This is a genomic window from Roseateles sp. P2_H4 (assembly GCF_056403315.1).
Genome location: NZ_JBFUFR010000024.1, coordinates 1 through 105,528 on the forward strand (window position 1 = coordinate 1; position 105,528 = coordinate 105,528).

The 105,528-nt window shown below is 68.1% G+C and carries 101 protein-coding genes and 1 tRNA gene; 42 read left to right on the top strand and 60 right to left on the bottom strand.

Translation table 11 applies throughout. The annotated features are described in order from the left end of the window. Positions 1-102 precede the first annotated feature (102 nt). The 5 genes from AC1DW3_RS18270 to secA all read right to left on the bottom strand — a co-directional run bounded on the left by AC1DW3_RS18270 (position 103) and on the right by secA (position 7,928). On the bottom strand, positions 103-2,232 hold the full coding sequence (locus AC1DW3_RS18270; protein ID WP_477933479.1) for a prolyl oligopeptidase family serine peptidase: 2,130 nt from the start codon (positions 2,230-2,232) through the stop codon (positions 103-105). 177 nt (positions 2,233-2,409) lie between these two features. Next, the gene (argJ, locus tag AC1DW3_RS18275) at positions 2,410-3,639 is read right to left on the bottom strand and encodes a bifunctional glutamate N-acetyltransferase/amino-acid acetyltransferase ArgJ (RefSeq protein ID WP_477933481.1); all 1,230 of its coding nucleotides are present in this window, start codon (positions 3,637-3,639) and stop codon (positions 2,410-2,412) included. A gap of 97 nt (positions 3,640-3,736) precedes the next feature. Next, the gene (locus AC1DW3_RS18280; RefSeq protein ID WP_477933483.1) at positions 3,737-4,405 is read right to left on the bottom strand and encodes a PEP-CTERM sorting domain-containing protein; all 669 of its coding nucleotides are present in this window, start codon (positions 4,403-4,405) and stop codon (positions 3,737-3,739) included. Between the two features lie 32 nt (positions 4,406-4,437). Continuing rightward, positions 4,438-4,956, bottom strand: coding sequence for a PEP-CTERM sorting domain-containing protein (locus AC1DW3_RS18285; protein ID WP_477933485.1), 519 nt, complete (start codon positions 4,954-4,956; stop codon positions 4,438-4,440). 227 nt (positions 4,957-5,183) lie between these two features. Next, positions 5,184-7,928: a preprotein translocase subunit SecA gene (secA, locus tag AC1DW3_RS18290; protein WP_477933487.1), complete on the bottom strand. Its 2,745-nt coding sequence runs from the start codon at positions 7,926-7,928 to the stop codon at positions 5,184-5,186. A 169-nt stretch (positions 7,929-8,097) separates the two neighbouring features. Between secA and AC1DW3_RS18295 the strand changes: the two genes are divergently transcribed. Next, the gene (locus tag AC1DW3_RS18295) at positions 8,098-8,436 is read left to right on the top strand and encodes a hypothetical protein (RefSeq protein ID WP_477933489.1); all 339 of its coding nucleotides are present in this window, start codon (positions 8,098-8,100) and stop codon (positions 8,434-8,436) included. Positions 8,437-8,471: 35 nt separating this feature from the next. Here AC1DW3_RS18295 and AC1DW3_RS18300 read toward each other — a convergent pair. The 6 genes from AC1DW3_RS18300 to petA form a co-directional block, all read right to left on the bottom strand. Then, a tRNA-Thr gene (locus tag AC1DW3_RS18300) sits at positions 8,472-8,547 on the bottom strand. A 22-nt stretch (positions 8,548-8,569) separates the two neighbouring features. After that, positions 8,570-9,079: a ClpXP protease specificity-enhancing factor gene (locus tag AC1DW3_RS18305; protein WP_477933491.1), complete on the bottom strand. Its 510-nt coding sequence runs from the start codon at positions 9,077-9,079 to the stop codon at positions 8,570-8,572. 126 nt (positions 9,080-9,205) lie between these two features. After that, on the bottom strand, positions 9,206-9,823 hold the full coding sequence (locus AC1DW3_RS18310) for a glutathione S-transferase N-terminal domain-containing protein (protein WP_056192820.1): 618 nt from the start codon (positions 9,821-9,823) through the stop codon (positions 9,206-9,208). Positions 9,824-9,961: 138 nt separating this feature from the next. Next, positions 9,962-10,732 carry a cytochrome c1 gene (locus AC1DW3_RS18315; RefSeq protein WP_477933493.1) on the bottom strand — a complete coding sequence of 257 codons (771 nt, stop codon included), beginning with the start codon at positions 10,730-10,732 and terminating at the stop codon, positions 9,962-9,964. A 20-nt stretch (positions 10,733-10,752) separates the two neighbouring features. Then, positions 10,753-12,159 carry a cytochrome b gene (locus AC1DW3_RS18320; protein WP_477933495.1) on the bottom strand — a complete coding sequence of 469 codons (1,407 nt, stop codon included), beginning with the start codon at positions 12,157-12,159 and terminating at the stop codon, positions 10,753-10,755. A 20-nt stretch (positions 12,160-12,179) separates the two neighbouring features. Continuing rightward, complete coding sequence (gene petA, locus AC1DW3_RS18325; RefSeq protein WP_477933497.1) at positions 12,180-12,782, bottom strand: ubiquinol-cytochrome c reductase iron-sulfur subunit; 603 nt, start codon at positions 12,780-12,782, stop codon at positions 12,180-12,182. A gap of 173 nt (positions 12,783-12,955) precedes the next feature. Here petA and mscL point away from each other — a divergent pair, with 173 nt between their 5' ends. Both mscL and AC1DW3_RS18335 read left to right on the top strand, forming a co-directional pair. Then, on the top strand, positions 12,956-13,378 hold the full coding sequence (gene mscL / locus AC1DW3_RS18330) for a large conductance mechanosensitive channel protein MscL (RefSeq protein ID WP_477933499.1): 423 nt from the start codon (positions 12,956-12,958) through the stop codon (positions 13,376-13,378). A gap of 132 nt (positions 13,379-13,510) precedes the next feature. Further along, a complete protein-coding gene (locus AC1DW3_RS18335) occupies positions 13,511-15,928 on the top strand; it encodes a DUF1631 family protein (RefSeq protein ID WP_477933501.1) in 2,418 nt (805 codons plus the stop codon). Here AC1DW3_RS18335 and pdxA read toward each other — a convergent pair. Next, a complete protein-coding gene (pdxA, locus tag AC1DW3_RS18340) occupies positions 15,912-16,919 on the bottom strand; it encodes a 4-hydroxythreonine-4-phosphate dehydrogenase PdxA (RefSeq protein WP_477933503.1) in 1,008 nt (335 codons plus the stop codon). The two genes, AC1DW3_RS18335 and pdxA, sit on opposite strands and share 17 nt — an antisense overlap. Positions 16,920-16,991: 72 nt before the next feature. Between pdxA and AC1DW3_RS18345 the strand changes: the two genes are divergently transcribed. Together AC1DW3_RS18345 and AC1DW3_RS18350 are read left to right on the top strand one after the other, a co-directional pair. Continuing rightward, positions 16,992-18,800, top strand: coding sequence for a DUF885 domain-containing protein (locus tag AC1DW3_RS18345; RefSeq protein ID WP_477933505.1), 1,809 nt, complete (start codon positions 16,992-16,994; stop codon positions 18,798-18,800). Next, positions 18,797-19,708, top strand: a complete 912-nt coding sequence (locus AC1DW3_RS18350; RefSeq protein ID WP_477933507.1) for a M14 family metallopeptidase — start codon at positions 18,797-18,799, stop codon at positions 19,706-19,708. Before AC1DW3_RS18345 ends, AC1DW3_RS18350 begins: the two co-directional genes overlap by 4 nt. Before the next feature lie 13 nt (positions 19,709-19,721). Here the strand turns inward: AC1DW3_RS18350 and AC1DW3_RS18355 are convergent, their stop codons facing one another. Both AC1DW3_RS18355 and AC1DW3_RS18360 read right to left on the bottom strand, forming a co-directional pair. Continuing rightward, positions 19,722-20,327 carry a hypothetical protein gene (locus AC1DW3_RS18355; protein ID WP_477933509.1) on the bottom strand — a complete coding sequence of 202 codons (606 nt, stop codon included), beginning with the start codon at positions 20,325-20,327 and terminating at the stop codon, positions 19,722-19,724. Between the two features lie 144 nt (positions 20,328-20,471). Beyond that, a complete protein-coding gene (locus tag AC1DW3_RS18360) occupies positions 20,472-21,218 on the bottom strand; it encodes a Nif3-like dinuclear metal center hexameric protein (protein ID WP_477933511.1) in 747 nt (248 codons plus the stop codon). Positions 21,219-21,235: 17 nt separating this feature from the next. Between AC1DW3_RS18360 and AC1DW3_RS18365 the strand changes: the two genes are divergently transcribed. After that, positions 21,236-22,402, top strand: coding sequence for a S1C family serine protease (locus AC1DW3_RS18365; protein ID WP_477933513.1), 1,167 nt, complete (start codon positions 21,236-21,238; stop codon positions 22,400-22,402). Here AC1DW3_RS18365 and tatC read toward each other — a convergent pair. The 14 genes from tatC to AC1DW3_RS18435 form a co-directional block, all read right to left on the bottom strand. Then, the gene (tatC, locus tag AC1DW3_RS18370; protein WP_477933515.1) at positions 22,390-23,193 is read right to left on the bottom strand and encodes a twin-arginine translocase subunit TatC; all 804 of its coding nucleotides are present in this window, start codon (positions 23,191-23,193) and stop codon (positions 22,390-22,392) included. The genes AC1DW3_RS18365 and tatC overlap by 13 nt on opposite strands. Beyond that, positions 23,193-23,669, bottom strand: coding sequence for a Sec-independent protein translocase protein TatB (gene tatB / locus AC1DW3_RS18375; RefSeq protein ID WP_477933517.1), 477 nt, complete (start codon positions 23,667-23,669; stop codon positions 23,193-23,195). The genes tatC and tatB overlap by 1 nt, the downstream gene beginning before the upstream one ends. Beyond that, on the bottom strand, positions 23,670-23,906 hold the full coding sequence (gene tatA, locus AC1DW3_RS18380; RefSeq protein ID WP_477933519.1) for a Sec-independent protein translocase subunit TatA: 237 nt from the start codon (positions 23,904-23,906) through the stop codon (positions 23,670-23,672). 122 nt (positions 23,907-24,028) lie between these two features. Beyond that, positions 24,029-24,376 (bottom strand): histidine triad nucleotide-binding protein, encoded by a 348-nt coding sequence (locus AC1DW3_RS18385; RefSeq protein ID WP_477933521.1) that lies wholly within the window; start codon positions 24,374-24,376, stop codon positions 24,029-24,031. 12 nt (positions 24,377-24,388) lie between these two features. Next, on the bottom strand, positions 24,389-24,757 hold the full coding sequence (locus tag AC1DW3_RS18390) for a DUF4870 family protein (protein ID WP_477933523.1): 369 nt from the start codon (positions 24,755-24,757) through the stop codon (positions 24,389-24,391). Beyond that, entirely contained in the window at positions 24,754-25,092 is a 339-nt protein-coding gene (locus AC1DW3_RS18395; protein ID WP_477933525.1) for a phosphoribosyl-ATP diphosphatase, read from the bottom strand. Before AC1DW3_RS18395 ends, AC1DW3_RS18390 begins: the two co-directional genes overlap by 4 nt. Then, on the bottom strand, positions 25,085-25,474 hold the full coding sequence (gene hisI, locus AC1DW3_RS18400; RefSeq protein ID WP_477933527.1) for a phosphoribosyl-AMP cyclohydrolase: 390 nt from the start codon (positions 25,472-25,474) through the stop codon (positions 25,085-25,087). Before hisI ends, AC1DW3_RS18395 begins: the two co-directional genes overlap by 8 nt. Positions 25,475-25,478: 4 nt before the next feature. Beyond that, a complete protein-coding gene (locus tag AC1DW3_RS18405) occupies positions 25,479-25,904 on the bottom strand; it encodes an NUDIX domain-containing protein (RefSeq protein ID WP_477933529.1) in 426 nt (141 codons plus the stop codon). Beyond that, positions 25,901-26,767 carry an ATP-binding protein gene (locus AC1DW3_RS18410; protein WP_477933531.1) on the bottom strand — a complete coding sequence of 289 codons (867 nt, stop codon included), beginning with the start codon at positions 26,765-26,767 and terminating at the stop codon, positions 25,901-25,903. The genes AC1DW3_RS18405 and AC1DW3_RS18410 overlap by 4 nt, the downstream gene beginning before the upstream one ends. Positions 26,768-26,790: 23 nt before the next feature. Next, entirely contained in the window at positions 26,791-27,420 is a 630-nt protein-coding gene (gene slmA, locus AC1DW3_RS18415) for a nucleoid occlusion factor SlmA (protein WP_477933532.1), read from the bottom strand. Between the two features lie 10 nt (positions 27,421-27,430). Beyond that, positions 27,431-28,117, bottom strand: a complete 687-nt coding sequence (locus tag AC1DW3_RS18420; protein ID WP_477933534.1) for a response regulator — start codon at positions 28,115-28,117, stop codon at positions 27,431-27,433. Between the two features lie 80 nt (positions 28,118-28,197). Then, positions 28,198-28,881 (bottom strand): pyrimidine 5'-nucleotidase, encoded by a 684-nt coding sequence (locus tag AC1DW3_RS18425; RefSeq protein ID WP_477933536.1) that lies wholly within the window; start codon positions 28,879-28,881, stop codon positions 28,198-28,200. A 59-nt stretch (positions 28,882-28,940) separates the two neighbouring features. Continuing rightward, a complete protein-coding gene (gene argB / locus AC1DW3_RS18430; protein ID WP_477933538.1) occupies positions 28,941-29,846 on the bottom strand; it encodes an acetylglutamate kinase in 906 nt (301 codons plus the stop codon). A gap of 47 nt (positions 29,847-29,893) precedes the next feature. Then, on the bottom strand, positions 29,894-30,103 hold the full coding sequence (locus AC1DW3_RS18435; RefSeq protein ID WP_477933540.1) for a hypothetical protein: 210 nt from the start codon (positions 30,101-30,103) through the stop codon (positions 29,894-29,896). A 92-nt stretch (positions 30,104-30,195) separates the two neighbouring features. Between AC1DW3_RS18435 and AC1DW3_RS18440 the strand changes: the two genes are divergently transcribed. The 6 genes from AC1DW3_RS18440 to AC1DW3_RS18465 all read left to right on the top strand — a co-directional run bounded on the left by AC1DW3_RS18440 (position 30,196) and on the right by AC1DW3_RS18465 (position 34,882). Continuing rightward, the gene (locus AC1DW3_RS18440; protein WP_477933542.1) at positions 30,196-31,089 is read left to right on the top strand and encodes a cation diffusion facilitator family transporter; all 894 of its coding nucleotides are present in this window, start codon (positions 30,196-30,198) and stop codon (positions 31,087-31,089) included. A 172-nt stretch (positions 31,090-31,261) separates the two neighbouring features. Further along, positions 31,262-31,942 carry a choice-of-anchor J domain-containing protein gene (locus tag AC1DW3_RS18445; RefSeq protein ID WP_477933544.1) on the top strand — a complete coding sequence of 227 codons (681 nt, stop codon included), beginning with the start codon at positions 31,262-31,264 and terminating at the stop codon, positions 31,940-31,942. Between the two features lie 83 nt (positions 31,943-32,025). Further along, a complete protein-coding gene (locus AC1DW3_RS18450; protein ID WP_477933546.1) occupies positions 32,026-32,577 on the top strand; it encodes a post-PEP-CTERM-1 domain-containing protein in 552 nt (183 codons plus the stop codon). Beyond that, a complete protein-coding gene (locus tag AC1DW3_RS18455) occupies positions 32,574-34,019 on the top strand; it encodes a PA domain-containing protein (RefSeq protein ID WP_477933548.1) in 1,446 nt (481 codons plus the stop codon). The genes AC1DW3_RS18450 and AC1DW3_RS18455 overlap by 4 nt, the downstream gene beginning before the upstream one ends. A 69-nt stretch (positions 34,020-34,088) precedes the next feature. Further along, entirely contained in the window at positions 34,089-34,529 is a 441-nt protein-coding gene (dtd, locus tag AC1DW3_RS18460) for a D-aminoacyl-tRNA deacylase (protein WP_477933550.1), read from the top strand. Next, the gene (locus tag AC1DW3_RS18465; protein WP_477933552.1) at positions 34,529-34,882 is read left to right on the top strand and encodes a cupin domain-containing protein; all 354 of its coding nucleotides are present in this window, start codon (positions 34,529-34,531) and stop codon (positions 34,880-34,882) included. The genes dtd and AC1DW3_RS18465 overlap by 1 nt, the downstream gene beginning before the upstream one ends. Here the strand turns inward: AC1DW3_RS18465 and AC1DW3_RS18470 are convergent. From AC1DW3_RS18470 to AC1DW3_RS18515, 10 genes are all read right to left on the bottom strand, one after another. Then, positions 34,879-38,163 carry a hypothetical protein gene (locus AC1DW3_RS18470; protein WP_477933553.1) on the bottom strand — a complete coding sequence of 1,095 codons (3,285 nt, stop codon included), beginning with the start codon at positions 38,161-38,163 and terminating at the stop codon, positions 34,879-34,881. The two genes, AC1DW3_RS18465 and AC1DW3_RS18470, sit on opposite strands and share 4 nt — an antisense overlap. Further along, positions 38,160-38,882 carry a carboxylesterase family protein gene (locus tag AC1DW3_RS18475; RefSeq protein WP_477933555.1) on the bottom strand — a complete coding sequence of 241 codons (723 nt, stop codon included), beginning with the start codon at positions 38,880-38,882 and terminating at the stop codon, positions 38,160-38,162. The genes AC1DW3_RS18470 and AC1DW3_RS18475 overlap by 4 nt, the downstream gene beginning before the upstream one ends. Beyond that, positions 38,879-41,836 (bottom strand): glucosidase family protein, encoded by a 2,958-nt coding sequence (locus AC1DW3_RS18480; protein ID WP_477933557.1) that lies wholly within the window; start codon positions 41,834-41,836, stop codon positions 38,879-38,881. Before AC1DW3_RS18480 ends, AC1DW3_RS18475 begins: the two co-directional genes overlap by 4 nt. Beyond that, positions 41,833-42,645 carry a carbohydrate ABC transporter permease gene (locus AC1DW3_RS18485; protein WP_477933559.1) on the bottom strand — a complete coding sequence of 271 codons (813 nt, stop codon included), beginning with the start codon at positions 42,643-42,645 and terminating at the stop codon, positions 41,833-41,835. The genes AC1DW3_RS18480 and AC1DW3_RS18485 overlap by 4 nt, the downstream gene beginning before the upstream one ends. Beyond that, on the bottom strand, positions 42,642-43,538 hold the full coding sequence (locus AC1DW3_RS18490; protein WP_477933561.1) for a carbohydrate ABC transporter permease: 897 nt from the start codon (positions 43,536-43,538) through the stop codon (positions 42,642-42,644). The genes AC1DW3_RS18485 and AC1DW3_RS18490 overlap by 4 nt, the downstream gene beginning before the upstream one ends. Then, a complete protein-coding gene (locus AC1DW3_RS18495; protein ID WP_477933563.1) occupies positions 43,535-44,806 on the bottom strand; it encodes a sugar ABC transporter substrate-binding protein in 1,272 nt (423 codons plus the stop codon). Before AC1DW3_RS18495 ends, AC1DW3_RS18490 begins: the two co-directional genes overlap by 4 nt. Before the next feature lie 2 nt (positions 44,807-44,808). Further along, positions 44,809-46,230, bottom strand: coding sequence for a glucoamylase family protein (locus AC1DW3_RS18500; protein WP_477933565.1), 1,422 nt, complete (start codon positions 46,228-46,230; stop codon positions 44,809-44,811). 61 nt (positions 46,231-46,291) lie between these two features. Further along, positions 46,292-49,225 carry a TonB-dependent receptor gene (locus tag AC1DW3_RS18505; protein WP_477933567.1) on the bottom strand — a complete coding sequence of 978 codons (2,934 nt, stop codon included), beginning with the start codon at positions 49,223-49,225 and terminating at the stop codon, positions 46,292-46,294. Positions 49,226-49,268: 43 nt separating this feature from the next. Further along, positions 49,269-50,285 carry a LacI family DNA-binding transcriptional regulator gene (locus tag AC1DW3_RS18510; RefSeq protein ID WP_477933569.1) on the bottom strand — a complete coding sequence of 339 codons (1,017 nt, stop codon included), beginning with the start codon at positions 50,283-50,285 and terminating at the stop codon, positions 49,269-49,271. A 7-nt stretch (positions 50,286-50,292) separates the two neighbouring features. Then, a complete protein-coding gene (locus tag AC1DW3_RS18515) occupies positions 50,293-51,648 on the bottom strand; it encodes a GH1 family beta-glucosidase (protein ID WP_477933571.1) in 1,356 nt (451 codons plus the stop codon). 208 nt (positions 51,649-51,856) lie between these two features. Between AC1DW3_RS18515 and AC1DW3_RS18520 the strand changes: the two genes are divergently transcribed. Continuing rightward, positions 51,857-52,270, top strand: coding sequence for a hypothetical protein (locus AC1DW3_RS18520; protein WP_477933573.1), 414 nt, complete (start codon positions 51,857-51,859; stop codon positions 52,268-52,270). Between the two features lie 2 nt (positions 52,271-52,272). Next, complete coding sequence (locus tag AC1DW3_RS18525; RefSeq protein ID WP_477933575.1) at positions 52,273-52,476, top strand: DUF1737 domain-containing protein; 204 nt, start codon at positions 52,273-52,275, stop codon at positions 52,474-52,476. A 90-nt stretch (positions 52,477-52,566) separates the two neighbouring features. Here AC1DW3_RS18525 and AC1DW3_RS18530 read toward each other — a convergent pair whose 3' ends face one another. From AC1DW3_RS18530 to AC1DW3_RS18575, 10 genes are all read right to left on the bottom strand, one after another. Beyond that, complete coding sequence (locus AC1DW3_RS18530; protein WP_477933577.1) at positions 52,567-53,535, bottom strand: tripartite tricarboxylate transporter substrate-binding protein; 969 nt, start codon at positions 53,533-53,535, stop codon at positions 52,567-52,569. Between the two features lie 85 nt (positions 53,536-53,620). After that, positions 53,621-56,041 carry a CehA/McbA family metallohydrolase gene (locus AC1DW3_RS18535; protein ID WP_477933579.1) on the bottom strand — a complete coding sequence of 807 codons (2,421 nt, stop codon included), beginning with the start codon at positions 56,039-56,041 and terminating at the stop codon, positions 53,621-53,623. A gap of 132 nt (positions 56,042-56,173) precedes the next feature. After that, positions 56,174-57,346, bottom strand: coding sequence for a phenylacetate--CoA ligase family protein (locus AC1DW3_RS18540; protein WP_477933675.1), 1,173 nt, complete (start codon positions 57,344-57,346; stop codon positions 56,174-56,176). A 62-nt stretch (positions 57,347-57,408) separates the two neighbouring features. Beyond that, positions 57,409-57,708 carry a hypothetical protein gene (locus tag AC1DW3_RS18545; protein ID WP_477933581.1) on the bottom strand — a complete coding sequence of 100 codons (300 nt, stop codon included), beginning with the start codon at positions 57,706-57,708 and terminating at the stop codon, positions 57,409-57,411. A gap of 76 nt (positions 57,709-57,784) precedes the next feature. Continuing rightward, positions 57,785-58,591: an ABC transporter ATP-binding protein gene (locus tag AC1DW3_RS18550; RefSeq protein ID WP_477933583.1), complete on the bottom strand. Its 807-nt coding sequence runs from the start codon at positions 58,589-58,591 to the stop codon at positions 57,785-57,787. Positions 58,592-58,593: 2 nt separating this feature from the next. Then, a complete protein-coding gene (locus AC1DW3_RS18555; RefSeq protein WP_057300576.1) occupies positions 58,594-59,907 on the bottom strand; it encodes an ABC transporter substrate-binding protein in 1,314 nt (437 codons plus the stop codon). Between the two features lie 34 nt (positions 59,908-59,941). Next, positions 59,942-61,006, bottom strand: a complete 1,065-nt coding sequence (locus AC1DW3_RS18560; RefSeq protein WP_477933585.1) for a branched-chain amino acid ABC transporter permease — start codon at positions 61,004-61,006, stop codon at positions 59,942-59,944. Between the two features lie 2 nt (positions 61,007-61,008). After that, entirely contained in the window at positions 61,009-61,938 is a 930-nt protein-coding gene (locus AC1DW3_RS18565; RefSeq protein WP_057300578.1) for a branched-chain amino acid ABC transporter permease, read from the bottom strand. Next, positions 61,938-62,717, bottom strand: a complete 780-nt coding sequence (locus AC1DW3_RS18570; RefSeq protein WP_477933588.1) for an ABC transporter ATP-binding protein — start codon at positions 62,715-62,717, stop codon at positions 61,938-61,940. Before AC1DW3_RS18570 ends, AC1DW3_RS18565 begins: the two co-directional genes overlap by 1 nt. Next, on the bottom strand, positions 62,714-64,660 hold the full coding sequence (locus tag AC1DW3_RS18575; RefSeq protein WP_477933590.1) for an AMP-dependent synthetase/ligase: 1,947 nt from the start codon (positions 64,658-64,660) through the stop codon (positions 62,714-62,716). Before AC1DW3_RS18575 ends, AC1DW3_RS18570 begins: the two co-directional genes overlap by 4 nt. A 124-nt stretch (positions 64,661-64,784) precedes the next feature. Here AC1DW3_RS18575 and AC1DW3_RS18580 point away from each other — a divergent pair, with 124 nt between their 5' ends. Then, entirely contained in the window at positions 64,785-65,504 is a 720-nt protein-coding gene (locus AC1DW3_RS18580; protein ID WP_477933592.1) for a Crp/Fnr family transcriptional regulator, read from the top strand. On the opposite strand, the gene AC1DW3_RS18585 is transcribed toward AC1DW3_RS18580, so the two are convergent. Continuing rightward, positions 65,501-66,643, bottom strand: coding sequence for an NAD(P)/FAD-dependent oxidoreductase (locus tag AC1DW3_RS18585; RefSeq protein ID WP_477933594.1), 1,143 nt, complete (start codon positions 66,641-66,643; stop codon positions 65,501-65,503). The two genes, AC1DW3_RS18580 and AC1DW3_RS18585, sit on opposite strands and share 4 nt — an antisense overlap. Before the next feature lie 114 nt (positions 66,644-66,757). On the opposite strand from AC1DW3_RS18585, the gene AC1DW3_RS18590 reads away from it, so the two are divergent. Continuing rightward, entirely contained in the window at positions 66,758-68,056 is a 1,299-nt protein-coding gene (locus AC1DW3_RS18590) for a peptide MFS transporter (protein WP_477933596.1), read from the top strand. Here the strand turns inward: AC1DW3_RS18590 and AC1DW3_RS18595 are convergent. Then, a complete protein-coding gene (locus AC1DW3_RS18595) occupies positions 68,043-68,759 on the bottom strand; it encodes a helix-turn-helix domain-containing protein (RefSeq protein ID WP_477933598.1) in 717 nt (238 codons plus the stop codon). The two genes, AC1DW3_RS18590 and AC1DW3_RS18595, sit on opposite strands and share 14 nt — an antisense overlap. Positions 68,760-68,933: 174 nt before the next feature. Here AC1DW3_RS18595 and AC1DW3_RS18600 point away from each other — a divergent pair, with 174 nt between their 5' ends. The 4 genes from AC1DW3_RS18600 to AC1DW3_RS18615 all read left to right on the top strand — a co-directional run bounded on the left by AC1DW3_RS18600 (position 68,934) and on the right by AC1DW3_RS18615 (position 75,940). Then, positions 68,934-71,156 carry a TonB-dependent receptor gene (locus tag AC1DW3_RS18600; protein WP_477933600.1) on the top strand — a complete coding sequence of 741 codons (2,223 nt, stop codon included), beginning with the start codon at positions 68,934-68,936 and terminating at the stop codon, positions 71,154-71,156. A 13-nt stretch (positions 71,157-71,169) separates the two neighbouring features. Then, positions 71,170-73,068: a serine hydrolase domain-containing protein gene (locus tag AC1DW3_RS18605; protein WP_477933602.1), complete on the top strand. Its 1,899-nt coding sequence runs from the start codon at positions 71,170-71,172 to the stop codon at positions 73,066-73,068. Between the two features lie 168 nt (positions 73,069-73,236). After that, positions 73,237-74,730 carry a M81 family metallopeptidase gene (locus AC1DW3_RS18610; RefSeq protein ID WP_477933604.1) on the top strand — a complete coding sequence of 498 codons (1,494 nt, stop codon included), beginning with the start codon at positions 73,237-73,239 and terminating at the stop codon, positions 74,728-74,730. A gap of 133 nt (positions 74,731-74,863) precedes the next feature. Further along, complete coding sequence (locus AC1DW3_RS18615) at positions 74,864-75,940, top strand: YncE family protein (RefSeq protein ID WP_477933606.1); 1,077 nt, start codon at positions 74,864-74,866, stop codon at positions 75,938-75,940. A gap of 10 nt (positions 75,941-75,950) precedes the next feature. Here AC1DW3_RS18615 and AC1DW3_RS18620 read toward each other — a convergent pair whose 3' ends face one another. Beyond that, a complete protein-coding gene (locus AC1DW3_RS18620; protein WP_477933608.1) occupies positions 75,951-76,511 on the bottom strand; it encodes a GNAT family N-acetyltransferase in 561 nt (186 codons plus the stop codon). A gap of 277 nt (positions 76,512-76,788) precedes the next feature. Here AC1DW3_RS18620 and AC1DW3_RS18625 point away from each other — a divergent pair, with 277 nt between their 5' ends. Both AC1DW3_RS18625 and AC1DW3_RS18630 read left to right on the top strand, forming a co-directional pair. After that, positions 76,789-77,007 carry a hypothetical protein gene (locus tag AC1DW3_RS18625; protein WP_477933610.1) on the top strand — a complete coding sequence of 73 codons (219 nt, stop codon included), beginning with the start codon at positions 76,789-76,791 and terminating at the stop codon, positions 77,005-77,007. Positions 77,008-77,018: 11 nt separating this feature from the next. Further along, complete coding sequence (locus tag AC1DW3_RS18630) at positions 77,019-77,279, top strand: hypothetical protein (RefSeq protein ID WP_477933612.1); 261 nt, start codon at positions 77,019-77,021, stop codon at positions 77,277-77,279. A gap of 21 nt (positions 77,280-77,300) precedes the next feature. Here AC1DW3_RS18630 and htpG read toward each other — a convergent pair whose 3' ends face one another. Beyond that, the gene (gene htpG / locus AC1DW3_RS18635; protein WP_477933614.1) at positions 77,301-79,181 is read right to left on the bottom strand and encodes a molecular chaperone HtpG; all 1,881 of its coding nucleotides are present in this window, start codon (positions 79,179-79,181) and stop codon (positions 77,301-77,303) included. A 116-nt stretch (positions 79,182-79,297) separates the two neighbouring features. Here htpG and AC1DW3_RS18640 point away from each other — a divergent pair, with 116 nt between their 5' ends. Next, positions 79,298-79,915: a 2OG-Fe(II) oxygenase gene (locus tag AC1DW3_RS18640; protein WP_477933616.1), complete on the top strand. Its 618-nt coding sequence runs from the start codon at positions 79,298-79,300 to the stop codon at positions 79,913-79,915. Here the strand turns inward: AC1DW3_RS18640 and AC1DW3_RS18645 are convergent. Together AC1DW3_RS18645 and AC1DW3_RS18650 are read right to left on the bottom strand one after the other, a co-directional pair. Next, positions 79,909-80,220 (bottom strand): hypothetical protein, encoded by a 312-nt coding sequence (locus AC1DW3_RS18645; protein ID WP_477933618.1) that lies wholly within the window; start codon positions 80,218-80,220, stop codon positions 79,909-79,911. The two genes, AC1DW3_RS18640 and AC1DW3_RS18645, sit on opposite strands and share 7 nt — an antisense overlap. Positions 80,221-80,233: 13 nt before the next feature. Next, positions 80,234-81,358, bottom strand: a complete 1,125-nt coding sequence (locus tag AC1DW3_RS18650; protein WP_477933620.1) for a 3-deoxy-7-phosphoheptulonate synthase — start codon at positions 81,356-81,358, stop codon at positions 80,234-80,236. Between the two features lie 330 nt (positions 81,359-81,688). Here AC1DW3_RS18650 and AC1DW3_RS18655 point away from each other — a divergent pair, with 330 nt between their 5' ends. Then, positions 81,689-82,471, top strand: coding sequence for a fumarylacetoacetate hydrolase family protein (locus AC1DW3_RS18655; protein WP_477933622.1), 783 nt, complete (start codon positions 81,689-81,691; stop codon positions 82,469-82,471). Here the strand turns inward: AC1DW3_RS18655 and tldD are convergent, their stop codons facing one another. Further along, the gene (gene tldD / locus AC1DW3_RS18660; protein WP_477933624.1) at positions 82,472-83,935 is read right to left on the bottom strand and encodes a metalloprotease TldD; all 1,464 of its coding nucleotides are present in this window, start codon (positions 83,933-83,935) and stop codon (positions 82,472-82,474) included. 135 nt (positions 83,936-84,070) lie between these two features. Between tldD and AC1DW3_RS18665 the strand changes: the two genes are divergently transcribed. Together AC1DW3_RS18665 and AC1DW3_RS18670 are read left to right on the top strand one after the other, a co-directional pair. Continuing rightward, entirely contained in the window at positions 84,071-84,409 is a 339-nt protein-coding gene (locus AC1DW3_RS18665) for a hypothetical protein (RefSeq protein WP_477933626.1), read from the top strand. 324 nt (positions 84,410-84,733) lie between these two features. Next, positions 84,734-85,924 carry a PQQ-dependent sugar dehydrogenase gene (locus AC1DW3_RS18670; protein ID WP_477933628.1) on the top strand — a complete coding sequence of 397 codons (1,191 nt, stop codon included), beginning with the start codon at positions 84,734-84,736 and terminating at the stop codon, positions 85,922-85,924. Here AC1DW3_RS18670 and rsmI read toward each other — a convergent pair. After that, positions 85,902-86,822: a 16S rRNA (cytidine(1402)-2'-O)-methyltransferase gene (gene rsmI / locus AC1DW3_RS18675; RefSeq protein ID WP_477933630.1), complete on the bottom strand. Its 921-nt coding sequence runs from the start codon at positions 86,820-86,822 to the stop codon at positions 85,902-85,904. The genes AC1DW3_RS18670 and rsmI overlap by 23 nt on opposite strands. Here rsmI and AC1DW3_RS18680 point away from each other — a divergent pair. From AC1DW3_RS18680 to AC1DW3_RS18690, 3 genes are all read left to right on the top strand, one after another. Continuing rightward, positions 86,815-87,207 carry a YraN family protein gene (locus AC1DW3_RS18680; protein ID WP_477933635.1) on the top strand — a complete coding sequence of 131 codons (393 nt, stop codon included), beginning with the start codon at positions 86,815-86,817 and terminating at the stop codon, positions 87,205-87,207. The genes rsmI and AC1DW3_RS18680 overlap by 8 nt on opposite strands. Before the next feature lie 171 nt (positions 87,208-87,378). Then, the gene (locus tag AC1DW3_RS18685; protein WP_477933637.1) at positions 87,379-87,957 is read left to right on the top strand and encodes an SIS domain-containing protein; all 579 of its coding nucleotides are present in this window, start codon (positions 87,379-87,381) and stop codon (positions 87,955-87,957) included. 19 nt (positions 87,958-87,976) lie between these two features. Continuing rightward, positions 87,977-88,588 (top strand): BON domain-containing protein, encoded by a 612-nt coding sequence (locus AC1DW3_RS18690; RefSeq protein ID WP_477933639.1) that lies wholly within the window; start codon positions 87,977-87,979, stop codon positions 88,586-88,588. Between the two features lie 10 nt (positions 88,589-88,598). On the opposite strand, the gene AC1DW3_RS18695 is transcribed toward AC1DW3_RS18690, so the two are convergent. From AC1DW3_RS18695 to AC1DW3_RS18705, 3 genes are read right to left on the bottom strand one after another with little or no spacing between them, the layout of a single operon-like run. Beyond that, positions 88,599-89,489 carry an NAD(P)-dependent oxidoreductase gene (locus AC1DW3_RS18695; RefSeq protein WP_477933641.1) on the bottom strand — a complete coding sequence of 297 codons (891 nt, stop codon included), beginning with the start codon at positions 89,487-89,489 and terminating at the stop codon, positions 88,599-88,601. Between the two features lie 5 nt (positions 89,490-89,494). Next, the gene (locus AC1DW3_RS18700) at positions 89,495-90,631 is read right to left on the bottom strand and encodes a PilT/PilU family type 4a pilus ATPase (RefSeq protein ID WP_477933643.1); all 1,137 of its coding nucleotides are present in this window, start codon (positions 90,629-90,631) and stop codon (positions 89,495-89,497) included. A 19-nt stretch (positions 90,632-90,650) separates the two neighbouring features. After that, positions 90,651-91,694 carry a type IV pilus twitching motility protein PilT gene (locus AC1DW3_RS18705; protein ID WP_477933645.1) on the bottom strand — a complete coding sequence of 348 codons (1,044 nt, stop codon included), beginning with the start codon at positions 91,692-91,694 and terminating at the stop codon, positions 90,651-90,653. A 291-nt stretch (positions 91,695-91,985) separates the two neighbouring features. Here AC1DW3_RS18705 and AC1DW3_RS18710 point away from each other — a divergent pair, with 291 nt between their 5' ends. The 6 genes from AC1DW3_RS18710 (at position 91,986) to AC1DW3_RS18735 (ending at position 98,195) form a co-directional block, all read left to right on the top strand. Next, positions 91,986-92,660, top strand: a complete 675-nt coding sequence (locus tag AC1DW3_RS18710; protein WP_477933647.1) for a YggS family pyridoxal phosphate-dependent enzyme — start codon at positions 91,986-91,988, stop codon at positions 92,658-92,660. Next, positions 92,657-94,069, top strand: a complete 1,413-nt coding sequence (locus AC1DW3_RS18715; RefSeq protein ID WP_477933649.1) for an aminotransferase-like domain-containing protein — start codon at positions 92,657-92,659, stop codon at positions 94,067-94,069. The genes AC1DW3_RS18710 and AC1DW3_RS18715 overlap by 4 nt, the downstream gene beginning before the upstream one ends. A 45-nt stretch (positions 94,070-94,114) precedes the next feature. Further along, the gene (locus AC1DW3_RS18720; RefSeq protein WP_477933651.1) at positions 94,115-94,810 is read left to right on the top strand and encodes a c-type cytochrome; all 696 of its coding nucleotides are present in this window, start codon (positions 94,115-94,117) and stop codon (positions 94,808-94,810) included. Beyond that, positions 94,807-96,087, top strand: coding sequence for a c-type cytochrome (locus tag AC1DW3_RS18725; RefSeq protein WP_477933653.1), 1,281 nt, complete (start codon positions 94,807-94,809; stop codon positions 96,085-96,087). Before AC1DW3_RS18720 ends, AC1DW3_RS18725 begins: the two co-directional genes overlap by 4 nt. Positions 96,088-96,300: 213 nt before the next feature. Beyond that, the gene (locus AC1DW3_RS18730; protein ID WP_477933655.1) at positions 96,301-97,848 is read left to right on the top strand and encodes a methyl-accepting chemotaxis protein; all 1,548 of its coding nucleotides are present in this window, start codon (positions 96,301-96,303) and stop codon (positions 97,846-97,848) included. A 29-nt stretch (positions 97,849-97,877) separates the two neighbouring features. Beyond that, positions 97,878-98,195, top strand: a complete 318-nt coding sequence (locus tag AC1DW3_RS18735) for an energy transducer TonB (RefSeq protein WP_477933657.1) — start codon at positions 97,878-97,880, stop codon at positions 98,193-98,195. 45 nt (positions 98,196-98,240) lie between these two features. Here AC1DW3_RS18735 and AC1DW3_RS18740 read toward each other — a convergent pair whose 3' ends face one another. Next, a complete protein-coding gene (locus tag AC1DW3_RS18740) occupies positions 98,241-98,639 on the bottom strand; it encodes a cold-shock protein (protein ID WP_477933659.1) in 399 nt (132 codons plus the stop codon). Between the two features lie 109 nt (positions 98,640-98,748). On the opposite strand from AC1DW3_RS18740, the gene ylqF reads away from it, so the two are divergent. The 7 genes from ylqF to AC1DW3_RS18775 all read left to right on the top strand — a co-directional run. Beyond that, complete coding sequence (gene ylqF / locus AC1DW3_RS18745; RefSeq protein ID WP_477933661.1) at positions 98,749-99,714, top strand: ribosome biogenesis GTPase YlqF; 966 nt, start codon at positions 98,749-98,751, stop codon at positions 99,712-99,714. Positions 99,715-99,780: 66 nt separating this feature from the next. Next, positions 99,781-101,190 carry a wax ester/triacylglycerol synthase domain-containing protein gene (locus AC1DW3_RS18750; protein WP_477933663.1) on the top strand — a complete coding sequence of 470 codons (1,410 nt, stop codon included), beginning with the start codon at positions 99,781-99,783 and terminating at the stop codon, positions 101,188-101,190. 9 nt (positions 101,191-101,199) lie between these two features. Beyond that, positions 101,200-101,751: a HutD/Ves family protein gene (locus AC1DW3_RS18755; protein WP_477933665.1), complete on the top strand. Its 552-nt coding sequence runs from the start codon at positions 101,200-101,202 to the stop codon at positions 101,749-101,751. Positions 101,752-101,763: 12 nt separating this feature from the next. Next, complete coding sequence (locus AC1DW3_RS18760) at positions 101,764-102,918, top strand: acyl-CoA dehydrogenase family protein (RefSeq protein WP_477933667.1); 1,155 nt, start codon at positions 101,764-101,766, stop codon at positions 102,916-102,918. A gap of 95 nt (positions 102,919-103,013) precedes the next feature. Next, entirely contained in the window at positions 103,014-103,370 is a 357-nt protein-coding gene (locus AC1DW3_RS18765; protein ID WP_477933669.1) for a YciI family protein, read from the top strand. Beyond that, positions 103,367-104,590: an RNA polymerase sigma factor gene (locus AC1DW3_RS18770; protein WP_477933671.1), complete on the top strand. Its 1,224-nt coding sequence runs from the start codon at positions 103,367-103,369 to the stop codon at positions 104,588-104,590. The genes AC1DW3_RS18765 and AC1DW3_RS18770 overlap by 4 nt, the downstream gene beginning before the upstream one ends. A gap of 29 nt (positions 104,591-104,619) precedes the next feature. Then, the coding region (locus tag AC1DW3_RS18775; RefSeq protein ID WP_477933673.1) for an acetyl-CoA C-acyltransferase at positions 104,620-105,528 on the top strand (909 nt) is incomplete at its 3' end.

Consider the following 105,528-nt stretch of genomic DNA (forward strand, 5'->3'; position numbering starts at 1 on the left):
GGCGATGTGCTTGCGGCTCGATGCCGCAAGCATCGCCGTCCCCTCGGGGGACCGACCAGGCTCGCCTGCGTACAGCCAGGCGAGACTGGGCGAGGGGCACCATCACTTCACCTCGAGCTTCATCGTGTTGGCGATGAAGGCCAGGATGTCGCTGCGCTCCTCGATGATCTTCGAGGTGGGCTTGCCCGCGCCATGACCGGCATTGGTCTCGATGCGGATCAGCTTGGGCGCCGCGCCGGTGTCGGCGGCCTGCAGCGTCGCGGCGTACTTGAAGCTGTGGGCCGGCACGACGCGGTCGTCATGGTCACCGGTCGTGATCAGCACGGCCGGGTACTTGGTGCCGCTCTTGATGGTGTGCACCGGCGAATAGGCACGCAGCGCGTTGAACATCTCCGGGCTGTCGGCGCTGGTGCCGTAGTCGGTGGCCCAGGCCCAGCCGATGGTGAAGTTCTGATAGCGCAGCATGTCCATCACGCCGACCTGCGGCACGGCGACGGCGAACAGATCCGGGCGCTGGTTGGTGACGGCGCCGACGAGCAGGCCGCCGTTGCTGCCGCCGTTGATGGCCAGCGTCGCCGGGCTGGCGACCTTGTTCTTGACCAACCAATCGCCGGCGGCGATGAAGTCGTCGAAGACGTTCTGCTTCTTCAGCTTGGTGCCGGCCTCGTGCCAGGCCGAGCCGTACTCGCCGCCGCCGCGGATGGAGGCGATGACGTAGACGCCGCCCATCTTCATCCACGTGGCCGCCGTGACGCCATAGCCCGGCGTTATGGAGATGTCGAAACCGCCGTAGCCATAGAGCAGCGTCGGGTTGCTGCCGTCCAGCTTCAGGCCCTTCCTGGCGGCGATGAAGATCGGGAAGCGGGTGCCGTCCTTGCTGGTGACGAACTCGCGGCGGGTTTCGAACTCGTCGGCGTTGAAGGCCGTCTTGGGCTTCTTGAACAAGCTGACCTTGCCGGTCTTGACGTCGTAGCGATGGATCTCGGCCGGCGTGGTCAGGCTGGTGTAGCTGAAGAAGGTTTCCTTGTCGCTCCAGCGGCCGCCGAAGCCGCCGGCGGTGCCGACGCCGGGCAGCTTGACCTCGCTGAGCTGCTTGCCGTCGGCGCCATGCACGCGCACCAGCGTGGCGGCGTCATGCAGATAGCTCAGCAGGAAGCGGCCGCCGACGGCGGAGGCCATGGTCATCGCGTCGGGGCCTTCGGCCACCAGCGTCTTCCAGTTGGCCTGCGCCGGGTTCTTCAGGTCGACGGCGACCAGCTTGCCGCGCGGTGCGCCCTTGTCGGTCTTGACGATGAGCTTGCCACCGACGGCGGCGATGGGGGTGTACTGGGCGTCGAAGTCCAGCGTGATGGGCTGGGGCTTGCCGCCGGCGAAGCCGCCCTTGGGCAGGGGTAGCACCATCAGGCCGTTCTTGCTGCCGGCGCTCTTCCAGACGCTGATGAGCAGCAGCTGGCCGTCGTCCGAGACCTCGGTGCCGAAGCCCCATTCCTTGTCGTCGCGGTTCTCGGCGACGAGAACGTCCTCGCCCTGGGCCGTGCCGAGGCGGTGGTAGTAGAGCTTCTGGAAGTAGTTGGCGCCGGTCAGCTTCTCGCCTTCCTTGGGCGCGTCGTAGCGGGCGTAGAAAAAGCCCTTGCCGTCGGCCGTCCAGGCGGCGCTGCTGAACTTGACCCAGTCGATCTTGTCGGCTAGGTCCTGGCCGGTGGCGAGGTCGCGCACCTTCCAGGTCTGCCAGTCGGAGCCGGCACCGGCGATGCCATAGGCCAGCAGCTTGCCGTCGCGCGAGGGCACGACGCCGCTCAGCGCCACGGTGCCGTCCTTGGACAGCAGGTTGGGGTCCAGCGCGACGACGGGCGCGTCGCTCAGCGACTTGGCCGTGTACAGCACGTTCTGCTGCTGCAGGCCGTCGTTGCGGGTCCAGAAATAGCGGCCGCCCTCGCTGAAGGGGATGCCGAAGCGCTCGAAGTTGTAGAGCTCGGTGTAGATGCGGCGCGCCGGCAGGCGCTGCGGCATGGCGGCGAGGAATTTGTCGGTGACCTCGTTCTGCTGCACGACCCAGGCCTTGGTCTCGGCGCTGTTGTCGTCCTCCAGCCAGCGGTAGGGGTCGGCAACGGCGGTGTCGTGATACGCGTCGATCTGGTCGGCCTTGCGCGTGACGGGATAGGTCAGCGACTGGGCCTGCGCGCTGGTAGCGAGCACGGCGGCGATGGCGATGGCAGACAGGGTGAGCTTCATCAGGCGGAGTCCTGGATTCGAGGAAGCGCCGATTCTCAGCGCGACCGCCCAGCCCCGCCGATCGTCATGCGATGAAGCCCTGACAGCAAAAACCCGGAGATCATGCCCACCGGCTCGCAGGCCGGTGGTCCTTCGTCAGGCGTCGGACAGGCCGCAGGGCCTGTCCTCGGTCCGGACTCAGCTCCGGTAGTCGGCGTTGATGGACACGTAGTCGTGGCTGAGGTCGCAGGTCCAGACCGTCGCGCTGGCCTGGCCACGGTTCAGGCCGACGCGGATGGTGATTTCCGACTGCTTCATGACGCGCTGGCCGTCTTCCTCGCGGTAGGTGGGCAGGCGCCCGCCCTGGCGCACGATCGCGACGTCGTCCAGGTCCAGATCGATGAGCCCCTGGTCGAGGTCGCCGATGCCGGCATAGCCGACCGCGGCAAGGATGCGGCCGAGGTTGGGGTCGCTGGCAAAAAAGGCCGTCTTGACCAGGGGCGAGTGGGCGATGGCGTAGGCCGCGAGCTTGCACTCGGCCTCGTCGCGGCCTCCCTCGATGGTGATGGCGATGAACTTGGTCGCACCCTCGCCGTCGCGCACGATGGCCTGGGCCAGCTCCTGGGCCAGCGCGATCAGCGCCTCGCGCAGCACCTTGGCGTCGGCGCTGTCCAGCGACGTGATCTCGGCATGCGCGGCCTTGCGGCTGGCGATCAGCATGAAGCAGTCGTTGGTGGACGTGTCGCCGTCGATGGTGATGCGGTTGAAGGAGGCGTCCGCGGCTTCCTTGACGAGGGGTTGCAGCAGGGCCGGAGCGATGTTGGCGTCCGTGGCGACGAAGCCCAGCATGGTGGCCATATTGGGGCGGATCATGCCGGCGCCCTTGGAGATGCCCGACAGCGTGACCGGCACGCCGCCGATCTCGATGCGGCGCGAGGCGGCCTTGGGCAGGGTGTCCGTCGTCATGATGCCGGCGGCGGCCTCGGCCCAGTTGTCGGCCTTCAGCGCAGCCAGGGCCGCGGGCAGGCCGGCGGTGATGCGCTCGACGGGCAGCGTTTCCATGATGACGCCGGTCGAGAAGGGCAGGATCTGCTCCGGTTGGCAGCCGATCAGGCCGGCCAGGGCCTGGCAGGTTTCACGGGCGCGGGCGAGGCCGTCGGCACCGGTGCCGGCGTTGGCATTGCCGGTGTTGATCAGCAGCGCGCGGATGGCCGAGCCGCCGGCCAGGTGCTCGCGGCAAAGCTGCACGGGCGCGGCGCAGAAGCGGTTGGTGGTGAAAACGCCGGCGACGGCGGCGCCCTCTTCCAGCGCGATGACGCTGAGGTCGCGCCGGTTGGCCTTGCGCACGCCGGCCATGGTCACGCCGAGGCGCACGCCCGGCACGGGCAACAGGGAGGCGGGATCGGGGGCGGTGAGATTGACGGGCATGGCGCGCTCGGTGGGAGTCAGGGAAAGCGCGCGGATTGTAGGAAGCAGAAAAGCAAAAAGGCTCCCGAGGGAGCCTTTTCAGCGGCGCGCGCTGCGCTCAGCGCGGCAGGCGGCGGCGGGCGATCATGCCGATGGCGCCCAGACCGGCCAGCAGCAGGGCATAGGACTCGGGCTCGGGAACGGCGACCGTCGGCGTGGCGACAACCAGATCCTGGTAGTTGGCGTTGCTGAGCTTGGTCAGGCTGTACAGCGATGCGCCGTGGTAGGCCTGAGCGGCGGCCAGGTAGCTGCTGGCAAAGGTCTGCGCGCCGGTGGCCGTGGTGAGCTGCGCGCCCGACAGGCCGGCGGTCTTCAGGAAGAAGTTGCCGTTGTTCTCGGCCAGGCTCAGCGTGCCGCTGGCCTCGCGCATGATTTCCCACACGGCGAGCTGGAAGCCTGCTTGCTGCGCGCCGTCATGCACGGAGCCGAAGCTGCTGGAGTACAGCGCCTGCAGCAGGGTGCCCTGCGTGCCGCTGAAGCTGCCGACCGTGTAGGTCTTGAAGCCCCTGCTCGTGATCGCGAACGACTGGTCGGGTTCGATGCAATAGGCCTGGAAGCTGCCGGTGGCCGCGTTCGTGTAGTTCAGGCCGCCGGTGATGTAGTTGGCCGTCAGCGAAGTCGTGAGCGCCGGGTCGCCGGCATCGCGGCTATCGAAACGGATGCTGACGTCGGCGAAGGCCGTGGCACTGGACAGCAGGGCTGCGGCGAGGGCGAAAGACTTGATCATGGTGGACTGCTCGTGAATTTCGGTCAGCCGGCTCAGCCGACGCGGCGGCGGCGCGACAGGCTCAAGCCAGCCAGGGCGACGGCGACAAGGGCCAGGGCGGTGGGCTCGGGCAGGTCGACGCCGCGGCCATTCAGCTGGGCTTGGTAGCCTTCGGGCGACTTGACGCCGTAGCCTTCACCGACGACATGCAGTTCCCAGTTGCCGGCCGACAGCCACAGCGGGCTCAGGCCCCAGGTTTCGGTGCCGCTCTCGTCGGCGTCCCAGTCGATGGCATGGGTTTCGGTCAGCGCGACGGTTGTACCGCCCAGCTTCAGGAAGGCCGACGTGATGTTCACGCTGGCGCTCGGCTCAGGGGAGAGGGTGAGGAGGGACGCGCCCAGTAGGGTCTGGCTGGTCAGCGTGAAGTTGAAGATGTTGTCGAAAGCGGCCGCGTCCTGGCCGTTGGACATGATGTTGTTGTTGCCGAAGGTGAACGACACCGGCGCGGCGGCGGCGGTACCGGCGGCGAAGGCCAGACTCAGGGCGGCGAAGGCTGTAGACAACGATTTCATGACGCGCTTTCAGGTTCTCTATTCGGGTCTACCCGGTGTTTTACCGGGGTATGGGCTGCACTCTAGGGGGGTGGACAAGGGCCTGGCACCCCTCATGCGTGTGGCGCAGGGGTCTGGTTGTGCCCAAACGCACGGTTTCCCCCCCACATGGGTGGGCTGAGCGAGGCCGGCGGCCCAATGAAAACGGGCCGGCTGAGCCGGCCCGTGAGGGATCGAGACCTGGAAACTCAGGCCAGCTTGCCGTGGCAGAGCTTGAATTTCTTGCCGCTGCCGCAGGGGCAGGGGTCGTTGCGGCCGATGTGGCCGTACTCGGCCAGCAGCGTGGCGGGGTCGACGTCCTGGCTGATGGAGCCGTCCTCGTTCGGGTGCTGGTAGGTCACGTTGGACACCGCTTCGGCACGGCGCTCCATGGCCTCGGCGGCCTGGCTGGCCTCTTCCTGGCTCTGGATGCGCACATTCATCAGCGTGCGGGTGACTTCCATCTTCACGAGGTCCAGCAGCTGGGAGAACAGCTCGAAGGCTTCGCGCTTGTATTCCTGCTTGGGGTTCTTCTGGGCGTAGCCGCGCAGATGGATGCCCTGGCGCAGATAGTCCAGCGCGGCCAGGTGCTCGCGCCAGCGCTGGTCGATGCTCTGCAGCAGCACCATGCGCATGAAGGGGTTGAACTGATCGATGCCGACGCGGTCGAGCTTGTCCTGGAACAGCTCGTCGCCGGCCTTGGTGACGGCGGCCAGCAGGTCCTCGTCGGTGATGGAGTCGCTCTTCTTGACGAGTTCGGTCAGTGACAGGCCGATCTGCCATTCGCCCTGCAGCACCTGCTCCAGGCCGGGCAGGTCCCACTGCTCTTCCACGCTCTCGGCGGGCACGAAGGTGCGCACGACGTCGGTCAGCGTGGATTCGCGCAGCGAGGCGATCTGGGCGACCAGGACCTCGGCCTCGAGGATGTCGTTGCGCTGCTGGTAGATGACCTTGCGCTGGTCGTTCGACACGTCGTCGTACTCGAGCAACTGCTTGCGGATGTCGAAGTTGCGGGCCTCGACCTTGCGCTGGGCGCCCTCGATGCTGCGCGTGACGATGCCGGCCTCGATGGCCTCGCCCTCGGGCATCTTGAGCCGGTCCATGATGGCGCGCACGCGCTCGCCGGCGAAGATGCGCATCAGCTGGTCGTCCAGCGACAGGTAGAAGCGCGAGGAGCCCGGGTCGCCCTGGCGGCCGGCACGGCCACGCAGCTGGTTGTCGATGCGGCGGCTCTCGTGGCGCTCAGTCGCGATGATGCGCAGGCCGCCCTCGGCGCGCACCTTGTCGTGCAGGCCCTGCCACTCGTCCTTGAGCTGCTGGATGCGGCGCGCCTTCTCGTCGGCGGGAATGGCGTCGTCGGCCTCGAGGAACTTGACCTGGTTCTCGACGTTGCCGCCCAGCACGATGTCGGTGCCGCGGCCGGCCATGTTGGTGGCGATGGTGATGACGCCCGGGCGACCGGCCTGGGCGACGATCTGCGCTTCCTTCTCGTGCTGCTTGGCGTTCAGCACGTTGTGGGGCAGCTTGGCCTGGTCCAGCAGCTTGGAGATCAGCTCCGAGTTCTCGATGGACGTCGTGCCGACGAGCACCGGCTGGCCGCGCGTGTGGCAGGCGCGGATGTCCTCGATGACGGCGTTGTACTTTTCCTTGTCGGTCTTGTAGACCAGGTCCAGTTCGTCCTTGCGGATGGTCGGGCGGTTCGGCGGGATGACGACGGTCTCGAGGCCGTAGATCTCCTGGAACTCATAGGCCTCGGTGTCGGCCGTGCCCGTCATGCCGGACAGCTTGCCGTACATGCGGAAGTAGTTCTGGAAGGTGATGGAGGCCAGCGTCTGGTTCTCGGCCTGGATCTGCACGCCTTCCTTGGCCTCGACGGCCTGGTGCAGGCCATCGCTCCAGCGGCGGCCGCTCATCAGGCGGCCGGTGAACTCGTCCACGATGGTGACTTCGCCGCCCTGCACGACGTAGTGCTGGTCACGGTGATAGACGTGGTGGGCCCGCAGCGCTGCATTCAGGTGATGCATCAGCGTGATGTTGGCCGCGTCGTAAAGGCTGGCGCCCTCAGGGATCAGGCCGGCCTCGGTCAGCAGCGCTTCCGCGACCTCGTGACCATCCTCGGTCAGGTGGATCTGGTGCGACTTCTCGTCCACCGTGAAGTCGCCGGCCTCGATGACGCCCTCGCCGGTGCGCGGGTCGAGCTCGCCGATCTGCTTCTTCAGCTTGGGCACGACGGCGTTGATGCGCAGATAGACGTCGGTGTGGTCGTCGGCCTGGCCCGAGATGATCAGCGGCGTGCGCGCCTCGTCGATGAGGATGGAGTCCACCTCGTCGACGATGGCGTAGGCCAGGCCGCGCTGCACGCGGTCGGCCGTCTCGTAGACCATGTTGTCGCGCAGGTAGTCGAAGCCGTACTCGTTGTTGGTGCCGTAGGTGACGTCGGCGGCATAGGCGGTCTGCTTCTGCTCGCGCGGCGCCTGTGGCAGGTTGATGCCCACCGACAGGCCCAGGAAGGTGTACAGCTTGCCCATCCACTCGGCGTCGCGACGCGCGAGGTAGTCGTTCACCGTGACGACGTGGACGCCCTTGCCCGTCAGCGCATTCAGGTAGACCGGCAGCGTCGCCATCAGCGTCTTGCCTTCGCCGGTGCGCATTTCGGCGATCTTGCCGTCGTTGAGCACCATGCCGCCGATCAGCTGCACGTCGAAGTGGCGCATCTTCAGCGCGCGCTTGCTGCCCTCGCGGCAGACGGCAAAGGCCTCGGGCAGGATGTCGTCGACGGTCTCGCCGGCGGCGATGCGCTGCTTGAACTCGGCCGTCTGGGCGCGCAGTTCGTCGTCGCTCAAGCCCTCGTACTTCGGCTCCAGCGCGTTGATCTTCGCCACGGTGCGGCGGTACTCTTTAAGCAGACGCTCGTTGCGGCTACCGAAAATCGAGGTGAGAAGCTTGGGCAACATGCTGCGAAGGAATGAGGAGCTGCGCGGCACCGGCCGGGGTCCCGGCGGGTGGAAGGCGCGAATCTGAGGGCATGGCAGGGCATTGCAAGACGGACTTGCCCGGCCGCGCAAAACGGCGCAGTTTAGCAGCGGGCCATGAAGCGGCCGGCCGCCTGACTACACTGCGGCCATGGCCACCCCGCCCCGCTATCTCGCGCCCAGGAGCTCGCGCGCCAGCGTCCCGTCGCCGACACCGGTGGCCGACGCGCTGCGCGCCCATGAAGGCCTGAGCCAGCTCAGCGCGCGCCTGGACGCGTCGCGGCGGCGGCTGCGCATCATCTCGCCCGCCCTGCCCGGCAACCTGCTGGCCAGCCTGCAGCCCGGGCCGCTGGACGAGGACGGCTGGAGCCTGCTGGCCGCCAACGCGGCCGTTGCCGCCAAGTTGCGCCACCTGCTGCCGCGCCTGGAAGCGCTGCTGGCCCAGGCCGGCCTGCCGGGGCATATCCGCGTCAAGCTGATCCAGAAATGAAAAAACCCACGGTCGCGAGACCGTGGGTTTTTGATTGGTGCCGGCTATCGGATTCGAACTGATGACCTACCGCTTACAAGGCGGTTGCTCTACCAACTGAGCTAAGCCGGCGAAGGACGCGAATTCTAGACGTTCACTTCACCCGTTTCAGCGAAGGCCGCGGGCCGCCGCTGGGAGTGTCCGGCGGGGGCGGCGTGTCGTCACCCTCGTCGTTGGCTTCGCTCGCCAGGCGCAGGCCGCTGCGCCGCGGCTCCGTCGCCACAGGGGCGGCGGGCACGTGGGCGCCTTCGGCCAGGGGCTCGGGGGCCGGGAAGGCCATGCCCTGGCCGTTCTCGCGGGCGTAGATGGCCACGACATGGTCCACCGGCACGATGATCTCGCGCGCGACACCGCCGAAGCGGGCCTTGAACTGGATGAACTCGTTGCCGAGGTCCAGTCCGCTGGTCGCATCGAAGCCGATGTTCAGCACGATCTCGTTGTTCGAGACGTACTCCATCGGCACCTGCACCGAGCGGTCGACGTGGACCGCGACATAGGGCGTGAAGCCGTTGTCCGTGCACCAGTCGTGCAGGGCACGGATCAGGTAGGGGCGGGTGGACGTGCCATTGCCCGCGCCGCCTTCGATCCCTTGCGATTTATCCATGTACAACAGTCAACCCGGTCAGGGCGCAATTCGGTCAGTAGACCCAGCAACCGACAGTGGAACCGGCTTGGCCAGCCCACTGACGGCTCCCCATGAGGCGAAGCGCGCAGGCGCTTCGGGGGACGATCAGCGGCGCATGACCTTTTCCGAGGGCGTCAGCGCCTCGATGTAGGCCGGGCGGCTGAAGATGCGCTCGGCGTACTTCAGCAGCGGCAGCGCGTTCTTGGACATGTCGATGCCGTAGTAGTCCAGGCGCCACAGCAGCGGGGCGATGGCCACGTCGAGCATCGAGAAGTCGTCGCCCAGCATGTACTTGTTCTTCAGGAAGATCGGGGCCAGCTGGGTCAGGCGGTCGCGGATCTGCGAGCGGGCCTTTTCCAGTTGCTTGTCCGTCGCCTTGGTCGTCGTGCCGCGGCCTTCGAGGATGTTCACGTGGGCGAACAGCTCCTTCTCGAAGTTGAGCAGGAACAGGCGCACGCGGGCGCGCGCCACCGGGTCGCCGGGCATCAGCTGCGGGTGCGGGAAGCGCTCGTCGATGTACTCGTTGATGATGTGCGATTCGTACAGGATGAGGTCGCGCTCGACGAGGATGGGCACCTCGTTGTACGGGTTCATCAGTGCGATGTCTTCGGGCTTCGCGAACAGGTCAACGTCACGGATTTCGAAGTCCATGCCTTTCTCGAACAGCACAAAGCGGCAGCGGTGCGAGTAGGGGTCGGTGGTACCGGAGTAGAGGACCATCATGGCTTGGGCTCCCGAGGGGTCAGTCAATCAAAACTCACGCGGCAGGCCGCCGCGCAAAAAGCAAACGCAGTGGGTGGCTGGATGCCCTCCCCACTGCGTGTTTGGCACCGCTTTGAGGCAGTGCCGGGACTTGCAGGTCTACTTCACATCCTTCCAGTACGAGGCGTTCAGACGCCAGGCGAATACGGTCAGGATGGACAGGAAGATCAGCACGATGACGCCCAGCTGGAAACGCTGGCCTTGTGCCGGCTCGCCCATCCACTGCAGATAGGCGACCAGGTCGGCCACCGCTTCGTCGTACTGGCGCTCGGACAGCGTGCCGGGCGTCAGCTGCTGATAGCCGGCGAAAACGTGGATCTTCTTGTCGTGGTCATGCGGGTCGGCCACTTCCTCGAACTTGGCGGCGCGCTGGCCCTGCAGTTCCCACAGCACATGCGGCATCGCGACGCTGGGGAAGGCCAGGTTGTTCCAACCGGTAGCCTTCGTGTCGTCGCGGTAGAAGTTCCGCATATAGGTGTAGAGGTAGTCCGCACCCGAGCCCTTGGCGCCATCGGCGCGCGAGCGCGCGATGACGGTCAGGTCGGGCGGGTTGGCGCCGAAGAAGGCCTTGGCGTCCTTCGCGTCCAGGCTGACCTTCATGGTCTCACCGACCTTCTCGGCCGCGAACAGCAGGTTGTTCTTGATGTCGGCTTCGGACAGGCCGATGTCGCGCATGCGGTTGTAGCGCATGTAGGCGGCCGAGTGGCAGTTCAGGCAGTAGTTGACGAACAGCTTGGCGCCGTTCTGCAACGCAGCCATGTCCGCCATCTTTTCCTTTGGGAACTTGTCCCACTCGATGCCGCCACTGGAAGCGTGGGCGGCACCAGCCAGGCTCAGCGAAGCCAGCAGGAGAGCGATCAGCTTTTTCATTTGTGTTGTTGCTCCGCGGCTCAGTGGGCGTGGAAGGTCACACGGTCGGGCACCGGCTTGGGCGTCCCCAGGCGGCTCCACCACGGCATCAGCAGGAAGAAGCCGAAATAGAACAAGGTGCCCACCTGGGCGACCAGGGTGCCCATGTCGCTCGGCGGCTGGATGCCGAGGTAGCCCAGCCACAGGAAGAAGACGACGAAGACGGCGTAGACAACCTTGTGCCAGTCCGGGCGATAGCGGATCGACTTGACCGGGCTGTGGTCCAGCCAGGGCAGGAAGAACAGGATGACGACCGCGCCGCCCATGACGACCACGCCCCAGAACTTCGCGTCGAAGACTTTGAGCAGGAAGATCAGCACGGCAGCCGCCACCAGCAGCGCCACCTTGGCCGCGCCACCGAACTTGCCCTTCAGGAAGCTCACGACGGCCGCGATGCCGACGACGCCGCAGAGCACGTTGACCATGGTGTCGGTCGTCGCGCGCAGCATCGAGTAGAACGGCGTGAAGTACCAGACCGGGGCGATGTGCGCCGGCGTCTTCAGCGGGTCGGCCGGGATGAAGTTGTTGTACTCGAGGAAGTAGCCGCCCAGTTCCGGTGCGAAGAACAGGATGGACGTGAAGGCCATCAGGAACAGGCAGACGCCGTAGATGTCGTGCACCGTGTAGAACGGGTGGAAGGCCACGCCGTCCAGCGGGATGCCGGTCTTGGGGTCCTTGTGCTTCTTGATCTCGACGCCATCGGGGTTGTTGGAACCGACGTCGTGCAGGGCCAGCAGGTGGGCCACCACCAGGCCCAGCAGCACCAACGGCACGGCGATGACGTGGAAGCTGAAGAAGCGGTTCAGCGTCGCGTCACCGACGACATAGTCGCCGCGGATCATCAGCGCCAGGTCCGGGCCGACGAAGGGCACGGCAGCGAACAGGTTCACGATGACCTGGGCGCCCCAGTAGGACATCTGGCCCCAGGGCAGCAGATAGCCCATGAAGGCCTCGGCCATCAGGCACAGGAAGATCGCGCAGCCGAAGATCCAGACCAGCTCGCGCGGCTTGCGGTAGCTGCCGTAGATCAGGCCACGGAACATGTGCAGGTAGACCACGACGAAGAAGGCCGAGGCGCCCGTGCTGTGCATATAGCGGATCAGCCAGCCCCAGGGCACGTCGCGCATGATGTACTCGACCGACGCGAAGGCCAGGCCGGCATCGGGCTTGTAGTGCATCACCAGGAAGATGCCGGTGACGATCTGGATCACCAGCACCAGCAGCGCCAGCGAGCCGAAGACATACCACCAGTTGAAGTTCTTCGGTGCGTAGTACTCCGACATGTGGACCTTGTAGGCGTCGAACGCGGTCGGGAACCGGTTCTCCAGCCAGGTCATGGTCTTCACGCCTGCCGAGGCGCCTGCGGGTGCTTCTTTGAATTCAGCCATGTCTCGTCCCGTGGTTCCGTTTAGGCCTTCTTGTCTTCACCAATGACCAGTCGGGTGTCCGACAGGTACATATACGGCGGCACTTCGAGGTTGTCGGGCGCGGGCTTGTTCTTGAACACGCGGCCGGCCATGTCGAAGGTCGAGCCGTGGCAGGGGCACAGGAAACCGCCTGTCCAGTCGTCGGGCAGCGAGGGCTGGGCACCGGTGGCGAACTTGTCGCTCGGCGAGCAGCCCAGGTGGGAGCAGATGCCCACTACCACCAGGTATTCCTTCTTTTCCTGCCGCGAACGGTTCTCGTTCTTGGCGTACTCGGGGATCGGGAAAGCCTTGCGGTCCGAATTCGGATCGGCCAGCTGGCCGTCGTTCTTCTTCAGGGCCTCAAGCTGCTCCGGCGTGCGGCGCACGATCCAGACCGGCTTGCCGCGCCATTCGACGGTGAGCTTTTCGCCCGGCTTGATGCCGGAGATGTCGACCTCGACGGGGGCACCGGCGGCCTTGGCGCGCTCGCTCGGCGCAAAAGTGCTGACGAAGGGCACGGCGGTCGCAACGCCACCAACGGCGCCAGCGCAACCGGTTGCAATCAACCAGGTCCGCTTGCCTTGGTCCACTTGCTGGTCACTCATGAGGGTCCTCTAAAGAGACTTCTGATCAGGGGCAGCCCAGGATTCTAACGGACGCTTACCCACGGCTCGGCCAAGCGGCGACCGACCACAGGTTTACCCGCCTTCTAGGTGCATGGACTTGGCGCCAACATCGCCCGAGTCATCTCACAGACATCGCCATCCAGGAGGCCCGCATGAGTTTCTTCTCCGAGTTCAAGGAGTTCGCCGTCAAAGGCAATGTCGTCGACCTGGCGGTCGGCGTGATCATCGGCGGCGCCTTCGGCAAGATCGTCGACTCCCTGGTCGGTGACGTCATCATGCCGGTCGTCAGCAAGATCTTCGGCGGGCTGGACTTCAGCAATTACTTCATCCCGCTGGCCGGCCAGACGGCCACCACGCTGGCCGAAGCCAAGAAGACCGGCGCCGTGCTGGCCTATGGCAGCTTCCTGACCGTTTCGCTGAATTTCATCATCCTGGCCTTCGTCATCTTCCTGATGATTCAGCAGATCAACCGCCTCAAGCGTGAGCCCGAAGCCGCCCCCGCGCCGACCGAGCCGCCGCCCACGCCGGAAGATATTCAGCTGCTGCGCGAGATTCGCGACTCGCTGAAGCGCTAAGCTCTCGCCCCGCTCCGCCGCCCGGTAAGCAATAGTTACCGGGCTTTTTTTTGCCACCAATTTGGCAACCCGTTGAAAACCCGTGCTTGTTGCAAGCGCGATACTTTCGATGCAGCTCGTGCCACTTTGTTGATGAACGCGCCAGAGATACGCCTCAATCCTCACCTCGAAGCCTCGCTGACCCGCATCCGTCTGGCGGGTGAGCAGGCGGCTGAGCGCTGCGCGGAAGGACTTGGGCTGTTGGCGCTGTCCTCCGGCCAGGTCAAGAAGCGCGACACGCTGCTGGCGGCTCAATTCGTTTTCCGCCAGCAGCAAGGCGTGTTTTCGCAGCGTTTTGTGCAGAGTTTGCGCAAGCAGGTCGCGGCCGAGCAATCCGATCCCAAGCCGCAGACCGCGGCGCCAGCCAAGAAGGGCTGGGGCGAGCTCTCGCTGATGGACGACGACCAGGTCAACAACCTGGTGGCCGCCGACCGCATCGGCCTGGCCATCGGCCACCACTGCGAGTGGGAGCTGCGCGAGGTCGAGTCCTATGTCGCCGGCATCCAGGTCGGCGAGCGCAACCCCTTGCGGCCCGAACTCATCGGCCAGGGCCTGCTCGACGCCATCCAGGCCATCACCGACGACCCCGTCACCCGCCAGACCCTGACCGACGAGCTGACCCGCTCCCTGGCCCAGGAGATGCGCGCCTGCTACGGCGACATCGCCGAGCTGCTGCGCTCGCGCGGCCTGCGCCCCCAGGATTTGCGTGTGCGCGCGACGCCGGACGGCGCGGCCTCGCGCCTGGGTGGCCTGGGCGCCCCCACCCAGCCGGGCGACCTCGATTCGGGTCACGGCGGCATGTCCACCCGCGGCGGCTACGGCGGCTCGGGGCATGGCGGCCTGGGCGGGCAAGGCGGCCAGGGCGGCGGCCGCAACACCGGCTTCGGTGGCATGGGCGGCGGCTTCGGTGGTCGCGGCGGTGGCGGTGGTGGCGGCGGCTTCGGCCGGGTCGAACCGCAGATGATGGACCTGCTGCGCCGCCTCGCGCAGGCGCCCGGGGCCTATGAGCCAGCCTACGACAGCCACGGTAACTCCGGCCGCATGGGCCTGGACACCCTCAGTGGCGAACCCAGCGCCTGGGGGCAGATGCCCCTGCCGGCCAATCTCATCAACCAGCACCGCGACGAGCTGCGGCAGATGGCCACGGGCCGGCTGGACCACATGGTCATCGACGTCGTCGCCGGCCTGTTCGACCAGATCCTGTCCGACCCCAAGGTGCCGCCGCAGATGGCGCGCCTGCTCGCCCGCCTGCAGCTGCCCGTGCTGCGCGTGGCCCTGGGCGACGAGACCTTCTTCTCCTCGCGCCGCCATCCGGTGCGCGTGTTCGTCAACCGCATGGGCTCGCTCGCCTGCGCCTTCGACGACTTCAGCGATGACCCGGGCCGCTCCTTCCTGGCCCATGTCCGCGACCTCGTGCAGGACGTCGCCCAGGGCGATTTCGACCGCATGGACGTCTACACGGCCAAACTGGACGCCCTCGAAACCTTCATCGCCGAGCAGACCCGCAACACGCTGAAGGCCGCTGGCGACGCCGCCGCCGTCGTCGAACGCCGCGAGACCGACCTGCGCCTGCAGCAGCGCTATGCGCTGCAACTGCAGCAGCAGCTGGCCCGGGTGCCGATGCAGGACTTCCTGCGCAGCTTCCTCGCCCAGGTCTGGAGCCAGGCCATCGTGCTGGCCTCGCGAGAAGGCGCGCCGGAGCGGGCGCTGCGCCTGCGCACCCTCGGCCGCACCCTGGTCATGAGCGTGCAGCCCAAGGGCGGCACGGCGGCCCGCGCCGACTTCCTGCGCGAGCTGCCCAATCTGATGCGCACCCTCAACGAGGGCATGGATCTGATCCGCTGGCCGGACGGCCCACGCAAGGACTTCTTYGGCGTGCTGCTGCCGGCACACGCCGAGTCGCTGAAGGGCCAGGCCCCCAGCGCCCTCGACACCAATCTGCTGATCAAGCAGCTTGATCAGATCTTCGGCGTCGCGCCGCCTGGAGAAGCCGATCTCGCCAAGCCCATCGCGGGCGAAAGCGCCCCCGGCGAGCTCGACGCCAGCCAGCGCCTGACGCCGGCCGAGGCTAAGAGCCTGGGCCTGGTCGAGGACGCCAGCGTCGACTGGAACGGCGAGCTCGATCTCGACCTGTCGGGCAACGACGCCGCCGCGGCGGCCGAGCCTCTGCAGGCCGTGGACATCTCCATCGACGGCCTGCCCGCCGCCGAAAGCCCATCCGAGCCCAGCGGCGGGGCCGGGCTGATGGACAACATGCAGATCGGCTTCGCCTACCAGATGCACACCGGCACCGAGTGGCAGAAGGTGCGCCTGGCCCATGTCAGCGCGGGTCGCAGCTTCTTCATCTTCACGCATGGCAGCCGCCACCAGGAGACGGTGACGATGACGGCCCGCATGCTGAGGAAGCTCTGCGAGGCCGACCGCATGCGCGCCTTCGAGAACGCTTACCTGCTCGAGCGCGCCACCGCGCGCGCGCGCGCCCAGTTGGCGGCGCTTACGCCGGCGCGCTGAGCCGTCGAGCCATTGCCAATGCCGCACCCAGGCTGGCTGGGTCGGCCAGGCCCCGCCCCGCGATGTCGAAGGCCGTGCCGTGGTCGGGGCTGGTGCGCACGAAGGGCAGGCCCAGCGTCACATTGACGCCCTGCTCCACGCCCAGGTACTTGACCGGGATCAAGCCATGGTCGTGCACCATCGCGACGACGACGTCGAACTCACCGCGGCGGGCGCGCATGAAGATGGTGTCGGGCGCATAGGGGCCGCTGGCATCCATGCCCGCCGCGCGTGCATCGGCAATGGCCGGCGCGATGTGCAGGATCTCCTCGTCGCCGAACAGGCCCCCTTCGCCCGCATGCGGGTTCAGGCCTGCCACCGCGATGCGCGGCGCCGCGATGCCCATGCGCTGCAGCGCCGCCTGCGTGATGCTCAGCGTCTCGGCCACCGCCTCGCGCGTCACGCGCTCGATCGCCTCGCGCAGCGAGCAGTGGATGGTGACGAGCACCGTGCGCAGCTCCTCATTGGCCAGCATCATGCGCACCGGCACGCCGCCCGCCAGCGCCTGCAGCATCTCCGTGTGGCCCGGATAGGGCGAGCCGGCCGCGTGCAGGGCCTCCTTGTGGATGGGGGCCGTGACGAGGGCGCGCGCCCGGCCGGCCTGGATCAGGCCGACGGCGGCCGCTATGCACAGGGCCGCGGCCGCGCCGGCACGGGCGTCGACCTGGCCCAGCGGTGCCTCGATCAGACCCACCGGCAGGCCCACGGGTTGCCAGACCGGCAGGCAGCGCGGCGGCACGCGGCCCAACTCCTCGGGCTCCTGCAGCTCGGCCACCGCCAGCCCGCCGCCGATGGCCGCCACGGCCCTCCTCAGCACGGCCACGTCGCCCACCACGAGGGCGTCGCGCGGCGCATTCTGGCGCCACAGCCTGGCGATGATCTCGGGGCCGATGCCGCAGGCATCACCCATGCTGACGACCAGGGGCTGGCCTAGGGAGTTTTCCGGGGTCATGCTGCATTCTTTCATCACCTCGGCGGCGCACTGGCAGACTGCCGACCGGCTGATCACGCCGTGGAGATTCTCTTGCGCAAGACCCTTGTTGCCGCCCTTGTTGCCACCCTGACCGCCGGCCTGCACCTGGYCGCACCGGCCGCCACCCAAGCGGCCCCAAAGCCCGCAGCCACGGCTGCCGACGCCTCTGCCAAGGCCCATCAGGCGCTGCAGGCCCTGTTCGATGAAGCCTGGGAGTCCGAGGCCCGCGCCGCGCCCGAATGGGCGACGCTGCGCGGCGACCTGCGCTTCAACGACAAGCTGAGCGACCGCTCCGAGGCCGGCCTCGCCGCCCGCGACGCCTTCGCCCGCGACATGCTGGCCCGCGCCCGCGCGGTGGACGTCGGCCTGCTCAGCGACACCGACCGCGTGTCCCTCGCCCTGTTCATCAACCGCTACCAGCAGGAAGTGGCCGTGCAGGGCTTCGCCGGCTGGCGCACGTTGACGCTGGGAACGCTGTACGGCGCGCAGTCGGCGCTGGCCGGCTTTGCACGCAATGTGCCGGTCAACAACGAGGCCCAGGTCAAGCAGTGGCTGGCGCGCCTGGCCGCTTATCCGGCGCGGGTCGACCAGGAGATCGCCATCCTGCGCCACGGCCTGGCGCTGGGCTGGGTCACGTCCAAGCCGGTGCTGGCCCGTGCCATCGCCCAGGTCGAGGGCCAACTGACCGAGGACGTCACCAAGAGCCCTGCCTACGAGCCCTTCGCTCGCATGACAGTGGACGCCGGCGTCAAGGCCAACTACCAGACCCAGGGCCAGGCGGCCATGCGCGAGCTCTTCTACCCGGCCCAGCGCAAGCTGCTCGCCGTCATGAAGGACGAGCTCAGCCCCAAGGCGCCCGACAGCGGCTCGCTGTCGACCTACCCCGGCGGCGACAAGGTCTACGAGGCGCTGATCCTGCGCCATGTGACGCTGCCGCTGGCGGCCGGCGACATCCACACCACCGGCCTGCGCGAGGCCGCACGCATCCGCGCCGAGATGGAGAAGGTCAAGGCCGAGGCCGGCTTCGACGGCGACCTCGCCGCCTTCAAGAAATTCCTCTACAGCGACCCCAAGTTCTTCAACCAGAGCGCCGATGAGCTGCTGGACGGCTACCGCGCCATCGCCAAGCGCATCGACCCCGAGCTGCCCAAGCTCTTCACCCAGTTGCCGCGCTCGCCCTATGGCATCCGCGGCATGCCGCCCTACACCGGCGAAGGCGCGGCCGACAACTACAACGGCCCGTCGCTGGACGGCACGACGCCCGGCTGGTTCAACGCCAACGCGATCGCCTTCAAGCGCCGGCCCAAGTGGGCGATGGAGACCCTGGTGGCCCACGAGACCGTGCCCGGCCACCACCTGCAGATCTCGCGCCAGGTCGAGCTGGGTGAGCTGCCCAACTTCCGCCGCCAATCGCAGTACTCGGTCTTCAGCGAAGGCTGGGCGCTGTATGCCGAGACGCTGGGGCCGCAGATCGGCCTGTTCCGCGACCCCTACACGCGCTTCGGCCACCTGCAGGCGCAGATGTTCCGCGCCGCCCGCCTGGTCACCGACACCGGCCTGCACGCGCTGGGCTGGAACCGCGACAAGGCCATCGCCTACATGATCGAGCAGACCGGCCACGACGCCACCTTCATGACGGCCGAGGTCGACCGCTACCTGTCCCAGCCCGGCCAGGCGCTGAGCTACATGATGGGCGAACTGAAGATCAAGGAGCTGCGCGCCCGCTCGGAAGCCGCCCTCGGCGCCAGGTTCGACCAGCGCCGCTTCCACATGGCCGTCATCGACCAGGGCGCCATGCCGCTGCCGCTGCTGGAGCAGCGCATCAATGCGTGGATCTTGAGCGAAAAGGCACGGCCATGAGCTACGCAATCGGCATTCCCGGCCAGCCCTGGGGCCCGACCGAGGTCGCCGCCTGGCGTGGGCGCCTCGTCAAGCAGCGCAGCTTTGCGGCTGACGTGGTCGCCGCCATCGAGTCCCTGAAGCAGGACTTCGACGTCAGCGAATACGGCGCCGTGGTCTACAACGGCGAGCGCTTCCCGCTGCTGGCCATCCGCAGCCGCGGCTGGCGCGACGACCTGCCCATCCACGTCGTGACCGGTGGCGTGCACGGCTACGAGACCAGCGGCGTGCAGGGTGCGTTGCAGTTCATCCGCGAGCATGGTCAGGAAGTCGCCGGCCGCGCCAACCTGCTGGTGGTGCCTTGCGTCAGCCCCTGGGCCTATGAGCGCGTGCAGCGCTGGAACTTCGACGCCCTGGACCCCAACCGCAACTTCCGTGCAGGCAGCCCCGTGCCCGAGTCCGCGGCCCTGGTGGCCTTGCTGGCGCCGCTGCGCGGCCGCGTGCTGATGCATATCGACCTGCACGAGACGACCGACACGGACGAGTCGGAGTTCCGCCCGGCCCTGGCGGCACGCGATGGCGAGGTGTTCGAGCCTGGCGTGATCCCCGATGGCTTCTACCTTGTCGACGACGCCGAGCACCCGCAACCCGAGTTCCAGCGGGCTGTCATTGCCGCGGTGGCCCAGGTCACCCACATCGCCGAGCCCGATGCCAACGGCCAGATCATTGGCTGTCCGCTGCAGTCGCCCGGCGTCATCAGCTTCGCGGTGCGCAGCCGCAACCTGTGCGCCGCCATCACCGGCGCCCGCTTCAGCACGACGACCGAGGTCTACCCCGACAGCCCGCGCGCCACGCCCGAGCAATGCAACGCGGCGCAGGTCGCCGCCACCCGCGCCGCGATCGCCTACGCGCTGGCGGCCGAGACCTGAACCTCAGGCGGCGTCATTCACAGACCAGCAGGCCCCTGGCGCCCACGCCATGCGTGGACTGCAGCAGCGACGTGGCATTCACCAGCCGCCCCATGCGGCGCCGCACGAAGCCGTCGGCATCGCGCTCGAGCTTGACGCAGAGTTCAGGGTCCAGCCCCATCGCGATGCGCTCCTCGAAGGTGGGCTTGGGCGAATTGCTGCGCGGGTCGGTCGTGGCCGGGTTGGCCAGGGCGCCGCGCAGGATTTCGGGGCTGGGCCTCAGGTTCAGCGCGCCGGGTGCAGAAGCCGCCGCACCGGGTGACACGGCCGCACCGGTCGCCGCAACCACGGGGGCGCCCTCGCCGCTCGGTGCGGCGGACAGGGTTGGCTTGGGTCTCGGGCTGATGCCCGGTGATGCGGCGGCGGGCGGCCGCGCCTGCACGCGCGCCGCACGCTGGCGCAACTGCGGCGGCTGCGGCACCAGGCGCAGCACCACTGAACGCCGCGCTTCTTCGCCTCCCGCCGGCCACCGTCGCGCCTGCAAGACGAGCAGCAGCAACACCGCGTGCCCCAACAGCACGGCRCAGACCGCCACCTGCCGGCGCCGGGACGAAGCCAGGCGCCAGCGGCCTGGCCGCATGACGGCCTCCGCCGCCTTCACGCGCCGGCCAGATGAAGGCCAAGCATCCCAAGGACACGAGTGGGCGAGCGGGCAACGCAGCAGCAGGAAGGCATGCCGGATGCTAGGAGCCGCGGCCCCGCGCCGGGTTACGCCAGGATTAGGTCAGGCTGGGTTGTCCACGTCGATGAACTGCCAGCTGAGGCCCAGGTCCTGGGCGACCTGGGCACCCACGCCCTGCACGCCATAGCGCTCGGTGGCGTGGTGGCCGGCGGCGATGAAGGCGACGCCGGTCTCGCGGGCGTAGTGGGCTTGCGGTTCGGAGATCTCGCCGGTGATGAAGACATCGGCGCCGGCCGCGATGGCCGATTCAAAATAGCCCTGGGCGCCGCCGGTGCACCAGGCGACGCGGCGCAGCGGGCGGCCGTCACCGGGCACGGTGGTCACGGGGCGGCCGAGCCGCTCGGCCAGTTGCGCCGTCAGTGCATCGAGACCGGTCGCCTCGACGGCAGCGCTGAAGCCCAGGTCCTGTTCGCCGAAGCGGCGGTCCGCCGCCCAGCCGAACTGCGCGCCGAGCTGGGCGTTGTTGCCCAGGGTCGGGTGGGCGTCCAGCGGCAGGTGGTAGGCGAAGAGGTTGATGTCATGCTGGATCAGGCGGGCCAGGCGCTGCTTCATCCAGCCCGTCACGCGGCCGTCCTGGCCGCGCCAGAACAGGCCGTGGTGCACGAGGATGGCGTCCGCCTTGGCGGCGATGGCCGCATCGATCAGCGCCAGGCTGGCAGTGACCCCGCAGACGAGATGGCGGACATCTGCGCGCCCCTCGACCTGCAGACCGTTCGGCCCATAATCCTTGAAGCGCGCGGGCTCCAGCAACTGGTTCAGTCGGAGCTCCAGCGCGGCGCGATCGGTCATGGCTTGATGGGGATGTGGTGTTGAAACGGCTCTGGCTGATTTTCGCGCAGGCGGTCACCGTCATCCTCGCCGCACTCTTTGTCGTCGCGACGCTGAAGCCGCAATGGCTGAAGAACGCCCGCCTGCCCGACGCGACCATCGCCCAGACCGCGCGCCAGATCGCGCTGCCCCCATCCGCCGCCGCCTCCGTGGTGCGCGTGGGCTTTTCGCAGGCCGCGCGTGTCGCGGCGCCGGCGGTCGTCAGCATCACGGCCAGCAAGGCGCCGTCTCGAGCGGGCCGTGCGCACGAGCAGTTGTTCGGCTTCCCGTTCGGACCACGCCAGCCGCGCGGCAACCCTCAGCTCGGCCTGGGATCGGGCGTCATCATTTCGGCCGACGGCGTACTGCTGACCAACAACCATGTCGTCGATGGCGCCTCCGACATCGAGGTCATGCTCAGCGACGGCCGCCAGGCCAAGGCCAAGCTGATTGGCACCGACCCCGAGACCGATGTCGCCGTGCTGAAGATCAATCTCCCCGACCTGCCGGTCATCGCGATGGGCGACGCGGCCAGCCTGGCTGTGGGCGACGTCGTGCTGGCCATCGGCAACCCCTTCAATGTCGGCCAGACCGTCACGTCCGGCATCGTCTCGGCGCTGGGCCGCAATCAGTTGGGCATCAACACCTTCGAGAACTTCATCCAGACCGACGCGGCCATCAACCCCGGCAACTCGGGCGGCGCGCTGGTGGATGCCGATGGCCGGCTGGTGGGCATCAACACGGCCATCTTCTCGCGCAGCGGCGGGTCCCTGGGCATCGGTTTTGCCATCCCCGTCGATGTGGCGCGCCAGGTGGCCTCATCACTGCTGCAGGACGGCGTCGTCGCGCGCGGCTGGATCGGCGTGCAGACGCGCGAGCTGACGCCGGAGCTGGCCGAGGCACTGAAGCTGGGCGATGCCAAGGGCGTCCTGATCGGCGGCGTCTACGACGATGCGCCAGCGGCCAAGGCCGGCATCAAGCCGGGCGATGTGCTGACCCGCGTCGGCGCGCATGCGGTGGCGACGCCGACCGAGCTGCTGGCCAGCGTCGCGGCGCTCAAGCCCAGCAGCCAGGTCGAGGTGAGCGTGCAGCGCGCCGGCAAGGCCCTGCAGTTCCAGCTCGCCGTGGCGCAGCGGCCGCGGCCGCCACGCAATCAGGACGACTGATCGGTGGTGGTCGCCTCAGCCTCGTCGGGCGCCTTGGTATGGCGCACGAAGTAGCCGGCGGCGAACAGGCCCACTTCATAGAGCAGGCACATCGGGATGGCCAGGGCCAGCTGGGAGACGATGTCCGGCGGCGTGATGACGGCCGCGACGATGAAGGCGACGACGATGAAGTAGCCGCGCCATTCGCGCAGCTTCTCGACCGACACGATGCCCATGCGCGCCAGCACGACGACGATGACCGGCACCTCGAAGGCCGCGCCGAAGGCGATGAACATGTTCATCACGAAGCCGAGGTAGGCCTCGATGTCTGGCGCCGCCGTGATGCTCTTGGGCGCAAAGCTCTGGATGAACTTGAAGACCTGGCCGAAGACGAAGAAATAGCAGAAGGCCACACCGCCGAAGAACAGCAGCGTGCTCGACAGGACCAGCGGCACCACCAGGCGCTTTTCGTGCGAATACAGGCCCGGCGCGACAAAGGCCCAGGCCTGATAGAGCACGATGGGCAGCGCCAGCATGAAGCCGGCCAGCATCGTGATCTTGATCGGCACGAAGAAGGGCGCGATGACGTTGGTCGCGATCATCTTGGTGCCTTCGGGCAGGTTGGCCACCAGCGGCGCGGCCAGCCAGTCATAGAGCTGGCTCGGGCCCGGGTAGAGGCAGAGCACGCCGAAGCAGACCGCGATGGCGATGACGGCACGCAGCAGCCGGTCGCGCAACTCCATCAGGTGGGTGACGAAGGGCTGTTCGGTGCCGGCGAGTTCGTCGTGGTCGGGGTTCTGGAAGGAGCTCATCAACGGATACCCGGCGGACGGAAGCGCGCCACTCGGGCAGCCCCTGATTGGGTGTGACGCTTCACGCCGGCCTTCTGCTTGAACCACACCGGCGTGCTGCCGCGCTTGAGGCGCCAGTTCTTCCGGGGATGACGGTATTCGGGTGGCGGCGGCGCGATGGTCGTGCCCGCTTCGTAGGACGGGTCGCTGGTCACGTCGCTCCAGGTCTGGTTCAGGGCCTGGCTGGCCGAGTCCACCTCCTGGCGCACGCTCTGCTCGACATCGCGCGCCGCCGTCTCGAACTGGGACTTCATCTTCTGAAGTTCCTCCAGCTCGATGGAGCGGTTGACCTCGGCCTTCACGTCGGCCACATAGCGCTGCGCCTTGCCGAGCAAGGTGCCCACCGTGCGGGCCACGCGCGGCAGCTTCTCGGGGCCGATGACGATCAAGGCCACCGCGCCGATCAGCGCGATCTTGTCGAAGCCGAAGTCAAGCACTTAGGACTTGGTCTTGGCGTCGACGTCGACCGTGTTCGGGTCATTGACCTTGCGAGCGGTGACCTGCTGGGGCGCTGCCGTCGCGTCCTCGGACGCAGTGCCGTCCTTCACGCCATCCTTGAAACCCTTGACGGCCGCGCCGAGGTCGGAACCGACATTGCGCAGCTTCTTGGTGCCGAAGATGGCGATGACGACGACGAGGACGATCAGCCAGTGCCAAATACTGAATGAACCCATGATGTTGACTCCTTGTGGACTGGCTCAAATTCTAGGTGAGGGATGACCCTAGCATCAGGGGTCATTTCGAGGCCGAGCGCGTTCCGGTGCGATCGTGCTCAGCCCTTAGGTTTGGTCACAACTCAGCCTTTCAACCAGGGACGCGGGCCGCCCATCACATGCAGATGCAGGTGCAACACCTCCTGACCGCCGTCGGGACCGGTGTTGATGACGTGGCGGAAACCGTTGGTGACGCCCAGTTCCTTCATCAGCCGCGGGCCCAGGGCCGTCATTTTGCCCAGCAGCGCGGCATCGGCTTCGGTCACATCGCCCATGGACGCGATGTGGCGCTTGGGGATGATGAGGACGTGGACAGGCGCCCAGGGATGGATGTCGTGGAAGGCGAGGACATCTTCGTCCTCATAGGCCTTCTTGCTCGGGATCTGGCCGGCGACGATCTTGCAGAACAGGCAGTTGGGGTCGTGAGTCATCTTTTGCTCGCTTCAGACCGGCATGGGCTTGCCGTCGTTCCAGTTCAGGAAGCCCTTGACGATGCGGTAGAGGAACCAGATGCCGTCTACGGCGAGGATCACGAAGCCCACGCCCAGCAGCAAGGTGGCAAAGCCCAGGACGCCCCACACCAGACTCCACCAGAAGGTGCGGATCTGCCAGGTGAAATGGCTGGCGTAGACGGTGTCCGCGGCGTCCTCGCGCTTGATGTAGTTGATGATGATGGCGACGACGCCGGTGAAGCCGGTGAAGAAACTCAGCGCATAGAGGGCATAGACCACCATCGTCAGCTGCTTGAGGCTGGCCAGCTTCTCGTCGGGCGCGCCGACACCCAATGCCACGGGGCTAGGATCATTGTTCATGGCGCTTCTTTCGTGGGCTTGTTGCGGGACGCAAATTCTTCCAGGCCGGACAAGCCCTCGCGACGCGCAAGTTCCCTGAGCACGTCCTCGGGCGTCAGGCCGAAATGGGCCAGCGCGACCATGCTGTGGAACCAAAGATCGGCCACCTCGTAGACGACCTTCTGAGCGTCGCCATCCTTGGCCGCCATGACGGTCTCGGTGGCTTCTTCGCCGACCTTCTTCAGGATGGCGTCCAGGCCCTTGTCGAAGAGCTTGGCGACATAGCTCGTCGTCGGATCGGCGCCTTTGCGGGAGGCGATGACCGCGCCGACGCGGTGGAGGATGTCGTCACTCATAGATCTTGCTCGGGTCCTTCAGGACCGGCTCGGTGGCGCTCCAGACGCCGTTTTCCAGCTTCTGGAAGAAGCAGCTGTGGCGGCCGGTGTGACAAGCGATGCCCGGCTCGTGGCCCAGCTGGGTGATGGTCAGCAGCACGACGTCGTTGTCGCAGTCCATGCGGATGGCGTGCACCTGCTGGAAGTGGCCGCTCTCCTCGCCCTTGTGCCAGAGCTTGGCTCGCGAACGGCTCCAGTAGACGGCCTGGCCGCGCTCGGCCGTCAGCGCCAGCGCTTCGCGGTTCATCCACGCGAACATCAGCACGTCGCCCGTGCCCTGCTCCTGGGCGATGACGGGCACCAGGCCCTTGTCATCCCATTTGATTTCGTCCAACCAGCTCATGGTTTCAGTCTAGGTGAGTGGGGCCGACATGGCCGCGCTCCGCGGCAAACCAATCCAGCACGGGGAAAGTGCCCGGCAGCACCGGCTTCACCTGCACCGGCAGGCTGGCCCAGGCCATCTGCTGGTTCTCCAGCATCTGGAACTCACCCGTCCACTCGAACACCTTGCAGAAGTTCAGCCGCACCAGTGCGTGGGGGTAGTCGAAGATCTCCGTCTTCCACGGGTAGGCGGCAGCTATCTCGATGCCGATCTCCTCGCGCAGCTCGCGCGCCAGCGCCTGCTCGACGGTCTCGCCGGCCTCGACCTTGCCGCCCGGGAACTCCCAGTAGCCGGCGTAGACCTTGCCCTCGGGGCGCGAGGTCAGCAGGAACTGGCCGTCAGGGGCGACGAGAACGCCAACCGCCACTTCGGTGATGGGACGTTCACTCATTCGGCCCGCCCCGCCATGTCGCGCGCGAATTGGTAGGCCACGCGGCCCGACCGCGAACCCCGCTCCAGGGCCCAGATCAGGGCCTGCTGGCGCGCGCCTTCGATGGCGGTGTCGTCGAGGCCGAAGTGGCGCAGCCACTGCGCCACGATGGCCAGGTATTCGTTCTGGCTGAAGGGATAGAAGCTGATCCACAGGCCGAAGCGCTCGGACAGCGAGATCTTCTCTTCCACCGCTTCGCCGGGATGGATCTCGCCATGCTCGCCATGGGTGCCCGAGAGGTTGTCGACCATCTTCTCGGGCAGCAGGTGGCGGCGGTTGCTGGTGGCGTAGATCAGCACGTTGTCGGTGGCGGCCGCGACCGAGCCGTCGAGCACGCTCTTCAGCGCCTTGTAGCTGGCCTCGCCTTCGTCGAAGCTCAAGTCGTCGCAGAAAACGACGAAGCGCTCCGGGCGGGCGGCGACCTGTTCGACGAGGTCCGGCAGGTCGACCAGGTCGGCCTTGTCGACTTCGATGAGGCGCAGGCCCTGGGCCGAGAACTCGTTCAGCACGGCCTTGATCAGCGAGCTCTTGCCCGTGCCCTTGGCGCCCGTCAGCAGCACGTTGTTGGCCGGCTTGCCGGCGACGAACTGGGCGGTATTGCGCAGCAGACGCTCCTTCTGCGGCTCGACTTCCTTCAGATCCGACAAGGCGATGCGGCTGATGGCACGCACCGGCTCCAGGCACAGCGCGCCGTGCCGTCGGCGGGCGCGGAAGGCGGTGGACGCGGCCCAGTCGGGCGGCTTGGCGGCGTGGGGCAGCACCGCTTCGAGGCGGGTCAGCAGGCCCTCGGCGCGGACAAGGAAAGATTCCAGAGCGGCAGACATCGCCGCAGTTTAGGCCGGCAGGCTCAGGCGATCGCCTTGAGCGAGGCTTCCAATTGCTCGGTCGGCAGCCGCTTGAAGCCCGAACGCGCATAGCGCTGCAGCCGGCCGATGATGAAGCTCACCCAGACCGAAGCCTGGGCGTTGGCCTGCACGGTCGGCGTCAGCGAGCCCTGCGCCTCGGCCGCGGTGCGCAGCACCTGGCGCAGCGAGGACTCGATGCGGTCGAAGAACTGGTTCATGCGCGCCACCAGGCGCTCGTTCTCGTAGACGAGGGCGTCACCCACCATCACGCGTGTCATGCCGGGGTTCTTCTCGCCGAACTGCAGGATGACGCTGGCGATGCGCGCGGCCTTGCCGGGCGGCGGCAGGGGGTGCGGCGAGTCGGCGATCTGGTTGACCAGGCCGAAGACGCTGCCCTCGATGAAGTCGATCAGCGCCTCGAACATCTGCGCCTTGCTGGCGAAGTGGCGGTACAGGGCCGCCTCGCTGACGTCGAGCTTGGCGGCCAGCGCCGCCGTCGTGACGCGGTCGGCGCCCGGCTGCTCCAGCATGCCGGCCAGCACCTGCAGGATCTGCGTGCGGCGCTCGCCGGGCTTGGGGCGCTTCTTCGGGCTGGAAGTGGGGTTGTCGGCGGCGGGCTGGTCAGCGTCCATGCCGACGATGCTAATCGCGCAGCCAGCCTAAACGGCGCGCTTCGTAGATCGCTTCCACCTTCGAACGGACGTGCAGCTTGCGGTAGACCCGCTTGACATAGGTCATCACCGTGTGCGGCGAGACCTGCATGAACTGCGCGATCTCGTCGAAGGTGAAGCCCTTGGCGGCCAGGTGCAGCACGCGCGACTCCTGCTCGGAGAGGGCGACGACCTCTTCGTCCGCCATCGTGGCGGCCATCGCCTCGGGCGACGGGCCGGTGGAGCCCTGGCTGCCAGGCGCCAGGCGCACCAGCAGACGGCGGGCGATGACGGGGCTGATGGGACTGCCGCCGGCGCGCAGCGAGCGCAACTGGCCGGGCAGGTCCAGCGCCAGGCTGTCTTTCAGCAGATAGCCGGTGGCACCCGCCTCGATGCTGGCCACCACATGCTGCTCGTCGCCAAACACGGAAATGACCATGACCTCGCACTGCGGCCGTGTCTGGGCCGCATGGCGGATCAGCTCGATACCGCTACCACCAGGCAGGTCCAGGTCGACGAGGAGGACGTCGGGCTGGAGTTGGTCGAACATGCGCCGGCCCTGGGGCAGGTCGGGCGCGATGCCCAGCAATTCAATGTCGGGCACGCTGCCGAGGGCATGCGTGAAGGCCTCCCGGAAGCGGGCTTGGTCTTCGACGATCAGGACCGAGAACGGGGACATGGACTCTGTGGGACTCTTCAAAGCGGGGAACCCCCATTGTCCGACGAAGATTCCCCCTCAGCCATGCGCGTCTTCCTTCATTACTGGGGGGAACGTAACAACGCGGCCAGCGAGCGTACCCGCCGGTCCACATAGGCGGGGCGGTGCTGCAGGCGCCGGCCATCGGCCGCCTTGCGCAGCCAGCGTTGCATCCAGACCGTCCCCATCCCCAGGCTGCGGGCCGCTTTCTGGTGGATCAGCGTGTCCTCGACGAGGATGCACTGCTCCGGTCGCAGCTTCAGCCGCGCCAGCACGATGCGGAACATGCGCGTGTCGGGCTTGGGGCGGGAGTGGCCGAAGATGATCATGTCCTCGACGCAGATCAGCCGCTCGAACACGCCGGTCAGGCCGATGGCCGCCAGCACGCGCTCGGCATAGCTGCGCGGCGCATTGGTCATCAGCAGCTTGCGCCCGGGAAGCCGGCGCAGCGCGGACAGGTCGTGGCCATGGCCGTGCAGATGCGCCTCCAGCCCGGGCAGCCTGTGCGTCTCGCGGAGGAAGTGGGCCGGCTTCACGCCATGGTGGCGCTGCAGCCCCGTCAGCGTCGCGCCATAGCGCTGCCAGTAGACGGTGCGCAGCACGGCGGCCTCCTCCTCGGTCAGGCCGAGGTAGGTGACCATATAGGCCGACATGGAGGTGTTCAGCTCGGCGAACGCGCGGTGCGAGGCGTTGTGCAGCGTGTCGTCGAGGTCGAACAGCCAAGTCTTGGGGCTTCGTCGACTCATCGTGAGCTGATCATCGCAAGTCCTCCCCTTCGGCTCAGACGCGGCACGAGCATTTCGTCTCATCGAGACGAAATCATCGTGCCGTAGGCCTGATCCGTCAGGATCTCCAGCAACATTGCATGCGGCACGCGGCCGTCGATGATGTGCACGGCATTGACGCCGCTCTTGGCCGCGTCGATGGCGCCGGCGATCTTGGGGATCATGCCGCCGCTGATGGTGCCGTCCTCCACCAGCTCGTCGATGCGGCGCGGCGTCAGCTCGGTCAGCAGCTCGCCCTGCTTGTCCAGCACGCCGCGGATATTGGTCAGCATCAACAGCTTCTCGGCCTGCAGCACCGTGGCCAGCTTGGCGGCCACGACGTCGGCGTTGATGTTGTAGCTCTCGTTGTGCTCGCCGAAACCGATGGGGCTGACGACGGGGATGAACTGATCGTCCTGCAGGGCCTTCACGACGCTGGGGTCGATGGCGACGATGTCGCCGACCTGGCCGACGTCGTGCTCCTTGCTCGGGTCGTCCTTGTCCAGCATGCGCAGCTTGCGGGCGCGGATCATGCCGCCGTCACGCCCCGTCAGGCCCACGGCCTTGCCACCGGCGGCATTGATGAGGCCGACGATGTCCTGCTGCACCTGGCCAGCCAGCACCCACTCGACGACTTCCATCGTCTCCTCGTCGGTGACACGCATGCCCTGGACGAACTCGCCCTTCTTGCCCAGGCGGCTCAGTGCGCCTTCGATCTGCGGCCCGCCACCGTGCACGACGATGGGATTCAGGCCGACGAGCTTGAGCAGCACGACGTCCTCGGCGAAGTCCTGCTGCAGGGCCGGGTCGGTCATGGCGTTGCCGCCGTACTTGATGACGATGGTCTTGCCGTGGAACTTGCGGATATAGGGCAGGGCCTGGGAAAGGATCTCGGCCTTCTCGCGCGGCGCGATGTGGGAGACGTCGGTGGCGTGGGGGGTGGTCATGGCTGCTCCGGGGGGACTTGCCGTCATTCTAGGAAGGGCCCGGGCACTCAGGCCCGATCCTTGAACACCATCTTGCATTGGCGCTTGTAGGCCCACCAGGCCGAGAGGCTCGCCGTCGCCAGTGCCGACAGCGCCGCCCAGGTGGCGACCGACGCATAGCCGAAGCCGGTGTCGCGGCGTTGCAGCCATTCGACGGCGCCGAGCAGCGCCGCGGCCAGCAGGAAGACCTGCACGAAGCGCAGCAACCAGAACCTCACCAGAATCTTCGCCACTGCGGGCCCCGCGTCGAACAAGAAGGTGGGCGGCATTGTTGCCTGCCAGGGCCCGCACCATGGCGAGAATGCGGGGCATGCAAGCCAGCGCCTATCTGAAGCTCTCCATCGCGACGGCCCTCGTGACGATCGCCCTGAAGACGGCCGCCTGGTGGTGGACCGGCTCGGTCAGCCTGGCTGCCGATGCGCTGGAATCCCTCGTCAACCTGGCCGGCGCGGTGTTCGCGCTGGCCATGGTCACGCTCGCGGCCCAGCCGCCGGACGAAGGCCACCCCTATGGCCACCACAAGGCGGAGTATTTCTCCAGCGGCTTCGAAGGCATCCTCATCATCGCGGCGGCCCTGGGCATCCTGTGGGGCGCCGCGGACCGCTGGCGGCACCCGCAGCCGCTGGAGTCCATCGGCCTGGGCGTGACGCTGGCCGTCGTCAGCTCGGCGCTGAACGGCTGGATGGCCTGGGCCATGCTGCGCAAGGCCCGCGAGGTGCGCTCGGTCGCGCTGGCAGGCGATGCGCGCCACCTGATCACCGACGTCTGGACCTCGGCCGGCGTCGTGGCCGGTCTGCTGGGCGTCATGGCCACCGGCTGGCATTGGCTGGATCCGCTGCTGGCCGTCATCGTGGCGCTCAACATCCTGCGCGAGGGTGTGCACCTGATGCGCGAATCCACTGGCGGCCTGATGGACCAGGCCCTGGACGCCGAATCCATGGCCGAGGTGATGGCGGTGCTGGATGGCTTTCTCCATCCGCATGCCATCCGTTTCGATCACATCGCCAGCCGCGTGGCCGGCCAGCGCCGCTTCGTCGACCTGCATATGCACATGCCGGCGAGCTGGACGCTGGGCCGCGCGGCCGCGCTGCGCGTGGACGTGGAGCAGGCGCTGATGAGCGCGGTGCCGGGGCTGCGCGCCAGCATCCAGCTGCTGCCCATGGACGTCGAGGCCCACACCATGGACCAGGAAGACCTGCTGTGATCGCCGCGCCGCAAGCCCTCTCTCGCCCCTGATTTCCCATAGGCGCAAAGTCCTGCCGGCGCCACCTCGGGATCGCAATTTTCGGGAATGTCCCGCCCCGCGACTTGGGGTTGTTGCTGGCGGCGGTGGGACGTAGTGTCAGTGCCATTGCGGCCGAAATGGGGTCTTCATCATGAAGCAGCTATTGGCAGGACTGGCGCTCGTCGCGCTCGGGGCACCGGCGCTGGCCATGCCGACCTTGGTCGAAGGCTTCGACGACATCAGCCTGCTGGGCGCCGCCGGGTGGAACCAGATCAACAACAGCACGCCGGGCGGCAGCACGAGTTGGTTCCAGGGCGATAACGTCAGCAGCTTCCCGGCCAGCTCGGGCGCCGCCGACTCCTATATCGCCTCCAACTTCAACGCCGCCAGCTTCGGTGGCGCGATCAGCAACTGGCTGATCACGCCGATGCTCACCCTGCACAACGGCGATGTGCTGAGCTTCGTCGTGCGGGTGGCCGGCAGTGGCTTCCTCGATACGCTGGAAACCCGCCTGAGCCTGTCCGGCGCCAGCAGCGACGTCGGCGCCACCACCTCCAGCTTCGGTGACTTCGCGATCCTGCTGGGCAGCTATTCGTCGACCAATGACGACGGCTGGGTGACGCAGAACTACACCATCTCCGGCCTGGCCAGCGACACCCTCGGGCGGCTCGCCTTCCGTTACGTGGTGGGCGACACGTCGGTGGACGGCAACTACATCGGCGTGGACACCGTCCAGGTGAACGCCGCCGCTCAGCGGCTGCCCGAGCCGGACACGCTGGCGCTGAGCGCGCTCGCGCTGGCAGGCCTGTGGCGGATACGCCGCCGAACCTGAGCTTCGTTCGGCCGCGCTGGCCGACCATCACGGCCCACCGGCGCCGGCCCTTTGTCTAAGTCGTGAACTAGCAAGGAGCAAGCATGGATCTGCATACCTTCCATTTGCGGCCGGTATCCGCCGCGGCGTCGGTGGCCTTGATCATGCTGGCGGCGCCAGCCTGCGCAGCGGAAGGCCCCGCAACCGACAGCGCATCAGGCCAGGCCGCCAGCGGCATCATGAGTTTCCCGCATGTGCGCGTGATCAATGCGCCCGTGGCAGGCGCGGGCAAGGCAGCCCAGCTGCCAGCCCAAACGCCCGCGATGACCGCCTTCATCGACCCGGCCACCGGCCAGCTGGTGCAGCCCACGGCCGAGCAGGCGGCGGCGCTGCAGGCTGCTGCCGCCGCTGCCGCTGCCTCGCGGCAAGCGGCCAAGACCAACGGCCGCGCGCGCGCCATGGCCGTGACCCAGCCCACCATGCTCTACGGCCCCGACGGCAGCGTGGGCATGACGCTCGACGACAGCTCGGCCAGCTATGCGGTCGCGCGCAAGGACGCCAAGGGGCGGCTGCAGCAGGCCTGCGCACCCACGGCAGAGGCCGCCATGGCGCAACTCGAGGCCGCCGACCGGGCAGCAAAGGGAGGGCAAAAGTGAACCACCACCTCACCGCAACCCCGGCGCGCACGGTGCTCCGCGGCGCCCTCCTCGGCGGCATCGGCCTGGCCTTCTCCGCCCTGACCTTCGCCGCTTCGACCATCGTGATCGTCAATGGCGATCCAGCCGGTGTCGGCTTCAATGACGCCACCCCGGCGGCACCCGTGGGCGRCAACCCCGGCACCACCCTCGGCCAGCAACGCCTGAACGCCTTCCAGGCTGCCGCCAACACCTGGGGCGCCACCCTCACCAGCAGCGTCACCATCCGCGTGCTGGCCACCTGGGAAGCCCTGACCTGCACCGCCACCGGCGCCGTGCTCGGCAGCGCCGGCGCGACCGAAGTGTTCCGTGACAGCCCCAGCATGCCGGTGCCCGGCACCTGGTTCGGCAAGGCGCAGGCCAATATGTTGGCTGGCGTCGAACTCGACCCCGCGACCGCCGACATCCGCGCCCGCTTCAACATCAACCTGGGCCAGGCGGGTTGCCTGACCGGCATCTTCTTCTACCTCGGCCTGGACAACAACCACGGCACGAACGTCGACCTGGTGACCGTGCTCACGCATGAGTTCGGCCATGGCCTGGGCTTCCAGACCTACACCAACGCCAGCAGCGGCGCACAGCTCGCGGGCTTTCCGAGCATCTGGGACCACTTCCTGCAGGACGCCGCCACCGGCAAGCTCTGGAAGAACATGACCAATGCCGAGCGGGCCGCCTCGTCGCTCAAGAACGGCAAGCTGGTCTGGACGGGCAGCAACGTCAACGCCAACCTGGCCACCGTGCTGCAGGCCGGCACGCCGCTGCTCAGCATCAGCATGCCGGCCTCGGTGGCGGGCAACTACTCGGTCGGCACGGCCTCCTTCGGGCCGGCGCTGTCCAGCCCCGGCCTGACCGGAGAGATCATGCCCGTGGTCGACACGGCGCCCAATCTCGGCCTCGCCTGCAACCCGCTGTCGGCGGCCAATGCCCTGGCGGTCACGGGCAAGATCGCGCTGGTCGACCGCGGCGTCTGCACCTTCAACGTCAAGGTCAAGAACGCCCAGAACGCCGGCGCGATCGCGGTGATCGTGGCCGACAACGTGGCCGGTTCACCGCCACCCGGCCTGGGCGGCACGGACGCTACCGTCACCATCCCGTCGGTGCGCATCACCCAGGCCGACGGCGCAGCGCTCAAGGCGGCGTTGGCCACCCGCACGCGCACGCGTTCGGGCATGTTCGCCAACCTGGGGGTGGATCTGTCGGTGCGTGCCGGTGCCGACGGCGCCGGCCGCATGCTGATGTTTGCGCCCAACCCCTTCCAGGGCGGTTCGTCCGTCTCGCATTTCGACACCAGCGCCTTCCCCAACCTCTTGATGGAGCCGTCGATCAACGGCGACCTGAGCCACTCGGTCGTGCTGCCCAAGGACCTCACCTACCAGTTGCTCAAGGATATCGGCTGGCTTTGAAGGGGCGCTGGGGTCGGGCGCCCCGCCCTGTGCTGCAATCCCGGCAGGATCACAGCACAGGAGGAGCACTTGATCAGTCTGCTGCAGCGTGTCGCGCAAGCGCGCGTGGAGGTGGCCGGGCGCGTCACCGGCGAGATCGGCCAGGGTCTGCTGATGCTGGTCTGCGCCGAGCCGACGGACAGCGAAGCGACGGCCGAGAAGCTGATTGCCAAGGTGCTGAAGCTGCGCGTCTTCAGCGACGACGCCGGCAAGATGAACCGCAGCCTGCAGGACGTGGCCGGCGGCCTGCTCATCGTCAGCCAGTTCACGTTGGCGGCCGACACCAGCGGCGGCAACCGGCCGAGCTTCACCGGCGCGGCGCCGGCCGAGCAGGGCCGGCGGCTTTACGAACACACGCTGGCATTCGCACGCAGCCAGCATGCTGTCGTCGCCAACGGCGAGTTCGGCGCCGACATGCAGGTCCACCTCGTCAACGACGGGCCGGTGACCATTCCGATGCGGATGGGCTGATGGCCAAGATCGTCCACATAGCTTCGACCACCGGCCTCGAGCCCGTGCTTGACCAGCCGCGCGAAGACCGCTGCGTCAGCGGTGCGCCGCGGCGCCAGACCTGGACGCTGCACGAAGCCGGCCCGATGAGCGCCGGCATCTGGGCCTGCGAGGTCGGCCGCTGGCGCATCGTCTTCCCCGCCGGGCGCCAGGAGTATTTCCACGTGCTCGAAGGCCGCGTGCGCCTGCACGGGCCGGACGGTGCCGTCGACATCGGCCCGGGCCAAGGCGGCGTCATCCCGCCGGGTTTCGAGGGCGAGTTTGAAGTGCTGGCGCCGGTACGCAAGCACTTCGTCCTCGTCGACGTGGGCTAGCCGAGCTCGATCGTCCAGCGATTCACGCTGCCCGGCGCCGGTCGCGCCAGCGCCAGCGCGCCCATGCGGTAGGCATGCGGGCGGCGCAGGGCGGTGATCTCCTGGCCCGACTCGTCCCGCACACGCACGACGCCGTGGCCGCGCGGGCCGACGCGGTAGCTCAGCTCGAAGCGCAGGTCCGCCAGCGTCAGCTGCACGGTCAACCCGTCCAGCACCGCCGGCATGACGGGGTCGACGACGAGGCCGCCCTGCTCCAGCCTCAGCCCGAGCAGCGAGTTGATGACCAGGCCCAGCGCAATGCCCGGGCCGCTGGAGTAGATGCGCCAGCCACCGTCCAGCGCCACCTCGCCGGCCAGCGCACGGCCATAGTGGGCCTGGGCCTCGTAGCGGTCGGCGAAAGCGGCGTCGGAGCTGGAGTAGTAGCAGTTGGCCTGGCGCCGGCTCGCGCTCGGCACGCGGTCCGTCAGCGCGATCGGGTGGGCAAGCGTGAGCGCGTGCAGGAAGGCCTCGGCGTGGCCGAGGTGGGCCAGCATCTGCGCATAACGCAGATGGGCATGCATATACATGATGCCGATCTCGCGGCCGAAGAAGGTGCTGGTCTCGGCGCGCTGGAAGAGCTGCGAGGGGCCGCCGCGATAGGGCAGCGGCGCGTCGAACAGGCGGGCGCCATCGGGGCCCTTCAGGTGCTGCTCGATCAAGGCAGCCTGCACCGCCGCCTGCTCGGGCGTGAAGAGCTCGTCGATGACGGCATGCATCATCGGCAGCAGGCTGTAGCGCAGGCCGGTGCGCGTGTCGCGCGGATGGATCCACAGCTCGCGTTCGCCCTGCTCGGGGAAGAGTGCATAGCCGGCGACGACATCGTCCTGCACCAGCAGGCGCTGGAACTCGGCGCGCACGCCCATGGCTTCGGCCGTCAGCGCGGCGGCTGCATCGGCGCGGCCGAGGCGGCCCAAGGCCGTCGCCAGCGTGTGCAGCATCTGGTGGTGCAGCGTGACCGTCCAGGCGCTGCAAAGGCGCTCGCGCAGGGCCGGGTCGGCCGGCTGCAGCGAATCGTTCCAGTCGCCATGCCAGTAGGCGGCCAGGCCCGTGCCGGGCACGACGCGCTGGCGGATCAGCGCCAGCGCTTGCTCGACATGCGCAGCCAGGCTGACTGCCTCACCACCGTGGAAGGGCAGCACCTCGTCGAGCAGGCCGGCGTCGCCGCTGGCGATCAGGTATTGCGCCAAGGCCAGCAACGGCCAGAAGACGATGTCGCCATGCGAGTCACCGGCACGGATGTTGGACTCGCGCTCGAAGAACATGAACCACTGCGGCCAGTCGCCGTCGGGGTTCTGGGCCGCGAAGACGCGCAGCAGCAGGTCGCGCACGGGAGCGGTCTGGCCGAGCGCCAGCAGCATTTCCAGCGGCCCCTGGCAGACATCGCGCGTGCCCCAGCCGCCACCCGAATACTGCTCAAGGCCGCGCGGCGACAGATAGTGCACCAGGGCGTTGTGGGCATACCAGGGCAGGATGTCGCTGAGCTGCGCCAGGGCCGGGTGCTGCCATTGCGGCAGCGCCAGTGGCTGGGCCGGCGGCGGCACGGTCTCGAGCAGTTCGCCGCGCAGCGCCAGTGAGAAGGTGTGGGACGGCGAGAAATCCAGGCAGACCAGGGGCTCGCCGCGGCTGACGCCGTCGTCGAACAGCCGGCCGTCGTCGCCGACGATGGACAGGCCCGGCGCTTCGACAACGAGGCCGCCGCCGGGGAAGCGTTCCGCCAGCTCGCTGCCCTCGGGCGGTGTGATGCGCAAGCGGTAGTCGCTGTGCTCCCACACAGGCTTGGCCGGCGCGGCACCATCGTCACCGCCGACCGCCAGGTTGAGGCTGGCCCGCAGGCGCAACGCGCGGCCCTTGAGCACACGCAGGCTCAGTGCCATCGCATCCGGCGCGGCGCCGGCCGACGCGATGACCTCGATGACGCCGGTATCAAAGGCATACAGCCAGCGGCAGCGCTGCGGCTGGATCTCGAAGGCCGACGGCAGGCCAAGCAGCTCCCAGTCGCAGGCTTGCTGCTGCACGAACAGCCGCAAACCGGCCGTGCCGAACAGGCCGAGCAGGCTGCGCTGCGTAGACAGCAGGCGGTTGATGCTGACATGGCCCTGGGTCAGCATGGAATGGAAGACGCCGCCCATCCAGCAGGTGGACGTCAGCGCGCCCTCGTCGGGCACGAGGTGGTCGCCGCTGCGCAGGATGTGGCCATGCGGTCGCTGCACGAGCAATTCCTTGGCGCGCAATACGACGTGGCGGCTCTCATCGGCGAAGAAGCTCAGCAATTGGCCGTCCTGCCACTCCTCGTGGCGGCGCTCTCCGGGCAGCCAGGCCGCCAGGTCCTCGGCGCTCAGCTCGCGGCTGGCCAACATCTGCGCGCTGGCGAACAGGCTGGGCGCGGGCGCCAGGCCAGGCGCGTCCAGCATGGCAGACGGTTGGGCTTCGGGCAGCGCCAGCACGGCGGGCAGGCGCCCCAGATCGACATCGCCGCTGGCCTCGGGGTGGTGGGGCTGCAGCGCCAGGAAGAAGCCAGCCGCCGTGCGCTCGCCGGGCGCCAGCGCGATGGCCTCGTCCTGCAGTGCGACGACGGCATGCTCGTGCTGCAGGCGCCGCCCCGGCAGGCCGCTCAGCAGGCCTGGCGGCGGCGCGCCCTCACGCGCGGCATGGCCCCACACCTGGCTGGCGTCGGTCGCGAAGCTGTCGGCGCGGCGCAGCGAACCCGCCAGCAGCCAGGGGTGGCGGCCGCTCTGGGCCTGGTTCTGGCGCGCGGCCAGCAGGGCACCGTGGCGGGGGTGCTGCAGCGGCTGCAGATCGATGTAGTGGCTGACGTAGAACTCGTTGGTGCGCGCGGCGCCATAGTCGGCCAGACCGACGTCCTGCACCAGCACGGGCGAGATCTCGCAGGCGGTGTCGCCCAGATTCGCGGCCTGCAGATGCCAGAACAGCACGGGCTCGCTGGCCGACAGGCGCAATTGCAGCCGCAAGGCCAGGCCCTCCCATTCACCGCGCATCTCGAAGCCGCCTGCATCGCTGTGCACGCTCAGCGGCGAGCGCGGCCCGAGCAGCGGCACGATGCGCCAACCGCCATCGCCCGCCTCGCGGCGGCGCAGCCAGACATTGGCCAGCCCGCCTTCCAGCTCATTGCCCGGAAAGAGGTTGAGCATCAGCGCCGGCCCGAACATCAGCCGGCGCAAGGCGCCGTGGGACAGCAGCTCGGCTTGGAGGCCGGCCGGATTGCTAAGCGAGTGAGCGGTCATGTTTGTCGCTGCGCCAACAGCCAGGGCAGCAGATCGGGGTCTTGATAGGCGGGGGTCCAGGAGTCGTGGCCGACGCCGGGATAGATGGTGAAGCTGACCCGGCCGCCCACGGCGCGCAGCGCGTCGACGCAGGCCTGCTGGCCGGCCAGCGGCACGGCGGTGTCGGCATCGCCGTGATAGGCGCGCACCGGCACCTCGCGCATGGCCTCGACGGAGACCGGGTCGCCGAAACCGCAGACCGGCGCGATGGCTGCGAGGTCGCGCGGATAGGCGCTGGCCCAGTTCCACACGCCGTGCCCCCCGAGGCTGAGGCCGGTGGCGAGGCTGCGCCGGCGGTCCACGTAGAGCCGTGCCTGCAGGGCCAGCATCAGGCGGTGCAGGCGCTCGGGCTCCCAGCGCGCGCCGTCTTCGAGTTGCGGGCTGACGATGATGAACTGCGGGTTCACGCCGCGTGCCGCCCAAGACGGCGGGCCGTGGATCTTGACCTTCTCCAGGTCGGTGCCGCGCTCGCCAGAGCCGTGCAGGAAGACCAGCAGCGGCCAGCGCTCGCGCCTCTCGGTATAGGCGCGCGGCAGCGACACCCACATGCGCTCGCCCTCGATCTCCCAGGCCCGCTGCTCACCAGCGGCCAGGCCGGCAGGTGGCGTCGGCGGCATGGCCGCGCAGGCGCTGAGCAGGGCGGGCGTCGTCAACAGCAATTGGCGGCGGTTCATCGTCATGGCGTGGGCTCCAGCTGAACGGTGGTGGCGTTGGCGGGCAGCGGCAATTCGCGGCCCTGCCAGCTCAGCGCTTGAGTTTCGACGTTAGCGCGCGGCAACGACCCTGCGCCAGGCCAGGCCAGGCGCATCTCGCCGCCCAGCCGCTCGGGGCGGCGGTCGATGTGCAGCGTCCAGCCGCCGTCGGCGCGCTTGAGCAGGCGATAGTCCAGCCGCCCCCAGGCGGTGGACAGGCCCGCGACGCCGATGTCGCCCGCCTCGCGCCAGCTCGCCGGCAGGCCAGCGCCGAGCACCAGGTCGGTTTCGGTCTCATAGGCGAGCAGGTCCAGGGCCGAGCGCAGATAGTCGGACGAGACCCAGGCATGGGGCATGTCGCCGAGGAAGCCCGGCTTGCGCACATCCGGCCGCACAACCTCGGCCCACTGGTTCCAGCCCGCGGGGCGCTGGTGGCCGAAGAACCAGGCCAGCAGCCGGTGCGCTTCGTCCGCCCGGCCCAGTCGCACCAGGGCGCTGACATTGCGCAGCTCGTAGGGCGTGTAGTCGGCCCAGGCCTTGCGGCCCTCGATGCGGGCCAGGGCCTCGGCCCAGTAGCGGTCGAAGGTGGCGCGCAACAGTTCGGGCGCGAGATGGCCAGCCTGGGCCGGGTTCAGCGCCATCGTCGTGGACGTCGCATCGAAGTCGCCGCGATCGGCGGCGCCGGCGATGTGATCGATCTTGTAGTGCTTCGCGGTCGCGGCGATGGAGGCGGCAAGGTCGGCTGCGAACTCGTCGCGCGACACCGCCCAGCGCACGGCTTGCGCCGTGTCGCCCAGGGCCTGCGCGATCTGTACCGCGTCCTTGTAGCCGCGCAGGGCCCAGAAGTCGTCCCAGTAGGCGTAGGCGGCCTTGTCCGAATAGCCCTCGTGGCTGATGGAGGGCGGCATCAGCCCCTTGAAGCGCGGGTCGGCATCGGGCTTGCGCTCGCTCTGGCGCAGAGTTTCCATCCACGCGACGACGCGCTGCACCTTGGGCCAGTGGCGCTCCAGCAGCGCGCGGTCCTGGGTATGGCGCCAAAGTTCGGCGACGGCGAACAGGTATTGGCCGTGGCTGTCGTTCTCGACGACGGGATCGGCGCCGCGCTGATCCACGCAGCAGGGCACCTTGCCGGATTCGAAGATATGGCCGCCGAACCAGTCGACGAACTCCCTCGCCGCCTGCGGCTCGCCCATGCGCACCAGGCCGGCCACCATCATGGCGCCGTCGCGCACCCAGGAGCGGGCATAGGAGCGGGTGCCGGGTCGCAGCGCCGGGCCGTCGCGCGACATCAGGATCTGGGCCAGCGCGCTGCGCAAGGTGTCGGCCACTGGCTGGGCCTGCGGCGGCAGCTGCAGCTCCAACACGCCGAGGCGGTCGCGCCATTGCGCGGCGGCCACGGCGAAGCGGGCGTCCAGCGTGGCGGTGTCGCCATTGCCCGTCACCCAGCCGAAGCTGCGCGACTCGCCAGGCGCCAGCTCGACGTCAAAGCGCAGCAGCGCCGAGGGCAGGCTCTCGACATCGCGCAGGTGCGTGAGCGGCGGCGCCTGCTGCAGCGCGGCCAGACCCGGGCCGCTGCTCCAGGGCGCGGCGCGGACTTCGGTGGGCGCCTCGCGCGGCGTCAGGCGCAGTCCCGGTGCCGTCAGCGCGCCCTCGGCCCAATGCAGGGAAGGCAGCGGGCTGATGCCGCCCTGCGTCGACAGGAATTGCTGCGGCGGGTTGACCTGCCAGGGGCGCAGTGCGAGCAGCAGCGAATAGTGCTGCGGTTTCGGCGTCGGGTTGCGCAGCGTGTAGCGGGCCAGCAGCTTGGGATCCTTGGCCGGGCCGTCGGCGGCGGCTTCGACGCGCAGCTCCACGTCCGCATGCCGCCACTGCACGACGGGCAGCGCGTGCTCGACGAGGCTGTGCTCGATGCGAGCCTGGGCCCAGGTGACGAGGCGGCCGTCATCCAGCCGCACAGCGGGTTCGACGCTGGGGCCGCCACGGGCCAGCTCGATGGCGCCGTCTTCGCTGACGAGGCCGGAGCGCTGGGCGCCGCCGTCGACGCCGACGACGGTCCAGTAGTTCTGCTCGCCGAGGAAGGCGCGCGGCAGCTCACCACGCGGCAGCGCGCGGGCGAGCTCGGCGACAGCGGCGTTGCTGTCGGGCCATTGGGCGGCGTCACGCAACTCGAGCTCGGGCGGCTTTTTGCCCTCGTAGCGCAGCCGGATCCAGCGCCACTCCTGCTCGCCGAGGAAGAGGGCCCGGCCGGGGCGTGCGGACAGCAGCTTCCAGCGCCGGTTGTCGTCCGACACCTCGACCCGCAGCGGCGCGCCGCTGGCGAACCACAGGCCGTTGAACTCACGCAGCTGCTGGAAGTCCAGCGTCACCTCGCCGGCCCCCTGCTTGCGGCGCGGTTCGGGCCAGGCCTTGGGCGCGGGCTCGCGCGGCTCGCGGCCGATCGCGCCGACACACAGGGCCCCGGCCCCACCGCCATCCTGCTGGCCGGCGACGACGACAAACTCGATGAACTGGCTGCGCTTGAGCACGCGGTCTTCGGTCGGGCCCCAGGCGAAGGCGATGTGACGGCGCTTGAAGCGCGTCTCGGTCAGCGTGTCGGGCAGGGCCAGCGCCGGGCGGTGGATCCACCAGACGTTGTCGCCGCTGGCATCGACGAATTTGATCTGTACGTCGTTGCCCGCGGTCTTGCCCTTGAGCTGGGTGGTCAGCGCGAAATCGGCCGGCCAGTCCAGCGGCAGTTCGCGGCGCAGCACGGCATAGCCGGAGACGCCGGCGAAGTCGTAGTCGAGGCAAAGGGAGTCGTCGCGCGCGTCGCGGCGCAGGCTGGCCTTGACCTGGTCGGAGGCCGTCGCTTTCCAGCGGCTGGCGTCCTTCATGTCGTCCAGTACGACGGCGCCCGCGCAGGGAGCGGCCAGCAGCAGCAGGCAGGCCAACACCTTCTTCATTTCACGCTACCCATCAACAAGCCCTGCATGTAATACCGCTGCAGGGCGACGAACAAGGCCAGCACCGGCAGCACCGTGATGACGGCGCCGGCCATCATCAGCTCGCTGTCCTGCACATGCTCGCGCGACAGCGCGGCAAGAGCGACGGGCAGCGTGTGCATCTCGCCGTCGGTCAGCACGATCAGGGGCCACATGAAGTCGTTCCAGCTGCCGAGGAAGGCGAACACGGCCAGCGTGACCAGAACGGGCTTCAGCGTCGGCAGCACGACGCTCCAGAAGATGCGCCACTCGCCGGCACCATCCAGCCGCGCCGCCTCGAGCAACTCGTCCGGCACGCCGCGCGCGTACTGGCGCACCAGGAAGATGCCGAAGATGCCGGCCATGCTGGGAATCAGCACGCCCATCCAGGTGTTCACCAGGCCCATGCCCTTGAGCATCAGGAAGAGGGGCAGCATGGCGACCTGGCCCGGAATCACCAGGGCCGCAATCAGCAGGCCGAAGACGCGCTCGCGGTGGCGAAAGCGCAGCTTGGCGAATGAGTAGCCCGCCAGCGTGTTGAAGCTGACCGAGAGCAGCGTGCTGATGACGGCCAGGGCCAGGCTGTTGACGAAGGCGCGCTTCAGGCCGCCGTCGCCGAGCAGCTGCTGGTAATGCGCCAGCGTCGGGTGCTGGGGGATCAGCGGCGGTGGCAGGCTTTGCGCCGTGCCGGCGGGCATCAGCGACACGCAGACCATCCACACCAGCGGGAAGGCCGCCAGCGCGGCAAAGGCCCACAGCAGGCCGTTGACGAAGACCGTTTTGGGCTTCATGCGCCCTCCCCCGTCAGCCGCCGCTGCATGGCGATCAGGCCCTTGCTGACGACGACGATGATGATGAAGAGGACGAAGGCCACGGCCGAGGCCAGGCCCAGGTTCCACCACTTGAAGCCTTCCTCATACATCAGATAGAGCACGCTGACCGTGCTCTGCAGTGGCCCACCCTGGGTCATCACATAGGGCTCGGCAAAGAGCTGGAAATAGCCGGCCGTCGTCAGGATGGTGACCATCAACAGCGTCGGCGCGATGCTGGCCAGCGTGATGTAGCGGAACTGCGCCCAGGACTTCGCGCCGTCGAGCTTGGCGGCCTCGTACAGGTCGTGGGGTACGGCCTGCAGCGCGGCGATGAAGATGATCATGTTGCCGCCGAAGTTCTTCCAGGCGGCGAACAGGATGATGGTGGGCATGGACCAGTGCGGGTCGCCCAGCCAGTCCACCGGGTCCAGGCCCAGCGATTGCAGCGTGTAGTTCACCAGGCCGTACTTGACGTGGAAGAGATAGCGCCAGATGACGGCGACGGCGACCAGCGTCGTCACGACGGGGGCGAACAAGGCGGTGCGCAGCAGCGGCTTGAAACGCACGAGCTTGCTCTGCAGCAGCACGGCCGCAGCCAGCGAGACGCCGATGGACAGCGGCACGCCGAGCACGACGAAATAGAGGGTGTTGCCCAAGGCCTTCCAGAACAGTGGCAGGCCGAGCACGTGCAGATAGTTGTCCAGGCCCTGCCAGCGCAGATTGCGCAGGTCGGCCAGGGCATAGATGTCGAAGTCGGTCAGGCTGAGTGCCAGGCCGGCGATGACCGGCACGCCGAAGAAGAGGGCAATGACGATCAGCGCCGGGGCGGCGAAGGCCCAGGCGGCGAGCGATTCTTTGCCGGCGTGCTTCATGCGCCAGCCTTTCGGTCCAGCATCCAGCGCCGCTTCTCGAGGATGCCGTCGACGAGGGTGTCCAGCCGCTTCACCGTCGTGTCGAGGTCGGTCACGCCGTGCACCGCGCGCGTCGCGGCGAGCTGCATCTCCTTCTCGATGCGCTCCCATTCGGGCACGGCCGGCGCCGCGCGCACGCGCTGCAGCTGACGGTGGAAGGCGGCGGCGTGCCTGTCCTCGGCCAGCGTCGCGCCGTTCAGCGGCAGGGCCCAGGCGCTGCGCCGCGCCGGCAGATCGCCGGTCAGGCGGTAGAACTCGAGCTGCACATCGGGCCGGCTCAGATAGCTGATCAGCGCCCAGACCTCGGGCTTGTGCTGCGAGCGCTTGAACATCGCGAGGCTGGCGCCGCCAGCGAGGGATGCGCCGGGGCCGTTCGGGCCGGGCAGCTCGGCGGTGATCCACGCATTGGCCAGTTCGGCCGGCAGGCGGCGCTTGAACTCGCCGATGTCCCAGGGCCCCGACATATAGAAGGCGAAGTTGCCGCGGCCGAACTCCTGCCAGAGGTTGCCGATCTGCACCTCGCTGACGCCGGGCGCCTCGCCGCGCTGGAAGCGCTCCAGGTAGAAGCCCAGAGCGGTGCGAAAGCCCGGCGACGAGAAGTTGCCGTAGCGGCCGCCGTCACGCAGCACCTCGCCCGGCTGCTGCAGGGCCAGGGCCAGCAGCGGCGCGGACTCGTTGGTTGGCAGCAGCATGGGCTTGTCCATGCCGTGCTGGCGCAGAGTGGCCAGTGCCACGCGCCAGTCGTCCCAGCTCACGGGCATGGACGGGATGCCGGCACGCGCCAGCAGGTCCTGGCGCACGAACATCAGCCGCGTGTCCACATACCAGGGCAGGCCCACGCGCTGGCCGCCGGGCGCATTCGTCGCCCAGATGCCGTCGAAGTAGTCGCCCGGTACAAGAGCCGGCGTGCGCGCCAGCCAGGGCTCCAGCGCCTCCAGCGCGCCCAGGGCCTGCATCTCGGGCAGCCAGGTGTTGCCGACCTGGGCGAGGTCGGGCGTCGCGTCGCCGGCGAACGCGGTCAGCAGTTTTTCGTGCGCGGCCGTCCAGGGCAGTTGCTCGACCTTCACGCGCACGCCGGGGTGCTCGCGCTCGAAGGCCGGCATCAGCTCGGCCACGACCTCGCTCTCGCGGCCCATGGCCCAGAAGCGCAGCGTGGTCGTGCCGCTGTCGCGCGCGCAGCCCGTCAGGGCCGCTGCAGCGGTGGCACCGAGCAGGTCACGACGGCGCATGGTCAACCGAGCCAGCCCCCGGTGAAGCCGGCGCGCTTCAGGCCTCGAACCAGATGCGCGTTCTTGCGCATGACCTGCCACACCAGCTCGCCGCGGTGGTTGCCCATCATGGCCAGCAGGGGGCCCTGGTCGATGCCCAGCATGTCGGTGTCCACCCAGCCCTTGCCGGGCTCGATGCGGCCATGCGTGAGACGCACATCGGGGTAGTTGAAGCTGGGATTGAAGGCATCCCAGAAACCATAGCGCCCCCAGGTGTGCGGGTAGCGCTCCTTGATGGCCATCAGCGCCGGGATGACGATCTCGGGCGCGAAGGCGATGGAACTGCCGGCCGCATAGGGCGCCAGCGTGCCATCGTCGTACAGGCCCATGCCGCGGCCGGCATAGCTGATGAAGCGGCGCTTCTCGGTCTTGCCGGCGGTCGTCTTGTAGGCCAGCTTGATGTCGGCGGGGCCGTCGCTGGCGCTGACGCCCCAGACCTCGGCGCTGTAGCCCTGCCAGCCCAGTGGGTTGGCGGCGGCGTAGTCGCGCTGCACATAGGTGGCGCGGCGCGAGTTCTCGAAATAGTCCAGGCCCTTGGCACGCATATAGGCGTCGCGAATGCCGCGGAAGTCCACCCAGCAATGCGTGAACTGGTGGCCGAACAGCGGCGGGAAGCGCAGCAGGGTCTGGCCGTGGCTCTCACCCCAGCTGTGCTCGTCGTAGGTGCTGAGCCAGGCGTCGTAGGCCTCGGGCAGCACCGGCCGCGTGGGCGAGCCCAGGGCCAGCAGATAGACCATCATGGCCTCGTTGTAGCCCTTCCAGTCGCTCGGAATGAAACCCTTCTCGGGCGACCAGCCGTGGCTGATGGACGGCGGCCGCACCTGGGCCCAGGCCCAGTCGACGCGGCCGTAGAGCTCATCCACCAGCTTGCGGATGGCGGCCTCGTCGGCATGCTCGCCATCGAAGTAGCTCTGGGCATGCAGGGCGCCCATCAGCAACAACGCCGTGTCGACGGTGGACAGCTCGCACTGGGCGAAGCGCAGGCCCTCCTTCATGTCGAGGAAGTGATAGAAAAATCCCTTGTGGCCGGCCACGCCGGTCTTGCCCGGGCCCTGCGGCAGGCCGGCGAAGAAGCGCAGCGTCGTCAAGGTGCGCTCGCGCGCCTGGGCTCGCGTGATGTAGCCACGCGCCACGCCGACCGGATAGGCGCTCAGCGCGAAGCCGACGGCCGCGATGCTGGCGAAGGACGGCGTCGGCCAGCGGTCGGGTGCCAGGCCGGTCTTCGCATCCGTCGTCTCCCAGAAGAAGTCGAAGGTGCGACGCTCGAGGTCGGCGAGGAAGGTGACGGCCGCGGGCGCCGCCGTCTCGGCCCAGCTGGGCAGGTTGGCGGCCAGGGCAAGGCCGGCGCCGTGTGCGAGGACGGCGCGTCGGGTCAGCAGACTCATGATGGGGGTGATTGTGGGAGCCGGCCTTGCATTCGGCGCAGCCAGCTCCCGGACTTCAGGATCAGAACGTGTAGCTGGCGCCCAGCTTGAACTGCCGCATCGAACCGCGCACGCCGGTGCGGGTGTCGAAGTGGTCGTTGTCGCCACCCAGCGCGTTCTTCGGCGGCGTGGCGCCACCGCCGACCCAGTCGTCGTAGTAGCCCCAGTTGGCGGTGTTGAACAGGTTCAGCACGTCGACACGCAGTTGCAACTCGCCGCCGTAGACCTTGAAGTTCTTCGCCAGCGCCATGTCGAGTTGCTTGAACGTGTCGGAGCCGCGCGAGACGGCGACGCAGCCGTTGGGCCCGTCGAAGCCGGTGTGGCAATCAATCACGCGCCGCGGCTGGCCGTCACCCACAGTCAGCTTGCCGGACAGCTGCATGCCCCAGGGCAGCTTGTCCATCAGGCCGCCGACCACCAGGCGGTGCTTCTCGGCGTCCTTGGCAGGGCGGAAGCCGTACGTGCCCTTGCCGTAGGTCCAGTCGAAGATGTCATCCGACCACTCGTTGTTGGTGGTCTTGGCGTCCGTGTACGTGTAGGCGACGGTCATGCTCCAGCCGCTGGCCTGGGTGTAGGGCTTGTCCAGCGACAGGAACAGGCTGGTGGCCTTGTTCTGGCCGGCGAAGTCGCCCAGCACCACCGTGCCGAAGTTGCGCGGCGCGCCGCCCCAGAACGGGTCTACCGAGTTGGAGTTGCCGAAGCCGCCGTTGAAGTCGCGGTTGCCGTTGAACCAGATGAACTGGTTCTTGGCGTGGATCTTGGAGACCGCGACGTCCATGTTCCACATGCCCAGCGCCTGGCGCACGCCCAGGCTCATCTGGTCGGCGAACGGCATCTTGAAGTCGTTCTTGATCATCCAGATTTCGCCACCGGGCGCTGCGTTCTTCTGCAGTTCGTCCAGCGCGTTGTTGGCCATCTTGCGGTCGTAGCTGCGGCCCCAGCCGCCGTAGATCACCGTGGCCTTGTTCCCCAGCAGGTCGTACGACGCACCGACACGCGGTGCGAAAGCACCCTTGAAGGCCTTGCGCGAGTTGCCGGTGGAGATGTAGTCGGCAATGTTGATGCCGCCCTTGGCCAGCGACTGCGCATATGTCTGGCCGGCAGGTGCGGTGACGCCACCAATCGTGCGGCCATCCAATGCGTTCAACCCGGCGACCCGGTCAGCCGGCGTCACGTAGTCGTTGTTGAGCATGTTGTCTTCATAGTCCCAACGCGCGCCGAGATTCAGCTCCAGCTGCTTGGTGAGCTTCCAGTCGTCCTGCAGGTAGATGCCGTACTGGTTGTTCTTGAGGTTGGCAGACGCTGTTGGAATGGGCAGCCGAATGTTGCACTGGTCACTGGACAGGCCATTGCTGGCAACGTTGGTGCCGGTACAGGCAAGACCGTTGAAGTACGGCTGCCCGGTCGTCGTGTTCAGCACGGTGTCGATCGCCGCGACGCGGAACGCCGTGCCGCTGAGGTCGTACTTCATCGCCCTGAACTGCACGCCGCCCTTGATGACATGGCCGGCCATGCCGGTGTAGGTCAGGTCGTCCTTCAGGTAGACGCCGCTCTGGCGGCGGTCCTGCGAGTTGGGCGAGCCGCCGGTGAAGAAGATGTCCTGGACATTCTTGATCTCATTGGTGGGCGAGTACTTGTGGCGGACCAGCGGGTCGGCGGAGTCCGACTGCGGGTTCCATTTGCTGCTTTCCCAGCCCACGCGGGCTTCGTTGAGCCAGTTGTCGCCGGTGTACTCGTGCGTGGCATCCAGGCGGTAGGAGTTGTTGTTGTTGTTGATCGCAGTGGTCGGCGAAAAGCGGTCGCCATCGACCGAGTAGCCGGTTTCCTTGCGCAGCGTGGTGGAGATATCCAGGCGCTGGCGGTCGTCAATCTCGGCGGACAGCTTGCCGAACACGAGATGCTCCTTGAACTGGCCCTTGAAGGAACCTTGCTGCGCAATGAGGGAGGGGACGACGCCCGGGCTGCCCGGGTACTTGTCCAGGTTCGTCGCCGTCAGCTGGCGGGGCTTGTCGAGCGACTTGCCGTCGTACGCCAAGAAGTAGTGCACCTTGTCCGGCACCACGGCGCCGCCGATGCTAAAGCCGGCTTCGATCTGCTTGTTGGACGGTGTCGGGATGCCGTTGGCCTCATCCTGCTTCTGGATGGGGCTCAGCGAGGTCCAGTTACTGCCCGTGCGATTGACGTAAACGTTTCCATGCGTTTCATTGGCGCCCGATTTCGTGACTGCGGCAATGGCCACGCTGGACACCTGGTCGAACTCGGCCTTGTAGTTCTGCGTCAGCACCCGGTATTCGGCGATGGCAGTCTGCGGGAATGGGTTGCCGCGACTGGTGTCCTGGCCGGACACGCCGCCACGCAGGACGTTGTTCTTCTGGCCGACGCCGTCGATGAAGACGTTGACCGAGTCAATGTTCTGCGAGCCGCCGCGCAGCCGCGTGTTACCAGCCGGGTCGGTGTCGAAGCGCACACCGGGTGCGAAATCGGCTGCCGAAAGGAAGTTGCGAGAAGCCTGGGGGATGGCTTCGATCATCTTGTTGGAAACCGTCGTGCCGACCTGCGAGTCGATGACGCCCTGGCGCTGCGCGCTGCCCTGGACGACGACGGTGCCGAGCTGGGCGGTGCCGCTGGCGAAGTCCAGTGTGGCGTTCTGGCCGACCGACAGCGTGACGACGCTGCCGGTGCTGGCGCCGCCGACGCGGATCTCGTAGCTGCCCGGGTTCAGGCCGACCAGCACATAGCTGCCGTCCGCCAGCGTCTTGGTCCGGTAGGTGTTGCCGTTGGCCTTGTTGACGGCGACGACGTCGGTGCCGGCGGGTGCATTCACGCCTGCCGCGGTGATCGTGCCGCGCACGGTGGCGTTGGACGATTGGGCCTGGGCGGCGCCGGCCAGAACGAAGCAGACGGCCGTGGCCAGCGCGTGGCGGCGCCAGTGTTTGCAGTGGGAAGCGTTGCTCATGATGTCCTTGTCTCCTGGTTGTGTACTGTGGTTCGGACGGGATTCAGGTCTGGCTGCTGCCGCAGGACCGACGCACGACGAGCTGCACCGGCATGACGGTGGCGCTCGCGTCGGTCGCGTTGCTTGCGAGGGTGTCGGCCAGCGCGTCGAGCGCCTGACCGCCCAGGGCGGCAATGGGTACGTGCATGGTCGTCAGCGCGGGGCTGACATAGCGCGCGATGGGGATGTCGTCGAAGCCGGCCAGTGCCATGTCTTCGGGCAGGCGCACGCCAGCGGCCTGCAGGGCGCCGAGCAGGCCGATGGCCATGATGTCGTTGGCGGCGAAGACGGCGTCGGGCCGATCGGCCGCCGGCAGCGCCAGCAGCGCCGCCGCGGCGCGCTGGCCGCCGGCCTCGGAGAAGTCGCCTTCCAGCAGCCAGGGCTCGGCACCTTCGCCCAGTCCAACCAGGCCGGCGCGGTAGCCGCGTTCGCGCTCACGGGCCTCGAAGTTGGCCTGCGGCCCGCCGAGGAAGGCGATGCGGCGCCGGCCGCTGCGCACCAGGTGCTCGGTCATCGCGCGCGCACCGCCGAAGTTGTCGACGGCGAAGACGCGCTGCGTCGGCTTGCTGACGCCGGAGTTCAGCAGCACGGCCGGTAGGGCCGGCGGCAGGTTCTGCGACAGGAAGTCGTCGTCGGCATGCGGCGACATGACGATGAGGCCGTCGACACGGCCGTTCATCGCGCGCAGCGCGGCTGCGGCCTCGTTGGCGTCATCGTGGGAACTCGACAGCAGCAGGTGCAGGCCGCGCGCGCGGGCCGCCTGGTCGATGCCGCGGATCAGCTCGGAGAAGAACTCGCCGTGCAGGTCGGGCAGCAGCGCGCCGATGGTGTCGGTGCGGCGCGTGATGAGGCTGCGCGCCGCGCCGGATGGGCTGTAGCGCAGTTCGCGGGCGACTTCGACGATGCGCTGGCGCGTGTCGGGCAGCACGTTCTCGGCGCCGTTGAGCGCACGCGAGACCGTGGCAACCGACACGCCGGCGACGCGGGCGACATCCTTGATCGTGGCGGGAGAGACCGTCATCTTGTTCTCAGAGGTTGGCGCCATGGGAAGCGATGACATCAGCATAGAAGCGCGCGCTGGCCTTGGGCGTGCGCTTCTGTGTCTGAAAGTCCACATGCACGAGACCGAAGCGCTTGGCGAACCCAAGAGCCCACTCGAGGTTGTCGAACAGCGACCACGCGCAGTAGCCACGCACGTCGGCGCCACGGCTGATGGCGTCCTGCACGGCGGCGATGTGGGTGCGCAGATAGTGCACCCGCAGCGGGTCGTCGATGCGGCCGTCTATGGAACTGGGGGGGTCGTAGAAGGCGGCACCGTTCTCGGTGACGTAGAGCGGCAGGCCGCCGTAGCGCTCGTGCATCCACACCAGGGTGTCGGCCAGGCTTTGCGGGTGCAGCTCCCAGCCCGTCTCGGTGTAGATGCCGCCGGGCTGGCGCTGCGGCGCAGCGGGCACGGGCCAGGCCTTGGCGTCGTGGCGGACGACGGCGCGGGTGTAGTAGTTCAGGCCGAGGAAGTCCACCGGTTGCTTCAGCGCCTCGACCTCGGCGGCCGGCCAGTCCGGCCAGGCGTCACCGAAGACTTCGCGCAGCTCGTCCGGGTAGCTGCCCAGCAGCGCCGGGTCGAGGTACTGCCGGTTCATATAGGCGTCGGCCAGCCTGGCCGCATGGCGGTCGTACTCGCTGGCATCGGCAGGCAGATGCTTTGGCTCGATGTTGACGACGAGACCGATCCTGTTTTTGCCGGTCGCCCGGTAGGCCTGCACGCCCTTGGCGTGGGACTGCATCAGCCGGTGGGCCACGATGGCCGCCTCGAAGGCGCTCTTGTGGCCGGGCGCCAGCGTGCCATGCATGAAGCCACCGTCGGCAACGACCCAGGGCTCGTTGACCGTGACCCACATGGGCACGCGGTCGTCCAGCGCCTTGAAGCAGACCTGCGCATAGTCGGCGAACCAGTCCGGCATGTCGGGGTTGAGCCAGCCGCCACGGTCGTCCAGCGCGGCGGGCAGGTCCCAGTGGTGCAGCGTCGCCATCGGCGTGATGCCGGCGGCCAGCAGTTCGTCGACGAGGCGCTCGTAGAAGCCCAGGCCGGCCGCGTTCACCGCGCCACGCCCTTGATTTCGACCTTCAGGCAGCACCCGGTTCCAGGCGATGCTGAAGCGATAGGCGCTCAGGCCGAGCTCGCGCATCAGCGCGACGTCGTCCTTCATGCGGCGGTAGTGGTCGCAGGCCATGTCGCCGGTGTCGCCGCCGAGCACGCGGCCCGGCGTGCGCACGAAGCGATGCCAGTTGCTGACGCCGGCCCCGTCGGCCAGCGGCGAGCCTTCGATCTGATAGGCGGAAGTCGCGCAGCCCCAGAGGAAGCCGGGCGGGAACGGTTGTCTCATCCGTATGCCGACTCCGCTTGCACGGGTCGGTCTCTGCGTCGTCATGTAAACGTTTACATGCATTCTTTCCGTGAATACTTGACGAGTCAACAGCGTGTTTACCCGCTGCGTGAGCCACGGCTGCAGGGGCCTCTCCTGGCAAGTCCCGAATCGGGCACGTGCGGCGCGCTGCTATCGTCCGCCCGCCAAAAAAACCAGGGAGAAACGCATGTCCATTCAAGAAGACCCGATCGTCCGCAGCGCCGCCCGCTGGTTCTGGTGGATCGCCGGGCTGTCGCTCGTCAACGCCGTGATGTTCCACAGCGGCAGCGACGGCAACTTCGTCCTTGGCCTGGCCATGACGACGCTCGCGAACGCCATGTTCGCGTCGATGCTGCCGGTGGCCATCGCGCTGACGGCTCTGACCGTCGGCTTCTACTTCGCGATGGGCCTTTACGCCCAGCGCGGCAAGCTCTGGGCCTTCTATGCCGGCCTGGCGCTCTACATCGTCGACGCGCTCATCTATCTGAAGTTCGAGGACTGGATGTCGGTCGGCTTCCATGCGCTGGCGGCCTTCTTCATCGCCCGGGGCCTGATGCGCGTACGCGAGCTCGAACGCCTGCCCGCGCCCGAAGGCGCCTGAGCATGAACGGTGCGCCTCCCGACGGCCTGCCGGTCTACCGCCTGCTGACCGGCCCCGACGACGCGGGCTTCTGCCATCGCGTCAGCGAGGCGCTGGCACTGGGCTACCGGCTCTACGGCTCGCCGGCGGCGACGTTCAACGGCGAGCGAGTCATCGTGGCGCAGGCCTTGCTCTGGCCCTCGGCAGACGATCGCGTCAACGGCTGAAACTCCCTCCCCGCGAGCATCGCCGTCCCCTCGGGGACCGCCTGGACTTGCCTGCGTTCAGCGGGGCAAGGCCAGGCGAGGGGCACCACATCAATCCGCGTAGATGCCGGCCGCCCTGATGACCGGCGTGAGCTTGGCGATCTCCGCCTCGACGAACTTCTTGTGATCGGCAGGCGTGAGGCGGGCATCGTTGATGATGACCGCCCCCAAGGCCTCCTGGCGCTTGTGGAAGTCGGCATCCTTGAGCGCCGCGCGCAGCGCCGTGTTGATCTTGTCGATGACGGCCTTGGGCGTGCCCTTGGGCGCGTACATGCCGTGCCAGACCGTCAGATTGAAGCCCTTCAACCCCGATTCGTCCGCCGTCGGCAGCTTGGCCAGCACGCCGCTGGTCAGGCGCTTGGACGACATCACGGCATAGGCCTTGACCTTGCCGGCCTCGATCTGGCCGGTGGTGTTGGTGGTCTGGTCGCACATGATGTCGACCTGGCCGCCGAGCAGGTCGTTCATGGCCGGCGCGGTGCCCTTGTAGGGGACGGTCGTCATGTCGATCTTGATGGCCGACTGGTACAGCAGGCCGCACAGATGCGAGGCCGAGCCGACACCGGCGTGGGCCAGGTTGATGCTGCCCTTGTTGCTGTCCAGCCATTTGCTGAGCTCGGCATAGTTGCCGGCCGGCAGATTGGGGCGGCCGATCAGCGTCATCGGCACCTCATTGACCATGCCGAGGTACTCGAAGTCTTCCAGCGTCTTGTAGGGCAGCGAGCGGTACAGGGCCGGCGCACTGGCGATGCCGATGTGATGCAGCAGCAGCGTGTAGCCGTCGGGTGCGGCCTTGGCGACCTTGTTCGCACCCAGCGTGCCGCCGACACCGCCGACGTTCTCGATGATGATGGTGGCGCCCAGGGGCTTGCGCAGCGCCTCGGCCAGGTCACGGGCAACCTTGTCGGTCGGCCCGCCGGCCGCGAAGGGCACGATCACCGTGACGGGCTTGTCGGGATAGTCGGCAGCGGCGGTGCCGGCAGCCATCAGGGCCGCGAGGGCGATCAGGGTCGTGCGCATGGGGTCGTCTCCAGGGTGCTTGTGCGCGCGATCTTAGGCATAGCGCTGCACCCGGCGCCCCCGGGATGGCCCCAGGCTCGTCCCGTCAGGGGTAGCTCAGCGTCAGCGTGTAGCGCTGCGTGCTGCTGCTGCCCGAATAGGCGCCCACGCGGATGTAGACGGCCAGCGCCGCAGCCCCGGTGTTCTTGTAGCTCATGGACTCGGTGCAGGTGCCGCTCTCCGACGACGTGAGCGTCGTGCCGCTGGCGTTGTGCAGATAGAGGTCGTAATCGAAGGCGGCCGGGCAGCTCATGTCGACGCGCAGCGTCTTGCCGGCGGCCAGCGTGACCTTGAAGTAGTCCTTGTCGGTCGTCGTGGCCATGGCGCCGCTGAGGGTCGTCTGGTTGGTGACGACATTGGCCGTGGCGATGGTGCCGTTGGACTCAGTCTCGTTGAGCGTCGCGCTGGCGTTGCTGATGCTGAAGTTGACGGCCGACGAGGCGCCCGAGTTGCCGGCCGCGTCATAGGCCCGCGCCACCAGGCTGTGGCTGGCGTTGGTGAGCGTCGTCGAGTCCAGCGTCATCGAATAGGGCGAGGTCGTGTCGCTGCCCTTGACGACGCCGTCGACGACGAAGTCGACGCGCGCCACGCCGACGTTGTCGCTGGCCGTGGCCGACAGCGTGATGGTTCCGGCCGTGCCGGACTCGCTGGCCGTCGCAGTGGGCGGCGTGGTGTCGACCTGCGAATTGGACTGCGTGACCCAGACGGGCGCCGTCCACAGCATCTTGCCGTCGTTCTGCGTGATCTTGGCGTAGTAGAAATGCTCGCCGACGGCCGGCGTCGTGCTGGCCGTGGCGCTGCTGGCCAGCAGCGTGACGGTGCCGTTGCGCTGGGGCACGCCTTCGTAGATCTGCACGCTGGTGGCCGTCTTGCCGCTGCTGCTCGCGTAGCCCACGCTCAGGTTGAGGGCGCCGCCGTTGGCGAAGCGCTCGCCCATCACGTGGCCGTTGGCGGTCAGCGCGATCTGCGCCGTCTTGTCCATCGTCGCGAAGACGCGGCGCGCCTTGATCGCATCGAGGAAGCTGGTCTTGCTCAGCGCCGTGCCGTTGGGGATGAGGATGCCCGTGCGGTTGGTGTAAGACTTGCCCCAGTTGGCGCAATGGTTGTCCTGGTTGCTGGCGGGTGCGACGTGGAAGCCGCGTTCCAGCATCTTGTTGAAGGCGTCCTCGAAGTTGCTGAGACCCGTCTCGGTCTCGGTCGTGTTGGACGAGAAGGCCGAGCTGTTCAGGATCTCGGTCAGCACCATGACCTCGTCGCCATCGGCGCTGTAGCCCAGGGCCGTGCCACCGACGAGGAACTGGCCGGTGGTGTCGGGATGGTTGAACTGGCCGACGAGGCCGAGCTGGCGCATCGTCGCGTAGAGCGCCGCGTAGTCGCTCTTGGCCGTGAAGCGGTCGCCGAAGAGCTGGTTGCTGCTGTTGTATTCCCAGGCGAACAACTCCGTGCTGTTGAAGATGTTCATGTGGCCGCCATTGCTGATGACGCCCCATTCCATGCCGTAAAGGGCAAGGTAGTTGGACGTCGTCGCGGCGGTGGCAGCGGAGAGGCCGGCCTGGTAGCGGCTCTTGGCAGTGGCGGGGCTGCCGCTCGCGTTGGTGCTGGAGGAGCCGTCGAAATAGTGGTTGTGCTCGGAGGACATCAGGATGTCCAGGCCGGCCGTCTTGCCATAGGTGAAGGCGTCGGCCGGGCCGAAGGCACCCGTCTGCGCGGGCTGCGACGACGAGCAGCTGCTCAAGGCGCCGCCGCCGTCCGAGTCATTCGTCTGGCTGTGCAGATTGGCGTAGTAGACGGTGTAGGGCAGGCTGTTGATGGCCGGCGCCGACTGCGCCTTGACGAGGCCCCGCCCGGCCGCGGTGGCCATGGGCGCATAGGGCGGCAGCTCGGCGCTGGCCGGCTGGCCGAGGGCGATCGGCCATTGCTGCTCGGCGTGATCCAGCGGCGCAGCTGCGGCCAGCAGGCGCTCGGCGCGGCCCGTCGTTGCGCCCTGGCCCAAGGCGGTTGCGGCGTCGAGGCTGGCGGCCTCGAGCTTGAGTTGGTAGAGGCCATCGGCGAGCGCCGTGCCACCGGCGCCGCGGCCGGCCCAGCGCACGCTGGCCGTCACCGGCGCGCCGGCGTAGCGCGACTCGCCGCTCCAGCGCTGCAGCACGCCGCCCTGTGCGTCGACAAGGCTGAGCGCCCACGCAAAGACCTGGCCGTCGGCAATGCCGGGGTGGTCCATCTGCACGCTGAACACGCGCTCGCCGCTGGCGGCCGTGACCGCAAACGGCGCGGACAGCGTGGCCGAGAACTCGTGATGGTCAGGGTCCTTGGCGCGCGGGCGCACGGCGGCGGTCTTGGTCAGGTCGCCTTCGGCCTGGGAAGACTGGGCAGAGGCCTGCGGGTCACTGCTGTTGCCGCCTCCGCAGGCTGCGAGCAGCAGCACGAGCAGGGTGGGCGGAAGATGGCGAGAAAGCCGGCGATGGGTCATGGCGCGTCCTCAGCTGGTGCCAGCGGTGGCCGGCAAAGCGGCGGACTGTGGTGGCCGCGCCAAGCTGAGTCCATGCGGGCCTTCCTGTCACCGATTCAGGCTCAGGTCGGCCCCGAGGCCTTCAAACGCGCGTCACACGGGTCGGCGATCCTCGATCACCCGGCCGTCGTTGGGCAGGCTGCCCGGCGCGACCAGCTCGATCTCGCCGCGCAGCTTGGTGATGTCGCGCAGCGCCGTCTGCAATTGCTCGGCCAGGCCCTCGGCCGGCGCCGTCTCGAGCTGCAGGCACATGCGGTCATTGGCCAGCTCGCCCTCGACGACGAGGCGGGCCCGGCCGCGCTGGCCGCAACGCGCCAGCACCTCGGCCACCTGGCCCGCGTGCACGAACATGCCACGCACCTTGGCCGACTGGTCGGCCCGGCCCAGCCAGCCGCGCAGGCGCTGGTTGGTGCGGCCGCAGGGACTAGCGCCCGGCAGCACGGCGGACAGGTCGCCGGTCGCGAAGCGAATCAAGGGGTAGCCGGCGCTGAGCGTCGTCACGATGACCTCGCCGACCTCGCCCTCCGCCAGCGGCTCACCCGAGCCGGGCCGCACGATCTCGACAATGACGCCCTCGTCGACGACCAGGCCCTCACGGGCCGCGGTCTGGTAGGCGATGAGACCGAGATCGGCCGTCGCGTAGCACTGGTAGGCGTTGACGCCATGATCGGCAAACCAGCTGACCAAGGCCGGCGGGCAGGCCTCGCCGCTGACGAGGGCACGTTGCAGATAAGGCAGCACATGCCCGCCTTCCGCCGCCTTCTCCAGCAGGATGCGCAGCAGGCTGGGCGTGCCGGCATAGGCCTCGGGCTGCAGGTCCAGCAGGGCCTGCAACTGCAGATCGGTGTTGCCGACGCCGCCTGGCACGCTGGCTGCGCCCAGTGCACGCAGGCCCGCCTCCATCATGGCGCCAGCTGGCGTCAGGTGGTAGCTGAAGCCCACATGGGCGAGCTGACCGGCGCGGATACCGGCCGCATGCAGGGCGCGAGCGGCGCGCCAGGGGTCGATGCCGTCGGCGTCGGGCTCGGGCTCGTACAGCGGCCCGGGTGACTGGAAGATGCGCCGCGGCATGCCGGCGGCAAAGCCACCGAGGCGCAGCGCCCGCCGCGCGGCCTGGGCGGCGGCGAGGCTGCTCTTGCGCGTCAGCGGCAGCGTGGCCAGCGCGGTGCGCGAGGTGATGCTCGCGGCGTCGACGCCGGCCAGCAGCTCGGTGTAGGCCGGACTGCTGGATTGAGCATGCGCGATCTGTTCCGGCAGCGCAGCCATCAGCGCGGCCTCGCGCTCGCCGGGATCACGGACCTCAAGGCTGTCGAAGAACTCGCCTGAATTCACTCGTCTTCCTTCCAGCGCGTGAGCCGGCGCTTGATCTCGTCCTGCAACTTGCGCAGTTCGGTCGCCGACTTCAGCGTGAAGCTGTCCCACTCGGGCGTGCGCGCCGGGCGCTTGGTGAGCTGGACCTTGACGGTCGCACCCTCCACCGCCAGCTTGAGCACCACGTCGGCGCCCAGCATCCAGCCTTCGCCCCGCTCGGCCAGCACGCGCTGGTCGCGCGCAAAGCGCTTCATCGTCAGCAGCGCCGAGTCCGCATCAAAGGGCGGAGGCGCCATCTCCCAGTTGTCATCACTCATGTCGGCCCCCACGTCGTTTCACTCCTGCCCCCCGAGGGGGCGCTCGCCGGCTTGGGGCGGCCCTGCGATCGGCTCGTCATGCCAGCCACCTCTTGCGACGTTTGTAGGACTTGACGTCCTTGAAGCTGCGCCGCCCTTCCCCGCCGACGCCGAGATAGAACTCCTTGACGTCCTCGTTCTCGCGCAGCGCACTGGCCGCTCCGTCCATGACGACGCGACCGTTCTCCAGGATGTAGCCATAGTCGGCATAACGCAGAGCCATGCTGGTGTTCTGCTCGGCCAGCAGGAAGGTCGTCCTCTCCTTGGTGTTGAGGTCGCGCACGATCTCAAACACCTCCTCGACGATCTGCGGCGCCAGGCCCATGGACGGCTCGTCCAGCAACACCATCCTGGGGTTGGCCATCAGCGCGCGGCCGATGGCGCACATCTGCTGCTCGCCGCCCGAGGTGTAGGCCGCCTGGCTGCTGCGGCGCGTCTTCAGTCGCGGGAAGTAGGTGTAGACCTTTTCCAGCGTCGCCGCCACGGCCGCCCGCCCGTCCTTGCGCGTGTAGGCGCCGGTCATCAGATTCTCTTCGATGGTCAGGTGGGCGAAGCAGTGCCGCCCCTCCATGACCTGCACCACGCCACGCTCCACCATGGCCGCCGTCGACAGCTTCTCGATGCGCTCGCCGCGCAGCTCGATGCTGCCCTTGGTGACCTCGCCGCGCTCGCCTTCCAGCAAGTTGGAGACGGCGCGCAGCGTGGTCGTCTTGCCGGCGCCATTGCCGCCCAGCAAGGCCACCACCTGGCCCTCGGCCACCTGCAGGCTCACGCCCTTGAGCACGAGGATGACGTGGTTGTAGATGACCTCGATGCCATTCACATCGAGCAGCGGCTTGCTCATCTTCAGCTCTGGCAATCCGCCGGGGTACGGCGGGTGATCTTCTTTTCACCCGCGTACTTGTCCGCCGCCGCCTTGACCATCGGCTTGATGATCTGGCTGTCGGCCTCGTACCAGTCGCTGCTGAAGCTCCACTTCGCGCCGTCCCAGGTGTGGATGCGTGCCCAGGTCGAGCCCTGGTGGTCGGTGCAACTGGTGCTGATCGGGCGGATGACACCGGTCAGGCCCAGGGACGCCAGCTTCTTGTCGTCCAGCGCCAGGTTCTCCAGGCCCCAGCGCACCTGCTCGCCGGTCATGACCTTGCCCTTGCCGAAGCGCTCCTGCGCACGCCGCACGGCCTCCACGCCGAGCGCCTGGATGACCAGGCCGCGCGTGTACAGCACCGAGCCGACCTCGTCCTTCGGGCCCGTGCCCTGGCCCTTGTCGTGCACGAGCTTGAGGATGTCCTGGATGACCTTGGGGCTCTGGCCCGAGGTGTTGAGGTTGAGCGCGTTGTAGCCCTTGGCGCCCTCGCCCACGTCCTTCACGTCGGGCTCGGCGCCCGACCACCAGACGCCGTACATCTTGTCGCGCGGATAGCCGGTGGCCTGGGCCTCCTTCAGCGCGGTGGAGTTCATGACGCCCCAGCCCCACAGCAGCGTGTAGTCGGGCCGGGCCTGGCGCACCTGCAGCCAGGCCGACTTCTGCTCCACGCCGGGTGCGGTCACGGGGATCTTCACCAGCTCGAAGCCATGCGTCTTGGCGCGCTCTTCCAGCAGCGGGATGGGCTCCTTGCCGAAGGGGCTGTCGTGATAGACCAGCGCGATCTTCTTGCCCTTGAGCTTGTCCAGCCCACCTTCCTTCTTGCCGATGTGCTGGATGAGGATGTCGGCCGCCGTCCAGTAGCTGCCCATCAGCGGGAAGTTCCAGGCGAACACGCCGCCATCGGCCGAGGCCGACAGGCCGTAGCCCAGCGTGATCAGCGGGATCTTGTCGTTGGGCACCTTGTCGGTCAGCGCGAAGGTGATGCCGGTGGCCTGGGGGTCGAACAGCGTCGCGCCCTTGCCCTTCAGGCGCTCGTAGCACTCCACGCCCTTGTCGGTCGCGTAGCCGGTCTCGCATTCCTCGAAGGTCAGCTTGACGCCGTTGACGCCACCGTCGCGCGCATTGATCAGCTTGATGTAGTCCTGCTTGCCATTGGCCCAGGGCGTGCCGTTGGGCGAATAGGGCCCCGTGCGATAGACCAGCAACGGGAAGAACTGCTCCTTGGCCTGGGCCTGGGCGGCCGGCGTGGCGAGCTGCAATGCGGCAAGGGCCGCGCAGGCGATGAGGGTCTTCATGGGCTTTGTCTCCTGTCGTTGTGGTGCGTTGGATTCAATGCGGGAAGGGCCAGAGGCGCAACTTCTCTTTGGCGGTTGCCCAGAGTCGCGCGAGGCCGTGTGGTTCCTTGATGAGGAAGAACACGATGAGGGCGCCGAAGATCATCAGCGCGAGATGCGAGGCGGTGGCCGTGTCGATGGGCAGGCCGGTCCAATAGGGCAGCTTGTCCAGGATCAGCGGCAGCACGACGATGAAGGCCGCGCCGAAGAAGGCACCCGAGATCGAACCCAGGCCGCCGATGATGACCATGAAGAGCAGGTCGAACGAGCGGTTGATGCCGAAGGCCGCCGGCTCCCAGGAGCCCAGGTGCACGAAACCCCACAGCGCGCCGGCCACGCCGATGATGAAGCTGCTGACGGCAAAGGCGCTGAGCTTGGCCTGCATGGGCCGGATGCCGATGACGGCGGCCGCGACGTCCATGTCACGCATGGCCATCCACGAGCGGCCGATGTGACCGCGCACGAGGTTCTTGGTGGCCAGCGCGAACACGACGACGAAGCTCAGGCACAACAAGTAGCGCGACGCGGGGGACTCGACGCTGAAGCCGGCCATGCTCAGCCCCGCCACGCTGACCGAGCCGGACGTGGACCCGTTGGTGACCCAGGGCAGGCGCAGGCAGGCCCAGTCGACAAAGAACTGCGCCGCCAGCGTCGCGACCGCGAGGTAGAGCCCCTTGATGCGCAGCGACGGCAGGCCGAAGGCGACACCCAGCACGGTCGCGCCCAGGCCACCCGCCAGCAGCGACACGATCAGCGGCATGCCCTCGAATCGCGCCTGGCAGTTGTAGGCCACATAGGCGCCCACGGCCATGAAGGCGCCCGAGCCCAGCGAGATCTGGCCGCAGTAGCCGACGAGGACGTTCAGCCCCAGCGCGGCCAGAGACAGGATCAGGAAGGGGATGAAGATGGCGCGCAGCAGGTATTCGCTGGAGACCATCGGGATGACGACGAAGGCGGCGATGAGCATCAACGCCACCGCGATGCGGTCCTGGCGGATGGGCAGGATCTGGCTGTCCGCCGAGTAGGTCGTCTTGAACTGGCCGTTTTCGCGGTAGAGCATCGTCAGACCCGATCAATGATCTTCTCGCCAAACAGCCCTTGAGGCCTGACGAGCAACACGACAAGAACCAGCACGTAGCCGAACCAGTATTCGATACCGCCGCCAAGCATGGGGCCCAGATAGGCCTCGGACAGCTTCTCCCCCACGCCAATCAGCAGGCCGCCGACGATGGCGCCCGGCACGCTGGTCAGCCCACCGAGGATGACGACGGGCAGTGCCTTCAGCGCCACCAGCGACAGCGAGAACTGCACCCCCAGCTTGCTGCCCCAGATCATGCCGGCCACCAGCGCGACGAAGCCGGCCACGCTCCAGACGATGACCCAGATGCGCGACAGCGGGATGCCGATGCTCTGCGCGGCCTGGTGGTCGTCGGCCACGGCACGCAGCGCGCGGCCGGTGGCGGTCTTCTGGAAGAACAGCGACAGCCCGGCCACCAGCGCCGCTGCGATCAGTGCCGCGTAGAGATCCTCCTTGCTGACGAGGATGCCGCCCTGGAAGACATCCTCGAACAGGAACATCGGGTCCTTGGGCAGGCCGATGTCGATCTTGTAGATGTCGTTGCCGAACAGCGTCTGGCCCAGGCCTTCGAGCAGATAGGCGATGCCCAGCGTGGCCATCAGCAGCGTCACGCCTTCCTGGTTGACGAGCTTGGACAGCGCCAATCGCTCCACCAGCCAGGCCACGACCACCATCACCGCCAGCGCGCCGACAAAGGCCAGCAGGTTGATGAGGATCTTGCCGTCCAGGCCTGTGAACTTCGGGATCCATTCGGCAAAGCGCGCCATCGCGAGCGCAGCGAACAGCACCATGGCGCCCTGCGCGAAATTGAAGACGCCGCTGGCCTTGAAAATCAGCACAAAGCCCAGCGCGATGAGGGAATAGAGCATCCCCGCCATCAGGCCGCCAATCAGGGTTTCGAGAAAAGGTCCCATCAGTGGCTCGCTCCGAGATAGGCCTTGATGACGTCTTCGTTCTTGCGCACCTCATCCGGCGCGCCGTCGCCGATCTTCTTGCCGTAGTCCAGCACGACGACCCGGTCCGAGATGTCCATGACGACGCCCATGTCGTGCTCGATCAGCACGATGGTGGTGCCGAACTCGTCGTTGACGTCGAGGATGAAGCGGCACATGTCCTGCTTCTCTTCGACATTCATGCCGGCCATGGGCTCGTCCAGCAGCAAGAGGCTGGGCTCCATCGCCAAGGCACGGCCGAGGTCCACACGCTTTTGCAGGCCATAGGGCAGGCGGCCGACCGGCGTCTTGCGATAGGCCTGGATCTCGAGGAAATCGATGATGCGTTCCACCGCTTCGCGCTGCTCGCTCTCTTCGCGCCGCGCGGGGCCGAGGTGCAGGGCCTGCCAGAACAGGCCGCGCTGCATGCGCAGGTTGCGGCCGGTCATGATGTTGTCCAGCACGCTCATGCCCTTGAACAGCGCCAGGTTCTGGAAAGTGCGGGCCACGCCCATCTCGGCGACCTGGCGCGGGCTCATGCCCTTGAAGGTGCGGCCGCGCAGCGTGATGGCGCCCTGCTGCGGCTGATACACACCGTTGATGCAGTTCAGCATCGAGCTCTTGCCCGCGCCGTTGGGGCCGATGATGGCGCGCACCTCGTGCTCGCGCACGTCGAAGCTGATGTCGGTCAGCGCCTTCACGCCACCGAAGGCCAGCGAGATGTTCTTCACCTCCAGGACGACTTCGCCAATCTTCTTCATGCGGCCTGTCCTTTGACGGCCGGGAAGGTCTTGGCCTCGACGATGCGCAGATCGGCCGCCACCATGGACGTGCGGCCATCCTCGAACTTGACCTGCGTCTCGATGTACTGCGAGACCTTGCCGTCGTAGAGCGCGTCAATCAGCACGCCGTACTTCTCGGCGATGGCGCCGCGGCGCACCTTGCGCGTGCGCGTCAGCTCGCCGTCATCGGCGTCCAGTTCCTTGTGCAGGATGAGGAAGCGGCTGATCTGGCTGCCGGCCAGCAACTCGTCCTGGGCCAGGTCGGCGTTGACCTTCTCGACGCAGTCGAGGATGAGCTCGTAGACCTCGGCGCGCTGGGCCAGGTCGGTGTAGCCGGCGTAGGGCAGGTTGCGGCGCTCGGCCCAGTTGCCGACGGCCTCGAAGTCGATGTTGATGAAGGCGCAGACCTTCTCGCGCTTGTCGCCGAAGCAGACCGCTTCCTTGATGTGGGGGAAGAACTTCAGCTTGTTCTCGACGTACTTGGGCGCAAACATCGCACCATCGAAGGCGCCTCCCATCAGGCGGCCGACGTCCTTGGCGCGATCGATGATCTTCAGGTGGCCGCCCGGCGTCAGGAACCCCGCATCGCCGGTGTGATACCAGCCGTCTGCCGTCAGCACCTCGGCCGTCGCCGCGTCGTTCTTGTAATAGCCCTTGAGCAGGCCGGGCGAGCGCACCAGCAGCTCGCCGCTGTCGGTCAGCTTGATCTCCACGCCGTCGATGGGCACGCCCACCGTGTCGGCGCGGGCCTCGTGGTCGGGCTGCAGGCAGACGAAGACGGCGGTTTCCGTCGAGCCGTAGAGCTGCTTCAGATTGATGCCGATGGCCCGATAGAAGCTGAACAGGTCGGGGCCGATGGCCTCGCCCGCCGTGTAGGCGACACGCACGCGCGAGAAGCCCAGCGTGTTGCGCAACGGGCCGTAGATCAGCACATCACCCAAGGCATAGGCCAGGCGGTCCAGCAGCCCCACGGGCTGCTTGTCCATCAACCGCGGGCCGACACGGCGCGCCAACGTCATGCAACGCTCGAACAGCCAGCGCTTGACCGCCGAGGCGTCCTCCATGCGGATCATCACTGTCGTCAGCAGGCCCTCGAAGACCCGCGGCGGCGCGAAGTAATAGGTCGGGCCGACCTCCTTCAGGTCGATGCTGACGGTGGAGGCCGACTCCGGGCAGTTGACGACATAGCCCACGGCCAGCCACTGCGCATAGCTGAAAATGTTCTGGCCCACCCAGGCCGGTGGCAGATAGGCCAGCACCTCTTCATGGTCGGTCAGCTTGTCGAAGCGCTGGCCCGCCTGGGCGCGGTCGATCAGCGTCGCATGGGTGTGCATGACGCCCTTGGGGTTGCCCGTCGTGCCCGAGGTGAAGAACAGCGCCGCCACGTCACCGGGCAGGCAGGCCGCCACCTCGGCGGCAAAGAACTCCGGCCGCTCCATGGCGTAGGCGCGCCCGCGGGCGGCCAGTTCGTCCAGCGATGCCAGCCCTTGCTCGTCATAGTGGCGCAGGCCACGCGGGTCGTCGAACCAGATGCTCTTGAGCTGCGGGCACTGCTCGCGCAGCTCCAGCAGCTTGTCGACCTGTTCCTGGTCCTCGACGATGGCGAAGGCGATCTCGGCGTTGTTCAGCGGGAAGACGAACTCGGCCGCGACGGCGTCCTGGTAGAGCGGCACCGGCACGGCACCCAGGCATTGCGCGGCCAGCATGCTGGCGTACAGGCGCGGCCGGTTTTCACCGACAACGATGATGTGCTCGCCGCGGCGCAGGCCGGCGGCCGCAAGACCCAAGGCCAGCTCCTGAACCAGCGCCGCGAGCTGCGCCCACGACAGCGTCTGCCACACGCCATAAGCCTTCTCGCGCAGCGCAGGCGCGTCGGGCCGGCGGGCGGCATGGTCGAGCAAGAGCCGAGGGAAGGTCGTCAAGCCTGTCTCCAATGCGAGGGCTGGAGCCCCCGTCTGTGGGAGCCATTCTGGTCAGTACTTTGACGCCCATCTGTCCGTACGACGACAATTTACGGGTCTTCACGGCCCAGACTTTCCCACCCCCATGGCCGACACGCCGCTGCCGCTCAGACAACGCACCCGTCGGCCGACGCCAGCCGAACTGGAAGCCATCCCCTGGCTGAAGCTGCTGGACGGCGCGATGCGCGAGCGTGCCGTCACGACGCTGGAGGTCGGCGACGCCGAGCCCGGCGAGCGGCTGTGTCGCATCGGGCGCCCCGCGACGCTGTGGTTCGGCGTCGTCGACGGCCTATTGAAGATGAACAACGACGACTCGCTGGGCGCTGCTGTCACCTTCACCGGCATCCCGCCGGGTGGCTGGTTCGGCGAGGGCACGCTGCTCAAGCGCGAGGTCTACCGCTACAACATCCAGGCCCTGCGGCCCAGCGTCGTCGCCGGCCTGCCCATCGACAGCTTTCATGCCTTGCTGGACGGCAGCATCGCCTTCAACCGCTTCGTGCTGGACCAACTGAACGAGCGCCTGGGGCAATTCATCGCCGCGCGCGAGACCGACCGCATCCACGACCCCGATGTGCGCGTCGCCCGCAACCTGGCCGCCCTCTTCCACCCGACGCTGTATCCCGGCGTGGGCAACTGGCTGCGCATCACGCAGCAGGAGCTGGGCTATCTGGTGGGCTTGTCGCGCCAGCGCGTGAACCAGGCGCTGAACCGCCTGGGCGGCGACGGCCTGATCCGCATCGAATACGGCGGGCTGCGGGTGCTGGACCTGCAGGGCCTCAGGCGCTTCCAGCCGGAGGCCGCCTAGGCCCTGAATCTCTGCGGCGACAGCTGCTGCGCCGTGACCCCCATGTCCGCCAGGTCCTGCGGCAGTGCGCGCCCCAGCGCCAGCGCCGCAGCCGCGCGGCCCAGAGCCGGCGAAGTCTGGATGCCGTAGCCGCCCTGCCCCGCGCACCAGAAAAAGCCCGGCGCCGAAGCGTCGAAGCCCACGACGGGCGAGCGGTCCGGGCTGAACACGCGCAGCCCCGCCCAGCGGTGGCGCACGCGCTTCACGGGCCGGCCGGTCAGCGTCTCGAAGCGGTCCACGGCGATGGCCACGTCCAGCTCCTCGGGCTGGGCGTCGCAGGGCGGGCTGGGCGTTTCGTCGGCGGCGGAGATCAGCAGCAGGCCGGCGTCGGGCTTGAAGTACTGGCTCTCGTCGATGGCGACGACGGCCGGCCACAGCGTCGCGTCCACGCCGTCGGGCAGGTCGATGAGGACAGCGGTGCGGCGCAGCGGCTGCAGCGGCACGGGCGCGACGCCGGCCAGCGCCGCCACATCGTYGGCCCAGGCACCGGCCGCATTGATGACGACGCCGGCGCGAAAGCTGCCGGCGGCCGTGTGCGCCAGCCAGTGCGAGCCCTCGCGCTCCAGCCCCTTCAGCCCCGTGCCCAGATGCAGCTCGGCGCCGGCAGCGCGCGCGCTGCGCAGAAAGCCCTGGTGCAGCAGGTCGACTTCGATGTCGGCCGAGCTCACGTCCAGCAGCGCGCCGGCAATGCGGTCGCGCTGCAGCAGGGGCACGCGGGCCAGCACCTCGTCGACGCTCAGCGTGGTCGTGCGTTCGCGCACATCCGCATCGGCCGTGAAGCTCGCGACGAGGTCGAGTTGGCCGGCGCCGACCAGGAACAGCGTGTGCCGCTCGCGCAGCAGCGCCTCCTTGACCATGCCTTGCGACGGCGTGCGGAAGTAGCCCAGGCTGGCCCGCGTCAGCGCGCGGATGGTCGCGTTGCCGTAGAGGGCCGAGTACAGGGCGGCCGAGCGGCCGGTGGAGTGGTAACCCGCATGGGGCTCGGCTTCGAGCACGGCCACACTCGCCTCGCCCGCGAGGGAGGCCGCCACCGAGGCTCCGGCAATGCCGGCACCGATGACGATGCAATCCACGTTCTTCGTCGCTGTCACTTGGCCCATGGCTGCTTGCATGTAATTTTCCAATTTGGAAAATAACTGTACCATCACGAAAATCGTTGAGCAATGCTGAAATCGGTGTGCCCGGCGCCCTTTGGAAGGTTTTGAGGAGATCGAGTGGACGCTTCCCTGCAAGCCCGCGCGCCCGCGCAGTGGTTCGGCCAGCCACGTGGCCTGGTAGTGCTCTTCCTGACCGAGATGTGGGAGAAGTTCTCCTTCTACGGCATGAAGGCGCTGCTGATCTATTACATGATCCGGCACCTGCAGTTCCCGCAGGCCGACGCCTCGCTGATCTATGGCGCCTACACCGGCGGCGTCTATCTGACGCCCATCTTCGGCGGCTATATCGCCGACCGCTGGCTGGGCCGGCGGCGCGCCATCCTCATCGGCGGCTCGCTGATGGCCCTGGGCCACTTCACGCTGGCCTTCGAGTCGGCCTTCTTCCCGGCCCTGCTGCTGATCGCCCTGGGCAACGGCCTCTTCCTGCCCAATCTACCCAGCCAGGTGGGGGATCTCTATGAAGAGAACGACCCGCGCCGCGGTGGCTCCTACAACATCTACTACGTCGGCGTGAACCTGGGCGCGCTGCTGGCACCGCTGGTGTGTGGGACCCTGGGTGAGGTCTACGGCTGGCATTTCGGCTTCGGCGCGGCGGGCATCGGCATGTGCGTGGGCCTGGTCATCTATGTGCTGGGCGCCAGGCATCTGCCACCCGACCGGCCGCGCTCGGCCGAGCCGGCTGCAGCCGCATCGGGCAGCTTCTCCGCCGCGAGTGTCCTGCCGCTGCTGCTTGTCGGCCTGGCGGTCGTCGTCTTCCGCAGCGGCTACGAGCAGAGCGGCAACACGCTGGCCGTCTGGGCCGAAACCGGCGTGGATCGCGCGCTGTGGGGCTTCACGATACCGGTCACGTGGATGCAGTCGCTGAACCCCTTCTTCGTCTTCCTGTTCACGCCTTTCGTCATCGCCGGTTGGCGTCGCGCCGCCGAGCGAGGGCGGGAGCCCTCGTCGCTGATGAAGATGTCGCTGGGCGCCGCCGGCGTGGCCCTGTCCTATCTGATGCTGGCCCTGCTGGCCGCCACGCATGGCAGCACGCCCGTCAGCACCTTGTGGGTGGTGGCCTTCTTCGTCGTCTACACGCTGGCCGAGCTCTACATCCTGCCGGTGGGCCTGGGCCTGTTCGCGCGCCTGGCGCCCAAAGGCATGGGCGGCACCTTCGTCGCGGCCTGGTTCCTCGCCTCCTTCGGCGGCAACCTGCTGTCGGGCGTGGTGGGTCGCCACTTGGAGTCACTGGGCGCGGCGAACTTCTTCGTCGTGCTGGGCGTCATCACCGGGATCGCCGCGGTGGCGCTGTTCGCGCTGCGGCCCCAGCTAAAGCGCGTGGAAGACGCGAGAAAGAAAGCCTCTAGCGCCGCGTAACCTTCGCCTTGGGTTTGGCCGCGGCCCGCGCCGCCTTGGCCGGCGCGGCCGGCTCGGGTGCCGTCAGGCGCTGCGAAGCCTCGACGAAGTGATGCGTCATCACGTCGCCCTGGCCATTGCGCGGCGCGCAGGTGGCCACCAGCCGGCAGGCGCCTTCTGAAGCCTTCAGATAGGCGTGGCCCATCTCGCTGTCGAAGAAGATGGAGTCGCCCGGCTTCAGGATGACAGGCGCGTACAGCTCGGAGTGGAAGGCGACCTCGCCTTCGAGGACGTAGGAAAACTCTTCACCCGGGTGGCGGATCAGGTCGCCGAACTCGGCCTTGAACTCGTCCAGCGTGCGCGCCCGCACCTCGACGATCAGCGGCGTGAAGCGCTTGTTCAGCAGCTCCGACGCGAGATAGGTCTGCTTGTAGCTCTGCGTGTCGACGACCTGGCCGTCGCCGACGCGGTGCACCACGCGCCGGCCACCGCCATTGGGCGCCGGGCGGGCGCCCTGGGCGTCGTGCAGCAGTTCGGCCATGTCCACGCCCAGGCCGCGGCTGAGCAGCATCAGCTTGTCGTAGGACAGCGAGACATTGCCTTTTTCCAATTTGGACAACGTGGACACCGCCATGCCGGTGCGCTCGCCCACCTGGGCCAGGGTCAGGCCGAGGCGCTTGCGCACGCCGCGGATGTGTTCGCCGGGAGAGGTGGAAGAGGCCATGTCTCTGGGGAGAGGGAGTCGTTTCATCTTAGGCCATGCCTGCCTGCGGGCCGTCTGCTCGCTTGCCCTGAGCCGAGTTGGTATTTTCATCTAAGGTTTACACCAATGGGAAAGATTTTTCCAAATTGGAAACTTCACTCATCAAACAACCCAACTTCTGACTCAGGAGATGCCATGAGCCGGTCCATCCGCTTCGCTCGCCTCGGCACGCCGCCCCAACGCCACAAGCTTGCGGCCTTGCTAGTGCCCTGCCTCGCCGCGCTGTGCGCATCGCCCGCGTGGGCGCAGACGAACGCTGCCACAGACAGCAAGGCCGATGTCGAGAAGCTCGACGTCGTGACCGTCACGGCCACGCGCCGCCGCGAGCCAGTGCGCGACGTGCCGCTGCGCGTGGAGACGCTGGGCGCCGAGCCCATGGAGCGCGCCGGCGCCACCTCGCTGAGCGACTACGTGGGCAGCCTGCCCGGCATCGACGTGAAGACCTCCGGTGGCCCGGGCCGCAACGCGGTCACGATGCGCGGCGTCAGCGTCGGCGAGCAGCAGATCGCCACCGTCGGCATGTATGTCGACGAAGTGGCCTTCGGCTCCAGCAGCGCCTTCGTCGGTGGCGCCAACACGGCGCTGGATCTGTCGCTGCTGGACCTGCGCCACATCGAGGTGCTGCGCGGCCCCCAGGGCACGCTGTATGGCGCCGGCGCCATGGGCGGGCTGCTGAAGTACGTCACCAACGAGCCGGACAGCACGCAGTTCTCGGGCAAGGTGGGCGTCGGCATGCGCCAGGCCCGCGGCGGGGCTCTGGGCCACACCGAGCATGCGGTGCTGAACGTGCCGCTGAGCCAGGACGTCGCCGCGCTGCGCGTGTCGGCCTTCAACGACCACGAGGGCGGCTATATCGACGCCGTCGGCAAGGCTGCGGGCGAGCACATCAACGACGGCAACACGCGCGGCGCGCGGGTGTCGGCACTGATCGAGCCCATGGCCAAGATGAAGCTGCGCCTGGCCCACACCCAGCAGGAGATCCAGCGCAACGGCCTCAACGTCATCGAGTACGACGCCGCCAAGGGCCAGCCGGTCTACGCCGACCTGACCCGCCATCTCGACACGGGTGAGGCCTACAAGCTCAAGACGCGACTCAGCTCCGCCGACTTCGAATACGACCTGGGCTGGGCGCGCTTCAACGCCATCGCGTCGACGCAGCGCCTGGACAGCGCCACCGGCCAGGACGCCACGGCCCTGCTGGGCGGCAACCCGGCCTTCGACTTCGTGTCGCTGGACAACGCCTTCAGCCTGCGCAAGCAGACCCAGGAGCTGCGCCTGACCTCGCAGCGCGGCAGCGTCGAATGGCTGCTGGGCTACTACCGCACCAAGGAGACCGGCCATGTCGGCCAGCGCCTGTGGGCGCAGCTGGCGGGTGGTGGCGGCGACATGACGCTGACCACCACCGGCCAGCCTTCCGAGTACCGCGAGCGCGCCCTGTACGGCGACCTGACCTGGAATATCGACCCGACCTGGTCGCTGACCCTGGGCGCCCGCGTGGCCAAGAACGAGCAGGTCTACACCGTCTTCGTCAACGACGTGCTGAACTCCTCGGCACCCAGCGACGACACGGCCAAGACCTATCTCGCCACGCTGCGCTATGCCCTCGACAAGACCAGCAACGTCTACTTCCGTGCCGCCAGCGGCTATCGACCCGGCGGCCCCAATTCGCCGGCCATCGATGCCAACGGACAGGTCATCCCCGGCACGCCCGCCACCTTCGGCCACGACACCTTGTGGAGCTATGAGCTCGGCTACAAGGCCGACCTGCTGGACAAGCGCCTGAACCTCGAGGCGGCCGTGTTCAACATCGACTGGAAAGACCTGCAGCAGCCCAAGGCCGTGGGCGCCAGCACCATCGTCGTCAACGCCGGCAAGGCACGCGTGCGTGGCCTGGAACTGGCGGCGCGCTACAAGGTCGACTCGCACTGGAATCTGGACGGCAGCCTGGCCTACACCGACCCCAAGCTGACCGAGGGCTCCCAGGCCCTCGGCCCCTCGGGCTCGCGCCTGCCCAACACCGCCAAGCTGGCCTACACCCTGGGCCTGCGCTATGCCTATGACCTGGCCAACCACCCGTCCTACGCCGGCCTGAATGTGCGGCGCGTGGGCCAGCGCAACGCCGGCTTCGATTCGGCGGGCAGCTCGGTGCCCAACTTCAGCCAGCCGGGCTACACGCTGGTGGACGCGCAATGGGGCCTGGAGATCGGCGGCTGGCAGCTGGCCGCCTTCGTCCGCAACCTGACCGACAAGCGCGCCATCCTCGGCGCCGACACGGCCCTGACGGCCTTCGGCCTGCCGCTCAACGTCACGACGGTGGCTCCGCGCACGGTGGGCGCCAACCTGACCTTCAACTTCTGACCCTGGACCTCCCATGAAGCAGTTGTTCACCCGCCTGCGCGTCGCCGCGCTGGCCCTCTGCATCGGCGCGCTGCCGGCCGCCTTCGCCCAGCCCAAGCCGGCCACGCCGCTGACGGCCGTCGACGTCGAGGCCTTCATCGATGGCCTGGTGCCCACGGCGCTGCGCAACGCGCGCGTACCCGGCGCCGTCGTCGTCGTCGTCAAGGACGGCCAGCCGCTGCTGCAAAAGGGCTACGGCCTGGCCGACTGGGACAAGAACATCCCCGTCGACCCGCACAAGACGCTGTTCCGGCCCGGCTCGGTGTCCAAGCTGTTCACGTGGACGGCCGTCATGCAGCTGGTCGAGCAGGGCAAGCTGGACCTCGACGCCGACCTGAACAAATACCTGGACTTCACCATCCCGGGCCGCAACGGCAAGGCGCTGACACTGCGCCATGTGATGACGCACACGACGGGCTTCGAGGAGACGGCGCGCGACCTGCTGACCTACGACAGCGCCGGGCCCGACCTCGGCAAGGTGCTCAAGGGCTATATCCCGCCCTATGTCTACGACCCCGGCACGACGCCCGGCTATTCCAACTACGCGACCTCGCTGGCCGGCTACATCGTGCAGCGCGTCAGCGGCAAGTCCTTCGACGACTACATGGACCAGCAGGTCTTCGCGCCGCTGGGCATGAAGCAGTCGACCTTCCGCCAGCCCCTGCCCGATGCGCTCAAGGGCCAGATGTCGCAGGGCTATATGACCTGGGACGAGAAGCCCAAGGGCTTCGAGGTCATCAGCATGCCGCCGGCCGGCAGCATGTCGGCCACCGGCGCCGACATGGGCCGCTTCATGCTGGCTTTCCTGCAGCAGGGCAAGCTCGGTGRGGCTCAGCTCCTCAAGCCCGAGACCGTCAAGCTGATGCACACCCAGCTGACCCGGCCGCTGCCGGGGCTGCTGGGCATCGGCCTGGGCTTCTACGAGCAGAACATCAACGGCCACCGCGTGCTGGCGCATGGCGGCGATACGGTGCTCTTCCACAGTGACCTGCTGCTGTTCGTCGACGATGGCATCGGCCTCTACATCTCCGTCAACGCCCCCGGCCATGAGCGCCAGGGCGGCTGGTTGCGCGACAAGCTGTTCGAGGCCTTCGCCGACCGCTACCTGCCCGACCAGCGCCCGGCCACCAAGCCGGAGGTGGACGAGGCCACCGCCAAGCAGCATGCCCAGCAGATGGCGGGCAACTACCGCAACACGCGCCGCGAGGATTCAACCTGGCTGTCGGTGCTGCAGCTGCTGAGCCCGGTCAAGATCCAGGCCCTGGAAGACGGCCGCCTGTCCATCGATCTGGCCGGTTCGCGCAGCAACTACCGCGAGGTGAAGCCCTATTTCTGGGAGGAGGAGCACGGCAAACGCCGGCTGCAGGCCGTGGTCGAGAACGGCAGGGTCAAGCATTGGGGCCTGGAGCCCTATGTCTTCGCCTTCATCTTCGAGCCCGTGCCCTTCATGGCCAGCACGACGGTGCTGGTGCTGATGGGCCTGGCCATAGGCACGCTGCTGCTGACCGTGCTGCTGTGGCCCGTCGCCGCCCTGCTGCGCCGCCGCCACCATGTGGCCGTCCCGCCCGCAAGGCAGGTGACCTGGGTGCGTGGCGCCAGCGTGGGGGCGATGGTGGCCCTCGGCCTGTGGGGCTGGGTCGTGGCCCTGCTGGAGAGCCTGGGCGATGCGTCCATCCTGCTGCCCCTGGCCCAGCTGAGTCTGGCGCTGTCGGCCATCGGCGGCCTGGTCGTGGCCGGCCTGCATGTCCGCAATGTGCTGAAGGTGGGGGACAAGTGGAGCAAGGCGCTGGCAGTGGCGTGGGTGTTGGCCTTCGCCATCCTGCTGCTCGTGAGCCTGAACCACCACCTGATCAGCTTCAACCAGTACTACTGAGGTGAATCGACCCCTCGCCGAGCTTCGCGCCGCTGAACGCGGGCGTGTCTGGTCGGTCCCCCGCGGGGACGGCGATGCTTGCCGGATCGACCGGCAAGCACATCGCCAGCGCGGGCCGGCTCGGGAGCGGCCCAGCGCTCGGCCCGCAAATCGCAACGGACAAAAGACATGAGCAATTCCATGCGGCTCTTCCTCGGCGGGCTGGTGCACGAGACCAGCAGCTTCTCGCCCCTGCCCACCAGCGTGCAATCCTTCCGCGAAGGCGTGCTGATCCACCGCAGCGACCCGCGGGCCTTGCAGCAGGTCGCGGCCCAGCCCAATCTGATGGGCGTCGTCGCGGCCGCGGCGCGACAGGGCGACACGCTGCTGCCGGGGCTGTATGCCGAGGCCCAGCCGTCGGGCCCCTTGTCCCGCAGCGACTACGAGGCGCTGCGCGACGAGCTGCTGGCCGACCTGCGCGCATCCATGAGCCAGGGGCCGGTCGACGCCGTGCTGCTGGTGCTGCACGGCGCCATGCTGGCCGAGGGCTATCACGACTGTGAAGGCGACCTGCTGATGCGGGTGCGCGAGCTCATCGGCCCCCAGGTGCCGCTGGGAGCGCTGCTGGACCTGCATTGCAACCTCAGCCCGGCCATGCTCGAGTCCGGCGCGGCCCTGGTGGCCTGCAAGGAGTACCCGCACATCGACTACGCCGCCCGTGGCGAGGAGCTGCACGCCATGCTGGGCGCCATGGCGCGCGGCGACCTGGCGATCAAGGCCCACTGGAAGCGCGTGCCGCTGCTGGGCATCTTCGGCACCACCGTCGCGCCGATGAGCGACTTCGTGGCGCGGCTCAAGGACAGCGAAGACCGGCTGCCGGGCATCCTGTCGGTGTCGGTGCTGCACGGCTTCCCCTGGGCCGACACGCCGCACACCTGCGCGGCCGTGCTGGTGCTGGCCGAGGATTCGCCGGCCGCGGCGGGCGTGGCTTCAGATCTGCTGGAGGAGTTGGCCGAGGCCTTCTACGGCATCCGCGAGACAGCGGCCGCCAAGCGCCTGCCGCTGAAGGAGGCGCTGGACCTGGCCGAAGCCGAGATGCGGCTGGCCCGACCCGGCCCCGTGGTGCTGGCCGACACCGCCGACAACGCCGGCGGCGGTGCGGCGGGCGACAGCACCTTCGTGCTGCGCGAGCTGCTGGAGCGTGGCCTGCGTGACGTGGCCCTGGGCATGATCTGGGACCCCCAGGCCGTGGCCATCGCGACCTCGGCCGGCGTGGGCGCGCGGCTGCCGCTGCGCATCGGCGGCAAGGTGGGCCCGATGTCCGGCGACCCGGTGGACCTGGAGGTGGAGGTGCTGGCCTGCCGCGAGGATGCCCGCCAGCGCAGCCTGACGCCCGGCGGCACCGATCCTCTCGGCCCTTCGGTGGCGGTGCGCGCCAAGGGCATCGACATCGTGCTGAACAGCATCCGCCAGCAGGTGTTCTCGGCCGAGTGCTTCACCCAGCTGGGCATCAACCCGGCGGCCAAGCAACTGGTCGTCGTGAAGTCGACCCAGCATTTCCGCTCGGGCTTCGACGCCATGGCCGTGGCGGTGGTCTATGCCGACTCACCGGGCAGCCTGCAGGCCAATATCGGCAGCCTGCCGTTCAGGCATCTGCCGCGGCCGGTCTGGCCGCTCGACTAGGCTGGCGACGGCAAATTTGCCCCCCCAACCAAGGGACGGCACGCAACCGACCGGTTGGGCCGGTCACGCACAATCCCTGCCAGCACGATGGAGCCGCTCGGGCTCAGTGCGCAAATAATTCAGGGAGTCTTTGATGAAAAACCGCCAAGGCATGGGCAGCTTGCTGCTTGCCTGTGCAATTGCCTTCGTTGCGCCGCTCGCTTCGGCCACACCCAGCGGTTTCCAAGTCACCACGGTCAACCTGTGGACCAACGACCTTGCCTATAACGCCACGAGTGGCGAATGGCTCGTCGCCGTGCCAAGTTATGCGGCGTTCGGCGTCGGCAATTCCATCACTCGGGTTTCGTCAACGGGCAAGGTGCTCCAGTCCACCTACATGGGCAGCGAGCCTTATCGCATCGCGCTGTCCCAAGACGGCAGCTTGGGTTACGTCAGCCTCTGGGGCGCGAATGCCATCCGCTCCTTCAATGGCCTGACTGGCGCTGCGCTGACTCAGGTTTCCCTTGGCAGCAACTATGCCGAGGACCTCGAGGTGTCGCCGACCGACAAGACCGTCGTTGCCGCATCTCTGGCCAATCACTATTTCAGCCCGCGACACGAGGGCGTTGCCATCTTCAAGAATGGCGTCCTGCTGCCCGGTCAAACACCCGGCCATACGGGTTCCAACGTCATCGAGTTTGGCGCGGATGGCTCCACGCTTTACGGCTTCAATACCGAGACCAGCGAACGGGGTTTTCGGACCATGGGAGTCAGCGACTCTGGCGTGACGGTCCAATCCGTCAAGAACCAGGTCTTCAATGGATATACCCAAGACATCCAGTACGACTCTGGCATGGTTTTCAACAGCAACGGCGAGGTCGTCGATGCAGCCACGGGCCAAAAGCTGGGCCAGTTCCCGATCGTTGGCTATCAAGGCAGCTTGCTGGCCTCGGTGGCAACTGGCGAAGCCTATTTCCTGCACAACAGTGGCGTGTTGACCATCTTCGATCTCGCCACGTTCACCGCCAAGGCGACGTATTCGCTCGGCATCCAGATCGGTGCGGGCGGAACGTTCACGGACCTGACCCTGGGGGCGAATGGCAATCTGGCAGTCAACGCAGGGGGCGAGAAGATCTATCTGCTGACTGCCGTGCCGGAGCCGGGCAGCGCGGCGCTGCTGCTGCTGGGCCTGCTTGGCTTGGCCTGGCGCAGGTCGCGCCAGCAGGCCTGAGGCGAATCTCTCAGGCCGCGAAAGCGATCGCTTCGGGCTCGCCGCGCGGCAGCGTCGCCCAGCGGTCGGCGCCCAACTCGTAGAGCAGGGCTGCAGCGCTGCCGGGGCCGTCGGCGAGGGTGCCTTTGAGGCGCAGGCCCAGGCATTCCAGCGTCTTGCGCGTGGGGGCATTGCTCGGCAGCACGGCGGCGACGACGGCGCCTTCATGGTGCTGCTCGAAGGCCTGGCTCATCGCGTACTGGGCCATTTCGGACGCCAGGCCGCGGCCCCAGGCCTGGGGCGTGATGCGGTAGTAGAGGTAGAGGCCCGAGTGGCCGGCGACGCTGCGATGCATGAGGCCGCCGAAACCGATCAGGTTGTCGGGTCGTTCGCGCTCGGCGATGGCCCAATGGCCGAAGCCGCGCGTCCGCCAGTGGCTGATCCAGGCTTGCAACTGGGCCTCGATCGCCTCGCGGCCATGCGGCGTGGCGGCGGCGCAGAAGCGGTTGACGGCCGGATCGGCGTGGAGCGCCGTCAGGGTGTCCAGATCGCTGTCCCGGGGCGGGCGCAACATCAGGCGGCGGGTGACCATGGCTGCCGGTACAGGCGCAACAGGCTCGCTGAACTCAAACTGGACCATCTAGTCAGAAACTCGGTAAAAACCCGTAGGAGAGTAGCGGCGAGCCGGCTTGTACGGAAGTCCCGCGATGGCGGGTCTTGTCGCAAAACCGTCACAAAACCACGTAAAGACGCTCAGGACGCAAGGGTTTACCCACGCGGCGCGGTCCTACATCCCTGCCGCCGAGAAGCGTCCAAGCTGTCGCTGTCACGACTTCACCCTCCAGCAACTGGCGTGACAGGAGATCGGCATGTCCAACCCATGGCTCAAGAAGAACCCGTTCATGAGCATCTGGCTCAGCGCCGCCAACTCAGTGGCCAACTCCGCGCGCGCCCAGGTCGCCGCGACGTCCAAGCGTCAGGCCAATGCCGCCATGGCGAACGCCAGCCAGCAGGTCGTGGACTTCTGGTTCGGCGCCTTGACGCCGCAGAAACCGCCGCCCCGTGCCCGGCGCACGACGAAGCGCTGAAGAAGCCCTCCATGACACAGACCATCATCGACTTCCACCTCGGCGTGCGCTTCAAGGTTGAAGCGATCCCGCGCGGCGAGACTTTCCAAGGGCGTTACACGCTCCTCGAGAACGACTTGGCCGGCGGCACGGGTACGGATGACAGCTATCGGCCGGCGACCGAAAACAACTGGGCCACCGCGGATGAAGCGCTGACCTACGCGACCGAGGCCGCGCACCATGCCATCGAAGGCATCCCGCCGTTCACCAAGGGGCAGCCGGAACGCGTGTGAGGCGCGAGCGCCTCACCGCCTTCAGCCGGTCAGCAGCGCATTGACGCGGCGAACGTAGGCGGCCGGGTCTTCCAGGTGCCCGCCCTCGGCCAGCACGGCCTGGTCGAACAGCACCTGGGCCAGGTCGTCGAAGTGCGCACTGCCGTCCAGCTTCTTGACCAGCGCATGCTCGGCGTTGATCTCCAGCGTCGGCTTGCTCTCGGGAGCGGTCTGGCCGGCCTGCTTCAGCAGGCGCGCCAGGTGGCCGCTCATGTCGCCCTCTTCCACGACGATGCAGGCCGGCGAGTCGACCAGGCGGGTCGTCACACGCACGTCCTTGGCCCGGTCCTTCAGCGCCTCCTTGAGCTTGTCCAGCAGCGGCTTCAGGCTCTCGGCCGTCTCGTCGGCCTTCTTCTTCTCGTCCTCGTCCAGCAACTTGCCCAGGTCCACGGCGCCCTTGGCGACGGACTGCAGCGTCTTGCCCTCGAACTCGTAGAGGTGGCTGAGCATCCACTCGTCGACGCGGTCCACCAGCAGCAGCACCTCGATGCCCTTCTTGCGGAAGATCTCCAGCTGCGGGCTGTGCTTGGCGGCGGACAGGGAATCGGCGGTGATGTAGTAGATGACGTCCTGGCCATCCTTCACGCGCGACACGTAGTCGGCCAGGCTGACATTGGCGTCGGCATGCGTGGACGCGAAGCGGAACAGCTTGGCCAGCCGCTCCTGGTTGGCGTGGTCTTCGCCGATGCCTTCCTTCAGCACCTGGCCGAAGTCGGTCCAGAAGGCGGCGTACTTGTCCTTGTCGGCCTGCTCCTCGCTGTTGGCCAGGCTCTCCAGCATGCCGAGCACGCGCTTGGTCGAACCCTCGCGGATGGCCTTCACGTCGCGGCTTTCCTGCAGCAGCTCACGCGAGACATTCAGCGGCAGGTCGGCCGAGTCGATGACGCCCTTGACGAAGCGCAGGTAGACCGGCATCAGCGCCTCGGCGTCATCCATGATGAAGACGCGCTTCACATACAGCTTCACGCCACCACGCTTGTCGCGGTTCCACAGGTCGAAGGGCGCCTTCTGCGGGATGTAGAGCAGCTGGGTGTATTCGCTGCGGCCCTCGACGCGGTTGTGCGTGTAGGCCAGCGGCGCGTCGCTGTCGTGGCTGATCTGCTTGTAGAACTCTTCGTACTGCTCTTGAGTGACTTCGCTCTTGCTGCGGCTCCACAGCGCCGAGGCCTTGTTGACCGGCTCCCACTCGTCGAGCACGACCTGCTTGGCGTTGTCCGCGTCCCACTCTTCCTTCTTCATCAGGATGGGGAGCGAAATGTGGTCGCTGTACTTGCTGATCGTCGACTTGACGCGCCAGGTCTTCAGGAACTCTTCCTCGCCGTCGCGCAGATGCAGCACGACATCGGTGCCACGGCCCGGCTTGGTGATGGTCTCCAGCTCGTACTCGCCGGTGCCTTCGCTGCTCCAGCGCACGCCCTGGTCGGCCGGCAGCCCGGCACGGCGGGTCTCGACCGTGATGCGGTCGGCCACGATGAAGCCCGAGTAGAAACCCACGCCGAACTGGCCGATCAGCTGGGCGTCCTTCTTCTGGTCGCCTTCCAGCTTGGCCATGAATTCGCGCGTGCCGCTCTTGGCGATGGTGCCCAGGTGGGAGGCGGCCTCCTCGGCGCTCATGCCGATGCCGTTGTCGCTGATGGTCAGCGTCTTGGCCTCCTCGTCGAAGCTGACGCGCACTTCCAGGTTGGGTTGGTCCTCGAACAGCGCGGCATTGTCCAGGGCCTCGAAGCGCAGCTTGTCGCAGGCGTCACTGGCGTTGGACACCAGCTCGCGCAGGAAGATCTCCTTGTTGGAGTACAGCGAATGCGTGACGAGGTGCAGGATCTGCTTGACTTCGGCCTGGAAGGCGTGGGTTTGCTTGGTCATGGCGTTGGAAAATCTCTGAGGAATCTGGGGCATTACCGCCCGACGGGCGGCCAGTTGAGGCTGACCCGGCGGAATTCAAGGCCCGGCAGCGTAAACCCAATCACGCCCTCACCCTCATGCACAACCTCGGACACGGCATCTATCGGCTGCCGCGGGTCATCTCCAGCCCCGATTGCCAGCGCTTCATCCAGCAGGCCGAAGGCTTCGGCTTCGAGCCGGCCACCATCAACACGGTCAAAGGCGTGAAGCTGGAGACCGAGGTCCGCAACAACGACCGCGTCATCTTCGACAGCTTCGAGCTGGCCCTGGAGGTGTGGAAGCGTGTTGCGCTGGACCTGCCGCCGGTATGGATGGCCCGCGGCCTGGCGGGCCTGAACGAGCGCTTTCGTTTCTACCGCTATGCCCAGGACCAGAAGTTCGACTGGCATGTCGACGGCCCCTTCGAGCGCAGCAACGGCGAGCGCAGCCTGCTGACCATCCTGATCTACCTGGGCGGCGAGTACGAGGGCGGCGCGACCACCTTCGACGTCGACGGCCAACTCATCGAGGTGCGCGGCGAGGAAGGCGATGTCGTCGTCTTCCCGCACCGGCTGCGCCATCGCGGCTCGCTGGTCACCTCGGGCACCAAATACATGCTGCGCAGCGACGTCATGTACTACCCGCTGGTGGGGGCCGGGCAGTCAGACTTCCCCAGTCTCGACGCCCTGCGCGCGATGGCCGCCAGCGCTCAGTAGGACACGGCCAGTCGCGGCACGTCGACCTTGATCAGCGCCTTGGACAGCGACCCGGCCGCCGCTCGGGCGTAGTCCAGCGCCCAGGCAGCGTCGGCAAACGCGGCCGGCCCGGCAGCCAGCGCGATGCCGACGAGCTTGTCGGCCAGCAGCACCTTGCCGGAACCGCGCAGGGGCTCGCACTCCAGACGGACGAAGTTCTCGTCCAGCCAGCGGCGCGCGGCCTCGAAGCCCAAGACCTCGGCGCCGTCGAGCTGCAACTCGATGGGCGCGACGGCCTCGAAGATGACGGTGATCCGGGCTTGCATGGCCCGGATTGTGTCAGCGCCCGGCCAGCACCGCCTGGGACAGCACGTCCAGCACGGCCAGGGAGTCGTCCCAGCCCAGGCAGGCGTCGGTGATGCTCTTGCCGTACTCCAGCGCGGCGGGGTCGTCCTTGCCGGGCGTGAACTTCTGGGCGCCATCGTTCAGATGGCTTTCCACCATGACGCCGAAGATGCTCTTGCCGCCCTCGCGCAACTGGCCCGCGATGTCGCGCGCCACGTCCAACTGGCGCTGGTGCTGCTTGCTGGAGTTGGCGTGCGAGCAATCCACCATCAGGCGCTGCGGCAGCTTGGATTTCTCCAGATCGGCGCAGGCCTCGGCGACGCTCTGGGCGTCGTAATTGGGCGCCTTGCCGCCGCGCAGGATGACGTGGCAGTCGGCATTGCCGCGCGTCTCGACGATGGCGACCTGGCCGTTCTTGTGCACCGACAGGAAGTGGTGGCCGCGCGCGGCGGCCTGGATGGCGTCGGTGGCGATCTTGATGTTGCCGTCGGTGCCGTTCTTGAAGCCGATGGGCGCCGACAGGCCCGAGGCCAGCTCGCGGTGCACCTGGCTCTCGGTGGTGCGCGCGCCGATGGCACCCCAGGCGATCAGGTCGCCGATGTACTGCGGCGAGATGACGTCCAGGAACTCGGAACCGGCCGGCACGCCCAGGCGGTTGATTTCCAACAGCAGCTGGCGGGCGATGCGCAGGCCCTCGTCGATGCGGTAGCTCTCGTCCAGGTAGGGGTCGTTGATCAGCCCCTTCCAGCCCACGGTCGTGCGCGGCTTCTCGAAGTAGACGCGCATGACGATTTCCAGCGTGCCGGCGTACTTCTCGCGCTGCTCTTTCAGCTTGCGGGCGTACTCGAGCGCGGCGCTCGGGTCGTGGATGGAGCAGGGGCCGATGACGACGAGCAGGCGATCGTCCTCGCCGCTCATGATCTTGCGGATGCGCTGGCGGGTCTGGCCGATCAGGTTCTCCATCGCCGTGCCGCGAATGGGGAAGAAGCGGATCAGGTGCTCCGGCGGCGGCAGCGGCGTCACGTCGACGATGCGCTCGTCATCGGTGGCGCTGGTCTTGTCGTCCTGGGAGTACCAGCGCTGGGCTTCGGGTTGGACGGAGGAGACTTTGGCGTTCATCGGATCAGCCTTTCTGACAATGGCTTGCCGTTGCGTTGCAGGCTAACTTTGCGGAGCAAAGTTAAGGCGCAACGCGCCGGCCGGAGACAAAACAAAAAACCGCCGGGCTTTGGAGGCCCGGCGGTTTGTAGGGAGTCTGGGTTCAGCGCGCGCGCTCAGGACTCTCCACCGCCGGGGCGGGGAAAAAACCAAAAGCTAAAGTAAGCGGCGCGGGACATGGGAGCGGAATCTAGCACGCCGGCTGCAGCGAGCTTTCGGCAGCGGGCAAGTCCCGCTTGACCCGCGAACCGGCTTGCGTGGCAATCGGCATCTCTGCACAGGAGACAAGCCATGCAAAGACGCCATGCCCTCGGCGCCGCCGTCACCGGCCTCGCCGGAGTGACTGTCGCCGGATGCGCCTCGACGGCGGCCACTTCCGCCGCGCCCTTCACGGTCGCCCAGCCCTTCGTGCCCATCTCCGGCAGCAGCGAGATCTTCCCGGTGCGGCGCATCTACTGCATCGGCCGCAACTACGCGGCCCACGCCCGCGAGATGGGGTCGGACCCCACGCGCGAGCCGCCCTTCTTCTTCCAGAAGCCCAGCGACGCGGTGCAGTTCGCGCCGCCCGGCCGCACCACCGATCACCCCTATCCGACGCTGACCAAGAACTACCACTACGAGCTGGAGCTGGTCGCGGCCCTGCACAAGGGCGGCAGGAATGTGCCGGTGGAGAAGGCGCTGGAGCTGGTCTACGGCTACGCGGTGGGCCTGGACATGACCCGCCGCGACCTGCAGCGCGGCATGGGCGACCAGAAGAAGCCCTGGGAAATCGGCAAGAGCTTTGACCGCTCAGCACCCATCGGCCCCATCCACCGCGTCGCCCAGGTGGGCCACTTCACGGCGGGCGCGATCACGCTGAAGGTCAATGGCCAGGTCAAGCAGGACGCCAACCTGAACCAGATGATCTGGAACGTCGCTGAGCAGGTCGCCCAACTGTCCCAGGCCTTCGAGCTGATGCCGGGCGACATCATCTTTAGCGGCACGCCGGAGAACGTCGGGCCGGTGGTGCCGGGGGATCTGATGGAGGGGTCGATTGCGGGGTTGCCGCTGCTGAGCGTGAAGGTGGTGGCCTGATCAGGCCGTACCACCCACCGTCAGCCCCTCAATCCGCAACGTCGGCTGCCCCACGCCCACCGGCACGCTCTGGCCTTCCTTGCCGCAGACGCCCACACCCGTGTCCAGCGCCATGTCGTTGCCGATCATGCTGACGCGCGTCAGCGCGTCCGGGCCGTTGCCGATGATGGTGGCGCCCTTGACGGGGTACTGGATCTTGCCGTTCTCGACCCAGTAGGCCTCGCTGGCCGAGAACACGAACTTGCCGCTGGTGATGTCGACCTGGCCGCCGCCGAAGTTGGTGGCGTACAGGCCCTTCTTGATCGACGCGACGATCTCCTTGGGGTCGTCCTTGCCGCCCAGCATATAGGTGTTGGTCATGCGCGGCATCGGCACATGGGCATAGCTCTCGCGGCGGCCGTTGCCGGTGGGGGCGACCTTCATCAGGCGCGCGTTCATCGCGTCCTGGATATAGCCCTTCAGGATGCCGTCCTCGATCAGCACATTGCGCTGGCTGGCGCAGCCCTCGTCGTCAACGTTCAGCGAGCCGCGGCGGTCGGGGATGGTGCCGTCGTCCAGCACCGTCACGCCCTTGGACGCCACGCGCTGGCCGATGCGGCCGGCAAAGGCGCTCGAGCCCTTGCGGTTGAAGTCGCCCTCCAGGCCGTGGCCGACAGCCTCGTGCAGCAGCACGCCGGGCCAGCCGGGGCCGACCACGACGACCATTTCGCCGGCAGGCGCAGGGCGGCTCTCGAGATTCGTCAGCGCCGCATGCACGGCCTGCTCCACGTAGCTGGCGATCATCTCGTCGGTGAAATAGGCCAGGCCGAAGCGCCCGCCGCCGCCGCCCGAGCCCACCTCGCGGCGGCCGTTGCTCTCGGCGATGACGGTGATGGACAGGCGCACCAGCGGGCGCACGTCGGCCGCCAGCGTGCCGTCGGCGCGCGCGATCAGCACGACCTCATGCTCGGCGGCCAGGCCGGCCATGACCTGGGCGACGCGCGGATCCTTGGCACGGGCCATCTTCTCGGCGCGCTCCAGCAGCGCCACCTTGGCGGCGCTGTCCAGGCTGGCGATGGGGTCGGCCACGCCGTACAGCTCGCGACTGCCGGCGACGCGGCCCTGGCTGGGCACCTTGACCTTCTTGCTCTGGCCGGCCGCGGCAATGGTGCGCACCGTGCGCGCAGCGTCCAGCAGCGAATCGAGGGAGATGTCGTCCGAATAGGCGAAGGCCGTCTTCTCGCCGGCCACCGCGCGCACACCGACACCCTGGTCGATGCTGAAAGACCCGCTCTTGACAATGCCCTCCTCCAGGCTCCAGCCCTCGGCGCGCGTGGTCTGGAAATAGAGGTCGGCATCGTCGACGCGATGCTCGGTGATGAGGCGCAGCGCCTGCGAGAGCGAGGACTCGGTCAGGCCGAAGGGCTCCAGCAGTTGCGAGCGGGCGGTGGCCAGGCGGGCCAGGGTGGGTTCGACGGCGATCATGGGCTGATTCTAGGAAGGTGCGCGTCAGCCACCTGAAGGCATGGACATGCTTTTTTACGCGAGTCATGTCGGCCCTGGTTGCAAGGACGTCGTTGTGGACGGGCCTTGCAACCCAGCATCCTCAAGGAGCACTCGATGAAGACCTCTCACAAAGCCCTGATTGCCCTGCTGACCCTGGCCGGCGCCAGCGCCTTTGCCCAGACCCCTGGCACCAACACGCCGCGCATCGACAAGCGCGAAGCCAACCAGCAGGCCCGCATCGCCCAGGGCGCCGCCAGTGGCAGCCTGACGGCCCACGAGACCCAGCGCCTGGAGAAGGAACAGGCCCGCGTCGACAACGCCGAGGCCAAGGCCAAGTCGGACGGCAGCGTGACGGCCAAGGAGCGCCGCCACCTGACCGCGATGCAGAACGGCGCCAGCCGCGACATCCATCGCAAGAAGCACAACGCCAGGGCCGCCAGCGCACCGGGCTGAAGCGAAGCTGCCCCTCGCCCAACCTCGCATCGCTGAACGCGAGCGAGTCTGGTCGGTCCCCCGGGGGGACGGCGATGCTCTCGGCATCGAGCCGCGAGCACATCGCCGGCGCGGGCCGGCTAGGGAGCGGCCCGTCGCTCGGCCCGCAACTCCCCGCTTGCATGCGTCGTACGTGCCGCAAATTCGGAAATGGCGGCCGAAATGACCACGCATTACGCCTGCTAACAAATCCATCCCTGGCATGGCCCTGCTAGGGATGGCCGCCGGGAGCAGGCCCCGGACAGCATGCAGCGTCACCGTCCTTCACGGAACACGGAGCGCTGCATGAAGCTTGTTCTCTCGCTCGCCACGCTGGCCCTGGCCGCCGCGGCCACCAGCCCGGCCCTGGCCTATACCCAGGTCGGCGCCGGCTACAGCCAACCCGTCTTCCTGACCGCCCCGGTAGGCGACTCGCGCCTCTTCGTCGTCGAGAAGGGCGGCCTCATCAAGGTGCAGGACAGTGGCGGCAGCGTGTCCACCTGGCTCAATCTGTCGGGGCAGGTCGACACGGGCGGCGAGCGTGGCCTGCTGGGCCTGGCCTTCGACCCCGGCTTCGCCAGCAATGGCCGCTTCTACGTCGACTACATCGACAAGACGACGCTGAGCACCGTCGTGGCGAGCTACACGGTCAATGGCTCAGGCGCCGTGGATCTGGCCAGCGCCAAGACCATCATCACGGTGGCCCAGCCGGCTGGGCGCGACAACCACAAGGCAGGCTGGATAGGCTTCAGCGCCGCCGACCCGGGCCATCTCTACATCGCTACCGGCGATGGCGGCAGCGGCAACGACCCCGACAACAACGCCCAGAACCTGAACAGCAACCTCGGCAAGCTGCTGCGCATCACGCCCAATGCCGCGGGCGGCTACACGGTGCCGGCGGACAACCCCTTCGTCGGCGYGGCCGGCAATGACGAGATCTGGGCCTATGGCCTGCGCAACCCCTTCCGCAACAGCTTCGACCGCCAAACCGGCGACCTGTGGATAGGTGATGTGGGCCAGGGCGCGCGCGAAGAGGTGGACTTCGCCTCCGTTGCCGCCGGCCTGGGCCGAGGCGCCAACTACGGCTGGCGCATCCGTGAAGGCAATATCGCCACGCCCGGCATCAACGACGGGCCGCCGCTCACCCCGGTAACCAATCCCCTGTTCGACTACGACCGCAATGTCGGCGGCACCGTCATCGGCGGCTATGTCTATCACGGCGCGGATGCCAGCCTCGACGGCACATACATCTTCGGCGACTACGTCGCGGGCAAGGTCTGGAGCTACAGCAACGGCACGCGCACGGAACTGTCCGATCCCTTCTCCACCTTCCAGCTGACCAGCTTCGGCGAGGGCGGCGACGGTTCGCTCTACGCCGTCGGCATCAACGGCAACATCTATCTGCTGGCCGCTGCCGTGCCCGAGCCCGCCCCCGCCCTGCYGCTGGCCGTGGGCCTGGCCGCCGGCGGCCTGCTCACTCGTCGCCGCCGCGCTTGAGCTTGAGGCCGGCGTCGTAGAGCCGGTTGCGCGGCGCGCCGCTGATCTGCGCCGCCAGCGCCACGGCCTGCTTCAGCGGCAGCTCGGCCGCCAGCAGCGCGAGCACACGCATGGTCTCGGCCGGCAGGTCGTCGTCCGCGGCGGCCTGGGGCGCCGCAGCGTGCAGCACAAGGACAAACTCGCCGCGCTGCCGTTGCGAATCGGCCGCCAGCCAGCCCGGCAGCGTCTCGGCCGGCGCGGTGTGGATGCTCTCGAACTGCTTGGTCAGCTCGCGGCAGACGGTCACGCGCCGCGCCGGCGCCAGTTCGGCCAGCAGCGCGATCAACTCGACGATGCGGTGCGGCGCCTCGAAGACGACCTGGCTCTGGCCTTCGACGGCCAGCACGGCCTGCAGCGCAGTGCGGCGCTCGCCGGCCTTGGTCGGCAGGAAGCCGACGAAAGAGAAGCTTGTCGCCGCGGTGTCACCGGCCACGCTCAGCGCCGTCGCCGCGCTGCTCGGCCCCGGCAGGGGCAACACGCGGTAGCCGGCGGCCACCACCTCCTGCACCAGCACGGCGCCGGGGTCGGAGATGGCCGGCGTGCCGGCGTCCGACGCATAGGCCACCCGCTCACCCGCTGCCAGCCGCGTGATGACGCCGGCACTGCCTTCGCGCTCGTTGTGCTGGTGCACGGCGATCAGCGGCTTGTGCAGGCCCAGATGGCGCAGCAGCTGGGCGCCCTGGCGCGTGTCCTCGCAGGCCAGCGCGTCGACCAGGCTCAAGGCATGGATGGCGCGCAGGCTCAGGTCGGCCATATTGCCGATGGGCGTCGCGACGAGATAGAGCGTGGCGGCCGGATACTGCTGGCCGCCGGCTGCAGCCTGGGCGGCCTGGCGAACCAGGGAGGCGTCAATGTTCAACTGGGGCTCTCGATCAAAACCGGATACCAAGGCGCGCGGGGACGCGGCCGAAGATGCAGCACTTGCGCATCTGCTGCGCGCTGGCTTGCGCCTGCTGGAGAGGAATTATCGAGTCGGCGCCGGTCCCAATCGGCGGGCGGGCGAAGTGGACTTGATCATGGCCGATCGTGACGGCACTCTGGTGTTCGTCGAAGTGCGGGCCCGGGCCGATGCCTCGCATGGTGGCGCGGCCGCCAGCGTGACCGCCAAGAAGCAGCAGCGCCTGATCTACGCCGCCCAGCACTATCTGCTGCGCCACGCCAGCCCGCCACCCTGCCGTTTCGATGTCGTCGCCATCGACGGCACCGAACTCACCTGGTTACAAGGGGCCTTCGACACCGAGTGATGCTGTGTTGGTGTTCAACGCGAACCGGCGCCGGGCCGCCGCTAGCCGGCCCACAGGCGATGTGCTTGCGGCTCAACGCCACAAGCATCGCCGTCCCCTCGGGGGACCGGCCAGGCTCGACCGCGTTCAGCGGCATGAGACCGGACGAGGGGCTTCTATGATGGCCCCCGAATGATCGAACAAAGAATCCAGCAGCAGTTCTTCGAGAGCGCCGACCTGCTCTACCAAGCCGCCGAGCAATTGGCCCGGCCCCTGGCGATGGCCGCGCAGATGGTGGTGGACGCCATCACCGGCGGCAGCCGCATCCTCTGTGCCGGCCAGGGCCTGGCCAGCATGGACGCCGACTACCTTGCCGCCCGCCTGGCCGGCCGCTTCGAGCAGGACAGGCCGGGTCTGGCAGCCTGGAGCCTGTCGGCCCAGGTCCGCGACGCCGCCGGCGTCGACCTGGCCCGGCTGCTGCAGGCCCATGGCCACCCCGGCGACGTCCTCATCATGATCGAGCCGCTGCGCGAGCAGCGTGACGCCTGGCAGGCAGCGGTCGCCGTGGCCCATGCGCAGGAGATGAGCATCATCGCCCTGACCGCCCAGCCACCCGGCGCCGCCGACGAATGGCGCGGCCTGCTGCAGGACACCGATATCCAGATCCGCGTCAGCCACGGCCGCGAGCCGCGCGTTGTCGAAGCCCAGCGCGTGCTGCTGCATGCGCTGGCCGACGCTGTCGACCTGCAACTGCTGGGCAGCGACGAATAACCCTTTCGATGGAAGCCCGATGAAAAAACTCAGCCTCACCCTGACCGCCGCCATCCTCGCCAGCACGCTCGCCACCGGTTGTGCACCGCTGCTGATCGGCGGCGCGATGGTGGGTGGCGTCAGCGTCGCCACCGACCGCCGCACCTCGGCCACCCAGCTCGAGGACGAGACCATCGAGTACAAGGCCGGTTCCCGCATCCGCGATCAGCTCGGTGACAAGGTCCACGTCAACATCAACAGCTACAACCGCGTCGCGCTGATCACCGGCGAGGCCCGCACCGAGGCCGACCAGGCCCAGCTGGAGCGCATCGTCGCCGGCGTCGAGAGCGTCACCCGCGTGGTCAATGAGACCGCCGTCACCATGCACAGCGCGCTGAACGGCCGCTCCAACGATGTCCTCTTGAAGAGCAAGGTCAAGGCCTCGCTCATCGATGCCCCCGACCTGCTGAGCAATGCCTTCTACGTCGTCGTCGAACGCGGCGAGGTCTTCCTGCTGGGCCGCGTCACCGAACGCGAAGCCAATCGCGCCACCGACATCGCGCGCGGCGTCAGCGGCGTCCGCAAGGTCGTGCGGGTGTTCGAGATCATCAGCGAAGAAGAGCTCGCGCGACTGACCCCGAAGAAATCGTAAGCCGTCAGGCTCAGAGGCGCTTGATCAGCGAGGACGTGTCCCAGCGGTTCCCACCCTGGGCCTGCACGTCCGCATAGAACTGGTCCACCAGCGCGGTCACTGGCAGGCGTGAGCCGTTGCGGCGCGCTTCGTCCAGCACCAGGCCCAGGTCCTTGCGCATCCAGTCGACTGCGAAGCCGAAGTCGAACTTGCCTTCGACCATGGTCTTGCCACGGTTGTCCATCTGCCAGCTCTGGGCGGCGCCCTTGCCGATGACGTCCAGYACCTGGGCCATGTCCAGGCCCGCGTTCTGGCCGAAGCGCACGGCCTCGGACAGGCCCTGCACGACGCCGGCGATGCAGATCTGGTTGACCATCTTGGCCAGCTGACCCGAGCCTGGGCCGCCCAGCAGGGTCACGGCCTTGGCAAAGGCCAGGGCGATGGGTTTCGCGGTTTCGAAGGGCGCCGCATCGCCGCCGCACATCACCGTCAGCGCGCCGTTGACGGCACCAGCCTGGCCGCCGGAGACCGGCGCATCGATGAAGGCAACGCCTCGCGCGGCGGCGGCGGCATGCAGCTGGCGGGCGACGGCGGCCGAGGCGGTGGTGTGGTCCACGAAGACGCTGCCCGAGGTCATGCCGGCCAGGGCGCCGGCATCGCCCAGCACGACGGAGCGCAGGTCATCGTCGTTGCCGACGCAGCAGAACACGAACTCCGCGCCCTTCACGGCTTCGGCCGGCGTGGCGGCGAAGGCACCGCCATATTCCTGCGTCCAGGCCTGGGCCTTGGCCGCCGTGCGGTTGTAGACGGTGACCTGATGACCGGCTCGCGCCAGATGGCCGGCCATGGGATGGCCCATGACGCCCAGGCCCAGGAAGGCGACGCGGCGGGCGGGAATCGGGTCGTAGCTGCGGGTGCTCATGGGGATCAGAGAATCGTCAGGTGTTCGGTACCGCTGGACAGGTCGCCCGCACGGGCACGCTCGCTGTTGAGCTTGATCTGCAGGCGCAGGTCGTTGACCGAGTCGGCATTGCGCAGCGCGTCCTCGTAGGTGACCTTGCCGGCCTCGTAGAGGTCGAACAGCGACTGGTCGAAGGTCTGCATGCCCTGCTCGCGGGAGCGCTTCATCAGCTCCTTGATCTCGCTGATCTCGCCCTTGAAGATGAGGTCGGAGATCAGCGGCGAGTTCAGCAGGATCTCGACGGCGGCGACCCGGCCCTTGCCCTCGCGGCGCGGCAGCAGGCGCTGGGAGACCAACGCGCGCAGATTTAGCGACAGGTCCATCAGCAGCTGCTGGCGGCGGTCTTCGGGGAAGAAGTTGATGATGCGGTCCAGTGCCTGGTTGGCGCTGTTGGCGTGCAGGGTGGCCATGCACAGGTGGCCGGTCTCGGCGAAGGCGACCGCATGCTCCATGGTCTCGCGGTCGCGCAGCTCACCCATCAGGATGACGTCGGGCGCCTGGCGCAGCGAGTTCTTCAGCGCGGCTTCCCAGCTGTCCGTGTCCAGGCCCAGTTCGCGCTGGGTGACGATGCAGTTCTTGTGCGGATGCACGAATTCGATCGGGTCCTCGATGGTCACGATGTGGCCATAGGTCGTCTCGTTGCGCTCATCGATCATGGCGGCCAGCGACGTGCTCTTGCCCGAGCCCGTGGCGCCCACGACGATGACCAGGCCGCGCTTGTGCTGCACCACCTCGCGCAGCACGACGGGCAGGTCCAGCGATTCGATGGTCGGCAGCGTCGAGGGAATCGTCCGCAGCACCAGGCCCACCTGGCTTTGCTGGATGAAGGCGTTGACGCGGAAGCGCCCGACGCCGTGGGGCGAGATCGCGAAATTGCACTCCTTGGTGCGCTCGAATTCGGCCGCCTGCTTGTCGTTCATGATGGCCCGTGCCAGCTGCAGCGTGTGCTGACCGGTCAGGGGCTGGGGCGACACCTTGGTCATCTTGCCGTCCACCTTGATGGCCGGCGGGAACTCCGCTGTCAGGAAGAGGTCGGAGCCCTTGCGCGACAGCATCAGCCGCAGCAGGTCGTTGATGAATTTGGATGCCTGATCGCGTTCCATGGTCGATGTCCTTGTGCGATCAGCCCGGGAAGTTCTCTGGGAACTTCGCCTTGGCCCGCGCCTCAGCGGGAGAAATGATGTTGCGGCGGACCAGGTCGGTGAGGTTCTGGTCCAGCGTCTGCATGCCCTGCGAATTGCCCGTCTGGATGGACGAGTACATCTGCGCCACCTTGTTCTCGCGGATCAGGTTGCGGATGGCCGAGGTGCCCAGCATGATCTCGTGGGCCGCGACGCGGCCGGTGCCGTCCTTCAGCTTGCACAGGCTCTGCGAGATGACGGCCTGCAGCGACTCCGACACCATCGCCCGCACCATTTCCTTCTCGGCGGCGGGGAAGACGTCGACGATGCGGTCAACCGTCTTGGCGGCCGACGAGGTGTGCAGGGTGCCGAACACCAGGTGACCCGTTTCGGCCGCCGTCAGCGCCAGGCGGATGGTTTCCAGGTCGCGCATTTCGCCGACCAGCACGCAGTCCGGGTCTTCACGCAGCGCCGAGCGCAACGCGTTGCTGAACGAATGGGTGTGGGGGCCGACCTCACGCTGGTTGATCAGGCTCTTCTTGGATTCGTGCACGAACTCGATCGGGTCCTCGATGGTGAGGATGTGGCCGTACTCGTTCTCGTTGAGGTGGTTGACCATGCCGGCCAGCGTCGTGCTCTTGCCGGAGCCGGTCGGGCCGGTCACCAGCACCAGGCCGCGCGGGCGCAGCGCCAGTTCGGCGAAGACCTTGGGCGCATTGAGCTGCTCCAGGCTCAGGATCTTGCTCGGAATCGTCCGGAACACGGCGCCCGCGCCGCGGTTCTGGTTGAAGGCGTTGACGCGAAAACGCGCCAGGCCCTGGATCTCGAAGGAGAAGTCGACTTCCAGCGTCTCCTCGTACATCTTGCGCTGGGAGTCGTTCATGATGTCGTAGACCATGTCATGGACCGCGCGGTGGTCCAGGGCCTCGACATTGATGCGGCGCACGTCGCCGTGCACCCGGATCATCGGTGGCAAGCCGGCCGAGAGGTGCAGGTCGGAGGCCTTGTTCTTGACCGAGAATGCCAGCAGCTGAGTGATGTCCATGGGGCTAGGGCCTGTTTACACGACGGGAATCGGTGCGAGAGGGTCTGCGCGGGCGCAGGGCTAGGCGTCGCGCCGAAGCCCGGGCTGGTTGCCCGGGCAAGGCGTGCAACGACGCTATGCGCCCGCGCAGACCCTCTCCCGAAGGGTTGTCACTCAAAAACCCGCGCGCGGCGTTGCGAAGCCTCGCTGGGGATAACCCCAACTTCGACTTCGCGCCTTGCTCGCGGGCTTTTGAGTGGCAACGCATCCGATCCCCGTCGTGTAAACAGACCCTGAAGTGCTCGGACCATTATGGCGATCTCCGACTCCCTCCAAGCCACCAAAAATCGCATCGCTGCGGCATGTGTCTCAGCCGGCCGTCCCCCCCAGGCGGTACGTCTGCTCGTCGTCAGCAAGACTTTTCCCGCTTCGGCGGTGCGCGAGGCCTTCGCGGCCGGTGCCCGCGCCTTCGGCGAGAACTATGTGCAGGAAGGCCTGGCCAAGATCGGCGAACTGGCCGATCTGCGCGACCAGATCGAATGGCATCTGATCGGCCCGCTGCAGTCCAACAAGACAAAGCCCGTCGCCGAACACTTCGACTGGGTGCACAGCGTGGACAGGCTCAAGATCGCCGAGCGGCTGGCCGAGCAGCGCCCCGCCCACCTGGCGCCGCTCAATGTCTGCCTGCAGGTCAATATCAGCGAAGAGGCGAGCAAGAGCGGCCTCGTGCCCGCCGACGTCCCGGCCCTGGCCGCCCAGGTCGCCGCCCTGCCCCGGCTGAAGCTGCGCGGCCTGATGGCCATACCCGAGCCCGGCCCCGGCGCGCTGGCGCAGCACCAGGCCATGGCCGCCCTGTTCGACGCGCTGAAGGCCGAGGGCCTGGCGCTGGACATCCTGTCCCTGGGCATGAGCGCCGACCTGGAGGACGCCATCCGGGCCGGCTCGACGATGGTGCGCGTCGGCAGCGCCATCTTCGGCGCGCGGTGAACGGCGAGGCGCCACGCTACCGCCGGCTGGCCGACGAGCTGGCCCGACTGATCCACGGCGGCGCGCTGCGCCCGGGCGACCGCCTGCCCTCGGTGCGCCAGACCCAGGCCAGCCACCACTGCAGCGCGGCCACCGTCTTCCAGGCCTATCACCGCCTCGAAGCGCTGGGCCTGGTGCGCGCGGCGGAGCGCTCCGGCTATTTCGTCGCCCCCACCATGGTGCCGGCTGCGCGGCCCGCAGCGGACGGGGCCCAGCCGGTGGCCGTCAGCGAACTGGTCTTCCAGCTGCTCGGCACCGGCGGGCATGAGATCCACGCGCCGCTCGGCTCGGCCTTCATCAGCCCCACGCTGTTCCCGCTGGACGCGCTGCGCCGCGCGCTGGCGGCCGGCAGCCGCAGCCTCACACCAGCCGAGCTGACCCAGCAACTGCCCAGCGGCCACGCAGGCCTGCGCCGCCAGATCGCGCTGCGCTATCTGCGCCAGGGCCTGAGCATCGCGCCCGATGAGATCGTGCTGACCGACGGCGCCCTCGAAGGCCTCAATCTGTCGCTGCAGCTGCTGACCCGGCCCGGCGACGCGGTGCTGATCGAGTCGCCGTGCTTCTACGCGGCGCTGCAGGCGCTGGAACGCCTCGGCCTGCGCGCCGTCGAAGTGCCCGCCGACGCGGCCGAGGGCGCCGACCTGGACCGCATGGCCGCCCTCATTGAACGCCACCGGCCCACGGCCTGCTGGCTGATGACGAGCTTCCAGAACCCGCTGGGCAGCCTGATGCCACCCGACAAAAAGCGCGCCCTCGTCGCGCTGCTCGAGCAGCATGGCATCCCGCTGATCGAGGACGACGTCTACGCCGAGCTGCAGCACCAGGGCAGCCCGCCGCCGCCCGCCAAGGCCTTTTCGACGCGCGGCGAGGTGCTGCACTGCGGCTCCTTCTCCAAGACGCTGGCGCCGGGCTACCGCGTCGGCTGGGTGGCGGCGGGCCGCTTCGCGCCGGCGCTGCGCCGGGCCAAGCTCAGCCAGAGCCTGTCGGGCTCCTGGCCGGCCCAGGCCGCCGTCGCCCATTACCTGGAAGGCGGCGACTACGACCGCCATCTGCGCGCGCTGCGGCGGGCGCTGGCCGCCCAGCAGCAGGCGCTGAGCGCAGCGGTCCGCGCGCATTTCCCGCCGGGCACGCGGCTGACCCGTCCCGAGGGCGGCTATTTCATCTGGGTCGATCTACCTGCCGGTCATGACACGCTGGCCCTGCAGCGCGCCGCATTGGGGGAAGGCATCAGCCTGGCTCCGGGGCCGCTGTTCTCGGCCCATGGTGGCTTCAGGACCAGCCTGCGCCTGAACAGTGGCCAGCCCTGGACACCGGCGCTGGCGGCCGCCGTGGCGCGCCTGGGCGAACTGATACGGTCGCCGCAGCCCTGATCTGCTCCTTACGCCGGGTCGCCAAGCCGGGCAAGATGACGGCCGATGTCGCCCCTGCTCCGCTCCCTGTGGCTTCTCCTCCTCGCCTGTTGCCTGCCAGCCGGTGCCGTTGATGCCGTGCCCAACGACCTGGCGCAGCGCGCCATGGCCTGCACGGGCTGCCACGGCAAGGAGGGCCGCGCGGCGCCCGATGGCTACTACCCGCGCCTGGCCGGCAAGCCGGCGGGCTACCTCTACAACCAGTTGCTGAACTTCCGCGATGGCCGGCGCGACTATGGCCTGATGAGCGAGCTCATCGCGCCGCTGTCGGATGCCTATCTGAAGGAACTCGCCGGCCATTTCGCGTCGCTGGACCTGCCCTACCCGCCGCCGCAGAAGCCCAGCCTGCCGGCACCCGAACTGGCGCGCGCCGAAGCGCTGATCCGCAACGGGGATGCCTCGCGCAAGCTGCCCGCCTGCGCCGCCTGCCACGGCGAGCGCCTGACGGGCAGCCAGCCCGCCGTGCCGGGCCTGCTCGGGCTGTCGCGCGACTATCTGAATGGCCAGCTCGGCGCCTGGCGCAGCGGCCAGCGCCGCGCCAAAGCGCCCGACTGCATGGCGCAGATCGCCAAGACGCTGACCGAAGCCGAGATCAACGCCATCACGCAATTCCTGGCGGGCCAGGCGCTGCCCGCCAACCCGCACCCGGCGGCCGCGCTGGCGGCGCCCGCACCGCTGCGCTGCGGCGGCCTGCAGCCATGAAGCGCCTGTTGTCCGTCCTGGTCGTGCTGGCCGTCCTGGTCGCGAGCGCCGGCTGGGGCCTGCTCGCCTGGCAGCGCGGCATGGCGGATGCGACGCCGCCCTCGACGGTGCCCATCGCGCTGGAGCGTGGCGCCTACCTGGCCGCCGTCGGCAACTGCGCCGGCTGCCACACGGCCCGTGGCGGCGAACGCCTGGCCGGCGGCCGCGCCATCCCGACGCCCTTCGGCACCGTCTTCTCATCCAATCTGACGCCCGATGCCACCGGCCTGGGAGGCTGGAGCGCCGACGACTTCTGGCACGCCCTCCACCTGGGACAGAGCCGCGATGGCCGTCTGCTGGTGCCGGCCCACCCCATCGTCAACACGACGCTGGTCACACGCGAGGATGCGGACGCCCTGCATGCCTGGCTGCAGGCCCAGGCGCCCGTGGTGGCACCGCGGCGCGAACACGAGCTGCGCTGGCCTTTCGGCAGCCAGCTGGCCGTGGCGGCCTGGCGGGCGCTGTATTTCAAGCCTGGCGCCTACCAGGCCGACCCGACCCGCGACGCCGCCTGGAACCGCGGCGCCTACCTGAGCCAGGGGCTGGCCCATTGCAGCGCCTGCCACGCCGGCCGCAATGCGCTGGGAGGCGACCAGGGCGCGGCCGATTTCCGCGGCGGCCTGCTGTCGGGCCTGGGCTGGGTGGCGCCATCGCTGCATGACCCGGCCGAGGCGGGTGTGCAGCGCTGGCCGCAGGCAACACTGCAGCGCTGGCTGCGCGACGGCCACGTCGACGGCCACGCCGCGCTCGGCCCCATGGCCGAGGTCGTCCTCGGCAGCACGGCGGCGTTGAACGATGCCGACCTCGCCGCGATGAGCAGCTATCTGCGCGCCCTGCCCGAGCAGGCCGTCGCCCGCGCCGAGCCGGCCGAGCCCAACCCACGCCGCGTCGAGCGCGGTGCCGGCCTCTACCGGGAGCATTGCGCCGCCTGCCATGGCGAGCAGGGCCAGGGCCGGCGCGACGAAAGCGGCGCACTGGCGTATCCGGCGCTGGCCGGCAGCCGCGTCGTCACCCAGGCCAGCGCCGCCAACCTGATCCGTGTCATCGAGCGCGGCGGCTTCGCGCCGGCCACGCCCGGCCACCCGCGCCCCTATGGCATGCCGCCCTTCGCGGGCGTGCTGAGCGCCGAGGATCTGGCCGCCCTGGCCAGCCATCTGCGCCAGTCCTTCGGCCACCATGCGGGAGAGATAGCCACCGTCGAGGTCCTCAGGTTGCGAGCTGCCGCGGCGCGGCATTGACAGCGCAACCCCGGGAGCGCGGGGAGCCGACGTGAACGACTTCACGCAAGCCTGCTGCAGGCATGAAGCAAATGGTCACAGGTCGCGACACACTGCGCGCCGGCCCCCGGGTATGGCCGCAAAAACAAGGCCGACAGGCCTACAGTCGTCGTTGAATTCAAGAGCGGCAGCCCCGCCGCCGATACCCGAACACCGGACAAGGACCTGAACAGCATGAACTTCCTGACGCAATTGCGCATTGGCCATCGATTGGCCTTGAGCTTTGGCCTGCTCATCCTGCTGCTGGTGGGCATCGGCATTTACGGCGCGAAGAATGCGAACGGCCTGGCCAAGGATCTGGACCGCACCGCCAACTCCAGCCTCTTCAAGATCGGCGCAGCCAACGGTCTGGAAAGCCAGGTCAACATCATTTCCCGCGCCGTGCGCGATCTGCTGCTGCTGGACACCGCCGGTGCCATCAAGAAGCAGAAGAAGGCCATTGCCGACGCGCTGGACGAGGGCGAGAAGCAGCTCAAGAGCCTGGAAGACGCCCAGTCGGGTGACGGCGAAAAGGCAGCCATCGCCGAGGTGCGCGGTCACAAGGCCAAGTTCCTGGCCGCGCTCGAGAAGTTCCAGAAGATCCAGGCCGATGGCACGCCCGACGAGGCCCGTGAAAGCCTGATCACCGACCTGCGCCCCGCCCAGGCGGCCCTGCAGGAAGGCCTGAAGAAGCTGGTCGACATGCAGTTCGAAAGCGGCAAGGCCCTGGCCACGTCCGGTGTCGAACTGGCCCGCTTCTCCGTCTGGGTGACCATCATCCTGCTGGTCGTGGCCGTCGTCATCGGCATCGGTGGCGGCCTCGTCATCACCAGCTCCATCGTCGCCCCGGCCCGCAAGGCCCAACTGGCCGCCGAGGCCATCGCCGCCGGTGACCTGACGCAAGACATCCGCGTCGAAGGCCGTGACGAACTGAGCCAGATGCTGCAGGCCATGAAGGACATGCAGCAAGCCCTGTCGGGTGTCGTGCGCGACGTGTCCACGGCCGCCAGTGAAGTCGCCCAGAACTCCGGCTCCATCGCCGACAGCAACTCCAACCTGGCCGAGCGCACCACGCGCTCCGCCGCCAGCCTGCAGAACACCGCCGCGTCGGTGGAGGAGATCGCCTCCACGCTGAAGGGTGCCAGCGACCTGACCCGCCGCGCCGCCGGCATCGCCGTGACGGCCCGCCAGGCCGCCAGCAACGGTGGCGCCGTCGTCTCCAAGGTCGTCGAGACCATGGAAGAGATCAGCGCCAGCTCCAAGAAGATCGGCGACATCATCGGCGTCATCGACGGCATCGCCTTCCAGACCAATATCCTGGCGCTGAATGCCGCCGTGGAAGCCGCCCGTGCCGGCGAGCATGGCCGCGGCTTCGCCGTCGTGGCTGCCGAAGTGCGGGCGCTGGCTCAGCGCTCGGCCGGCGCCGCCAAGGAAATCAAGGTGCTGATCCAGGAATCGACCGTCAAGGTCGAGAACGGCACCACGCTGGTCAACAACGCCGGCGTCACCATCCGCAGCGTCGTCGACGAAGTCAACAACATGGGCCAGCTGATCGAGGAAATCTCGCATTCGGCCCAGGAGCAGGCCACGGGTGTCGGCGTCGTCAACGGCGCAATGAACGAACTCGACAAGGCCACGCAGCAGAACACCAGCCTGGTCGGCGACCTCAGCCGCTCGGCCGACGCGCTGCGCGACAGCTCGACCCGCCTGATCGAAGCCGTCGGCTTCTTCCGGGCCGCTTGAATCCCATCATCCATCGCCCGAGGCCCGCCATGTCATTCCTGCGTTCCGCCACCGTCCTCGCCGCCAGCCTGATGCTGGCCCTGGCCGCGCAAGCCACGCCCAAGGTCGTCAAGAAAGTGCCGCCGGAGTTTCCGGCCGAAGCCTCCAAGAAGGGCATCTCGACCGGCTCCGTCAAGGCCAAGATGACCATCGAAGCCGACGGCAAGGTCAGCGAGGTCGAAATCGTCGAGGCCGAGCCCAAGCGCGTCTTCGACCGCGCCGTGAAGGCCGCCCTGATGGAGTGGAAGTTCGAGCCGGGCGAAAAAGGCACCCACGAAGTCAAGCTCGTCTTCAAGAACGAAGACTGAACAAGGACCGCGGCATGCAGGCCGCGGGCAGGAGTAGCGACCGGATCAGCGCTTCAGCGCGGGCACTTCGCTCGCCCGCTCCCCGGGCTTCAACCAGTGCATCCCGCCCAGCACCAGCATCACTGTGACGACGGCGCCCGTGACCAGCAAGGTCAGGCGCCGTTTCTTTTGGGCCTGGCGCGCGCGGATGCGCGTGCCGCCGGCAGATTCGCGCAAGGCCGGGGAGAGATGGCTGTGTGACAGGCGCCTGAGGTTCACCGCCTGCTTGCGGCCGTCACGCCCCGTCACAATTTCAAAGCTCAGCGGCTCGTCCGGCCGCGGACCTTCGCCATCGGTCGGAAATGCCGCAAGGCCGACAAACACTTCTTCCCCCCCGCCGACCGGTCGGATGGCGCCATAACCAGCATCCTGGTTCCACGCGCTCAGTACTCCTTGGAATCTCATACTTACCTCAACGACTACCCCCAGATCTTGGGGGATGGCGCGGGGCAGCCCGAAACCGGATGTAAGCCGCCGACAATCCGCCCTCCGTCGTATTTCCACCTCCCAGCGCATGCCCATCAACTGGTTCCCCGGCCATATGAACTCCACCCGTCAGGCGATCAAGGATCGCGTCAAGGCGGGGCTGGACGTGGTCATCGAACTGCTCGACGCACGCCTGCCGGGCTCCAGCAGCAACCCGCTGCTGGCCGCGCTGACGACGGGCCGGCCGTCGCTGAAGGTGCTCAACAAGCAGGACCTGGCCGACCCCGTCCAGACCGCCGCCTGGCTGGACTTCTACAACGCCCAGCCTCACACCCGCGCCATCGCGCTGGATGCGGGCGACAAGGCGCCGGCCCGTGCCCTCATCAAGGCCTGCCGCGAACTCGCCCCCTTGCGCGGCGACATGCACAAGCCCTTGCGCGTGCTGATCTGCGGCATTCCCAATGTCGGCAAGAGCACGCTGATCAACACCCTCGTCGGCAAGCGCGCCGCCAAGACGGGCGATGAACCGGGCATCACCAAGCTCGAGCAGAAGTTCGTGCTGGAAAACGGCTTCTACCTGTTCGACACGCCCGGCATGCTGTGGCCGCGCATCGCCATCGAGCAGAGCGGCTATCACCTGGCCGCCAGCGGCGCGATCGGTCGCAATGCCTTCGACGAGGAAGAGGTGGCGCTGGAGCTGATCGCCACGCTCAAGCGGCGCTACCCGGAGCGCCTGCAGGAGCGTTTCGGCCTGCAGGAACTGGGCACGGACGAAGCCGTGCTGGAAGCCATCGGCGTGAAACGCGGTGCCAAGATCCGTGGCGGCGCCGTGCAGATGCACAAGGCCGCCGAGGCGCTGCTGATGGACTTGCGCGGCGGCTCGCTCGGTTGCATCACGCTGGAGACGCCCGCGGAGATGGCCGCCTGGCGCCAGGCGGCGGCCGATGAAGAGGAGCGCAAGGCGGCCGAAGCGGAAGCCGCGCGCCTGGCCGACAAGGAACGCCGCAGCGGCAAGCGGAAGTCGTCCAGCGGTGACGGGGGCGCAAGCGCGTGATTCCCCGGCCTTGACCGGTCCGGCGACGCGCCTATGCTGGGTCGCATCAGAACGACCAGAGACATCATGAGCCGACTCTCCCTGCTCGACCTCGCCTTCTTCATCGCCGAGAGCGAGGCCAGTCCCAAGCATGTGGCGGGCCTGCACATCCACCAGATTCCCAAAGGGTTGAAAGGCGGCGGCGCCAACTTCGCCAAGCAGCTCTTCGAAGAGTTCCTGACCCACACCGACGTGCAGCCGCCGTTCGACCAGGTCATCAACTTCGTGTCGCCGACGCTGATGCCGAGCTGGAGCACGGCCGAGAGCGTCGACCTGGCGCAACACGTCTTCTTCCACAAGATGAAGGCCGGCGCCAATGACCGCGAGGCCCTCTATGCGCTGACGTCCGAGCTGCACGAGCCGGTGCTGGACCGCAGCCGGCCGCTGTGGGAAGTGCATGTCATCGCCGGCCTGTGGGACAAGCAGTTCGCCATCTACTACAAGATGCACCACGCCGTGGCCGACGGCATCACGATGACGCGCTGGGGTGTCGAGTCGCTGCGCACGACGCCCGACGACGACACGGTCACGCCGGTCTGGTCCTTCGATCACACGCGCAGCAGCGGCGGCAGAGGTGGTCTCAAGGGCAAGAAGCGGCTGGACCAGGCGGTCGCCGGCACGGTCTGGAAGCAGCTCACCGCCAACAGCAAGCGCGCCGTCGGCATCGGGCGCCTCACCGCCATGCTGGCGCTGGAAGCCATCAAGCTGACCAAGAACGCCATCGCCCTGCCCTTCATGGCCAGCGGCGGCACGCCCTTCACCGGCAACGCGACGCCCGGCCGCCAGTTCGCGACGGCTGCCGTGCCCATGGCCCGCATCGACGCCATCCGCAAGGTGTCGCGCGCCACGCTCAACCATGTCGCGCTGACCTGCCTGGATGGCGCCATGCACCGCTACCTCGCCGACGAGGGCGTCGAGCTGGACCGGCCCATCACCATCCAGATGCCGGTCAACCTGCGCCGCGAAGGCGAGAAGAGCGGCGGCAACAAGATCGGCATCATCCTCGTCGACCTGTCGCCGCCCACCGACGACGCCTATGTGCGCCTGCGCAATGTCGGCTACTCGCTTCGCAATGTGCGCGCCATGATCGACGCGGTCGCGCCCGAGGCGGTCGAGACCTACACCATCCTGACCGGCCTGCTCGGCCAGATCGCCGGCATGCTCAAGCTGGCCGATGTCGTCACGCCCATGGGCAACACGCTGGTGTCCAACGTGCCGGGCCCGGCCGAACGCCTCTACCTGAAGGGCGCGCCGCTGCTGGAGATGCACCCCGTCTCGACGCTGCCAGCCACCCATTTGCTCAACATCACGCTGTTCAGCTATGCGGGCACGCTCTACGTCGGCCTGATCGCGACCGACGCGCTGCCCAACCTGGGCCGGCTGGCGACCTATGTCGAGGAGGAGGTCGCGACCCTGGAGAAGGCGGTCGGCATCTAGGCCGCAACGATGCGCCTCATCGACGCCGACGCGATCGCACCGACCGCCTGGAAGAACGGCGGCGGCAGCACGCGCACGCTGCTGGCACTGCCGGCCGAGGACGCCTGGCATCTGCGAGTTTCAATGGCCGACGTTGACCAGGACGGTCCGTTCTCGCCCTACCCCGGCGTCGAGCGCTGGCTGAGCCTCGTCGAAGGCGCGGGCATGCAACTCGATTTCGCACACCAGACCGTGACGCTGACGCCGCTCGACCCGCCGCTGCGGTTCGATGGCGCCACGGCGCCGTTCGGCCGCCTGCTGCAGGCGGCCACGCGCGACCTGAACCTGATGAACAAGGGTGGGCAGGCGGCGATGCACGCGGCGCGGCCTGGGCGCCCCTGGCGTGCGCGCCAGCAGTCCTGCGGCCTGTTTGCGCTGCAGGCCGGCCACTGGTCTTGTGCCGATGGCCGCAGCGCGGCCTTGGGCCGCCACACGCTGCTCTGGCTGGACGCCGCGCCGCAGGCCGAGATGACATCCGGCCAGCCGGGCCTGTGGCTGGAATTCAGTCCGCCAGAAATGTAGACAGCTCCGACCATGCCCCTGCCCCTCTTCCCCTCGACGTGGATGCGCGAAGAACACCGCCTGCTGCGGGACAGCGCCGCACGCTTCTTCACCGAGCGCTGGGTGCCGCGTGCGGCCGGCTGGCGCTCGGCCGGCCTGATGGAGCGCGACACCTGGCGCGAGGCCGGCGCCCAGGGCCTGCTGTGTGCGGCCATGCCTGAGCAGTTCGGCGGCAGCGGCGGCGACTTCGGCCACGAGGCCGTCATCGTCATGGAGGCGGCGCGGGCCAATCTCGGCGGTTTTGGTGGCAGCGTGCACTCGGCCATCGTCGCGCCCTATCTGCTGCGCCATGGCAACGACGAACAGAAGGCGCGCTGGCTGCCGGCGCTGGCTACCGGCGAGCGCGTCGGTGCCATCGCGATGACGGAGCCGGGCACGGGCTCTGACCTGCAGGCCATCCGCACCCGCGCACGCCTGGAGGGCGGCCACTACGTCATCAGCGGCCAGAAGACCTTCATCACCAACGGCCAGAACGCCGACCTGATCGTCATCGTCTGCCGCACCGGTGACGCCCCGGGCGCCAAGGGCCTGTCGTTGATCGTGGCCGAAATCGACGCCGACACTCGTGGCCTGACGCGCCGGCGCCTGGACAAGATCGGCCTGCACGCCCAGGACACCAGTGAACTCTTCTTCGACGAACTGCGCGTGCCGGCCAGCCACCTGCTCGGCGAGCGCGAAGGCCTGGCCTTTGGCCAGCTGATGGGCGAACTGCCGCAGGAGCGCCTCGTCATCGCCGTGCAGGCCGTCGCGATGATGGAGAGGGCGCTGGACGACACTGTCGCCTACGCCAAGCAGCGCGAAGCCTTCGGCCAGCCGATCTGGAACTTTCAGAACACCCGCTTCGTGCTGGCCCAGGCCCAGAGCGATGTGCTGGCAGCCCGTGCGCTGGTGGACGCCGCCATCTCGGCCCATCTGAAAGGCGAGCTCGACGCCGCCCGGGCGGCGCTCGTCAAAGCCTGGTGCAGCGACCTGGCCTCCAAGCTCACCGACGCCTGCCTGCAGCTCTTCGGTGGCTATGGCTACATGCTGGAGAGCCCGATAGCCGAACTGTGGGCCGATGCGCGCGTGACGCGCATCTACGGCGGCACCAACGAGATCATGAAAGAGCTGGCGTCGCGCTCCATGTGAGATTTTTTGGGTGCCGATGTCGAAATGACGGGACGGCCGAGCGTCATTGTCAGGCGGCGCATGTCGCGACGCCCGACCCTTTGCAGGAGACTCCCATGGAATACATGCTGCTGATCCACGCCGACCCCGTCGGCTTCGCGGCCCTCAGCGAGGCCGAGAGCGCCGCCGCGATGGCGGCCTACACCGCCTACACCGAGGCCCTGGCCAAGGCGGGCATAGACCGCGGCAGCAGCCGGCTGCGGCCCGCGGACATGTCGACCACGGTGCGCGTACGCAATGGCAAGACCGAGGTGCTCGATGGCCCCTTCATCGAGACCCGCGAGCAGCTCGGCGGCTACTTCCTCATCGACGTACCCGACCTCGACGCCGCCCTGAGCTGGGCCGCGCGTTGCCCGGGCGCCAGCCACGGCACGGTCGAAGTCAGGCCGATCTGGGACATGGGCGGCCGGTGACGCCCGCCGCCGCCGCGGAGCRGGCGGCGCGGCGCAGCTATGGCCGCCTCGTCGCCTATCTGTCGGCCCGTTCGCGCGACGTGGCCGGCGCGGAGGACGCGCTGGCCGACGCCTTCGAGACCGCACTGGCTCGCTGGCCTGTGGACGGCGTGCCCGACAACCCTGATGCCTGGCTGCTGACCGTCGCCCGCCGCAAGACCATAGACGCGCTGCGCGGCCGTCGGCGCGACGAGGAGGCCGCCGCCTGGCTGCAGTGGCTGGCCGAACTCGAGACGCCCTCTGACGCGCACGCGCTGCCGGACCGACGCCTCGAGCTGATGTTCGCCTGCGCCCATCCGGCCATCGACGCGGCCGCCCGCGCGCCGCTGATGCTGCAGGCCGTGCTCGGTTTCGACGCCGCAACCATCGCTGCCGCCTTCCTCGTCGCACCGGCCGCCATGAGCCAGCGCCTCGTGCGCGCCAAGGCCAAGATCCGCCAGGCCGGCATCGGCCTGCAGGTCCCCGCACGGGCCGAACTGGGCGAACGCCTCGGTGCCGTGCTGTCGGCCATCTACGCCGTCTATGCCGATGCCTGGACCGATGCCGCCGGTACCGATCCGCGCCGGCGCGACCTGGCCGAGGAAGCGATCTGGCTGGCCCGCCTGGTCGCCTCGCTGTTGCCGCAGGAGTCCGAGGCCCTGGGCCTGCTCGCGCTGATGCTGTATTCGCACGCCCGCCGCGCCGCGCGCCGCGATGCGGACGGCGTCTATATCCCCCTGACCGAGCAGAACCCGGCGCAATGGGAACAGGCGCTGATCAAGGAAGCCGAGGGTCTGCTCCACCTGGCCGCCAGCCATGGCCGACCGGGTCGCTACCAACTCGAAGCGGCCGTGCAGTCGGCCCATCTCGAAGGGCGGCGCAGTGGTCGCGTCGACTGGGCGGCGATCGAGCGGCTCTACGCCGGCCTCTTCGAGCTGACCGCTTCGCCGGTCGCAGCGCTGAACCATGCGGTGGCGCTGTCCAACACGGCCGGCGCTGCTGCCGGTCTGACGGGGCTGGACGCTCTCCATGCCGAGCTGTGCGACTACCAACCCTATTGGGCGGCACGCGCCGAGCTGCTGGGCCGCAGCAAGCGCTACGACGAGGCCCGCCAGGCCAGCGAACGCGCCATCGCACTGGAAAGCGACGCCGCCGTGCGCGAGTTCCTGCGCCGCCGCGCGGCGGCATGGGGCCCACAATGAAACCCGCCACAGCATTGCCAGGATCCGCCATGTTCGACGCCTACCTCTACGACCACTGCCGTACGCCGCGCGGCAAGGGCAAGCCCGAGGGCTCGCTGCACGCGGCCACGCCGATCTGGCTGGTGCGCAGCGTGCTGCAGGCCCTGCAGCAGCGCAACCGGCTCGACACGGCCCTGGTGGACGACGTCATCCTCGGCTGCGTGACCCCTATCGCCGAGCAGGGCGGCGACATCGCCCGCATCGCCGTGCTGGATGCCGGCTGGGCGCAGTCGGTGGGGGGCGTCACGCAGTCGCGCTTCTGCGCCTCCGGCCTGGAGAGCGTCAACCTCGCCGCGGCCAAGGTGGCGAGCGGCTTCGAGCAATTGGTCGTCGCCGGCGGCGTGGAAAGCATGAGCCGCGTGCCCATGGGCAGCGACGGTGGCGCCTGGATGCTGGACGAGCGCGTCGTCGGCGCCGTCGGCTTCGTGCCCCAGGGCATCAGCGCCGACCTGATCGCGACGCTGGAGGGCTTCACGCGTGAGGAGCTTGACGCCTATGCGGCACGCTCCCACCAGCGCGCCGCCTCAGCCCGCGCGGCGGGCCACTTCCAGCGCGCACTCGTGCCGGTGCTGGACGAAGCCGGCGCGCTGCTGCTGGCCGAGGACGAAACCATCCGCCCGCAGACGACGGCCGAAACCCTGGCCGCGCTGAACCCGTCCTTCATCAAGCTGGGCGCGAAGTTCGATGGCCTGGCCTTGAAGAAGTACCCACAGGCCGCAAACATCGAGCACCGCCACCATGCCGGCAATTCATCGGGCATCGTCGACGGCGCGGCCGTGGTGCTGGTGGGCTCGAGGGCCGGCGGTGACGCGGCGGGCTTGAAGCCCCGCGCCCGCATCCGGGCGGCCGCCGTCGTCGGCAGCGAGCCGACCATCATGCTGACCGGCACGACGCCGGCC

Bases quoted from the DNA above. Each gene is read 5' to 3' on its own strand.
- AC1DW3_RS18270 (WP_477933479.1), bottom strand. From the start codon at position 2,232: ATGAAGCTCACCCTGTCTGCCATCGCCATCGCCGCCGTGCTCGCTACC.
- argJ (WP_477933481.1), bottom strand. From the start codon at position 3,639: ATGCCCGTCAATCTCACCGCCCCCGATCCCGCCTCCCTGTTGCCCGTG.
- AC1DW3_RS18280 (WP_477933483.1), bottom strand. From the start codon at position 4,405: ATGATCAAGTCTTTCGCCCTCGCCGCAGCCCTGCTGTCCAGTGCCACG.
- AC1DW3_RS18285 (WP_477933485.1), bottom strand. From the start codon at position 4,956: ATGAAATCGTTGTCTACAGCCTTCGCCGCCCTGAGTCTGGCCTTCGCC.
- secA (WP_477933487.1), bottom strand. From the start codon at position 7,928: ATGTTGCCCAAGCTTCTCACCTCGATTTTCGGTAGCCGCAACGAGCGT.
- AC1DW3_RS18295 (WP_477933489.1), top strand. From the start codon at position 8,098: ATGGCCACCCCGCCCCGCTATCTCGCGCCCAGGAGCTCGCGCGCCAGC.
- AC1DW3_RS18305 (WP_477933491.1), bottom strand. From the start codon at position 9,079: ATGGATAAATCGCAAGGGATCGAAGGCGGCGCGGGCAATGGCACGTCC.
- AC1DW3_RS18310 (WP_056192820.1), bottom strand. From the start codon at position 9,823: ATGATGGTCCTCTACTCCGGTACCACCGACCCCTACTCGCACCGCTGC.
- AC1DW3_RS18315 (WP_477933493.1), bottom strand. From the start codon at position 10,732: ATGAAAAAGCTGATCGCTCTCCTGCTGGCTTCGCTGAGCCTGGCTGGT.
- AC1DW3_RS18320 (WP_477933495.1), bottom strand. From the start codon at position 12,159: ATGGCTGAATTCAAAGAAGCACCCGCAGGCGCCTCGGCAGGCGTGAAG.
- petA (WP_477933497.1), bottom strand. From the start codon at position 12,782: ATGAGTGACCAGCAAGTGGACCAAGGCAAGCGGACCTGGTTGATTGCA.
- mscL (WP_477933499.1), top strand. From the start codon at position 12,956: ATGAGTTTCTTCTCCGAGTTCAAGGAGTTCGCCGTCAAAGGCAATGTC.
- pdxA (WP_477933503.1), bottom strand. From the start codon at position 16,919: ATGACCCCGGAAAACTCCCTAGGCCAGCCCCTGGTCGTCAGCATGGGT.
- AC1DW3_RS18350 (WP_477933507.1), top strand. From the start codon at position 18,797: ATGAGCTACGCAATCGGCATTCCCGGCCAGCCCTGGGGCCCGACCGAG.
- AC1DW3_RS18360 (WP_477933511.1), bottom strand. From the start codon at position 21,218: ATGACCGATCGCGCCGCGCTGGAGCTCCGACTGAACCAGTTGCTGGAG.
- tatC (WP_477933515.1), bottom strand. From the start codon at position 23,193: ATGAGCTCCTTCCAGAACCCCGACCACGACGAACTCGCCGGCACCGAA.
- tatA (WP_477933519.1), bottom strand. From the start codon at position 23,906: ATGGGTTCATTCAGTATTTGGCACTGGCTGATCGTCCTCGTCGTCGTC.
- AC1DW3_RS18385 (WP_477933521.1), bottom strand. From the start codon at position 24,376: ATGACTCACGACCCCAACTGCCTGTTCTGCAAGATCGTCGCCGGCCAG.
- AC1DW3_RS18390 (WP_477933523.1), bottom strand. From the start codon at position 24,757: ATGAACAATGATCCTAGCCCCGTGGCATTGGGTGTCGGCGCGCCCGAC.
- AC1DW3_RS18395 (WP_477933525.1), bottom strand. From the start codon at position 25,092: ATGAGTGACGACATCCTCCACCGCGTCGGCGCGGTCATCGCCTCCCGC.
- hisI (WP_477933527.1), bottom strand. From the start codon at position 25,474: ATGAGCTGGTTGGACGAAATCAAATGGGATGACAAGGGCCTGGTGCCC.
- AC1DW3_RS18405 (WP_477933529.1), bottom strand. From the start codon at position 25,904: ATGAGTGAACGTCCCATCACCGAAGTGGCGGTTGGCGTTCTCGTCGCC.
- AC1DW3_RS18410 (WP_477933531.1), bottom strand. From the start codon at position 26,767: ATGTCTGCCGCTCTGGAATCTTTCCTTGTCCGCGCCGAGGGCCTGCTG.
- slmA (WP_477933532.1), bottom strand. From the start codon at position 27,420: ATGGACGCTGACCAGCCCGCCGCCGACAACCCCACTTCCAGCCCGAAG.
- AC1DW3_RS18420 (WP_477933534.1), bottom strand. From the start codon at position 28,117: ATGTCCCCGTTCTCGGTCCTGATCGTCGAAGACCAAGCCCGCTTCCGG.
- AC1DW3_RS18425 (WP_477933536.1), bottom strand. From the start codon at position 28,881: ATGAGTCGACGAAGCCCCAAGACTTGGCTGTTCGACCTCGACGACACG.
- argB (WP_477933538.1), bottom strand. From the start codon at position 29,846: ATGACCACCCCCCACGCCACCGACGTCTCCCACATCGCGCCGCGCGAG.
- AC1DW3_RS18440 (WP_477933542.1), top strand. From the start codon at position 30,196: ATGCAAGCCAGCGCCTATCTGAAGCTCTCCATCGCGACGGCCCTCGTG.
- AC1DW3_RS18445 (WP_477933544.1), top strand. From the start codon at position 31,262: ATGAAGCAGCTATTGGCAGGACTGGCGCTCGTCGCGCTCGGGGCACCG.
- AC1DW3_RS18450 (WP_477933546.1), top strand. From the start codon at position 32,026: ATGGATCTGCATACCTTCCATTTGCGGCCGGTATCCGCCGCGGCGTCG.
- AC1DW3_RS18465 (WP_477933552.1), top strand. From the start codon at position 34,529: ATGGCCAAGATCGTCCACATAGCTTCGACCACCGGCCTCGAGCCCGTG.
- AC1DW3_RS18470 (WP_477933553.1), bottom strand. From the start codon at position 38,163: ATGACCGCTCACTCGCTTAGCAATCCGGCCGGCCTCCAAGCCGAGCTG.
- AC1DW3_RS18475 (WP_477933555.1), bottom strand. From the start codon at position 38,882: ATGACGATGAACCGCCGCCAATTGCTGTTGACGACGCCCGCCCTGCTC.
- AC1DW3_RS18480 (WP_477933557.1), bottom strand. From the start codon at position 41,836: ATGAAGAAGGTGTTGGCCTGCCTGCTGCTGCTGGCCGCTCCCTGCGCG.
- AC1DW3_RS18485 (WP_477933559.1), bottom strand. From the start codon at position 42,645: ATGAAGCCCAAAACGGTCTTCGTCAACGGCCTGCTGTGGGCCTTTGCC.
- AC1DW3_RS18490 (WP_477933561.1), bottom strand. From the start codon at position 43,538: ATGAAGCACGCCGGCAAAGAATCGCTCGCCGCCTGGGCCTTCGCCGCC.
- AC1DW3_RS18495 (WP_477933563.1), bottom strand. From the start codon at position 44,806: ATGCGCCGTCGTGACCTGCTCGGTGCCACCGCTGCAGCGGCCCTGACG.
- AC1DW3_RS18500 (WP_477933565.1), bottom strand. From the start codon at position 46,230: ATGAGTCTGCTGACCCGACGCGCCGTCCTCGCACACGGCGCCGGCCTT.
- AC1DW3_RS18505 (WP_477933567.1), bottom strand. From the start codon at position 49,225: ATGAGCAACGCTTCCCACTGCAAACACTGGCGCCGCCACGCGCTGGCC.
- AC1DW3_RS18510 (WP_477933569.1), bottom strand. From the start codon at position 50,285: ATGACGGTCTCTCCCGCCACGATCAAGGATGTCGCCCGCGTCGCCGGC.
- AC1DW3_RS18515 (WP_477933571.1), bottom strand. From the start codon at position 51,648: ATGAGACAACCGTTCCCGCCCGGCTTCCTCTGGGGCTGCGCGACTTCC.
- AC1DW3_RS18520 (WP_477933573.1), top strand. From the start codon at position 51,857: ATGTCCATTCAAGAAGACCCGATCGTCCGCAGCGCCGCCCGCTGGTTC.
- AC1DW3_RS18525 (WP_477933575.1), top strand. From the start codon at position 52,273: ATGAACGGTGCGCCTCCCGACGGCCTGCCGGTCTACCGCCTGCTGACC.
- AC1DW3_RS18530 (WP_477933577.1), bottom strand. From the start codon at position 53,535: ATGCGCACGACCCTGATCGCCCTCGCGGCCCTGATGGCTGCCGGCACC.
- AC1DW3_RS18535 (WP_477933579.1), bottom strand. From the start codon at position 56,041: ATGACCCATCGCCGGCTTTCTCGCCATCTTCCGCCCACCCTGCTCGTG.
- AC1DW3_RS18540 (WP_477933675.1), bottom strand. From the start codon at position 57,346: ATGGCTGCGCTGCCGGAACAGATCGCGCATGCTCAATCCAGCAGTCCG.
- AC1DW3_RS18545 (WP_477933581.1), bottom strand. From the start codon at position 57,708: ATGAGTGATGACAACTGGGAGATGGCGCCTCCGCCCTTTGATGCGGAC.
- AC1DW3_RS18550 (WP_477933583.1), bottom strand. From the start codon at position 58,591: ATGAGCAAGCCGCTGCTCGATGTGAATGGCATCGAGGTCATCTACAAC.
- AC1DW3_RS18555 (WP_057300576.1), bottom strand. From the start codon at position 59,907: ATGAAGACCCTCATCGCCTGCGCGGCCCTTGCCGCATTGCAGCTCGCC.
- AC1DW3_RS18560 (WP_477933585.1), bottom strand. From the start codon at position 61,006: ATGCTCTACCGCGAAAACGGCCAGTTCAAGACGACCTACTCGGCGGAC.
- AC1DW3_RS18565 (WP_057300578.1), bottom strand. From the start codon at position 61,938: ATGGGACCTTTTCTCGAAACCCTGATTGGCGGCCTGATGGCGGGGATG.
- AC1DW3_RS18570 (WP_477933588.1), bottom strand. From the start codon at position 62,717: ATGAAGAAGATTGGCGAAGTCGTCCTGGAGGTGAAGAACATCTCGCTG.
- AC1DW3_RS18580 (WP_477933592.1), top strand. From the start codon at position 64,785: ATGGCCGACACGCCGCTGCCGCTCAGACAACGCACCCGTCGGCCGACG.
- AC1DW3_RS18595 (WP_477933598.1), bottom strand. From the start codon at position 68,759: ATGGCCTCTTCCACCTCTCCCGGCGAACACATCCGCGGCGTGCGCAAG.
- AC1DW3_RS18600 (WP_477933600.1), top strand. From the start codon at position 68,934: ATGAGCCGGTCCATCCGCTTCGCTCGCCTCGGCACGCCGCCCCAACGC.
- AC1DW3_RS18610 (WP_477933604.1), top strand. From the start codon at position 73,237: ATGAGCAATTCCATGCGGCTCTTCCTCGGCGGGCTGGTGCACGAGACC.
- AC1DW3_RS18615 (WP_477933606.1), top strand. From the start codon at position 74,864: ATGAAAAACCGCCAAGGCATGGGCAGCTTGCTGCTTGCCTGTGCAATT.
- AC1DW3_RS18620 (WP_477933608.1), bottom strand. From the start codon at position 76,511: ATGGTCACCCGCCGCCTGATGTTGCGCCCGCCCCGGGACAGCGATCTG.
- AC1DW3_RS18625 (WP_477933610.1), top strand. From the start codon at position 76,789: ATGTCCAACCCATGGCTCAAGAAGAACCCGTTCATGAGCATCTGGCTC.
- AC1DW3_RS18630 (WP_477933612.1), top strand. From the start codon at position 77,019: ATGACACAGACCATCATCGACTTCCACCTCGGCGTGCGCTTCAAGGTT.
- htpG (WP_477933614.1), bottom strand. From the start codon at position 79,181: ATGACCAAGCAAACCCACGCCTTCCAGGCCGAAGTCAAGCAGATCCTG.
- AC1DW3_RS18640 (WP_477933616.1), top strand. From the start codon at position 79,298: ATGCACAACCTCGGACACGGCATCTATCGGCTGCCGCGGGTCATCTCC.
- AC1DW3_RS18645 (WP_477933618.1), bottom strand. From the start codon at position 80,220: ATGCAAGCCCGGATCACCGTCATCTTCGAGGCCGTCGCGCCCATCGAG.
- AC1DW3_RS18650 (WP_477933620.1), bottom strand. From the start codon at position 81,358: ATGAACGCCAAAGTCTCCTCCGTCCAACCCGAAGCCCAGCGCTGGTAC.
- AC1DW3_RS18655 (WP_477933622.1), top strand. From the start codon at position 81,689: ATGCAAAGACGCCATGCCCTCGGCGCCGCCGTCACCGGCCTCGCCGGA.
- tldD (WP_477933624.1), bottom strand. From the start codon at position 83,935: ATGATCGCCGTCGAACCCACCCTGGCCCGCCTGGCCACCGCCCGCTCG.
- AC1DW3_RS18665 (WP_477933626.1), top strand. From the start codon at position 84,071: ATGAAGACCTCTCACAAAGCCCTGATTGCCCTGCTGACCCTGGCCGGC.
- AC1DW3_RS18680 (WP_477933635.1), top strand. From the start codon at position 86,815: ATGTTCAACTGGGGCTCTCGATCAAAACCGGATACCAAGGCGCGCGGG.
- AC1DW3_RS18685 (WP_477933637.1), top strand. From the start codon at position 87,379: ATGATCGAACAAAGAATCCAGCAGCAGTTCTTCGAGAGCGCCGACCTG.
- AC1DW3_RS18690 (WP_477933639.1), top strand. From the start codon at position 87,977: ATGAAAAAACTCAGCCTCACCCTGACCGCCGCCATCCTCGCCAGCACG.
- AC1DW3_RS18700 (WP_477933643.1), bottom strand. From the start codon at position 90,631: ATGGAACGCGATCAGGCATCCAAATTCATCAACGACCTGCTGCGGCTG.
- AC1DW3_RS18705 (WP_477933645.1), bottom strand. From the start codon at position 91,694: ATGGACATCACTCAGCTGCTGGCATTCTCGGTCAAGAACAAGGCCTCC.
- AC1DW3_RS18710 (WP_477933647.1), top strand. From the start codon at position 91,986: ATGGCGATCTCCGACTCCCTCCAAGCCACCAAAAATCGCATCGCTGCG.
- AC1DW3_RS18720 (WP_477933651.1), top strand. From the start codon at position 94,115: ATGTCGCCCCTGCTCCGCTCCCTGTGGCTTCTCCTCCTCGCCTGTTGC.
- AC1DW3_RS18725 (WP_477933653.1), top strand. From the start codon at position 94,807: ATGAAGCGCCTGTTGTCCGTCCTGGTCGTGCTGGCCGTCCTGGTCGCG.
- AC1DW3_RS18730 (WP_477933655.1), top strand. From the start codon at position 96,301: ATGAACTTCCTGACGCAATTGCGCATTGGCCATCGATTGGCCTTGAGC.
- AC1DW3_RS18735 (WP_477933657.1), top strand. From the start codon at position 97,878: ATGTCATTCCTGCGTTCCGCCACCGTCCTCGCCGCCAGCCTGATGCTG.
- AC1DW3_RS18740 (WP_477933659.1), bottom strand. From the start codon at position 98,639: ATGAGATTCCAAGGAGTACTGAGCGCGTGGAACCAGGATGCTGGTTAT.
- ylqF (WP_477933661.1), top strand. From the start codon at position 98,749: ATGCCCATCAACTGGTTCCCCGGCCATATGAACTCCACCCGTCAGGCG.
- AC1DW3_RS18750 (WP_477933663.1), top strand. From the start codon at position 99,781: ATGAGCCGACTCTCCCTGCTCGACCTCGCCTTCTTCATCGCCGAGAGC.
- AC1DW3_RS18755 (WP_477933665.1), top strand. From the start codon at position 101,200: ATGCGCCTCATCGACGCCGACGCGATCGCACCGACCGCCTGGAAGAAC.
- AC1DW3_RS18760 (WP_477933667.1), top strand. From the start codon at position 101,764: ATGCCCCTGCCCCTCTTCCCCTCGACGTGGATGCGCGAAGAACACCGC.
- AC1DW3_RS18765 (WP_477933669.1), top strand. From the start codon at position 103,014: ATGGAATACATGCTGCTGATCCACGCCGACCCCGTCGGCTTCGCGGCC.